Genomic DNA, 114,210 nt, shown 5'->3' with positions numbered 1-114,210 from the left:
GTTTGTGAATCGTGCAGCCGCGAAAGTTCGGATGCCATTGTTGAATAATTCGCTTTTGCCGAATTGCATCGATGCCGACACACAAAATCGGGCTTTCTGGATAAACCCGAATAAAGTCGAATGTGTAAGTGGTATTGCCTTGCAGGTAAAAAGCTAAATCCAATGCTGGTTTCGACCAGCTATGCACCCAAATATCTGCCCCGGCACTAGTGCTAAATCCGTGGGCTAACGCTCCCTTGGGCCAGTCAGCACCGCCAGCATTATAAACATATTTGTAAAGGTCTAAACCTAGATAACCCCTAGTAATCGAAATCCGATTAAATTCCTCACACAAGGGGTCAAGCATCTGATCGCACAACGTCTGCATCAGGGATAAAGCTTTTTGTCCTGGCTCGGATTCCCAATCTATAAAATTAGGAATTCCTCGTTTTAGTGCGGTGTCGGAAACCAAAAAATCAAGCAAGGTAAAGTATTTGCCAACCTTGATATCTTGGGGGCGGAGTCGCCGTTTTCTAGTCGCATTATTTGTATTTGTCGGAGTTATGATTTTTGGCGGCGGTACATCTAAGAGTGCAGACTTGTCACCTAATAAAAAAGCAGCACCAAAAATGTGCTTGCAAGGTAGGTGTCGGTTATGAATATCGGCACAATTGCAGCCACAAGCTTTCGCCCCCAATCTTACAAAAAGCTGCCGACTGCTTCCCGGAAAAAAGTTCACTCCATTTTCAACAATTTCAAATTCGTATTTTTCGACTACCTCCTTCGCCCGAAATCGGCGACCTTTAATATCATCGGTTTCATCTTGGGTTAAATAGATTTTTCCATCGCGCCATTGAGCTAGGGCAGTAAAAGCTAATTTTGGTTGCATATTTATTAGATGGGGAGGATATGCCTCCCAAATTCATCTCTACATTTCTGGGTACAATATCTCGCTGATTTGATCTCTCACCCAACTAATTAAAACTGTCAATTCATCCCGCCCCACGTTAATCGCACCTCTGGCCATAATCGCTACTTCTTTCGCTTGGGGTAATCTCAAGTCTTCTTCCTCGGTCAACTTATAAAACTTGTTGTCAGCGTCCAATCCTGCTACTACCCAATCCTCATCTATTTGTGCTACTATCACTTGTACTATTTTCACTTCATTATTCTGTAATTTAATCATCTTTCTAAGCGCCTTTCTGATTGTTTGCCACATCTTAATTTTAGCACATTTTTCGATTATTTGCAACATTTTAATTACACAAAAGCCTTGCATGGAAAGGGTTATAGTGAGTTTTATTGAATAACAAGAATTATTTTCAGACTTGTATTTTTTTATTTTTTCAGGCTAAAATTAGCTCAGATGTAGTTTCGTAGTTTTTGAGAAATACTGCATAAAGCTATGAAACAAAGGTGGGCAATGCCCACTTTTCGTTAGTCATTCGACCGTTATAAAGAGGAATGCCAAAATAATTGATGCAGCGACATATTAAGATGTAGCTGCTTTTTTATTTAAATGATTGATTTGGTTTGATTCGCGCTTTCAAACCTCCGGCACAGTTCTACCTCTAACTCGAACTTTACTGCGAGTTTCAATCCAAACTTTCGCACCACAATCTAAAGGCTGATTTGGACGGTAAACCACAGTAGCTATTATTCGTCCTTCAGAATCCAAAATATCTACACGGTTGCCGTAAATATTTTCGTCGGGCAGCTTTACAGAAATTACTGGTAGTTTTGCGCCTTGGTTATTCGTTCTGATATTGTGCTGGTTAACGTGAATTCTGACGAGCATAGATATTTTTCCTCAGTATTAACATGACCCCCAAGCTATAACCCCAGTGTTTGTCCGGTTGACGCTAAAAAGGTGTTTCTCTTTATTGTTGAAAAGTGTCTAGGAAAATACTGTGGAAAATCAACGCACAGAAAGAATTACAGAAAATTGGGATTATTATTGTGGCGATACTTTTCAATTTTGGACGGGGCCAAAACCTTCAGAAGGTGACACTCATTCAGAAGCAATTCTCAAACAAATTGAAGCCGGCTATATTTCTAACAATCTCATTAAAGAGTGCGTAGACCGCAACGTAGCTGCAATGGTTGGTATGATGCCTCATTGGTTTTTGTATGCTGGCAACGACGTAAATTCCTCAGAGCGATCGCCGCAGATAACGGACGCCGAGAAAGTATTGCAAACTTGGCTCGATCAAATGCTCCAGCACATTGCCGTCCAGGACACAGATGAAGAAGCAAATCCTTTGGCGATGGCAGTCACTCAAATGCTAGTGACTGGCACTGGCTACCTGCGCCTTTACCAGCCGAAGCGATATAAGGGTATGGGTAACGCCAAGCTTTACCAAAGGATTCGCTTGCATTGCCCGCCGCTGGGAAGTGTAAGAGTCGATCGCGACGATGACGGAGAAATCGAGCAGATTGCTTACACCTACAAAGGTGGGTCTGAAATCCAATCTTTAGACCCCCGAACTGGGAAATTGACTTTTACAGTTACTTCCGTTGGTGAAAAAAAAGACGAGGCGGTATCGGAAAGTTGGGAAGCTGACTTTAACGGACGCTGGACAATTTACGAATTGCGTAGCCCAACCATCATCAACAAAGATATCAAACGATTGCAAAATGCCATTAATAAAGCTTTGACTATGTTGGGTCGAAATCTGGATTTGGCGGGGTTTTTGGAGCGAGTGATTACCAACGCTCAAACCCCCGGTGAATGGGTGGAAGATCCAACTCGCCCTGGCAAGCAACGATTTGTTCCAGACGAAAAGGGCTTGCAATTGGGCCCTGGAAAAACAACTTTTTTATCGGGGATAAAAACTAAAGACGGCGGCTATCTTACCCCCGGCGTTACTTACCGCGACCCTATCGACATCACGACTTTTGAAAAGTCTGTAGCCCTATTCGCGGCACGATTATATTTAGCCTTCAATCAAGGGCATATTTTGGCGTCAGCTGACGGCACAATTTCAGGGATATCAAGAGTGCAACTCAGGCAAGATGCTAACCTCAGCCTTGACCGACCTGCACCAGTAATCCAGAATGCTTTTGCCAACATTTTAGAAGTAGTGTTGCGATTCGTTGAACCTGTTAAATATAAAAATACTTTTGCAACTGTAAAACTTCGCAAGGGAATCAACTACGTTACCCCCGAAGAAACAGCAGAAACCCGTACTAATTATCAGGCAAGATTAATTTCTAGAACTACAGCGATGAGTAAATTGGGTATAGAAAATCCTGACGCGGAGGCAGCTTTAATCGATGAAGAATTAGCTAAGGACGCCATGACCGCGGCTTTTGGAGTCCCTGATTTAGAGAAAATTAGTGGCAAAGTTGGGGGTGAGAATAATATTCAAAAGTCAAACCCCACATAAAATAATTCTGTATTTGCAAGCTATACACGTTGTTGCGGAATTCAGCGAGTTGGGCGAGAGCGGAAAGGATTTGAGGCATGGATTTAGGCTTTGCCATTGTTTACTGCTCCTGCCCAATTAGTTAAGGTAAATATTTCAATCAATTCATTAACACACAAGTGAATGAACTTTGTATACTGTTCGTTCTCTTGGTTTTTTGAAAAAACCTTGGAAAGATCGATTAAAGTAAATATATTCTTATTATGCAAAGTTAAACGATAAAAAGCTAGTTCAAATAATTGTAAAGCGATCGCTTTACAAGCACGAGTTTTTAAAAAAGAAATTGCTTCCTTGACAAACATTACCTGCATATCAACATCAAGTTGCTTTAGCCATGACAAAAAACTTTTTATATCTTCCTCTTTAGCAAAACTTGCATCAACACACTCTAGAGGATTTTCTTCTGCCTTTATTTCTTGCAATCTCATTCTCGATGCTTCTGAAAATATTTCAGGATTAAAGTTAACCGCTAATCCTAAAAAATCAACCACAGTAACATTCTCGACTGCTTTAGCTGCTTTGTTATTACAAGTATTAATCTTTTTAAAACTATTGAAAAAACATCCTTTCATACTATTTTTTTCATATCCCACAATCTCTAGGAATCGAGAGTTATAGATTTTTAATCTTTGCTCTCGATTGGTTACATTAAATTTATTAATATAGGTTTGACTTATTTGACTATTAAAGTTCTCACAAGCTTCATCCGCTAATCCTTTGAAATGAGCAAATGAAGGGCTGACTTCGGCTTTTTTTACCGAAATTATTTGTTTTGATTTTGGTGTTAACCTTTTGTGTTCTTTGCGTTTAGACGCACCGATCAAGTAAACTGGTTCACCACACTTCGGGCATTTTAACTGCCAGTTTGCGTAATCGTGATAGCCGCACCCTGAAGCATCTACAATTACACCATATAGTAAGCTTTTAGCGTAGCGCATACTGTTTACTCAACTATTTCTTGGAAATCAGGACAGAGCATTAAGCCTTGCAAGTATTTTTATCTAATGGTTTCAGAAATAATTAAAAACTACAATATATTAAAAGTTGTTATTAAGCATGATTTAATATTTTTGCTAATTTATTAATAATACTCATAGTATATAAAAACTAAGCTATTATTCTCAATAAATTATGAATGATGCTTTTAATGTTGTTCGCCGCTTTGATGGTATTCTGCAACGGGCAGAAGATACAACCATCAAGCAAATTATCCAAGCCTTAGCTACCAGCTATGCAAATTTAGAAAATGAATTAAGGCTCAAGCACGATAAGTTTTTGGCAGTAGCTCAACCAAATTTAACCGGACTACAACGCTCTGCACTCTTACTACAAGAAATTGAAGAATTGCTCAATTTAGTACCCCCACGAGTGGCAGCAACATTAGAAACGGGAGTTGTGGAATTAATTAACCAAGCAACTCAAAATGGTAGTTCAATGGCTTTGGAGTTGATTGGAACCATTGCCCCAGACGCAATTATTTTACCTTCTACTGTTCCGGTGGAAGCCCTTAAAAGTGCCGTCGCTGATGCCATGAGTTGGCTAACAGGAACCGGAACAGAATTTAAGACCGCCGCCAAACAAGTAATCGCCCAAGGATTAATTCAAAATAAGGGAGTTGCTTGGACAACAGGAGTACTGCGGCGTAACTTAGGCATTTCAAAACGCAACGCCGAAAGCATTGCCCGCACCGCGACACTCAGCGCAACCGACCAAGCTACAAGGGAGGCTTACGAAACTAACGCCATTGGATATGTGCAGCGAGTCTCAGCAGAGGACGAACGAGTATGCGGGTTTTGTGCTTTCCGCTGTGGAAATATTTATCCACTGGGCGAGGCTTTTGCTATCCTTCACGTCCGTTGCCGCTGCTATTTGATGCCTGTAAAAGCCGAGTGGCTAAGGGATGGATTAGTCGATCTTGAATGGATGCGATCGCACCACGCTACGACGGCGGCAATTGCTCAAACTCCCCTTAATCCGGGACTAGTGCAATTCGAGCGATCGCGCGGGCTGACTACTCCAGCAGTTCCTTTGTGGACTCCTGATGGTGGTTTTGTTGACGATGACTTTGCGCGGGCTGCGGGTGGATAGAATTGTGATGCTTCAGCCTTGCAACATCGGATGAATCAGAACCAGGAAAATTTTCCTGGTTCTAGTTTCTTCAATGTCCCTGCCACGTTCCATATTCCTCCCATGCAGATCCATCACCATACCTAGCAGCTTGCCGCCGCATTGCATTTTTGCGATCTTTCTCGTCTAAGTTTTTTATCCAAGCGATTAAGTCTTGCTTGAGAGCGGCATCCTCATCACTATCACTTAACTCTTGAATATAGGCGCGAATAGCTACTCGTGCCGCTTTGTCTGTATCTGGGCGAAGAACAAAATATTGAGCATTAGGATCTATGGGTGTCCCGTCCGCTTTTTGAATAATGTATTTACCGAACAAAGCCATTATTTTTTACTCCAACTAGGCAAGGGATAAAATTTAGACTCATAATAATTCTGATAATAAGCTTTTAGCTTGTTTGCAACGAGAGCCTAAGTTTCCCAGTAAGTTTTTAAGTACAAAGGTGTTGTTTTGGAAATAGTCAAACACGCCATCTTGCGTCAACTTATGGCATTTATGAATGTTATCTAAGTCGCGTTCTATAACTTTTAAAGCAGAAGTTAAATCTTGGTATTTTTTAGCTTCTTGTTTCTTTGCCCATTTGTCGAGCCAAGGACGGGGCAAGATATCCTCGTCACGCCCCAAAATATAAACTTGCTCCAAAAAATCAATCTTGTCTTCCCAGTTACCCTTGAGCGCCCAGCCTTGATGTTTGTTGGAGAATTTCTTATAAGTGATGAACTGGATTTTGTACTTATTCCACAACTTTTGTCTGTGGGTTCTGTCGTAGCCAACTAAATAGCTGCATCCTGGAACTCTAATACTGATTAATTCTGAAGAGACTAGATTTCGCCGCGTATTCAAATATTCACAAATATCGCGCCACAGCCTCATATCCTCATAACTCAAAGGCGCATCCCATTTATCAATAATTGCCCGACAAAATTCCAGTGCATCAACAACATCCAAGCAGCTTTCTGGCAGATATTCATAAGCAAGGCGATCGCCATTGGAATCGTAAATGATATATGCCCAGTACATATCGTGCTGGGTCTTGCTCCCTCCCCCTGCATAAATACAGATTTCGCGGTTTTGATAGAGGGAACAACAACAAAAATTTCGCGCTTCTTCAACCCTTAAAGGTGGCAAATTACTCATGGAAGGTTACGGTTAGCCAACTTCCCGCGGTCAATGCGGGAAGTTGATTAATTAACTTAAACGTCAGACTGGTTTTGGTGCATCAGGACATATAAAGGTTGTAAAGAACAGCTTACCAAATGTGGGCGAACCCAAGCGCGATCGCCTGGACAAATTATTTCTCCCCAATAAGAAATGTAATAAGCGCATTTACCATTGGATATGTCGAATAAATATCCGCCTGCCCATTCTTTAAAACCAAGATTGTGGTCTTTAATATATTTGTGTGACTTTTCAATGGCTGCATCCAAATCAACACACAAAACATTTAAAGTCGGTACGTTGTTTAATGATTGAATATTCTCAAATTCAGCGTACCCACGCGAATCAAGAACTAACATAAAGCCTGGAGTTGGCGAGTAGATTTTACTGACCAAGCACAACAAAGCTGAGATACCACAAGGGTCAGTTTGCCAGTTTTTGTACTTGGCTTGCCCCGGATAGGTCAACTCGGTTTCCGTGAAGTAAGCCACCTGATTCCCTTTGGAATCTAGAACAAACGACCGACACCAACCATGCCCTTCTATGTCCCGATAATTTTCAGTCAGGGTAACGGCTTCTTCGATGTTATTAATTACTAGAGAATGAAAAGTTTTGTTCGGTGCAATGATCGCTAGAACAAATTGGTTGTCGTGAATTACCAAGTCATTTACTAAGTTCATATCAAAATCCTCTTGATGAATAAAAGTTGGGGGGAGTAAGCCCCCCGTAAGCGAAAGTTAGACAGGAATTAAATGCAAAGCTTCCAACTGTTTGGTAGCTTGTTCGTCCCATTCACTAGGGCGATTCGCTTTCACGTTTTCGGCAAATTGGCTAGCTTCCTCAACACCGCCGTCGAAATTAATCACCACTTCGTAGTAGATGCAATGCGCGTTTTGGAAAGGGTCAACTTCAAAGCGAATCAGTTCCTTCAAGGAATCAGGAATAGGAAACAAGCGAAGCAATTGTTTTTTGTAAATCTGACACTCGCTCTGCGCTCTAGGGTGATAATCAGCAGTGCCAGCTTGCTGATATCCCTCGTCTGTTGGCACAGACCCCAATCTGAATTTGTCCATACGAACCTCGTACTAGGTGGGCAGGATGAAACTAAATTCCATCCAAATCGCCTTTCCCCATGCAGATATGAGGAAAGGCAATTTGGATATGGGAATTGAGGAGAAACTTTAAAGGGGGAAATATCCCTCTGACATCAATTAATTGAAGAACGGATTTGCGGGATCGAAGTCGGGATGATGAGGAAGAAAGATAGAACTTCCATCGTCTGAAATCGAGTACGAACACAACTCACAAGCTTTCACGTTATCCATTCCGGGCACCAAATATAATCTTTCCGGACAATCAGATCCAAGTTTGCAAGCGCAGCCAACCGTATTTTCGATCCACTCCAATTCCACTTTTTTCAAGTCTTCCATATCTCAAACCAACCTAAATGAAAATTTTCCAAAGCCCACATATATCGGGTGCCGGAAGCCCGGCACCGATCGCTCATCTACGCAAGGGATCTACTCGATTTATATCCAGCGATCGCCTCACGTTGGGAATCGTAGAATCCCAACAACATCCAGCCAGAACCATCAACCCATCCCAAATAAGCCCACTTGCCCAAATGTTCCGGTTTCAAATAGTCATAACTCTGGATCTCATCTTGGGAGAGTTTCACGATATTCAGTGTAGATTCAAAGGCATCTCTCGAAGTATCAAAGAAGCCCAGGAACTCGCCGTTCACCAAATAGCAATGCTTCCCCAAATCCTCCGGCTTGAGGATCTCATTTTCATCAATGTGTTTCTGTTCGATCTCAAATATATCCATTTCCATCCTTCCCGCGCACGCGGTTGAATCTTTGCCACATCTTGATCCTAGCACATTTTTTGATTGTTTGCAACATTTTAGTGGCAAGGAAAAACTCCAGAATACTTAACAGTAAAGGCATCAGAGGAAGCGGGAGGAAAATGAAAAATCTAAATCTAAATTGCCAAAAAAAATCTGCGGGTGCGACGCAGAATTTAACAATAAAATTTGTGAATAAAAAGAGTACTTCTTACGCTTTCAAACTCGGCTGAATAAAATCATTCCAAACGAAATAATTGTAACTAATTAATTTAGAAATGTAAAAAATTAAAAATCCGTACTGACACCGATTTGATGAAAAATACCCCACCGTAAGATTAAGTAGCGAAAATATATATTTATTACCTATGGATTACACGGAAGCTCTAGGGTGGTTGGACGAGCAAGAAGGTGGCAAAGATGTAGCCAACGCGATTCGCAACCATGTCACCGGTTTAAATAAAGAAGCCCAATCCTGGCGGCAAAAATATAAAGGTGCAACCAGCGAACAAGCGACCGCGGCGACAGAACTTGAGCAGCTGCGTACCGAAAATAGCCAGTACAAAACCCGCATCCAAACTTTAGAAACCAGTGAAACAGAACTCAAAAGTCAAACCAGCAACTTACACCAGCAATTGCAACAAGCAAAAACAGACCTCGAAACCGAAAAAGGAAACAAGCAAACCACGGAAGCCAGCCTAACCGAAGCCCAGACCAAAGTTAAAACCCTAGAAACTCAGATAGCTGAAAATGCAACAAAGCTAACTGCCCTAGAATCTGAGAAGCAAAGCTTAACGCGATCGCTTGGAGTGAATGAGGCGGCAACAATAGCCGGCGCACAGCCAAAAGTCCTGCAAACTCTACTCAAAGACGACCATCAAATAGCTGTAGAAAACGACAAAGTATTTGTGGTTCAAGGTGAAACTCGCACCGAATTGCGAGAATATGCTGATGCTAACTGGAAAGCCTTTGTGCCAGCTTTGTTTCAAGGTGCGCCTAGCCCCAGGCTGCCAGAAGGCGGGCCTAAGGGAACTGAAACTAAGGGTAACGCGGTTAAGAAAACCCTTGGAAATCTTTACAGCACACCGACAGTAAAAGGCGCTTAGCCTGTTTTTGTCCTTGGTGGACGCCCTTGACCTTGGTGGTCAGCCTGTAACATAGCTCAAGGTCAATATGGCTAGATTAGAATTTTCCGGGACGCGGAATACCGCACCCCGATGGATGGGCGATTATGGCGATCGCCATAGCTTGCTACCTGGAGGGGTGCGAGTCAATAAATATAAATTTGCTGAATCCAACAGTATTCGCCAAATCTCCAGCGGCGTACTTTTGGGAAGGCGAGCCAACGCTACCCACTGGGAACCAGTCAACAACAACTTAAATACGACTTTGGCAACTACCCTAACTGCTGCGGTAGCCAGTGGCGGAACGATTTTACCAGTCGCCAGCACATCGGGTTATCGGGCTGGGGACATTCTCACTATTGCAAGCAACGATTACACCATTGCATCCAATGGTGTTAATGACCTAAATTCCACCCTAACCCTGACGGCTGGATTGGGCGCATCGGCAGCGAGTGGGGTAGCTGTGGCACTAAAAACCGCAGTTGCTCACGACGATTTTTACTTGCTGGCTTACGACATTGAGGATGCCAACCGCAATGCTGATGCCACGCTCTACAGGCATCAAGCTTTGGTTTATTACAACTACCTTCCCGATTACCCGTTTACGAGCCTTGCCAACGTTTTGGCAAAAATCAAAGAACTTTATCAAGTCGTAACGGGAGGTTGAAATGCCAGAAAGTGTAAGTGCTCTGTTGGAGCGACTAAAAGCCGAAAACGTTTTAGTAGATACGGTCAACTTCCCCAGATTGCAATTTGGCCCCAGGACTCGTAAATATTACTTTAGCGAACTTCTACCCGAGCGGAATGTAACTCGCAACGAGTACCGCGAAGAAGAAATCAGCTATAAAACCATCATGCCTAACTCCGGCACAAGATATTCGCCGGTTGTGATTAAAGGCGGGGCGCGGGTTGGTTCCTTCTTGGTAGAACTTGGCGAATCTGATATTGGCTCGGAATTCACCGGGCAAGCTTTCGACACCCTAATTGAAAAATTGGGACTAGATACCGTCGAAAGTATGCAGCAGGCAGAAGAACAAATTATCAATTTCACCGATCGCACCATCGGCAGAGCCTTGGCTGAATACCGAGAAAAGCAACGTGCCGATGCAATTGTTAAAGCCAAGATAATTCGTAAGGGAGCTAACAACTATCAAGAGGTAGTCGATGTCCCCAATCCCGAAGGGCATCGGGTGACGATTCCCAGCGGCTCGGTAGGCAGTCCAACTGGTTGGTATAACGATAATTACGACCCCATCGAAGATATTATCGGCAAAATCAACTGGCTCAAAACCGAAAAAGGGCTGATTGCTACTCGCTGCGTCACCTCAACCAAATTGAAGATGCGAATGGCAATGCTTCCCAAGGTGCAAGCCTATGGCGGCGGTATCACAATCATCCAAGGAAGTTTGGCAGGGACGGGGCCTAACGGCACTGCCAGCGTCGTTGACTTGGCATTCGCTAAAAACGAAATCCCCCGGTGCGACACCTACGATTTGCGCTATTTCAACGGCGACGGCTCAAGCGAACGGTTCATGGATGAAAATGCCTTTGTCATCTTGTGCGAAACCGGACGCGACCAGACGATTGACTTAGGGGACGAAGAACCAATTCCCCTCTATAACACCTTGGGTTACACAGCAATCGGCAGACCAGTGGGTGAAGCCAAGCCTGGAGTCGCAAACCGGGCTACCTATAAGGATGACAAGCCGCCGCGCATTGAAATGCAAGGCTGGCAAACAGTTCTACCAGTCGTTCAAGACCCAGAAGCGATCGCTGTTTTCAATATCCCAGATCCAACCTAATTATGGCAATTCAATTTCAACTTCCTTGTCAAATTGGCTGGCGCGGCAAAACTTATCAACCAGGGCTGCAAACAATTCCTGAAGACTTGGCTATGGCTCTGGGCTGGACACCGGAGGACGAAACCGAGGGTGAAGAATCTGGGGGCGAGAAAACCCAAACAGGTAGAAAGCGCGCCCAGCCCAAATAGGGACTACTTTGAGAAAAATTATGGAAGGATTGACTCGACCGATTTTTATTAATTTTTCTCTTTGGGCATCTGACCCCGACAACGAAGGGCTGCTTGAGGTTTTTTATTGCGTCTGCTCGGTAATCAACCCGGCAATTGGAATAATTTGCAACAGGTTTGGGTACGTAGGTTATTTAAAAACGGTTGAGAGTCTGATTCTGTTTTTTGCCGATTTGCTTAATGAAAGTCTTGAAGCAGCAGAAGAGTTAATTAGGATATTCACTCTTCTCCACGATGCCGGGACAGCAGCCACAACCCTGACTAGTTCGGCATCCGAGCGATTCATCGAGCGTTTAGATGAAGTGAGCGACTTTCGAGACATCACCCCAGATTTTGTAGCAAGCTGTTTTTACTCCCAAGCCCATGAGTGATTTTTATGACTATCAAGCAAACTACGATCTAGTCAAAACTCTGACGAATTTTGATGATGCGATGGCGGTTAATGTCGAAATTTATCTTCGGGAATCGGCGGCGGTAGATGCCAATGAAGTTACCCAGTATCGCCCTTACTGGGTAGCTGCCAAGCTTTTGGAGCAAGCCCCACAACATCAGCAATTAGCTAGTGCTGATGGGGTAGGTTTTACCGGGATGGTTCGACCGATTGAATCTTACCTGGAGTTACAAAGGGGATTAGATCGCAAATACGGTTGGGCTGTCCCAGATGGATTTACCGCTTTGGGATTGGGTGAAGAACCGTTATTCCTGAATTCTGGTACAACTTCAATCCCGAACGTCTCGGTTTTCTGACATGCCACAGTCGCCGTTTGTTAGTTTTGGCAATGCAGTGCTGACGTTCCAGCTTCCAGGGGCGGCGGCTGGCACTGACCCAGTAACCGGCAACCGGATGTTTGCGGCAGGCGAGTCCCTGGTGGTGGCAGCAATGCTCAAAGCTGGCAGTTCTTATAACAAAGAGCGATTGCCTGGAGTTGACCCACAAGCGGTTTATTTGGAAGGACGCGTTATTTCTGTTTCTAGCGGAAGCGGGCAAACAGGTTTGTTGCTGCCAAATACCCTCCAGCACGAAGCTAGAGCATCTGCAACCTGGGACGAATTAAACGGGGAATTTGTGATTTTGCGGCGAGGACGTTCCCCTTTCAAAACCGAGCAAATTCTTGGCGATCGCCTACAAGGATGGTTTGAGATCAAATGACGGCTAACCTTGACTTTTCAAACGTAGATCGGGCGCTGGATGCAGCTTTTAGAGAAACGATGTTTTTGTTGGGGCGGGAATTTACCAAATCCATCACGGACAATGTTTGGCAATGGCCAAATCCCCCCAGTCCCCGCAACATCATCGACAGTGGACGGCTGCGCTCCTGTCAGCAGCTAACTTTTCAAGGCACTGGTAAAGCTACCTTTGCTTGGCCTGTTGATTACTCGTTTTACGTCCACCAAGGCTACACCATGCCTGATGGAACTACTATTCCGGGCAGACCTTGGACGACTCACGCCTTGGCAAGGTTTAATGTAACCCGCACTGTTGGCATCATCGTTCAAAGGAGACTCGGTAGCAATGGTTAGTGCAGATATACTACCCCAGATTCAATCGGCACTTGTGACATTGCGATCGCAAATTGTCACTGCTTTAGCTCTTGAAATTGGAACTTACACATTTCCAGATGGCACGACAGATCCGGCGATCGCAGTGCTGGGGTTAGGGTCAGCAGTCGAAATCTACCCGCCTAAAGATACAAGCGTCACTGGACTAGAGGTGGTTTTGGTAACGCTCAATTCTATCCGTATAGAACAAAGGTTAGACGGTATTATTCAAAACATTATCACTCAAGTCTTTTTGAAACAATTCGACACTTCTAAAAATACGATTACTCCGCTATTCAAGCTTTTGAGCGTCATTGATATTGACGGCGACCCGATTCGCACCGTTAGCGATCCCTATATCGGCAACATCGAAACTTGTCAGATGCAAATCCTCCACTCTTTTTATACAGATACGGGAGATTTGTAAGCTTACCTCGACCTAAAGGCACGAGGCTTTAGCCTCAGATTTAAATCATCGAAAACAAAGACATCTGTCCTTCTAGTTGACAACTCATCCCCGGACTTTCGGGGCTGCTTACAAACGAAGCCCCCAAAGCAGCAATATTAAAAGCCGCATTTACATCAGCGTCATGCTCAAAACCACAATGTCCACACTTAAAAACCTTTCCACTGCGATAAGATTTACCCGCAGTTGGGTGAATATGTCCGCATCGGGAACAGGTTTGGCTTGTGTAGGCGGGTGGAACGAAAACAACAGGCACACCAGCAACACTCGCCTTATATCCAACAAACAACCGCAACTGATAGAATGCCCAATTGTTAGTTCTACGACGTTCAGTTTTGCTTCTTGGTTTTTGATTCAAAGACTTCCTAATGCTAGTCAAGTCCTCAAATGTCAATGCCGCATCCAGTTGTTTAGCGTCTTGAACAAGCTGTTTAGAAATATTGTGATTCAACCACTTTTGAAAGCGTTGTTCTCTGCCAGAAAGCCTTCTCATCAGGCGACGCGCCGAACGAGTGCGTTTACTTTGAACGTTAGCTCTGACCTTACTGTATCGGTCGCGAGTGGATTGAATCTGTTTACCACTCCAGGATTTACCTGTGGAAGTGGTAGCAATGTCACGTCTGCCCAAGTCAACCCCAATTACTTTAGGGGTTTTACCCGTGGGGTCGGTAGGCAAATCAACACAGATATTGATGTAGTAGTCACCTCGTTTAGTTTTACTGAGTGTAGCAGCAGTTGGGGATTGCCCTTTGAGCAAAGCCAACTGGTAGTTACCAATACTCAACTTGAACTTAACCCGCCCACACATCAAGGTAACGCCGACAGTTTGCAATTCCTCAATATATTGGAAAGTCCGAATATCCAAACTCAAAGATGTCGGTCTGAATTTATGGACTTGTTTAACCGCCTTGGCGTTATTAATCACACGACGAATTGCTTGACAAACATGGTTTGCTTTCAATCCTGTAGCCTCACGCACTGGTTTATAAACCTTGTGGTGAAGCTTGGTCGTATTCCAGCAATTCTCACGTTTTGCAACTTCCAATATCTGGTTGCAAGCATTAGCAAATCTCTGCAAGGTGCGGTCTATCTCAGAACGCGACTCTACAGGGACTTGAAGTTTGCATTTTACAGATATTGTCTGCATTTCAATGGGTAAATTACTCATCCAATTATATCATGTAAAGCCGCCGTAGAACGGCGGGGTTTCAGACCCAGGAGATTTATGACCCAAGCTATTCAAAAATCCAAAGGTACTAAATTATACTTAGCTCTTTTGCCTGTAGGGGTACGTGTTAAACCTACAGAGCAAACTCTCACTACCTCTGGGGCGTCAAATGCCGCTATTGCTAAGGCAGCAACTAGTATTCCTTTGGAAACAGCCGTTGATGGGCTAATCCCTAAAGGGCAATGGCTTTTGTTCAAAGATACAGATGGTGTAGAGCGATTGGCTCAGCTATCGGCGGATGCCGTTGACAATGCAACCAGCCTTGCTGTCTATCCCCTGCCAGAAGCGATCGCTGATGGGGCAACGGCTGAATTCCCTGTCAGAATTCAAGCCCGTTCGGGTGCTTCGGTATCTCGCAGCGCGAATTTACAATCCTCCATCACCTTTGATTCTGGCTCCGAGCGCGACGGGACTACTACTAGCCGGGAGCGTGGTTTGTCGGCGGCGGGGAATTATCTTTACTACGACGCAGGGCTAAGAACTGCGGAGTACGCTTACGAAAACGACCAAGAAGTTTGGGTCAAACGCGTTCTTCCTGCTCCATCAAGTGCTTACAGTGTCGGCAAAGTAACCGAGGGGCCCGCAGCAGTCACCTCAATCCCCGATGAAGTCCCAGCTGATGGGTTCGTTAGCCAAAGCTTAGAAGTTGCGTTCTTAGGCTATTGCAACGAAATCCAACCAAAACCCACGACTTAGTATGCCTTTTCACCGTAGTTTGCAAACCCGAGGTTTATTCGCTTGTCACTGTCAGGTAGAAGGCGAACAAATTACGGTGGGGATTTTACTGGGAGACCCAGATGAAGTCTTAGACGATTTTCCGGTTCTCGTAGACCGGGAAATGGCTGGAGTAAAATACCAAGTTTCGTTGGTTGATGTTGCTTTTGAGACTGTTAATTATAATTTCACGCTGAGAAGAATTTTATGAGTACCAAAACCAAGCAATTACCTTGGGTTACCGAACCCCAAAAGGTACAAGAATATGCAGAGATTGGGCATCCTAACTACGGAGTATTAAAAATTCCTCGCTTCGGGTCTTTAACACCAAACGAAGAATTGGCGATCGCCGACTATTACATAGGTTTGAAAAACGAATCGCTATCAGAAGCCAAAATTGAAATTGCGACAATTCTGTTGAAATACAGATTTGATGGCAGTTGGACTCGCAGCGATACTTTAGAGAAAATTCAGAGTTTCGCTTTGGTTGAAGACCTGTATAACTTTGCCAATAACGAACGCAGTCGTTGGGTGGGGAATGCCTACTTGGTTAAGTTTGAGGGAAGCCACGGCTATCTTGCTGCTAGTAATTATGCAAATATCTGTGGTGGGGTGTTAGCAAACCGCCCAGATATCCCAGGCACTTACTTTGTGTTTGCAAACCCAGAATCAGTACCTCTGGGATTTATCGCTGCTGATTTTCCTCTCACCCAGGAACAACCAAAAAAGTAGAAGAGGTTGACTGGAGTGCTATTTACTGGCAGCTGCGTCACGCCTACCCCGGTGAAGAAAGGTTTAATGCTACAAATTTTGGCAATCAACCGATTTGGCTAATCGAACAAGCTGTGGCGCAGATGCGGCAAAGGGAGCTTGTTGAGGCTTATCACGCCGCTGCTCCTGTCGCTAGCGTGGGTATGGCAATTTGTTTCCTTAAGGGAGTTAAAGACCCTGACCCGAACTGGTTCAACCCTTACCAGCAAAAGCTACTAAGCCAAAATGCCACGCAAACCATTCCCCAGCCTGCGGCTCAAACATTTCTTGATTTGGCACGCGATCGCTTGTTGCCGACTTGGGTAGCTCCATTAGTTGACCTCGACTTAATAAAGGCAGCAGCTTCGGCTTAGTAGTATCCCTGCCTCCCCAGTCCCCTTTACCCTTTACCCTTTACCCTTTCCCCAATGCCCAATGCCCGATGCCCAATGCCCAATAACTAATAACCAATGACCAGTGCAGGTACCGTAGATATCCAAATCCGTTTGGCAAGAGAACAACTTGCCAGGGATATTGCCGAGCTGCGGCGCTTGCTCAGTGGACTGCCGGATGTAGACCTGAATACCGATCCAGCTAGAAGATCGGCGTCTGCTCTACAAGCTACTCTTGGCGGATTGAGTGCTACTGCTGGCATTGCCTTATCTATTGTTGCCGACAAAGCCAAAGAAGCCGCGATCGCTTTCGATTCTGCAAAAGCTAAAGCAGCCACCCTCACAGAGGATAGCAATGGGCTGGCGAAGTCGATGCGGGATCTCTCTGTGGAGTTGGGATATCAGTCCAACTCCACAGACCTACTTAATAGCTCATACGAGGTTTTATCGTCGGGCTATTCCAAAACTGCTGATGTTACCAACATCCTCAAAAACTCCACCTACGCTGCAATTGGTGGATTCAGCAATGTAAATACAGTTGCCGACGCGACTACGACAATTCTCAATTCTTATGGAGAATCAGCCGACAAAGCGGCACACATTACCGACGTTTTAATCGCTACACAAAACGCCGGGAAAATAACTGTGGCGCAGTATGCGGGGTTGATTGGGCAAGCTGCAACGACCGCCGCCGCCGCTGGGGTAAGCCTGGAAGAATTCTCTGCTTATATAGCTGGGGCAACCGCCAAAGGGGTACAGGCTTCTAGTGCGGTGGCGGGTATCCGGGCGGCTATTACTGCTGTTTTATCTCCGACTTTAGTAGCCAGTAGGCTTGCTAAAGATTTGGGCGTACAGTTCAACGCTGCGGCTTTGCAGTCTAAGGGACTATCAGGTATCCTCGCAGACCTCAATGCCAAGGGCGCCGCCACTCCCCAGGTCTTAACTGAGCTGTTTGGTTCGGTGGAAGCTGTGGCAGCAATCATGCCCAGTGCCGGACAAAACGTTGAGTTCTTCAATAAAAACCTAGCCTACATTCAAAACAGCGCTGGGATGGCAAAAGACGCTGCCGATAAGGTTTCAAGCTCTTTTGAGGGTCAACTCAAGCGTTCTGCAAACCAAGCCAATGAAGCCTTTGTTAGTTTAGGACAGGGAATACTTCAGGTCGCTAATCCAGTTGTGACGGCGACGGCTAACATTCTCCAAGCTTTCAACTCCCTGCCCGAACCAGTCAAGCAAACCCTGGGTGTGACCATCGGCTTGACTGGAGCAACGCTCACATTGGGGGGAGCGATCGCTGCTGTTAGTGCGTTAAGTCCTATAGTTACGGCTGGGTTTACCGCTTCTGCTGCGGCATTAGGGTTAAATTCCGCTGCGACCACAGCAAACACCGCCGTCACTACTGCTTCTGCTGCTGTTACAGGGGTTTTCACGGCTCAACTTTCTTTGAGTAATTTGGCCCTGGCTGCGAGTACCGTTCAATCTGGAGCCGCCGCCGCCGCCCGTAATGTCTACGCCGTTGCGACTGGAAGTGCTGCTACGGCTACTTTAGGATTTGCTGGCAAGTTGGCAGTCCTGGCAGGACAAGCGGCTTTGGTCGGCGGTGCTATTTATGCCGTCTCTGAGCTTTTCAAACGCTCCGAAGGCGCTAAATTTGGTCAAGAGGTTGAAGAGAATACCCGGAAAATGCTGGAGTTTAAAGCCAGCCTGGAAAAGGGTAATTCTACACTTGGGGAAACGGCAGCAAAAGCCGCCGCAGCAGCTAGTGGGTTTGACTTGTTGGGGCAAACCTTAGCAAAATCCGGGCCAATTGAAGCAGCGCGGGCGGGACTGGCCCAACTAGATCAAGCCCTTGGGGGAACCAGCGATGTTACTTCAACCTATGGAAATGAGTTAGCTGTTCTAACTGCCGAACAACGCGGTAATCAGCTAGCGATGTTTGCCTTGGACAAGCAGCTCGACGAAACTGCCAAGACGATGAGTGCTTCTAATGACATCTTGGCTAAATATGGTCTGTTGACAGTAGATACCGCCGATAAACAGCGTTTGGGTGCTGAGGGAATTAAGAAATTCAAACAAGAAGCTTCCGACCAAATCAAGGTATTAAATAACTACATTGATACTCTCAAATCTCAAAAAGCTCCCACCATAGAACAACAGAAGTTAATCGAAGCAAATATTAATAATTTAGAGGCTCAAAAGCAAGCTTTAAGAAAACGAGTCTTGCAAGTTGAATCTGATACTGAAGCTAATAAAAATAACTCCCAATCGTTAAAAAATTTAATCCTTGATGTCGAAGCTTTGGGAAAAGCTTATGATAAATCCACCAAGGAAATTGCTGTTGCCAGCGATGCGAAAAAGGCTGCTATCAATGAAGAGTTGGCTAATGGAGATATTAGCCAAGAGAAGGCTAATACCAAACTACTGGCAGCCGAAAAGAAGGGATTAGAAGAAAGAAAACAATTAATAGCTACTGAAATCCCTAAACTAGAGGCAGCTAAAGTAGGAGCTAAACCTGAAGAAATTGAAAAAGTTAATAACAAAATTAAAGAGCTTGAAGGTGAAAGCGCCAACTTGCGATCGCAGATTGCTCAGAACTTAGTTTCTCAGAAAAAAGCAGCCAATGAAGAAGCCCTAAAAAATGAAGAAATCATTGCTAAAACTGCTGCTCGCAACATTATAGATATTGAAACTGAAAAAATTACTGGCATTCGAGAGTTAGAACTTAAGGGGATTATCACAAACGAGGAAGCTAATAAGCAAATAACCGAGGCTAAGACCGCGAGCATTAGAAGTGAAATTACTGCTGAGGAAGATAAGCTTAAACGTATTAAAGACTTAAGGGCGCGTAACGCGATTACGGCTCAACAGTTTGCTGAGCAAGAAGCAGAAATTAATACCAATCTCAAAAATCTAAAACTCAAAAATATTGAGCAAGAAGTCCAAGCCGAAGAAAATGCACGGGAGCGCGAACTTAAGGTAATTGAAAGAGTTAATGCTCAAAAACTGGCATCAGTAGATAATAAGGCAAGTAGAGCAACTATCGGTATCAAACAGCAAGAAGCTAATGGTACTATTGATGCTGAAGCTGCTGCTAATAAAGTCCTGGCAGTTGAACAAGAAGCTATTAAGGAAAGGCTTGCTTTAGCTAATAAAGAATATCTTCAAGTTAATTATTTAGAAGCGAAAAAACTTAAAACCAAAGAACAAGCTGCTGACCTGAGAACTGAAATTGAAAAGCGTGTAATCGCTTTATCCCTTGAGCAGGTCAATAAAGAAGTTCAAGCACGAAAAGACGCGAACGATAAAATCTTAGCGGATTTAGAACGCAGCAACAAAGCCGCTGAGGCTAGCATTACTTTAAGTGCCAATCAACGTATTTTAGTAGCCAAGCAAACGCTCTTGGCTGCTGGGGCTACGGATAAAGCGGCTAGAGACGCTGCGGGACAATTAGCGGCTATTACAAGACAATCATCAATAGAACAACTTCAGTTACTAGAAAAGCAAGCCGCTGATGTCGATCGAAACGAAAAAAACAAAGTTATATCAGCTCAAAAAGCCGCTGAACTTCGGACTGCAATAGAAGTACAAATCTCCCAAAAAAATGTAGAGCTAATAGACCAGCAAATTGCCGAATTTAAGCGACTCCAAGATGAAGCGATTCGAGCAATTCAAGAACGGGCTGATGCTGAGAAAGTAGCTTTTGACCAGACACTAAATTTTTTAGAACAAGAAAAGAATGCTCGTAATAGCCTGCTGCAAACCTTACAGCAAGATAAGGATTTGTTGGAGAGCCAACTTAATTTGCAAAAGGCGATCGCTAATCTTGGCGATGTCAAAGCAAATAGCAAGCTGGCATCAGTAAATCGGGCAGTAGAAGCACGTCGCAAACTAGATAGCGACCCTAATTTAGATTCAGGAGTCAAAGATGTTCTCAATGCCCAGCTAAAAGCTTCTGGATTTGCAGATACTTCTGAAGCTGATATCTTATCCCAGCGGCGACAACTTCAAACTGAATTAGCAAAACAACAAGATGAAGCTGCCCAGCGCGAGGAAAAGGCAGCTCGCTTACTTTTAGACATCGACCTTAGCCGAGCCAAGTTAACGGCTGAAATAGCCTTACTCGAAGCCCAAATCTCCGACTCTAAGGCTAGCCAAGCCCAGATTCAAGCCAAGGCTAATCTAGAAAAGGCTCAACAACTCGGTGACCAAAACGCGATCGCCATTGCCCAAAATGAAGTCAAGGCCGCAGATTTATCCAAGGAAGTAGCTGCCAAGTCCATCGATGCAGCCAAGCGCAGCGTAGAAATGCAAGGCGAATTGACCGACAACGCCCGCAAGGCACAACTAGCTCAGCAGGAAGCAGCCCAAGCGCAGCGCGATGCTGCACATGCAGCACAAGACCAAGCGGCGGCTTTGGAAATTGCAGAAGCCAGAGCCAAAGAAATTGCCCGCATTGAAGCTGGAAGGAAAGCCAAACATGAGGCGGACGAGAAGGCAGAGCAAGAAAGGTTGGCTGCAAATAATCCAGACGGGAACTCGCCCAAGGAAATCGTTCCCAAACAAATTGCCCACAAAGAAGTTACACCTGTTAGTCAAAGTCCAGTTAGCCGAAGTTTCGCCCCCGATCCGTTAACCAAGCCCCTGTCTACACCATCAGATACTTTGGCTAAATTCACTCCAATCACCAACAATGGACTCGAAGATTTAGCCAAATGGAGCAACCAGATATCCCAAGGAATGAGTAGTTCTGGCACTTCAATGGATTCCGCTAAATTGTCGAACAAAGATGTTGTCGCTGAACTACAAAAAATGAATACCAATTTAACAGCGATCGCCTCTCGCCCATCCGAACTTAATGTAACCACTGCTAACCCCGTGAGCGATGCCGCAGATATCTACAGCAACATCTCCAAAAATGCGGTAAGGAATGCCAATATATGACTAGCAGTATCACTCTAATTCTTGATAGTCTTTCTGTTAGCTTCAGTAAATTTGTAGACCCGAAATTCCCCAGAGCTAGAGCTATCGATGGGGGTAAATTGGAATACTCAGCCAATGGCAATGGCATTGGCGATGGGCCAGTTTTCGAGCAACCGCATCTGTGGACTTTCAGTGTTTACTGTACAGACCAAGATATGCGGATTTTGGGGGCAATGTATTACGAATCCGATGTCAGGCGCAGACAATTGCCCCCAATAAATACCGAACTTACTTTAATTGATAAGGTACGAGAGTACCAAGAGCGATCGCCCAGAACTAGGGTAATTGCTCCCGGTGCTAGCGAGGTCATGGTAGGTGCAAGTCATGTTTCCTACTTTGCTCAATTTCATGTTTGGTTTGTCAAAGAACCGGAATTTGACAAGGCGGGAGATAAGCGAATTGCTCACCTTTCTTTTCAAGAAACAGAAAAGTTTGCAGTGTGAACAGGAGCAGGAAAATTTTCCTGGAAGTGTCAAAGAACAGATTATTTAGTTCCACTATGACTCGTTCAGCAGTTAGGGTGCGCTGTTAGGGGCTAGTTTTAACTGGCAGTAGCAATGTATCTTCAATGTGCTGTCGCACTTCTCGGCTGACGTAACACTCACTGTTGAGGCAATCAACTAGTAGGTGATTTGCCCATCGTCGAGCCAGGGTTGTCCTCGATCATCAAGGTTGATTTGGCAGATGGCTTTGTGTAGTCTTTCCGTTAATAGTACATCTCGAAAGCTTTGCCTTTCCATGAGGTAAGGAACATCAATGCCGCCTTCAAAATGCTGCCAACCCATAAGTTTGAGTTGGTTGATGAGAGGAAGTTCAACCTGAGTGTACTCGTTTAACATCAGGGTAAATCATGAGTGATTTTTTTATCTCATCATATTAGTTTAATTTTTGGTTAACCAGTTTTGTTCACCTAAACGTTGCCAAGCTTTGCGAATATGTTCCGGCTTAAATAGTTTACGCTTACGTACACCGAAGGGGTTGCCGCAGGCATCGCTCCATTCATGCACCAGGGCGATAATCATTTGTTTATTAATTCCACTTTTTCCTCTCCCAATTGTTAGATGTTCCAGAAAAAATAAGCATTATACTAAAAATAGATGTAGTTTTAAGACTAACAAAAAATTTATTTTGTAAATCTATAATGAGTATTAATAAATGGCTATTTTTATACATAAAAAATTTATACAAATTACACTTTTTACTTTTTTGATATTACTATCTGTAGCCACTACTGTAAAATCTCAAGAAAATTCTTATGTTCAATTTGAAAAGGTAGAAGTAGCTACAACGCCTCACAAACAAACTCTGTATAGGCTTGATTACATTTATAGAATTGAGGGGCGGGATACAGTTTATATAAAACAGATAGGTACTGTTCCAGCGAAGGGACATCTCATTTATTTTGCGGAAAAACCAGAAGTTGAATTTAGAGACCCAGTTAATAATTCTATTATAAAAATAGTTGAATATAAAGTTTTCAAGGCAAATGAGGATTCCCAAGTTGCTGATTCCTCTCATAATGGTGTTACTGCGACACCTACTCGAATACCTGGCGCAACATCAGAGTCTACAACACCAGACTCTACTATTACACCAGATGGTATAACACCAGAATCTCCTGGAACAGTAAACTCTATTGTTGAATGGGACACCAGGATGTTAACTTCAAATTCTATCGTTCAAGCTTCAGGAAGATTAAATTTTTTAGGAGGGGTTGATATACCAAAAGAAAGTGAATTCCAAGAAACGGCTAGAAGCGAAAGTTGGGTATCTCCTCCTACATTTCAAGAAATTGCGTTGGGTGTGTTCAACAAAAAATTTCCTTTAGGCATTAAACCTTTTCAACGTGATAATCTTTTCTTTTTTCTTACTCCGTACATTGAACTGAGCGGTTTACCAAATAATTTGAGAGGTCAGGTAGCACTACTTATTTCGCAACCTTATGATAGTAAAGGAAATAAGTTTATTTTTCGTGTTCAATCTCTGATTCGTGAAAAGCGCAGAAGAGAAGCAATATGGAGTCAAACAAATATTAGTGAAGAAACAAAAAGATCTGCTAGTAATTTAATAGATCAAATTCTTAATGAATTTAAAAAAATATAGTGTTTTTAATAAATAATAAACAGCTACCACAAATAAGTAAACATGACAATTGGAAAGGCGCGAGCGATATTGCTTTATATTTTCATATTCTTTTTTTTGTTTATAATCTTATTGATTATTATTCCTTACATTAAAGGAGATTATGGGGGCGATTCTCTTATCAACCTAATAATAAAAGTATTGGTTGTCTATTCTATTCACTTTGGAGTAATCGCTGGGGGAATATTTGGTCAAGAAATTTCAGATAGAAGACTAAGTTCATTAGTGCCTTTTAAGCTTGCTTTAGTAATGGTTTTAATCTGGAATATTCTACTGACTTGGCGTTGCATAGTATTCACTTTTATTGAGACGGATACGACTGATAAAGAACTTGCAAACTATATAGATACTATAGCTCCAGCTAGCTCTTTTTTAGTTTCAGGTGCATTGGCATACTTTTTTGCAAGTCAGAGATAATAGTTTTCCTTAAGATATGAAAACCAACATAGTCAGTAGCCATACAAAATTATTTGCACATCTCATTTAGTTCTATTCCTTAGCCAATCAAAAATTTGATACCTTATTTGGCCCAAGCACAGGTCTTACAGAGGATATGAAACGTAACCTAGAACGGCGAGGGGCAATTTTTGGCGATCGCCCCCCAGTTCTGAGTCCAAAATCACTATTCTTCAAGGACTGCAAAAATAAATAGTTCCTCTTGGCGAGAGCGATCGCCCAGAACTCGGGTAATTGCTCCCGGTGCTAGTGAGATAGCGGTGGGCGCAAGTCATGTTTCCTACTTTGCTCAATTTCATGTTTGGTTTGTCAAAGAACCGGAATTTGATAAGGCGGGAGATAAAAGAATCGCTCACCTTTCTTTTCAGGAAACAGAGAAGTTTGCAGTGTGAACAGAAGCAGGAAAATTTTCCTCGAAGTGTCAAAGAACAGATTATTTAGTTTTACTACGACTCGTTCAACAGCTATGCTAACTCTAAGGGTGAGTTATTAGGGGCTAGTTTTAACTAGTAACAGCAATGTATCTTCAATGTGCTGTCGCACATCTCGGCTGACGTAACACTCACTGTTGAGGCAATCGACTAGTACCTTATTGGCGTTGTAATACTGCTGCAATAGTTGTTTTTGTTCGATGCTGAACTGCCAGTCATGTCCAATACTACGATGCTCAATTATTATTAGTCTGAATTGTTTAATCCAAGCTTGATTATTTCCCTGCCACCACTGTTTGAACGTTTCTAAGTTTTGTGACTTCAAATTTGGTAGTTCTTGTTTAAGTTTTTGTAACTTATGCTGCAATTCGGTGTCTCGGGCGAGGGCGAGGGCGAGGTTGAGGGCGAGGTCTTGGGCGAGGTCGAGGTCTCGGGCGATGGCGAGTTCTCGGCCGAGGGTGAGACCTCGGGCGAGGGTGAGACCTCGGGCGAGTTCTCGGCCGAGGGGGAGGTCTTGGCCGAGGGGGAGGTCTTGAGCGAGGTCGAGGTCTTGGGCGAGGTCGAGGTCTCGGGCGAGGGCGAGGTCGAGACCTCGGGCGAAGGTGAGGTCGAGAGCGAGACCTCGGTCGAGGTATCGGGCGAGGTCGAGACCTCGGGCGAGGGCGTAGTAGAAAGCACGAATAGCAGCTCTATTGTAGGGTGCTTCTACGGAATTTGATTTTTGCTCAACCCATCTGAGAAACTGCTGCAATTTATCATCAGTTATTACGAGTTCATCAATCTGCTGTTTCATCAACAGCAAAAGGGAATCTGCACTTTCCAACATCCCAGCCGTAAGTAAAAAGACTTCTCGCCAGTTATTTTCGTTAATGTGGGTGGCTAAGGTTTGCAAAGTCTTGTCATCTATTGCATGTGGGTTAGCACTGGCAACAATCTTTCTGGCAGTGAAATACTCATGAAAAGTCAAATGAGAAAAAGAGTAAATACTTCTTGCTCGTTCTACAAATAATCCATGTTGAGCTTCAATTGACTTTAGTACTCCTTCGCTATCTAGTTGCAGTGCCTCTGGATCTGTACTAGCATCTGGCAAATTTTGGATGTAGTCGGTGATGTATCTTTCAATGTCTTTTTTCTTAAAAAAGTAATCACCTCGTTCAAAAGTTAAGCAAGCGATTTGACTGAGTAAATCTTCTTTGCGTTTTAGGGATAGCTTTTTATAAACTTGGTCACGTTCAATATTTCGGTTCCCATCCCACTTCTTGAGCAGTACATCTAAGCCATCTTTATAAAGTTCAGAACGATTTTGTGGAAAGCTAAAATTATCTCCAAATACCAAACACAAAAGCGTTAATAAAAGAGGATTGGTTGCTAATTCCAAAATCGGCTTCTCCTCTTTCAACTTCTCAATAAATCGCTCACCTTTAACTGGATCGTCTTTTGCTTTGAACCATTTTTTCGCAAAGCTGTCAATTTGTTGCTCGTCAAAGTCAGCAATTTCAACTTCAGTAAACTGCTCAAAAGTATATTCTCGTGCAGCGATTCGACAGGTCATCACAAACTGATTCTTATGGAACTGATTTGAAAAGTCTCGAATTTGTAGTAAGACCCTTTTGCTATCTGCATCTCTTACCTCATCCAGTCCATCTAGCAGTATTAAAAACTTGCCTTGATTGAGTAGTTCTTCTATAGCTGTCAGATCGACAGACTGATTTGCGCTCTTGAGACCCAATCTTGCAAGAGATGCTAGCCATCCAGTATTAAGTTGCGTGTTGGGCGCGATTCCATAATTTGTAAAAAGCTGTATTAAATAATTCAATAAAGTGGATTGAGCTTCTGCTTCAGCAAAATCTTTTAACGAAATAAATAAAGGAATACGCTTTGGCTCAAACTTACCTTCAATACATTGGAGTGCTAAATGTTTGAGAAATGTTGTTTTGCCTGCTCCTGGTTTCCCTAAAATCATCAACTTTGAGTACTTTTTTACTGCTTCCAAGCCAGGGACTCTTTTCTCGCGCACATCACCCAAACTGAAGCGCTCAAAATTATTCAAAGACAAATTTTGGAGAAGTTGGGCTATTTCTAGTCGTCTGCGTCCAATGATTTTCTCCAAAATATTGACGCTGGTATAAATGTCATCCAGTCCTATTGGCTGGTTCATATCCAACACTCGCATGGTGGTGCATTTTTGATGAATGCTGTCGCGAATGTTTTCTCGTGCTGTCTGCACTAGCTCGTCAATGGTAAAAGTCTTGGCTTGCTCTTCTTCAGCTTCCAGTTCTGCAATCTCACGCCACTCTAAATTCAATTCTGTGCAGATGGTTTGGAATATCTGTTTATCAACAGGTTGTCCGTTCAAGAATTTGTTGATGGTCTGTCGAGAACAGCCCGATCCCCCTGCCAAGTATTCCTGTGTCCAACCCTTGAGCTTGAATGCTTCTTTAGCTTTTTCTAACCCTGTTTTCGATGCTCTAACGGATCGCGTCATAGCTGTAAGTTCAACTTTGACATAACTATTACAACTATTACATAACTCTAACAGCCTAGTCTGACCAAGTTTGAGCTTGAAATTTTTATTCTTAAGAAAAGAAAGAAAAAACCTGGATGTTCTCCAGGTAAGCATCGAAAACACGAGGTTACAACAATGGATTTCAACAGTCGTAGACCCCGCACTTCTAATGATAAGTTAAATGCTCCTGAAGCACTTATCACGGAAGTAAACGCCACAACCCAACAGCAGTATCATGGACTGCTCAAAAATCTGATGACTGCTGTGAGTAAAGACAGCAGCAATAACGTTGCAATTGTGGCAATAGTAGCAATGTTTTTTGGGTTTGCTGTGATGGTGTTAAGACCAACAACATCTGTGGCTCAACCAGAGATTAACTTGCAAAGTAATCCCACTACCACAGTGACAACTAATCAAGAGCAAATCCAACGAATAGATCCGCCACTCAAGTGAAGGTGGAATTAACGCCCAACTTTCTGATTAGGTGAAGGTATGTGAAGTCCTATATACGTACCTACTGCAACTTTTGTCAAATCAGCAAAAGTTGCACGAGTTGAAGAATCCACAATCGCTAGGATTAGAGAACCGACAACTAAAACTAGGACAATTATTCCGAGAATTGTCTCTTTGGAAATAGACTTTGGTATCATGTTCAAAGTTTAAAAGTTATAGAACAACGGTTAAAGCAAAGCTTAAACTAAAATAAGCTTTGCTTTAACCGCTTTTTAATAGACTACAGTAATGTACTATTTGAGGGTGACAGAAAGGTTAATAAACGGTTAAGCAAATGCTAATACGTACTCAATTTTCAGTCAAAAAAAGCACAATTTTAGCTTATTCCGAACCTAAATACACAAATACTTCTTGCTGAGCTACAGAAACCTGAAGAACAAAAAGGGTTAAACAAATTAATTGTGTAGTGCAGGCGAACTGGAAGACCGCTTCGCTCGAATACTAAGGGATAACGTGAGGGCGAAGACCGAGCGTTATCCCTTAATATTCGAGCCAGGGTCTTAATCGAAGTGCGATCGCTATTTTTAACAAGTGGCGATCGCTTTAATTAAGTGTCATGGAGTTGTGCAAAACTAATGTAATAGTTGTGGCAGGTTGACAATGGGTAGGTCATGCCAAGCATCGAAACAAGGATTGCAAAAAGCTAAGGAAGCATTCAAAGTCAAAGGTTGGACACAAGACCACCTAGCAGGACGTTCTAACTGTAGTCGAGCAATTGTGATTAATTTTTTTGCCAGACGACCTGTTGAGATGCGTCTATTTCAAACCATCTGCACGCAACTGAGTTTAGAGTGGGGTGAGATTGCAGAATTTGAGTCAGAATCAGAAGAACTCAACGTCATTGATAAAGATAAAATTATTCAAGAGTCGATCGCTACTACACAGGTGTTAACTGATAAAAAAAGCTATGCATTTGCCATTGCTGGTACTGTCTCTCCAGAGGACATAGCAAAATTAAAGGCGATCGCTGCTCTTTTAAAAGAATTAGCTCAAGATACTTCTATCAAAATTATTGATATTGAGCCTGGTAGTATAAAACTGATTTTGGAAGGCTCTCAAGAAGGACTTGAGCGACTAGAAAATTTATTCAGATCGGGACAGCTAGAAGATGTATTAGGCGTTTCTATAGAAAATGTTGAGTTTGTAGCACTCCCAAATTCCACTTCTGATAAAGACCGATTAGCATTGACTATTGCTGGTGATGTTCCTGAAAGTGAAATTGCAATCTTGAAAGGTGCACTTGCTGAAACTTCAGATGATACAGTTGAGCGATCTAAAAGTCAAAGACTGCCTTCTGGTGTCAACCTGAGTGGTGTCGATCTGAGTGGTGTCAACCTAAGTGGTGACAACCTGAGTGATGCCGACCTCAGCCGCGCCGACCTGAGTGATGCCAACCTGAGTGGTGCTGACCTGAGTGGTGCTGACCTGAGTGGTGCTGACCTCCGCCGCGCCGACCTGAGTGGTGCCAACCTGAGTGATGCCGACCTCCGCCGCGCCGACCTGATTGGTGCCTACCTGAGTGGTGCTGACTTGAGTGGTGCTGACCTGAGTGGTGCTGACCTGAGTGGTGCCTACCTGAGGCGTGTCAACCTCAGCGATGCCAACCTCAGCGATGCCAACCTCAGTGATGCCAACCTCAGCGATGCCGACCTGAGCCGTGCTGACCTGAGAAATGCCAACCTGAGTGGTGCTAACTTGAATAATGCCAACCTGAGAAATGCCAACCTGATTGGTGCTAATGTTGTGAATACCTTTTTTGGAGACAGTATAGGACTCACAGATTACATGAAGCATGACTTAGAACGGCGAGGGGCAATTTTTGGCGATCGCCCTCCGGTTCTAAATCCAAAATAAGTATTCTTTGTATGATGCTCTAGTTTAGATTGCGTAAGCGATCGCTTTTTAAAAATATCCATTATCAGACAATGACAGACCCAAGCCTTGGCAGAAAAAATAGAAAAATAACTGACACTGCGTCTTTGCAAGGTATAGACAATGAAAGTACCGAGTCTGATAAAAAATGGCGTTTAGTACAGGAGATTGCTAGTCAGCCACTTAAGATGCGACATTTGAACGGTGCCGACCTGAGCGATACAAACCTGAGCGATACAAACCTGAGTAGTGCCGACCTGAGTAGTGCCGACCTGAGAGATGCTAACCTCAGCAGTGCCGACCTGAGCGATACAAACCTGAGTAGTGCCAATCTGAGACATACCAACCTGAGCTATGCCAACCTGATTGGTGCCAACCTAAGCCATACCGATCTAAACCATGCCAACCTCAGTGGTGCAAATATTAATGAGAAAACGCAGATTGATAGCAAATGGCGTTTAGTTTGGGAGATTGTTAATCAAGGAGCTAAAGGCCGAGATTTAAATAATGCCGGACTGAGCCATGCCAACCTGAGCAATGCAAATCTAATTGGTGCAAACCTAATTGGTGCAAACCTAATTGGTGCAAACCTGATTGGTGGCAACCTGATTGGTGTCAACCTAACTGATGCCCAACTAATGCTTGCCAACCTGATGCTTACCAACCTAACTGATGCCGATCTGAGCGGTGCAAATCTTATACTTGCCAACTTAACTGATGCCAATCTGGGCGGTGCAAACCTGAGCGGTACGAACCTGAGCGGTGCTAACCTGAGCGGTACAAACCTGAGTGGCGCGAACCTGAGCGGTACTATTGTTATGAATGCCTTTTTTGTAGAGAGCAAAGGTCTTACAGAGGATATGAAGCGTGACCTGGAGCAACGAGGAGCATTTTTGGCGATCGCCCCCCCAGTTGTGAGTCCAAAATAAGTATTCTTCAAGGACTGCAAAAATAGATAGATGCTCTTGGTAAGAGCGATAGCTCAGGACTAGGGTAATTGCTCCCGAGGAAAGCGAGGTGATGGTGGGTGCAAGTCATGTTTCCTACTTTGCTCAATTTCATGTTTGGTTTGTCAGTGAGCCAGAATTTGGCAAAGCAGGCGACAAGCGAATCGCTCACCTTTCTTTTCAGGAGACAGAGAAGTTTGCAGTGTGAAGAGAAGCAGGAAAATTTTCCTGGAACTGTCAAAGAACAGATTATTTAGTTCTAGTATGACTCGTTCAGTAGTTATCCTAACTCTAAGGGTGAGCTATTAGAGGCTAGTTTTAACTGGCAGTAGCAATGTATCTTCAATGCGCTGTCGCACTTCTCGGCTGACGTAACACTCGCTGTTGAGGCAATCAACAAGCAATTTATTAGCATCGTAATACTGCTGTAACAATTTCTTATGTAAATTGCTAAACTGTGATCCCGATTTTGTGAAATGGTTTATTATTAGGGATATTTTTTGTTTCTCATCTTTTAAATTAGAATCAAGGCTGCTAACAAGAGGAAGTTCTTCAATAAGTTTTATAGCGTCCCGAGGATTAGCAGAACTAAGGGTTTCTGCAAGAGCGCGAGTAATATAATAACCACGAATAGCAGTCATTTTGCATGAAGTGTCAACTGTCTCGGATTTCTGACTAATCCATTTCAAAAAACGCTGAAAATTTTCATCTTTTGCCACTAAACCATCGATTTTTTGCTTCATTAGTTCTACTAAATTATCTGCATTCCGCATCATGGCTGCTGTCAACAAAAAGACCTCTCGCCAGCGTTTATCGGTAATATGCTTTACCAGATTCTCCCAGTCAGAATTAGCAACGATTTCCCTAGCAGCAAAATACTCCTGAAATGTTAGGTGAGAAAAAGAATAAATGTTCGTTGCCCTTGCAACTAATAAACCATGCTGTGCTTCAATTGATTTTAAAACTGCTTCACTGTCAACTTCTAATTCCTCCGGTTCAGTACGAGCATTAGGTAAGTTGTAAATAAACTCACTAATGTACTTTTCAGCTGTCTGTTTCTTGAAAAAATAGTCCTTCTGTTTAAAAGTAGTTAGGGCTATTTGTGAAAGCAAGTCTTCTTTGCGCTTCAAAGAAAGTCCTTTATAGATTTCATCTCGTTCAATGTTACGTTTAACGTCCCATTTTTTTAGCAGCACATCTATTCCTTCTTTGTAAAGTTCGGAACGATTGTTGGGAAAATTTCCAACTTCACCAAATACCAAACAAAGCAAAGTCAACAATAGAGGGTTGGTTGCCAGTTCTTGAATTGGTTCGTTTTCATCGAGTTTTTGGATGAAATGCTCACTTTTAACTGGGTCACTTTGGCGAAACCAGTTTTGAGCAAAAGTAGCTATTTGGTCAGAGTTAAAATCTGCAACTTCTACTTCGGTGAAATCTTTAAAAGTGTATTCTTTAGCTGCAATCCGACAAGTAATAACAAACTGATTCTTATGAAACTGGTAGGAAAATTCTTCAACTTTATCCAATACTCTCTTAGCGTCCTCTTCTCGAACCTCATCCAATCCATCGAATAAAACCAATGTTTTCCCATGTTCTAAAAGTTGTTCTGCTTTGGTGCTGCCATCTGTTACTTTGCATTTAGATAACTGTAGGGCAATGTATTCCAGAACATCTGGTTTTTTGTCCGCTTCTGCAAAATCTTTGAGTGTGATAAAAACCGGGAAGCGATCGCCAAAAAACTGCCCTTTAATGCACTGTATCGCCAAATGCTTGAGAAATGTGGTTTTCCCGGCTCCTGGTTTACCCAACACCATTAACTTACTGTGCTGTTGAACTGCTTCTAGCCCTGGTATTCTCTCCCCAACTATAGGGCTAAGCCCAATGCGATCAAATTTTTCTGGATCGGAGTTTTTTAATAGGTCTGCAATCTCCAATCGTCTGCGTCCAGTTATTTTGCCAAAAATATTAACATCAGTGTAAATGTCACTTAAATCAACAGGCTCAGTCATATCCAGTACTCGCATTGTGCCATAGCGTTGTTGGATATAAGGTCTTAGCTTTTCCCGTACCTCTTGCACTAGTTCATCAACACTAAAGGTTTTGACTGCTTGCCTTTCCTCCGCTTCTAGCTCTGCAATCTCACCCCACTCTAAACCCAGTTCTGTGCAGATGCCTTGAAATTTACTTTTATCAACAGGTTGTCCCTTCAAGAATTTGTTGATGGTCTGTCGAGAACAGTCCGATCCCCCTGCCAAGTATTCCTGTGTCCAACCCTTGAGCTTAAATGCTTCTTTAGCTTTTTCTAACCCTGTTTTCGATGCTCTAACGGATCGCGTCATAGCTGTGAGTTCAACTTTGACATAACTCTTACATAACTCTAACAGCCTACTTTGACCAAGGTTGAGCTTGAAATTTTTATTCTTAAGAAAAGAAAGAAAAAACCTGGAGAACATCCAGGTAAGCATCGAAAACACGAGGTTACAACAATGGATTTCAATCGTCGTAGACCCCGCACTTCCAATGATAAGTTAAATGCTCCTTCATTATTTTTAAGGGCAGTAAACGCCACAACCCAACAGCAGTTTTATGGACTGCTGAAGAACCTGGTAAGTGCTGTGAGTAAAGACAGCAGCAATAACGTTGCTATTGTGGCAATAGCAGCAATGTTTTTTGGGTTTGCTGTGATGGTATTAAGACCTGCTACACCTTCTGTGGTTAATCCACCAGCGATTAACGTGCAAAGCAATCCCACTACCACAGTGACAACTCAGCAGGAGCAAAACCAACGAATAGATAGAGGCTCGGATACAGGGTCTTAGTCGAAGTGCGCTCGCCATTTTTAACAAGTGGCGAGCGCTTTCATTAAGTGTAATGGACTCGTGTAAAACTAATGTAATAGTTGTGGCAGGTTGACAATGGGTAGGTCATGCCGAGCATCGACAGATGGGCTGGAAAAAGCTAAGGCAGCATTCAAGCTTAAAGGTTGGACACAAGAATACTTGGCAGGAGGGGTAGGTTGCACTCGACAGACCGTAATCAAATTTTTTGCTAGGCGACCTGTTGCAAAGCACTTCTTTGAAGCTATGTGCAATGAACTAGACTTGGAGTGGGGAGAGATTGCACAACTGGAGCCAGAAGACCAGCAATCCAGCAGGAATCTTGGTATGGACACAGAACGAGAAAAAAACTGTGAGCTTCTCCAGGAGGAGCGCAGTGCTACACAAGTATTGATTTCTCCAGTATCCCTAGCAAAAAACCAAAATGCTAACTGTAAAGAACAACTCGTTATTACACTTACTGGTGATGTAGAAAGCGTCCTTAATAATCCCGATGTTCAGGCAGCTTTGCTAGTGTTGATGCAAAAAGCTTCAAAGGATGCAAGTTTAACAATTGATAGGATTGAAAAAGGCAGTATAAAAATAACCTTCAGCGGTTCACGAGAAGGTCTTAAAAGGCTTGAGAAGCAAATCAAAACAGGGATGCAAGTATTGGGTATGCCTGTTGAAAATGTACAGTTATTATCTAGCGACACTACAGGTGAAGAGCAAGATAAAATTCGTTTAGTCCAAGAAATTATTGCTCAGGGAGCTAGCGGTCGAGACCTAAGCGATGCTGACTTGAGTAGTGTAGACCTGAGAGGCACTAACCTCAGTAATGCTGACCTAAGCTGTGCCGACCTGACAGGTACTAACCTAAAAGGTGCCAACCTAGAAGGTGCTGACTTGAATTGTGCTGACTTGAGAGGTACTAACCTAGAAACTACCAACCTGAACCGTGTTTCTCTGCATGATGCCATCATTGACGAAACAACAATAATTAACAACAAATGGCGTTTGGTGTGGGAAATTGTTAATCAGGCATCTGAAGGTCGAGATCTGAGCGATGCTGACCTGAGCGATGCCAACCTGAGCGGTGCCAACCTGAGTGGTGCCAACCTGAGCGGTGCCAACCTGAGCAATGCTGACCTAAGCGATACCGACCTAAGCGATACCGACCTGAGAAAGGCCAACCTGAGCGGTGCCGACCTGAGAAATGCCAACCTAATTGGTGCCATCCTGAGCAGTGCCATCCTGAGAAATGCCAATCTAATTGGTGCTATCCTGAGCACTGCCATCGCGATCGGTATCATCCTGAACAGTACCATCTTGAGCAGTGCCGACCTGAGCAGTGCCTACCTACATGCTGTCCTTATGAACACCTTAATTGTCGAACGTCTTAGAGAAAACTTGAGGCGTGACCTAGAGAAACGAGGGGCCATTTTTGGCGATAACCCGTAGGGTTATCGCCAAAAAAAGCGAACATAAAATTTTTCATGAGCCTAAATAAGGCGATCGCTTTCAATAACCTGAAGTTACTCAAAAAGCGATTTGGGTAAGGGCTTACGCTCTTGCTGAAAAATTTTGGCACATCTCGAATAGGGCGATCGCGTCCCATACCCTTGGTAGAAAAAAGCGGAAGCGCCTCTAATAAGGGCACTTCCGCTTTTCAGTACAACAACTTATAGTTTTGCTAGCAATCAAAATTATTTACTGGCTAAAGCCAGAGGTGGAGGGCAATCTTCCTCTAGCTCCTCGTAGTCAAAGGCTTCTTTCAAAGTAATAACTTGGTCATCAGGAAACCTGACAACCAGTTGTAGCTCCCCTCCCAATGCTTCTATGTATTTTCGCAACGTAGAAAGCATTAAATCGGTGCGCTGTTCAATTCGAGAAACGTTCCCTTGATCGATCTCAAGGATCTGGGCTATTTGTGCTTGAGTCAATTTTAATGATTGCCTGAGTTCCCGTCTGGTCATTTCCTCAGCTATAAGCACTTCTGCTCTGTCTTCGATTTGCTTTTGGCGTTCGAGTGGTAATTTTTTTAGCTTTTCTTTTAAAGTTGTAGCCATAGTTAACTCAACCTTTCTTTTGTCGCAATTGGGCTAAGTGTGCTGTAAATCTAGCGTCAGCCTTGTTTATAAGTTGCTTGTAGAAATGACTTTCACTGCCGCCAGACTTGTCACCAGCCACTAATAAGATTGCATTTCGTTTTGGATCGAATGCAAATGCTACACGCCATACACCATCTGCTGCTTTAAAACGCAGCTCTTTCATGTTAGGGTGCTTTGAGCCTTTGAGCGTATCAACCTTTGGCCGCCCTAGTTGAGGGCCAAATTCTTCCAGTGAAACAGCTTGAGCAAACAACTCATCCTGCACTTCTTCTGGTAGATCGTCAAACTCCGGCTCAAAGTCATCATGAAATTTAACTGTCCACTCCATTAATATTATGCGCTCAAAGACATATTTTCAATAGTATATTCAAGGTAGCCTGTAAAACTACGATTTAAGTGTAATGAAGCAAGCTCAAAGGGCGTAAGCTTGATTGACTGGAATGCTAAAAAGTGAATTTTTGGCTCTATTCTTGAAAAATTTTCACAAACCCCCAACATAGGAGCAATCGCTTTCAGTAACATGATGTTACCCAACTTTGCAATAGAGCGATCGCTTGTGCCTAGCCTATTGGATATCTAGATATCCAAGTAAAAGGGATCTCTTGGCATAAGCGATGGCTGCGAAAAAAGCTTTGGTGTGTCATTAGTACACTACTGATATTTCAGTAGCACGTTATGAATATTCTTGGCTCAAGCGATCGCCACAATCAGCAAATTCCTTGCTTGGATGACATATAACAGGGCATAACTGGTTGAAAAATTCTTTAAAAGTGATGCGATCGTCTTGCTTGCAAGACTCTGCTTGATTGCATAGCTGGCTATGCAATTATAAAACAAGTCGATTGCACTTTGATTGCTTGTGTAACAGAAATAATCAAACATCAACTTTGAGTTGACTGCGGAAGACAGCAAGTATCTATTGTCATAGAATAGATTGAAGGCGTATATACACGGCAAGTGAAACTGTAAATGTAGTTAGTTAAGGTGGAAAACTTATTTAAATCTGTTGTTGTTAATGAATAGCAGCTAATTGGGAGAGTGTAGCGGTGTCCACTGCAATTGTGATCGATTCTTACGAAATTCGGCAGATATGGCATAGAAAAATCAGTCCATCATCAAAATTTGATGAATTGGCTGTCAAATTTCGTAGGCTAGCTAGCAAGGTTAAACAGGAGTGGAGCAATTTTCCAGAGGAAGATCGAAAAGTGCTAACAGACCTTGCATACGCCTTGATTGAGTCACCACCCAAGGGAATATCTAGCTGGCCGCGTAAAATTCGCTCAAAAATTTACTTGTGGTTTGTAAACGCAACTAATCAGGCAGAAGCTTTTTGGTCTTGTATAGAAGCTTTGGATATGTTGGTTGAAAATATTTTAGATGCGGTTGAGCGTCAAGATCCTCGCTATCAAGGGGTTTTATCTGATACCCTAGAACAATTGTATTTATGCCCAGACCAGGGTGAAGAGCTAAAACCGGAGGAAACCCGTGACTGGTTGCGAAGCTTATCAGATGAGGCGCTTAGAGAGGTTTGATATTAGCCTAAAGAAGCTAATTAAAAGTCACTACCGTAAAAACGAAAGAGCTAGGAATTCTTTTTTGGAGTTAGTAGAACACTACATAGACAAACTCCGTGAAAATCCTAGCTCTAATTCATTTTCAGAGGATGAGGGTTTTCCTAAAGGTTCGCATCAACCGGACTTCAAATTCAGGAAAATCAAGTTTAGAACACCAGAATTAGATGGTGCTGCGGGGCAATGTCGCTTCATGTATGTGGTCTATGATGCAAGGCGTATTGTTTATCTGTTGTGGATATACACCCACGAGGATTTTCCTAAAAGACCATCTGACGACGATTTAAGAAGAGAATTCATAGGCATTCAACAAGAGGTAGAACAAGAACAAGTCTAGCTTCGGTTCTGGAAAATTTTTAACATCCCGCTCCCACAACTTGCCCCCTTGACAAATCGCTCATCAATTTCGCTGCATCGTCCACAGGATTAGAAGAAAAAGCGGAGTTTCCTTAATCTTGTGCTTCGGCTTTCTGCCAGCCTTTGATAACGGCAACAATAAAAGCACCTTCTGGGTTAAGTAGTCAAGCAAAATTAATTTCATTCGGGGAGATAGGCAATAGAGAAAAAATGTGTGTAATTAATTTTGTGTAAGTACTTAGCTCAAAAAAATTAATGATGGTTGGGCGACTGCATTTAAGAAAGCTTGCTAAGTACTTGTCTGTTTTGGATGAGAAAAGATACTAAGCTAGCATTGCGATCCAACATAGAAGAACAGTCACGTAACATTGAGGGAACCCAAAATAGCTTCCCTTGTTCAAAATCTGGATTTGAACCTTTTTTGGGAGACGGCGGGCCGTCCCAACCAGCATCCACGTATTCGGCATTTCCACCAACGTTGGGAAAAATCCATTCTTTGGCGTGGAACCTGGGGCGCTGCTCGCACCAAGCACAGCAGATAATTGAACTGCCAGGATACATAATTAATCGGTCGTAGGTGCAGTTTTGGCGAATCCAGTTGAATACCGGACGGGGATTGGTGGGGTGCGAGTGAATGAGGATATCAGCAGCGCCGCCGATGCCCCCTTGGGGAGGGCGAAACAGGTGGAGCGCGAATGGATTTTCCAGGCTGGGATACCAATGCTTCCAAAGCTGTAACGAACAAAACCCAAAGGTCACGCTAACTGTCCCGAAGTTCTCGACAACGGGATCGAGTATGTGCTTGCACAGCCCCTTTAATCCCCGAACCTCTACACCAGTCCAACTGCTAGGACAGTTGGGGATGCCCTTGGTGATGGCAGTTTGAGAGTAGAGAAAATCGCTAAGCATAAAATGTTTTCCCACCCGCACATCTTGGGGGCGAGTACGGGGATGCCATTTACGTTCTGTCATTTTTATCCTTATCCTCGTAAGATACTGGGATTGCTCTGCCTTTTTTGGTGGCTCGAACTGGCACTACTTCGGCTTCTTCTGATCCAATACAATGAGCATAAATTCGCCGTAACTCTTTCATTAACGGCTCTTTGATATCTTCTGGAAAAACGTGGTGGCGCTCAGACGAAATCATTTCATAAAGCCACCAAGTCTGTGCCGCACAATTATCTAGAAAAGTTCGCTTCTTCAAAGCTTTAGCGGTGCGATCGCCAAAGCTTGCAAGGTCAAATAAAGTTCCTTGAGTTTTGGCATCGGCGTCTTTTTGGCGGCGGATATCCCGCAGCAGTTGGCGAATCTGGTTAGCCGTCAAATCGTATTGGGCAGTAATCTTGAATAGTGATTGAATCTCCGTTTGAGTGAGTGGATTATTTTCAGCGAAATTTGCCACTTCAAAAGCGCGTGAGAGTAAATCTAATTTGTCAGTTTGTACCTCCCAATCTGTTCCTAAAAGATAAATCAGGGAATGATACTTGTGCGCCATTCCCTCACTAATCGCTAAACTTTCCGCAGCTTGGCAGTAGTTCTTAGCGCATTTAGTTATTAAAAAATCCACACACCGCGCATATTCAAATGAGGTATATTGCAGCCGATTAGCATTCGACATCAACGCCATCATTTGCGCTTCTTCTAAACCAATTTGGTGAACCCGACAAGGTGCGGAAGTATCACCTCGGCGGGTCATTGCCTCTAATCGGTGATGTCCTGCAATCAAGAGCTTCCTATTATCAGGTGAAAGCCAAATGTCAATTGGGTCTAACGCTTCAGGTTTCCAGTTAGCAACTAGCCATTGCACTCTTTCTTCGTCAAAAGCAACGGAGCGAAACTGAAATAAACCAATATCTTTTTCGATTTCATTTATTCTGATTCTGGTTATTTTCATAATTACTGAAGGTAGAGAAATATTCTGGGCGTTTCAAGTTAACGCCCAGGATCTAAATCAACTAAGCAGCTCACAGAAATCCACGGAATTTCTTGCATCCGGGATGATTCCTGTGTCAAACTATTAGTAATGCGAGTAAAAGTGCAAGACAACGCACAATCATTAATCCAAATTAGTGAGCGCAGAACTTAGCCCCAAAGAACGCAACTCTTTGCGGGCTATTTCATCCCAATTGGCGGGAAACTCCACCAGTTCAATTTTGCAAGCAAAGTTAAAAGCTTCTAAGTTGTTGCCATCGTACAAAATTGACACCTTGTAATAAGTGCCAAAATCAGAGTCGTAGCCCCGAATGCGATAACAAAGTTGACCTTCTAATTGTTGCGGTATGGGAAATAACCGCTGTAAATATTCCTTGAAAACTCTGCATTCTTTTTTAGCGGAATTGGCATCATAGTCAGGAGTATTAATTAGCGGGCGTTTTTCCTTGTAAGGCACGCTTCCTAAATCTGATTCATCTGGAAACAAACTAAGCAATCGTTTCTTATAAACCCTGGATTCATTTTGCCCTCGGACGCGAGAATCAGCAGTGCCAGTTTGCTGATATCCGGATGCTGCCACAGAACCTAATTTCAGTTCATCAAACATGATAGTTTTGGTGTAAAGGACAATTTGAGTGAAAATTTATTCCACCCAAATCACCAAACCTATTGCAGAGATAGGCTTGGTGATTTAGAAAATCTGGAATTTCTAGCCGAGTTAATTACTGTAAGAGAAGATATTGTTTAGATTTTTATTTCTTCTCTTATTCTTGCGTCTTCTCACCTCCGAGTATTCATTGCTCCTGAAAATTTGATTATTTGCCATTAATTAATTTTAACATTTATTTGATTGTTTCCCACATTTAATTTTTTCAAGCTGTTGTATAGCAATAGTTGGGAGCATTATTTACTAATAGTTATTTATATTTCGTAATCTAAAAATAATATATTCCCGAAAAAATACCCATGCAATAGTTACCTTGCATGGGTGATTACCCAATTCCAACGCTATAACTTAGACTGAAGATTGCGAACGAAAAAGACGCATTTTTTGTTCGGCATCTTCAAGGTGTTTAACCACATCTTCAAGTTCCGGATTTAAAGCAACCCAACTAGTAATAGCGTCCAGTAAATCTTCAAACGTATAACCCTCAGCAATCAAAACCGTCATAAATTCGTTGAAAAACTGTGTTAGTCCATCGCGGCGGCAATCTTGTAATCCGTGGCGAATTCCAGTAATTGATTCTAAGTTCATATCCAACCATGCTCCCTAAGATGTTCATCAAGAGCACTAAAGGTTTCCTCTTGAGTGCTTGGCTCAATTTCACTTTCTTTATCTTCTGCTGGCATTGGCTCAAGACTGTGCTCTGTGAAGCTTTCTGCGTCAATGTCGTCGTTATTAACAAGCAACCAATAAGTCCAATTCTCACCGAACAGCCTTGCTGCTGTTGTTCCTAGTGGGTCGTATTCAATACCAATGATTTGTCCCTGCTTCATTTGTTGCCCTAAATGGTATTTAGGTTTTTTCCAGTGATTGGGAAAACGGATACATGATTGTTCGGCAATGATTTGTGGTGTATCTTCTGGCATGGCGTTTCCTCGTTTTTGGTTGCAACCGTAACAAGCTAGGCGTAAATTATCGGTTCTGTTACTCCCACCCAAAGAGAGTGGAATGTAATGGTCGATGGTCATAATCTCCGGCGTTAAATGGCACTTACACCAGAAACATCTCGCGCCGTACTTGGAGATTAGGCGTGGAAGTTTGTCGCGTCTAGATGAACTGTATAAACGTTTGCGCCGGCGTGGGTAGTTGTTACTATCCATCTGCACCACCAGATAAAGAGTGCTTTTCCCAATACATTTGTCTAAGGCGACCTTTGCGCTCCTTTCTCTGTTCTGTGCGCCACAAGTAATGTGCTTGGGCTAGCATCTGCTTATGGTGTTCGGTGGGTGAGCAATAATCGGTATCGTCTGGCGATAAAAACCATTGCTGGACAGTTGAAATATTGCATTCGCAGATTTGAGCAAGTTCTGTGTGGTTTACTTGCCAGCAACTTAAGAACTCCTCTAGTTCGACAATTGGGTGCTTTGGCACAAAGGAGCTACGGCGCACCAGCATCTTTGACCTCCAATACTTCCAGCACCGATAAATGCCACTGCAAGGACTGAATAGTTTTATCCCGCCCTTTGGCAGTGTCGAGGACTAACTGACTGTACGATGAGCCTTTTTCAGTAGGCAGATAGGCGGGGTTTTTACCATCTGGATTGAGGATCTGAAAACCTTGGTCTACCAAAGTTTTGTTGACTCGAATCGCGCTCCACTTCTGGCCTGTTTTGGCTTCTAGTTTTCGCGAAAGCTGTGTTGGACGTACTAGTTCCTCTTTGACTGAAATGGACAATGCTGATTTTGCTGTTTCAGTAGTAGCTATCAGATTGGGATGTGAAGCAGCGATGGCGTTGAGCTTTACCCCCGCTATCAAGTTCAGATGCAATTCGGTTTTGCCCAAGGTCAACTCGACAACCTGACAAATTTCTTCAACTGATGGAGGCAGTAACTTTGTATCTAACTGTTGAAGTGTCGGGGATTGTTCAGATGGTGGTAGTTTGTACTTACCAGTCTTGCGAATACTGGGGAGTACCTCTGATGTCATCCACTTCTTGAACCGTTTCGCTTGTGGTTTGCGGCTAGTGAGGATAAGGGAGTATAAGCCAGACTCGTTAATAATTGTCATTTCTTGGCTTCCTCCAGGGGTGTCGATATTGCCGACACCCTTTTCATCTTCATCAAGTCTTGCGATCGCGTCTCGACTATTGCGGATATCAAGCACTGCACAAACATCTGCTGCTACCCACCAAGGATCGAGTGCTGTGCCAACAAACCGAACTTCTTTAGATTCAAACTGAAATACCGTTAGGCTGCTCATTCTACACCCCCGCACTGAGGCGCAACAGAAGTGAAATATTTCCGCAAATATTCAGCTTCTTCACCCTTGAAAAACAAGTTTGCTAAATTGCCCTCAGTGTCAGATGCCTTCAGGTAAACTCTGACTCCAACAGTGCAAACTCTATCTGTAACGTAACTTTGTTTCGCCTGTAAGTTGACGTAGGCGATCGCATTCAAATTAATGACCAGACTTCCAACTTGCAACATAATTCACCTCAATTTTTTGTCAGCCTATAAAGCAAGAAAGAGCGCCAAGTTTAGGCGCTCGTTGATAATGGGTGTCAGTTGTTATGCTGCTGCTGGAACGACTAAACCTTGAATCGCCAAGATGACTAATTGTGCCTGATACTCGGTATCGCATTCTGCACGGCAATCACTATTGGCAGGTTGAGCAACCCACTTACCAGACAGGTTTTGATAAAAAGAACCCAGGAAAATGTAGCTTTTCCACAGTCTGTAGAGAGGGCCAAAATCGCCGTCTTCTGCACTATCAATTTCGTAGTCAGGAGCGAGATCTTGAGCTTGCTGATCAATGTATTGGTTAAGTTCAAGTTGGGCGATCGCTTGATTGTCTAGAATCGCTTGTGGCATGATGGAATTCTCCATAGTTTTTGGAAGAAAGGCGATCGTTAGTTTTCTCAGGACAGGCGATCGCCTTTTGGTGCAAATTCGTAATTCGTAATTCGTAATTACAAGGCTTTGCTTGCCTCATGAATTTAGTGTATCCCGTTTGTCTCCCTAAAGTCAACCAAACGGGATACAAAATATCAAAAACTGGGAAACGGGTGCTATGCTTGATTTACAAGCTCAAGAGTTCTCGTATGGTGAAAGCGAAAAGCACACAAGACAATGGAAAAGATGTTCGGCTAGGAGCGCGAACATCTGATGAGTTTCAAGCCCAATTCAAAGCCAAAGCTGAATCTATAGGATTAAACATGAGTGAAGCGTTGCTCAAGCTGGCTGAGAAGTTTGTAAAAGGCGAAATTTCTCTAGATGATGAAGAGACGGGCGATCGCATTAATAAATTGGAGCGAGAAATTGCTGAGATAAAGCAGCAGCTAGAAACCGTCAGGGAATTCCGCCAGGGGGAATTGACAGCCTCAATACAGAAATAAAAGTATTGAGGCAAAAATTACAAAGAATATTTTTGATCCTAAAAGAAGACCCGCCTCCATCGACTAGTTAAGGCGGGTTTGTCATTTCACACAGAAAAACGTATCCCTTTTGGAAGACAATTGGTAATATAAAAAAGCGATCGCGTAATGCATACCTTAATTGGGCAGGGGAATTTAAGCCGCTAGATCGCTCTAGTATAAGCGGAAAAAAGGCGGAAGCTGCGCGAGTAGCACCAGCGCTTGAACATGGCGCTCAGTACCAAAAGTACTGCAATGGAATGACTTTGCAAAATATTCAGCACTTAGAGCGTAAAGCTAAGTCCGTACCATTTATGACGCTAAATGTTCTGTGTAATTCCTTAAAATGTACCCCTGCTGATCTTATAGAATACGCACCTGATGAAGAAGCTAGCTAATAAAAAATGAGCAAGCCCTACGAAAACCTATGACTCAAGCTTTACGTAAACTAGTAACCTTTGATGAATTCGTTGCCAAATACCCAGACAATTCTGGTAAACGCTATGAACTGCACGATGGAGTAGTTGTTGAGATGTCACAGCCAACTGGCGATCATGAAGAAGTGGTAGGTTTTTTGGCGTTAAACATATCTATCGAAATCGGGCGACTAAAACTTCCTTATCTCATCCCTAAAACAGCGTTAGTTAAACCGCTGGAGAGCGAATCAGCTTATTTGCCAGATGTGCTGATATTAAATCAACCTAATTTAGTCAATGAACCACTCTGGAAAAAAGAATCCACTGTTAGCCTAGCTGAATCTATACCATTGGTAATCGAAGTTGTTAGCACTAACTGGCGTGATGATTATCTAACAAAAGTGGCTGGTTATGAAACTCTAGGCATTAAAGAATACTGGATTGTAGATTATGCAGCTTTAGGTGGTAGGCGGTTTATTGGCAATCCCAAGCAACCTACTATCTCGGTTTATTCATTGGTTGATGGTGAGTACCAAGTTAGCCAGTTTCGCGGGAGCGATCGCATCGAATCACAAACATTTCCAGACTTGAATTTAACCGCCGAACAAATTTTTCAATCTGCGTATCCGCAAACATAACCACCCCTGTTAACGTAATTCGTAATTAAAAAATCAATTACGAATTACAAATTATTTTGACCGCTCAACAATCCTTAATCCCCCAGCAACCTGCGTGGGGGTCAATTTTGCTTGCCTTGTTGACAAACACACATACCAAATTATGAGCAAACTGAATGTTATTCACCACCAAGGACAACTAGTAGTTGACTCTCGACTCATAGCCCAAGAGTTAGGAATAGACTTTGAGTTGCTAGATGAATTGTCCTATCTGCTGTGGAATAGGTCAGTAGAGTATTTATCTGCTTTTGACTTACTTTCTATCTGGCTCATAGCCTCTTATGACGACTTCGCTGTTAAAACCCGCGAGGCAGAACTGGCACCACAAACTCAGGAGTTAATTGAAGAACTATTGACCAAGTTTGAACAGCAAAATCGGGTGATTGAAGAACAGGGTAAAGCGATCGCACTCCTCCAATCCCAAATACAAAACCTGTTACCGATATCAGCTTACTTCATGCCGCCTGGGTGGGACGCTCATGTGTGGGAGAAATTACTACCACAAGACAAACGCCACTTCAAATATTTGTACCGTCGTCGTGGTTTTCGTCCCGGTAATGAAGCTGAAGTAAAGCTTTTACCCCTCTCAAACAGGGCATCACAACTAGCTGAAATCGAGCATCTGATTAACGATGTACCAGAGTCAGAAAAAGAGCTGATAGAAACAGGTAAACGAGTTGCGTTGCAGAGGTTTTGGGCACAATTCGGGGGTGAGTCATGACAAAGACTAGAACTAAGCCAGTTGTAGATAAATCTACAAAGCGCGATCAAAGCAGTAAGGCGCGTACTCGCTCCCACATGACAATCCCAACGGCTGATCTTGACTGGGCACTAAATCAATCTCCGACAGTACTACGCCTTTTTTCGGAGTGTTGGAAATCAGACCCGTATGGTTCTCGCTGGATGCCACTCACCACAAAATTGCGCGATCGCAATCTAAGAGGTGCAAAGAAAGTTCTCAGAGATGCTGGACTGTTTGATTTTAAGACAGAAACCAGAGTGCTGGAAGGTAAACAGCATTACGAGACTATGGTGATTAACCTTCATGGTTCAAGGACTGTTTACTGGAAGCAAGGTGATAATTTTCTAGCCGGGGTCGGCAATGACAGTGCAAACGAAGGCAATGGTAATACCGCAATCGGAATTGATAACACCCCTATCGGCACTCTTAGAGCCGAGGGCGGCAATGACAGTGCCGGGGTGGAACTTGAAATCATTACTGAGCAAGCGTTCCAAAACCTCTCAGGAACTTTTCAAGAACACCTCAAGAACTCTTCAAAAGAGTTCTTGAGGTGTGTCTCTTCCACGCCAAACAAAATCTCTCAAAGTGAGGAGACGGCTCACGCGCCCTTTGGGGGCGCGTCGCCTCAGAGTGTCGAGGGCGTGAAAGAAAAGGAAGTTGAATCGCCTGTGGCGATGGACTGCACGACGCTAACGCTTGTAGATGCTGTACAGAGTAATCCCGCTTCGTTGTTGGCTGAAAACCTCTCTTGTGGTGTTGAACCGAGAGATTGTCATGAAGGCGAAGCTTCCGCCGCGCCATCCGTGCCGCCTTTACAAACCCTAACAAACGCCGAGATATTTAATATTTTAGACAGTGCAAACCTTCGGATTTGCCCATCTATTGAGGCGATCGCAGTCCTGATGAAAACACCTCATGCGCGTTCACTCATGGGCATAATTACGAATAATCCGCAGTGGGGTATCAATTTATCAGATTACTCCACAGTCCCGCAAGATTTTAGTCAAAATTCTAAATTGCGACAAGAGCGACTCAATCGACTTAAATCCTATGCGTTGATTGGTGAATGTCCACCTGACGAATTCTTGCAAGAATGCCAAAATGACCCGGTGCTGGCGATTCAAATTAAACGAATGGCATCGCAAAAACTTTGGTAACTATATTTTCACACAACAAGGGCAATTAGTTTAGTTATTACCCCGTTCTTATTATCGGTAGTGTCAGGACTTCTCTGGGCTTTCAATGGTTATTTGGTGTCACTGATATTTGATACTTCCGACTTACAGAATCAGATTATCATCTGTCACACTAGGGATTGATTATGATGTTTATGACTTGCAATTTCCATGAAATTTTAAAGTTAAAAATATAAAATTAACTTAAACCCTTAAAAATCCGGAATTATTCATGATATATCTGCTGTATCCACAAAGAAATTTGTATACAGTGCATAGCCATGCCCCAGGACTTCTCCCGTCAAAATCTCAGAGGTCGTTCTTTCAAAAATCAAAATCTTGAGGGTGCAAATTTTAGTGGTACAGATATCCGAAGCGCAGATTTTACTGGTTCTAATTTGAGGAATGCAAACTTTAGTTATGCTCAAGCAGGACTACAACGTCGATGGGTGATTGTGTTAGTTTTATTTTCATTACTGCTATCTGTAGTCTCAGGATGGACAGGAGCAATCGGTGGTGTTTTAATTGGAAATCTTCTACGAAATAGTAACATCGCCAGTTTGTTCACTTGCATAATTAGCTTAATAGTATTGCCAGTCTTCTTTATCCTGACTTTCTATCAAGATTTAGTAGTAGCTTTAGGAATTTTGGCAGTGTCAGCGGCAATAGTAGCAGCAATGGTAGGGGTAGTGGCAATAGTAATGGGAGTGCCACAACCTGAGGCAGTATCATTGGCAGGATCAGCGGCAGGGATAATAGCAGGAGGAGGGATAGTAGCAGGGTCAGCAGCAATAGCCGTGGCAGTAGCAGGAGTAGCGGCAGGATCATTGCTACAGGTAGCAGTAGGGGGAGTAGCAATATCCATTGCGATGGCGGGAGTAGCGGTAGGAGGAAAGGCAGTAGCAGGAGCAATGCCGATAGCAGCGTTAGTTTCAGGAATAGGAACAGGAATAGCTGTTTATGTTGGTTGGTATGCATTAGCCGGAAATAATAAGCAAACCTTTATTCGCAATATTGCTCTTACTGTTGCTGCTTGGCGTGGAACTAGCTTTTACACTGCTAATTTATCAGGTGTCAATTTTAATAAGGCAACACTTAAAAACACTAATTTCGTCAAAGCTAATCTGACTCAGACTCGCTTTTATCATTCACAACAACTTAACCTAGCTAGAGTTGGAGAAAGCTATTTAAATAATCCCAAAGTCCAGGAGTGGGTAGTTACGAAACAGGGACAAGACAAAAACTTTGACGGTCAAAAACTGCGGGGTATAAACTTACAAGCAGCAAACCTAGCAGATGCCAGCTTTATTGGCGCTGACCTCAGTGAAGCGAATTTACAAGATGCCGATTTATCTAGAGTAAAGCTGGTGCAAACACAGCTAGATGCTACTGACTTTACAGGTGCTATTCTCACTGGAGCAACTATAGAGGACTGGGGTATTACTGGTGAAACTAAACTCAATGAGGTGAAGTGTGATTACATCTTCATGCGATTAGAAACAAAAAACAACCCAAATCGCTGCCGTAAACCAGATGATTGGAATAAAAACTTTGAAGAAGGTGAATTTACAGAGTATATTGCTCCCATTGTCAAAACTCTAGACCTGTACCACAACACAGAAGTTAATTTTCGTGCAATCCAAATCGCTTTAAACCAGTTAATCGAAGATAATCCAGAAGCAGAAATTCAACCTGTAGCAGCAGAAAAACGTGGAGTTAATAAAAATAAACTTTTAATCAAAGCTCAAACAGCAACAACCGCTAATCACTCGGAATTACATGCTGAATATTTTAAGAGTTACGACACTCTTATATCTTTACCACCAGAATCTTTATTAGAATTACTAAAAGAAAAAGATAACACAATTAGTTTATTAGACAAAAAAATTGAAATAGCTCTAAAAACAGCTATTGAAAAACATAGCGTTAATGCAGAAACCTATAACAATCAAGAAAATACAATGTCAGAAGCATCCAAGTATAACCTTAATAATCCAAAATTTGGTGGTGGTTTTTCAGGAGATGAAGGCACTACGATAGGCGGAACTTTAAATGACTACTCATCAAATATTGATTATTCGTCAAAACAAAACCTTACTGAAGCTGCCGCAGATATTCAACAGCTTTTGACTCAACTGCAAACTCAAGGATATAGCCAAGAGCAAGCCCAACAACAAGCTGCTCAGGACTTGGCAACGAAAGCTGATAATGACCCCACAGTTTTAGGCAAGTTGGTTAAATGGGGACAATCATTAAGTGATACCGCCGCTAAAACAACTGTAAGTGAAGCCGCAAAAGAAGTTTTCAAGATAGCGCTGAGACTATCGGGTATACCCATACCATAATTTTTAAATATGACCCTGCCAAAGCAAATTGTGAACAACTACGCTGCTCGTATTTCCGCAGTGGGTAATTGCTCCCGGTACTAGCGAGGTGATGGTAGTTGCAAGTCATGTTTCCTACTATGCTCAATTTCATGTTTGGTTTGTTAAAGAACCGGAATTTGATAAGGCGGGAGATAAGCGAATTGCTCATCTTTCTTTTCAGGAGACAGAGAAATTTGCGGTTTAAGGAGAACCAGGAAAATTTTCCTGAAGTGTCAAAGAACAGATTATTTAGTTCTACTATGACTCGTTCAGCAGTTAGGGTGCGCTGTTAGGGGCTAGTTTTAACTGGCAACAACAATGTATCTTCAATGTGCTGTCGCACTTCTCGGCTGACGTAACACTCACTGTTGAGGCAATCAACTAGTAGCTTATTAGCGTTGTAGTACTGCTTCAATAGCTCTTTTTGTTCGTTGCTAAACTGCCAGTCATGGCCAATATTCCGATGTTCAATTATTAATGCTCTAAGTTGTTTAGCCCAAGCTTGACCTTTTTCCTGCCACCAATACTTGAATGCTTCTTTATCAACGTTGGGCAGTTGGCTTGGTAGTTTATTATCAAGGTAGGGCAGTTGGTCTTTAAGTTGTTGAAGCTTATACTTTAATTCCAGGTCGAGGTCGAGGTCGAGTCCGAGGATTCTGGAGATATCCATGTTGGGGATTTCAGTTTGAGAGAAAGAGAGGGAGAGGTAGAGGGAGAAGGAGAGGGAGAGGTCAAAGTCAATGTCTAAGTTTCCAGTTCGAGAGAACTGAAAGTTGAAAATTCGGTAGAGGTCGAGGGTTTGGAAGGGAGAGAAATCAACAGAGTAGCTAACGCCGTTGTTAAGGTAGAGGTTGAGGAGGAGTAAGAAACACAGGTAGAAGGCTCGGACAGCAACAGGTTTGTATGGTGCTTTGACAGAACAAGATTTTTCTTCAACCCGAGCAAGAAACTGCTGTAATTTTTCATGAGTTGCTAAAAATTCATCAATCCGCTGTTTCATCAACTGCAATAGGTCGTCAGCATCGGGTAATATTCCTATCGTTAACAAAAAAACTTCTCGCCAGCGCTTTTCTATGGTGTAACTAACTAGCTGCGGAAATCTCTGTTGAGGATTACGGCTTAAGGCAAAATTTCTAGCAGTGAAAAACTCATGAAATGTCAGATGAGAAAATGAATAAATACCCTTTGCCCGTTCTACCAATAGCCCATGCTGTGCTTCTATCGACTTCAAAACTTTTTTGCTATCTAACAGCAGCGCTTTCGGCTCAGTTTGGGCATCAGGCAAATTGTAAATATAATCTGAAATTAACTCTTGAGCATTTCTAGACTTAAAGAAATAATCTCCAGACTCAAAAGTAGTCAGTGCAATTTTACTTAATAAATCTTCCTTGCGCCTGGTCGATAAGTTCTTGTAAATCTGTTCGCGTTCAATATCGCGGCTATTATCCCACTTTTCTAGCAGTAACTCAATTCCCTCTTCATATAGTTCAGAGCGATTAGACTTAAACTTTCCTTTTTCTTCAAAGACTAAGCAGAGCAATGTGAGAAGTAGTGGATTAGTTGCTAGTTCTTTAATTGACTTGTCTTCTTGGAGTTTTTGAATAAACTTTTCTGCTTTGCTTGGTTTCTTGCGCTTAAACCATTGATGGACGAAAGTTTTAATCTGTTGGTCGGCAAAATCTGCCACTTCAACTTCAACAAAGCTCTTAAAGATGTATTCTCTAGCCGCAATTCGGCAAGTCACAACAATTTGATTTTCGCGATACTGCTGAGTGAACTCTCTAATTTGTCTAATGACTCGGCTATCGTCTTCTTCTCGAACTTCATCCAACCCATCCAGTAAAACTAACGCTTTGCCCTGTTTTAATAGTTGAATTAGTTTTACACCAGCGTCTACTACATCGCACTCTGATAATTGCTGAGAAATATGCTGAAGAATGTCTGGCTTTTGAGTCGCTTCTGCAAAATCCTTGAGGCTAATAAAAATTGGGAAGCGATCGCTCTGAAATTTCCCCTCAATGCATTGTATTGCCAGATGCTTTAAAAATGTTGTCTTTCCTGCTCCAGGTTTACCCAACACCATCAACTTGCTGTGCTCTTGCACTGCTTGAATTCCTGGTACTCGCTCCTGGGTTATGTCGCTAAGTCCAAAGCGGTCGAATTTTTCTGGATCGCAGTTTTGTAGCAGTTCTGCAATCTCTAACCGTCTGCGTCCAGTGATTTGCTCCAAAATATTGACATCAGTGTAAATGTCATTCAACTCAATGGGCTGGGTCATATCCAGCACACGCATAGTACCGCAGCACTCTTGAATATAGGGTTTTATCTTTTCTCGTACCTGTTGCACCAGTTCATTAATACTACGGGTTTTGACTGCTTGTTCTTCCCCCGCTTCTAGTTCTGCAATCTCACCCCACTCTAAACCCAGTTCTGTGCAGATGGCTTCAAATTTACCATTATCAACAGGTTGTCCTTTCAAGAATTTGTTGATGGTTTGTCGAGTACAACCTGCCGCCCCTGCTAGACGTTCCTGTGTCCAACCTTTGAGTTTAAATGCTTTATTAGCTTTTTCTAACCCTGTTTTCGATGCTCTAAGGGATCGCGTCATAGCTGTGAGTCAACTTTGACATAACTATTACATAACTCTAACAGCCTACTTTGACCAAGGTTGAGCTGGAAATTTTTATTCTTAAGAAAAGAAAGAAAAAACCTGGAGAACATCCAGGTAAGCATCGAAAACACGAGGTTACAACAATGGAATTCAATCGTCGTAGACCCCGCACTTCTAATGATAAGTTAAATGCTCCTGAAGCATTTTTGAGGGTAGTAAATGCCACCACAGAACAGCAGTTTCATAGACTGCTGAAGAACCTGGTGAGCGCTGTGAGTAAAGACAGCAGTAATAATGTTGCGATTGTGGCAATAGCAGCAATGTTTTTTGGGTTTGCTGTGCCGGTGTTAAGACCTGCTACAACTGTCGTTCAACCACAGATTAACTTGCAAAGTAATCCCACTACCACAGTGACAACTCAGCAAGAGCAAATCCAACGAATAAATAGAGGCTCCGATACAGGGTCTTAGTCGAAGTGCGATCGCTATTTTTAACAAGTGGCGATCGCTTTCACTAAGTGTCATGGAGTCGTATAAAACTAATGTAATAGTTGTGGCAGGTTGACGATGGGTAGGTCATGCCAAGCATCGAAACAAGGGGTAGAAAAAGCTAAGGCAGCAATCAAGGTCAAAGGTTGGACACAAGAATACTTGGCAGGGGCGGCAGGCTGTTCTCGACCAATTGTAAACAAATTTTTTGCCAGACGACCTGTTGAAATGCGCCTATTTCAAACCATCTGCACAGAACTGAGTTTAGAGTGGGATGAGATTGCAGAACTTGAGTCAGAATCAGAACAACTCAATGGAGCTGATAAAGATAAAATCATTCAAGAGCCGAGCGGCACTACACAGGTGTTAACTGATAAAAAAAGTTATGCATTTGCCATTGCTGGTACTGTCTCCCCAGAGGACATAGCAAAACTCAAAGCGATCATTGCTCTTATACAAAAAGTATCTCAAGATAGTTCTATAACAATCGTTGACATTGAGCGTGGTAGCATCAAACTGATTTTGGAAGGCTCTCAAGAAGGACTTGAGCGACTAGAAAATTTATTCAGATCGGGACAACTAGAAGATGTGTTGGGCATTTCTGTAGAAAATGTTGAGTTTATAACGCTCCCAAATTCCACTTCCGATAAAAACCGATTGGCATTTACTATTGCTGGTGATGTTGCTGAAAGTGAAATCGCAATATTAAAAGCTGCGCTTATTGAAACTTCAGATGATACAGTTAAGCGATCTCAAAGTCAAAGACTGGCTTTTCGTGGTAATCCACTTCGCGTTAATTTAATTTTTAAAAATCTAATTCGTGGCAATTTGGGTGATGTCTTTCGGATTCTTAAAAACTTGATTCGTGCCGACCTAAGGGGTGCCGACCTGAGCGGTGTCAACCTGAGCGGTGTCAACCTGAGCGGTGCCGACCTGGGCGATGCCAATCTGTTCGCTGCCAACCTCAGGGATGCTGACCTCAGTGCTGCCAACCTGGGTGATGCCAACCTAAGCCTCGCCAAGCTAGGTGGCGCCAACCTAAGCCTCGCCAACCTGAGTTGTGCCAAGCTGGCCGGTGCCGATCTGAGTAATGCAGACCTGAGTGATGCCGATTTGAGTGATGCGGATCTGCTCGATGTCAAGTTTGGAAATGCCAAGTTGAGCATTGCCATGCTTGGTGCCAACCTCACCCGTACCAACCTCAGCCGTGCCAACCTCAGCCGTGCCAACCTTTGCGGTGCTATCCTCACCGATGCGATCCTAGAGAGTACTATTGTCATAAATGCCTTATTTGACGGCAGCATAGGACTGACAGAGGATATGAAACGCGATCTAGAACGGCGAGGGGCAATTTTTGGCGATCGCCCTCCGGTTTTAAGTTCAAAATAAGTATTCTTAAATGACTGTAAAAATAGATCCTCTTGGTGAGAGCGATCGCCCAGAACTAGGGTAATTGCTCCACATGCTAGCGAGGTAGTAGTGGGTACAAATCATGTTTCTTACTTTGCTCAATTTCATGTTTGGTTTGTTAAAGAACCAGAATTTGATAAAGCAGGAGATAAAAGAATTGCTCACCTTTCTTTTCAAGAAACAGAGAAATTTGCAATTTAGGTTTTAGAGAGAACCAGGAAAATTTTCGTGAATACTATCCAGCCAAATAGTTAATCTTTTAAGTGTCAATTGCAACTTTAAAGTTACAATTTAAAAGAAGCGTTTTGCGCCATTTTATGCCAAAAGTTAAGTTGAAACCCAACGACATAAAAGACGAAGATTTAGTGACTCTAAAAGAGGCGTATGCCGAACTGAAGAAAGGATATAGCCCAAGAACCATTAGAAGAAAAATTGCTAATGGTACTTACAAGCAAGGGGTTCACTACTTCCGCACTGGAGGCGATGACGGAATTATTAAACTTCATCTGCCTGCGATCAAGCAAAACCTGATCGATATCAACAGTTAAGTTGGCTATAGCGACAAGTTACGCAAATTAAAGGAACAAATATGGCAAAAGGATTTGGGCAAGCTCAGCCGAGCAAACTCGAAAAACTTGTTGAATATGCAGCAGGCTACTGTCAACAACGGAGTCCAGAAAACTTGGACGGCATTTTTGATAATGTACCTTCCAGTGTCAGCCAACAAGTAATGATAGGTGCTTTAGCTGCATTGGAAAAAGATATTGATAGCCAAGGCTGGTTTTGTGGCTACATAGCTTCAGAAATTAATCGTACTGAAGACAACCAAAAACCTTATCATCCGATCGCGGGACTTAGTAAAACTCTGATTGCATTGGGAATGAAACCATTTGCTGATTTCTTGCCTTATCCAGGTTGTCGCATTCTCGTACTCAATTCAAAGAAGTTTCAAGAATTGCCAGAGAAAATTAGGGATATGGTGCAGCAAGCTTTTGAAGTCGTTGAACGTTCCCCAGAAGAAGCCCATCAGATAAATAATGCTCTGATGCAAGAGTTGAATGTGCTTTAAAACAAGTTGATATAAATGGCGATTGCGCCCCGAAAACCTTTCTACAACCAGTTAGAAAGTGCTTAAGAGCAAACCGTAAGCTTAGACAGGGGGCAATGGCCTACCTTCCTTGTCGATCGCTTTTTGGTAGTCCGCCAAATAAATTGACATTAACACTTAAGTTGCATTTGTCTCGTTACTAATCCAGGAAAATTTTCCTGCTTTGGAATGCTTTAGTAGAATAGATTGTTGATATTAAAATCCTAAAAATATGAACGACGAAGATACAGCCAGGGAAGATAAACCCCCAATCGCATACGGAGGAGCAGGGAGTGGTGGAACTATGTTTCTTTATCCCTTTTCAAGTGTCGAAGACTCTTATAAAAATTATCTAATTAATAAGGAAGCAGGATTATTGGGCGGTGCCGCAACTAGCCATACAGAAGAAACAATATCGGGCGGTGCAGCGACTAGCAACATAAATCAAGATAATCTAGAAGGTTAGCTATCGCTGTTTAAATACAAATCGATGCGAGTGTTTCTTAATACCTGAAAAGCTTATCATATCAAGAAAAAAGTCCTTAAAAGCAAATCAAGGAGGCTTGGGCCTGTCTTGTTTTGCGATCGCCTTTTGATAATCAGCAAGATAGACTGACTCATCAAACCACGCTCTATAAACCTGCAAATGCACTAAGAGAGAATGCCCCATAAATTTCGCCGCCCTGTCTGGAGCAATATCGAATTCAAAGCAGCGGCGGGCGTAACTGTGCCTGAGATTGTAGGCACTAAAAGGTGCCTTGTGGTCGAAGAACCATCCAGAAACTTTGGTGCCAATTTTCGAGTTTGTGAAGCTAGTATCGATGTTTGGCAGACAAATATTTTGTAGATTCCAGGTATCTGCCCACTCCGGGAAAAGGGGAACCACGAACCTCTTACCTGTCTTACCTTTGACAACACGAACGACTGGAAAATCTTCCATTGATAAACGAAACGGTTCGTAGTTTCTAAGTCCATAGGTGGCAAGCATTTGTACCACCCAGCGCCAGTTAGGATCTTGAATGCTGTTGCAGAAATCAAAAATCGCTTCGTCGCTTGGGAGAGTGCGCGGGTCAACAGATTTAGCTGAGTAATTTCCAGTGAGCTTTTTGATTTGCTCTCTGCCTTCTAAAAGAGCAAATTCCGCCAATTTGTAGCAGTAATCGCAAGCCCGCTTCCTTGGGCGGCTATCCGGTTCTGTGGTTTTGATGTACTTCAGTAGAATCTCAATAGTCAGCGGTTCATTTTGAGGGAGCCTGGAGAAAACTAGCCCGTGGTCTTTTTTCCAGTTGCCTTCCCTATCCGGTGTGCGCTTGATCCTCTGCCAGTAGTCCTTTTCGTACTCAGCGCACCAGTCCTTTATGAGCCTTGCTTCGACTCTGTTGGGAGCGACTTTATCTAAATCTAGCCATTCGCCCCAACTAAAGGTTCCTGCCATGAGTTGGCCAGTTAGAACTTCAGCTTTAGCCATTGCGTATTTTATGCCTTTTTCTGAAGCGATCGCGTTTGGCCCTAAAGAAACGACCTGCGAATAGTCTTTATCCTTGTCGATGTGCGGCTTGGGCGGTAGAGTGCCGCGCAATGATAAGCGATCGCCCCTCCTGTATATCGTTACCCTTGTCCCCTTCTTCTTTAGCTGCTCGTTCGCCTGTTCTATTTTCTTGTCGATCGCGTCCATTTTGTAGCAAAATTTGTGGCAACTTTTGACATGATACGGCAAAGAATGGCAATGTTTGGCAAAGGAAATGATAGCCATTTTGATAGCCAAATTTACCCCAGTTTTACCCCAAAAAACGAAGGGACGAGCTTAAAACCCGTCCCTGTAATGCAATTGAAGCTTGATATTCTTAAAGGCGGCAAGCGGATTTGAACCGCTGGATGGAGGTTTTGCAGACCTCTGCCTTACCACTTGGCTATGCCGCCACACCCACGATTTACTATATTATCAATATTCTATCTAAATTGCCATCCTTTAAGAGAACAAATTTTTGAGCTTCTTAACTACACCAGAAAATGTGATATTAAGGGAGTTATGAGTTATGAGTTTTAATTCCTCACTCCTCACTTCTCACTTATTACACCTTCACTTCATCAGCAAAATTATTCCAACGGAGAAAGTGAAATGGGCCAGCTACAGAACCCCACACACGTTCATTGGTGTTTAAGTCCCTTCCCCGGTCAAGACTGAAAAATTCTTTGTCGTCAATTTCAAATTCGTTATCAAGATAAGTATTTTGACCATCACGAACTACAATACAGCCTTTACCAGGTTCAACTCTGCCTTTGAAGCTGTGACCTGTCCACTCTACAACCATATTGCAACCAGGCATTTTTTCTAGCTGGTCAAGGGATAAAACTTTTAAGCGTTCGGGGTCGCGAGATGCACCATAAAATTTTTGTTCTTCTTTAAGTGTGTAGTGTTCGATGACAATGTGATTTTCTGTTTCAATCAAGTTCATCACCCGCATTCGGTAGGGTTGATTGAGCATAAAATCATAAGCTTGTTCCAGAAACAAACTAACTCCTGAGAATAATTCCCAAGGTAAGGGGCGGATACAAACACGGATGTGTGCATAAAAAGGCGGATTTTCAAAAGCCTGTTCTTGATTACTAAAATCAGCCGCCATCCAGCGGGCTAAGGTGATGATATCAGTAGAATGGGTCATTACAAACTATCAACCTGTTGTTTAAAAATTATCTGGAAGTATTGTAGACCTTGCTAATGGTACTAGGGAATGGGGTATGGGGCATTGGGCATGGGGCATTGGGCATGGGGCATTGGGTATGGGGAAGGTGAAAAGGGGAAAAGATGAAAAAATTTTTCATTGGGACTGCTCCCGTGCCTTCTGCCTCCTACCTTCGATGGGGATAATTGTTAATGTTTTATGCGTCAAACAAGTTGGCAAGAATGAAATAAGGAATATCTAAAACTTATGGGAGATCTAACATAAATACCAATGCCCAATGCCCAATGCCCAATGCCCCATCCACAATAGAAAAAGGTAAAGTTACTATGCTACAGCGTTTAATTGTTATTCTTACTGCCACTATATTGTTTAATAGTTCTTTGGCATTAGCACAGAGTCAAAAGCCCAAACCACCGGATCAGTTTCCTCCTAATCCACTAGAATATACTAAGCCCGATCCCCTTTTACCACGATCGCCCAAGGATAAAAAGCCGTTAACTCTCGAAGAACGAACAAAGCTAGAACCAACATTAGATGAGTTAAACCAAGAAGCTGCGGCGAAATTGCAAGCAGGGGATGAGGTGACGGCGTTTGAAATTTGGAACCGAGAACTGCGTTTGCGGCGCTTTTTAGGTTCTTTACAGGAGGTACAAGCATTATCGCGAGTGGGTGCCATCGCTTGGAATCAAAACGATCGCCAAGAAATAATGTATATTACTCAACGTTTGCAAGCAATTCAAAAACAAGCGCAATCTAAGAAAAAATCTACTGAGATTGATTTAGAATTATGGCGATCGCTAGGTGAAGCTTATCAAAATGTGCGATCGCCAAAACAAGCTATAGAAGCTTATAACCAAGTTTTATTGGCAGTTAGGCAACAAAAAGATACCGCAGCAATAGTGGAAACTCTCAAGACACTTGGAGAACTACATCTGAGTTGGTTTGATTATCGCCAAGCTGCGCCAATTTACGAGGAATTGTTGAGTTTAGCTACTTCCCAAGGAGAATCTGTAAATGAGGTTACCTATCTACAAAAATTGGCTGAGATTTACGCACAGACAGAACAACCGCAGCAGTCAATAAATGTACTGAACAAATTAGCAGAAATTTATACTAGCCAAAATAATCTCATAAAAATACCAGAATTAAAGTTAGCGATGGCCTCAGACTATGAATCTTTAGGCAAAACAGATCCTAAGTTATTAGTAGAGGCTTTTAATAATTATCAAGAAGCTTATACCACTGCTTGGCAATTGCAGGAGTTCGTTCGTGCTGGTGAAGCTTTACAAAAAATAATTGGGTTGTATCGTTCTCAAGGACAAATAGATGAGGCTTTAGAGGCTAGCCAAATTTTAGTAGATACACAGACACAAGCTGCTAACTTGTACGGAGTGATGCAAGCTTATGACCAAATTGGGCAATTGTATTTAGAACGCAAAGAATATCCTCAAGCACTAACAGCTTTCCAAAAAGGACTAGAACTCGCGCAACAACTCAAACATCAAGAAGCATACTTTACTGAGCAAATTAAAAAACTGCCGAAAGCAAATTTTTAATCCAGAAACTTATTAGGTGCTAATCGCTTATTTTTCAACAACCAAACTCCGTAAACTGACGCACATAAGGTTCGTGAAACGCCAAAATAATATCTTGCTTTGGTACTCCCATTTCCACTAATCGATTAGCAATTCCTTCTTCTGTACCATCATGTTGAATCCAAATTTTACCATTTTTAATATCGAGATGTAAAATACAACCAAAATCGCGTTTATTTCCTCGCCAACCAACATAAAGTAATTGATAGTGGTCTTGCTGTTCGTCAAAAATAGTTTGCACTTCATATTCTTCGTAATTGCGTGACGTGGAAGCTCGTTTTTGTCGCTCAGAAAGAAGATATTTAATATATTGCCGATATTGTTCTACAGCCATTGACAAATAACCTCTTGTTCTACATCGTAAATCATCAATCGTAATTGATACTTTTCAACTGCTGATACAATAAATTTGCGTTGAAAAAAGGTTTCATAAATTGGTACGCGAACAGCCAAATAAAGTTGACGCTCTGGTTCAATCTTATCTAATGCATCCCGATAATTTAAAAACTGTCCTAATGCTGTATGAAATTCTGAAACATTCGATGGACTAATGAAACTTTTAATTTCTACTGCAATTTTTCGTCCTTCTCTCTCTGCTCCTAACAGTTCCTCGGCTGCTAAATCAATCTCAAAATCTACATCATCTACATTAATTTCATAAGGGTCAGCCGTAATCGTCCAGCCGTCTTTTTCTAAAGCATGTCTAACAATATTATGAAATTTATCTTTTGCCATAGCAGTTTACTATACTAACAATTAGGCTAGTTAAAGGTAGATAATACACAATATTCACCTTAATTACTATTTCAACTTAGGGCTTAGTTTGATGGTAATGTTTAAAAATATGCAGGCGATCGCTCCTGACGACATAGCCTCATAATACAGAACTAATTTGTACCAGATAAAGTCGAGCTAATAAGCTATTCCACATTTAATTTCCATATCGACTCCATTAGACTGTTAACTGTTAACAGCCAACAAGCACCACGAGTAGTAATACTTTTTTAGCGTCCATTAGATATGAAATTTGTATTCAAAAACGTAAAATTTCTCGCTCGTAGCCGTCTGGTGTTGGTTCAACTTCCCATACCAGCCCCTCTCCTGGCTCTAGTTCTACATCGACATAAAGGCGATCGCTTGCTTGTGTTGCTGTATCCTCATTATTCATAAAGGGTTGTAAATCTTCGGTTAATAGTCTGAGTTTAAATCCCACGGGAATAATTTCATCTGGATTGGCATTTTGTAATTCAAAGCGCCATACATTCTCTGTGAAATTTTCTCTGGGAAATACACGCAATTCGCAGGTATAATCGGCGATGGTCAATTGTCGCGATAAGCAGACATTTGATTGTGCGTTTTCTCGACTCCGCACGCCACGAGGAGCTAATTGCAACCTAGTCATTCCCCAACCAAGTTGTTGGGCTAAATTTGATACTCCTGTTTGCAACCATTGTTGAATTGACCATTGTGGCGATAATCCTTGGCGGCGTTCGTACAACTGCTGACGCCAACCGCCATGTGCTAATAATGCTCCCCAAAGTTCAAAGGAAATGGCTAAACGCGGGAAAACTACTTCAGAATTACCCAGGCGTTCTAATAAATTTTGTGCCTGTGCTAAAGGTAATTCTGGTAGAGGTGTCACCGCCGCACGTAAAATTTCCTCTGGACAAAGTTGACGAGTAATCCACAAGCCATTAATGTCTTTAATTAAGTAATCTTCATCTAAAGAGTAAGTGCGATCGCCTGCATCATAAACTCCTTTGGTTTTTAATTGCCGATGAGTTGTGTATCCCCAAACGCTCAGCCAGCCACCATTAGGATTAATCTGTATTCCGATATAATAATCAGCAACCCAACTGGGAATATCTACCCATTCTTGAGGTATGCGTAGTTCTGTTGTGTCAATTGCCGTTGTGGGTATTAATACCAATCGTAACCCGTCACAAACAATGGCACTTCCATTAACAAATTCCCAAAAGCTAGGTAGTGCGGCTATTTGAGTCCAAAGTCTCGCAGTGGGAAATTGCTCCTCTCTTAACCAAGGTAAAAATGCATCTAAGCACATTTGGTTAATAGCAGCTCGCCAACGCGCGCCAGATGTAGAAAAAGCTGGTGATTCCTCGGTTTGAGAAGATGGCGAAATTTCTAAGGTCAGCTGTTCTGGAATTGGGGATACATCAAAAGTCATTGTCAAGACTCCACTGGCGACGAGAGAATAAGAGGGCGATAGTGAGCAATCAACCATTCTTCTAGAGAATTGCTCATACTGTCGATTACGTCAGATGTCACAGAAATATGCAGTGTTTTTTGACTCCACTGCGCTAATTCCATTAGTAAAGTCTTTTTGATTTTTGTTAATTGCCGAGAAACTGTATATTGTTTGACTCCTAGATGTTCGGCAATATCTTGTTGAGTCAATCCTTGCTTGTAGTAAGTTTGTAAAAGTACTTGGGCTGTGGTATCTAATTTTGCTAATGCGTCGCTTAAAATTTTATTGATTTCCCTACTTTGTTGTTTGATATTTTCTACTTCTTCTTGGATAATGATTTCATTTAATACCGATTCTTGAAAATCATTACTTAAGCGATCGAGTAATTCACCTGTTTCTTGTCCGGGTGCGGGAACATCCAGGGAAACAGAAGCCGGATATTCATAGAAACGCACGGCTTTAGCAGTAGCAATTAACCAAGATTCCACATTTTCTGGAGTACAAGCTGGATGAGAACTCGATTGGCTCAAGCGTTCAGTGTTGTAAAGTTTGGCGATCGCCTGTAATGTTGCATTATCTGGTTTCATTAGTTTGTGAGCAGTTGCAGCATTATTGGGTGCGTATACTTGCAAGAAACAATTCCAGACCAAAACATAACGGGCGATAATTTGCGATGGATAACCCCCTTGTTTGAGAGATTCTACTAATCGCTTTTGGCTGACTTTGTGCAGCAACCCCCAATCGCTACAAATATCAACTTCTTGCTGCTGACGTAACAAATCTTTGATTAAATTACTAAAAGTAAATTCAGCATAAGTTTTCAAATTTGAACTTAATTGTGGATTAAAGCCTCTGAGAACTTTATCAATGCGAGCTATGGCAGTTTGGAAAAAGTCGGCGATGGAATGTTGACTTAGTACATTCATCTTCATTTTTCTCGCCACCCAATAGCAGACTTCCTGCAAATAAGCTGTTATATGAGCAACAGCAATCGGACTTGCTTGAGTTTGCCAAATGCGATGCCAGTAAATAGCCCAGAAGGTTTCAGACTCTTGAAAAGAAGATTGTTCTAAACAATTTTGCATACTTCGCCGCAGCTTACTATCAGTAACCCAACGGTCAAAAACATCACCTTTAAATAGCACGAATGTGGAAAAAATTTCAATTATATGTTGTCTTGAATACATAAAAATTTCGATTTGATAAAAATAACTAATAAATTTAAAATACTTTCTTGTACCGACACTTTTCTGAAATTATTTGCGTAGGAAGGGAACAGGGAATAGACAAGAAGGAATCAAAGCAGATTGCTATATGTGAGATTCTTGAGAAAAAATTATGTTTGTTGCATAAATATAATAATTGGAGATGATATCTAATGTGCGGCAAAGTTACATATTTTATGATTAAGACCCTCATTAGTCATTTCACCAATGACTAATGACTAATGACTAATGACTGATGACTAAATTAGTAGTTTTAAAATTTGGCAAAGGTAGCTTTGAGGCTGGGTTTCCAGTTACTCTCCAAATTGGAGAAGAAAACAGCCGTGCTGAAACTGAAGTTATCGGCGAATTGCCGCCAGATAAAGAATTAGTGCTAGATTTTAATAATTGGCAAGCTATTTATCGCAACCTAGATTTTTCTGCTCGTCCCAAAGGATTGCCAAAAGTGCAGAAAGTCATTTCCAGCGATGTAGAGTGTTTACAAGCAGCCGAAAAATTACGCCATCACCTGAATCAATGGCTACAATCAGAAACCTTTCGCAATATCCGCGAAAAGTGACTGGCAAAACTTCAGAAATATGACCAAATTCGAGTAATTGTACAAACTGAAGATTATCAACTTCAAAAGCTTCCTTGGCATCTTTGGGAAATAATAGAACGCTATCCAAATGCAGAAATCGCTTTAGCAACCATAGCCGAACTCCGTCTTACAAATGTAGATGATTCGCAACTGGCTAAAGACTGGGAAAATCCACTCCAAGTAGTTAAACTTGAAAAACTCGTCACCAAAGCTTTCATTAGAACAACAGAAAAAAGTATATCTAATGAATCTAAAATCTAAAATCCCAAATTATCCCCATTCAAAAAATCAGGAAAATTAAGGGCGGTAAAATATGATTAAAATGACAGCAAACCACTCTTAAAACAACCTCTAATTAGCTTAAAATTATAGTTCAAGTGGGGTGAGGAAGCTGACAGTTAAGTCATTTATAACTTAAGTTGACACCAATGGAGAGAACCCCCACCCGACACCTTTTTTCTTGACTACAAACTGTCAATAATTAACAGTAGAACATAAACTGAGTATCAAACCAAGACAACAAGACACTTTCAATACTATTGTTGATTACCTACTACGATCAACTGATTAACCAATAAAGATGATATTCTTCAATTAAAAATGTTCCACTTGGAGAAGACATTTTAAACAGGAAATAATAATCTCCTGATTCCCAAATACTAAATTCCTGCTCCTGTTCCTGAACCTTAATTGTAGAGCCACCGTTGGGAATCGTCATGCTAGCAATCTGTGTTTCAGTCTGGGCATTCATCAGAATAATTTCTAGCAAACAAAAATCTGTTAATTCAGCGGAATAACGAACTTTAAATCTAATTCTACCTCCATCCCTGAGGGTTTTATGAATAAAAAATTTATCCGTTTTTACATGTTTTTCACACAGTAGAATACTTTTACCTTGTGCTAACGTTTGAATTGGTCTATGGTTTAATGAAGTCATAATTTTTTCTCCTCAGAAAATCAATTCATTTGAGACATAGCGCTGAAGATACTCAATAAGTAAAATGTATTGTGACAACAGGTAAACATTAACGAAACTATAGCAATCCGATTTGAGTTTTGAAAAAACGCACTAAAAGCCTTAGAGTATGCATCACCGCTTACGCCTAACACACTCGATAGCAGTTCTAAATCATTTGTGAAATCTTGCTGTTGTTCACCGTTAACTGTTAACAGTTGACAGTTAACAGTCAACAGTCAAACACTACTACTGAAATTTTTCACAACTCAAATAGAATTGCTATATGTGTATTTCTCCGAATCCAATATGAGTCCTAATATTAGGCTTTTAAACAGCACATTCGCTTATGGTGTTCGTTACTGACATGTAACTGTCAACAGTTAACAACTTATACGAAAAGATGTGCAATGCCAAATAGTTTTGGTAGCTTACCTATTGCTTATTACATTACTTAATACCTATATAACTGGCTGCAAAATCAAATCGGATTCCTGCAATTGGGATACCGATAAATGTCTTTTGTCTTGTTAAGTTTGTATCTTCTCATCATTGCCAATAAAATGCAATGCCGATTAAGACCCTAAAAAAATAGTCAACAAGACAGTTAAGACACTTAAGACAGTTAAGGACGAAATTGGTGACTATAAAATTATCAATATTGTTAAATGTCAAGACAAAATAGATAGATATGCCAAATTACATAGCAATGAAAGATTTTTGCAAACTAGCTTTGTTTAGCAAATACTATGAAAATTTTATAATTATTTAATAATTTTTGATCCCAGCTAAATTATTAAATAAGTAAATGTAGCGGCGTCTGAATAACTGGTGAAATACCACACCAAATTGAAAGTTTGGTGGTGCAACAATTCAATGCGCTGCTTCGCCACATTGAAAGATTTCTGAATTCTGTTAGCGTAGCACATTCTGAATTCTGTATTTTCCTTCACTCTAGAATCTTCTTACATGAGATACCAAGTTGGCGGTAGCCTCTACATTAACGATCCCACGTACATTGTGCGTCAGGCTGACGAAAAACTTTATAGCAATTTAAAAAATGGTAATTTATGCTACATATTTACGTCTCGCCAAATGGGTAAATCATCCTTATTACAGCGAACTAGTCATCGTCTGCAAAAAGAAGGCTATGAATCTGTTTATTTAGATTTGACGCAGTTGGTGAGTGACGATATTACGCCAGCACAATGGTACAAAAGCATTATTATCAGTTTGTTATACAGCTTAAATTTGGCAGAGGAGTTTAACTTTCAGCAGTGGTGGAAGATGCAAGCAAATCTTTCTCCTGTAGAAAAATTATACCAATTTATTGAAGAATTGTTATTAGTAAATATCCAGAAAAATTGTCAAACAAAAGGCATTTTTATCTTCATTGATGAAATTGATAGTTTGTTGAATTTGAATTTCCCTGTTAACGATTTTTTTGCTTGGATTCATTATTGTTACGAACAACAAGCATACAACCCAAATTTTAAACGCTTGGGATTTGCATTATTTGGGGTAGCCAGTCCATCAGGTTTAATTACAGACAGCCAACAGACACCTTTTAATATTGCTACAGCCATTGAATTATTTGATTTTAAATTAGATGAGACTCAACCATTACTACCAGGATTAAAAACAGTAATCAGCCAACCAGAAATTGTCTTGCAAGAGATTCTTTACTGGAGTGGTGGGCAACCTTTTTTAACCCAGAAACTTTGTCATTTAGTGATGCAAACTACCTTCAACACATCAACTGGTAAGATTAATTTATCCCCAAAAAGTGCAGCGTCTTGGGTAGAGGAATTAGTACGATCGCACATTATCCAAGACTGGGAATCGCAAGATCAACCGCAACACCTCCGCACCATTCGCGATCGCTTACTTTTCTTCAACCAACAGCAATCAGGACGGCTACTAAGTCTTTATCACCAGATATTACAAGCACAGGAAGCACAGCAACTGAGACCAAATTCCAGTGAGTCTTTCCCCTCTAGTACCTCTTTGAGTACCCCATACTCGACACATATTGATAATAGCCCAGAACAAACAGAGCTTTTATTATCGGGATTAGTCCAGAAGCACAACGGTTACCTGAAAATTAAAAATCCTATTTACCGCACTATTTTCAATTCTCAATGGGTGTTAACTCAGTTAAATAATACCGCTCCACTGTAATCCCGTTCCCTTGCCTTCACAGAGAAGCTTTCTTCACTCCAAGCGTTTTGTCCCAGTTATTGACACAGATAAAAAGCTATGGGATATTTCTAAAAATACGGTTAGTAGATAGATTTTAAGTAGTATTTGTAAATTACTTAATCAAAAGCTTTCAAAATATCAGGTGAAATTCCAATGAAAACTATCTTGGCAAAAATGATGGCGATCGCCACAAGTACTACTTCCATCTCAATAACCTCCTTAATGGTCGCAGTCCCAGCGCAAGCAGCATCATTTACAGCCTTTTCCTTTAAAACTAATGTCACAGCTACTCCCATAAACGACCCCACAAGCAACTTACTCAACGATCCCACTAGAGATATCCGCCTAGACTCAGTGGAATTTAATAACACAACCATTAACAACTTTGAAGTCGTCAACCAAGCAAAAATTCTGCAAAACGACACTTACACACTTCCCGACACGAGTGTATTCGGCGTACTAAATTCAGGACGAGGCCCCAACACTGCTGATGACAACTTAGTTCCAGAAGGGCCTTCAAAACCAAACCCAACCGATCTAGACATTGTTGGTAGTTTGGGTAACTTAAATCTGAATAGCATCTTGGTAACACGAGAAAATGCCAATAAAGCCAGCATTGAAGTTTCTTTTGCAAATCCCGTGAATACCTTCTTTTTTTGGGAACGTGGCGGAACAGCAGGTGGAACAGTGGCAGGCGATAGTGATTTATTAGTTGAAGCTTTGGATGACAATAATGCAGTGATAGGAACTTACAAAATCTTGAGACAAAACTACACCAAAGCCGACTATAACATCAGCACAGTAGTTGCTCCCATTCTGAACAATGGGCCTTTCAACATTGGTTCTATCGGCATTACTTTGGATGGAATTACCACAAAAACACTGCGATTAACTAGCTCTAATAATAATGGGTTAATTCCCGATCTTCCTAACGATAACGGCCCAGATTTCAAGGTTGTGGCTGCAAAAGTTGAAGTTGTTCCCGAACCCACTGCTATTGTCGGCGTACTTTTAGCAAGTGGTTTAGGATTAGTATTAAAGCGTAAGAAAATAGTTACAGGTTAATATATAGCAATTCTATTTCAGTTGTGAAAAATATAGTGTTGACTGTTGACTGTCAACAAACACAACACTATATAGTAGCAAACTTGATTTTTCATTATCCAAAGTAATAATTAGCAGAAATAATTCTCAAACTGTTTTAGAAGAAAATTCATGGCCATCACAGAAAGACGTAAACTCGGACGTTCAGAACTAGAAGTCTCACCAATATCTTTTGGTGGCAACGTTTTTGGCTGGACAATTGATGAAAATACTTCATTTGAGATATTAGATAACTTTGTAGCGGCTGGAGGTAATTTTATTGACACAGCCGATGTTTATTCTAAATGGGCACCAGGAAATCAAGGTGGAGAATCAGAAACAATTTTAGGAAAATGGCTCAAACAACGTGGTAATCGTCACCAAGTAGCGATCGCAACCAAAGTTGGCAGTGATATGGGTGTTAAAGGCAAAGGACTTTCTCGCAAACACATCCAACAAGCTGTTGAAGACTCATTGCAGAGATTACAAACCGATTATATCGATTTGTATCAATCCCATATTGATGATGAAAATACTCCCCTGGAAGAGACTCTTGAAACCTACGGTGAATTGATTCGTCAAGGAAAAATACGTGCCATTGGTGCTTCCAACTATAGTGGTTCTCGTTTGCTACAGGCATTAGAAATTAGCCATCAAAATAATTATCCTCGCTACGAAAGCCTCCAACCCCGTTATAACTTGTATGACCGGGATGGTTACGAAGGAGATTTACAACAAATCGCCCAAGAATATGAAATTGGTGTAATTAGCTATTCTTCCATAGCTAGTGGCTTTTTATCTGGTAAATACCGCTCAGAAAAAGATTTGTCTATTAGTGCCCGTGGTAGTTCGATAAAAAAATATTTAAATCCTCGCGGTTTTACGATTTTAGAGGCACTTGATGGTGTGGCCAAGTCATATAATGCTACTCCCACCCAAATTTCTCTAGCATGGCTAATTGCTAATCCAAGCATTACCGCTCCTATTGTGAGTGCAACAAACCTCAAGCAACTCAACGATATTATCCAAGCTGCTAATCTGAAACTCGATGGAGATGCTATTAACCTTCTCAATGAAGCTAGTTCTTGATGAATGTTTAGATCTAGAATTCAGAATTCAGAATTCAGAATTCAGAATGGGCTACGACCCACTAAGCTAACAGAATCAAGAACTGCCGATCGCCAATTCGGCGCTTTTTTGTCCCCCAGTTCAATAAAAAAGCAAGTTTTGTGGTGGGGTTTAAATCCCCATGACAAAACTGTACTTGCAACTTGTTTAAGAAAGCTTACCTGTAAATACTCGTTGAGCTGGGCCTGTCATGTAAACTCGTTGGTCGATTTCTGACCATTCAATTTGTAACAAACCGCCTGGTAATTCTACGGTGGCAGTGCGATCGCACTTTCCTGTTAGCACCCCAGCCACCAAGGAAGCACAAGCACCAGTACCACAAGCCAAGGTAATCCCCGCGCCTCGTTCCCAGACGCGCATTTTCAGATAGTCGCGGCTTACTACTTGAATAAATTCAGTATTTGTGCGTTGGGGAAAAACTGGGTGATGTTCAAATTTTGGGCCTATGGTTTCTAGTTCAATGGCGGCAACATCTTCCACAAAAGTAATGCAATGAGGATTTCCCATACTGACGCAGGTAACTTGCCAAGTTTCCCCCACCACCTCTAAGGGCTGACTAATTACTTTTTCTTGGGCGGGTGTCAGGGTAGTGGGAATTTCCGCAGCGAGTAACCTGGGTAAACCCATGTCTACTTTCACTAGACCATTAGGTAGGATTTGGGGTGTAATTACACCAGCCAGGGTATGAATGCGATATGAGTCTCGATCGCGGGATTCACCCTCTAACTCTGCCAAAAAGCCAGCTAAACAGCGAATACCGTTACCACACATTTCCGGTTCTGAACCATCGGAGTTAAAAATCCGCATGGTGTAATCAGTGCCGTTTTCTCCAGGTAGGGCAAAAATAACACCATCAGCACCGATGCCAAAATGGCGATCGCACAACTGAATGGCTTGCTCTGGAGTCACCACAGGCAAAGAAGACGAGCGATTGTCAATCAAAATGAAGTCGTTACCTAGTCCATGATACTTAGTAAATTCGATTGCCATTTCCCAAATCAATAAATTATATTTGTGTTTTGTCATTGGTCATTAGTCATTAGTGAATAACCAATGCCCAATGCCCAATGCCCAATATCCAATGACTAATGACTATGATTACTGAATTTGACACCTCTTTGCCTAGTATTAGACAAGTTCAAATCCTGATTAAACAAACAACACCAGCAGAGTTCAAGTTGCTGACTGGGGATGTACTCACAGGGAGAGTTTTATGGCAAGACCCTCATTGTGTATGCATTGTAGATGAAAACAGCGAGCAAACCACTGTTTGGAAACAAGCGATCGCTTATATTAAACCAAAAACCTAAGACTCACGTCAGAATTCTCAATTCTAAGGAACTTCTAAGTAAAAAATCTTCCACAGAAGACCGTTGACCGTTGACAGTCAGCAGTCAACGACCCCAAGGGGAATAATTTATTTTTGCAGTTACCTAAATCAATGAGTTCAAAATAAGACATCTTGCAAAAAGCACTTTTGCAAGAGATGGAAAAAGGGGTGCATCTTTATTGGGGAAAAGGAAAACACAAAACCTTTCCCCCTTACCCCTTACCCTTTTCCCGACTAAGGCCAAGAAGTCTATAGCACTCGTCACTTTCTTATAGGGATACCGAACTTGGAATCCCAAATAACTGTTGTAGTTGACTCAAACCTGTCAAGCCACCGCACAACAATACTTGGTCGCCGACTCGCAAATCCATGTTGCCATCAGGATAGCGGATAAATTTGCCATCGCGGCGGATTGCCTGCACTTGTACGCCGTATTGTTTGGTGATATCCAAATCTGCAAGAGTTTTAGCGAGAATTGGCGAGTCAGCATTCACCGTCACCCACTGACAAGCACTATTTTCTCCGGGGACAGCTGCTTGTCCCTTGGCGAATTCTGCTAAAGCAGCTAGTTCTTCATCTGCTCCCACCACTAGCAAGCGATCGCCTTCTTGCAAACGCATTTCACTACTGGGATAATCGATTTCATCCCCGTTAGCGCGGCGAATTGCCATCAAACTTGCCCCTGTTAAGTAGCGCATATCTGCTTCTTCTAAGCTCATGCCAACTAAAGGCGAACCAGATGGTAGAGGATACCAGCGCTGATTTAAATCTTGAGTTGCTTGGCGCAAATCCTGGGCAACTTCAGTAGGAGAACGTTCTGGCCGCAAGTCTAAATAATGATCCTTGCGAATTTGCTGCATTTCCCGTTGAACGAGAGTTTGGGAGAAGCCCAAGCCAGTTAATAAATAAGTCACCATTTCTAAACTGGCTTCAAACTCTGGTTGCACCACTTCCCTGGCTCCCAGTTGATACAGCACTTCAATGTCTCGATTGTGGGTAGCGCGGACAACTAAATCTAATTCTGGCGACAATTCCAAAGCTCGTTTCAAGCAAAGACGAGTACTCATAGGGTCTGGAAGTGCGATGGCCATTCCTTTGGCATGATTGACTCCGGCAGTTTCCAGAACATGTAAACTCACACAATTGCCATAAACATAAGCTACCCCAGCTTCGCGCAACTGCTGAATTCTACTTTCTGATTGATCGATTACCACCACAGGTAGGTCATGTTGCTGCAATAATTTCACTAAATTTTTGCCTACTCGTCCATAGCCGCAAACTACCACATGGTCTTTTGAAGGTAAATCTTCTGACATATCCCGTGGTTGGTCATCTGCTAAATAGGGTTTCAACCAAGGCATGGATTCGGCGAAGTTAAATAACAATGGCACAAACCGCAGCACAAATGGTGTCACCACGAGGGTGACTGCTGTGGTTCCCAAAATCAGTAAATATATCCGCCGGGACACTAGACCCAAAGCTTGCCCTTCACTGGCGAGAACAAAGGAAAATTCCCCGATTTGCGCTAGTCCCAAACCAGCAATTAAGGCTGTTTTCAAAGGATAGCGAAATACTTTTACCAGGGGGGTGATAATCAGAAACTTGCCGATAAAAACTATGGCCACCAGCACTAAAATTAATTCCAGGTTCTTCCACAAAAACACCGGGTCAATTAACATGCCAATGGCAGCGAAAAACAAACTGGCAAAGATATCTCGCAATGGTTCCACGTAAGTCAGGGTTTGATCGGCGTATTCCACCTCAGAAATCATCAACCCGGCGACAAACGCTCCCATTTCAATGGATAGCCCCAAATGCTCTGTTAGCAGGGCGATGCCCAAACATAAAGCTACAACGCCCAACAAAAATAATTCTTTGCTTTCAGTACGGGCTAACAGTCGCAACAAAGGCGGTATCAGCCAAATCCCTGCTGCGATCGCACCTGCGGCAAATAAAGCAATGGACGCCAGGGCTGTGAGTACAGCGATACCAATGGTTTCTGCTGGTTGGTTGAGGGCTGGTAGCACTGCCAACATCAATCCCAGCGCCAAATCCTGGACAACCAAAATCCCCAACATCACTTGTCCGTGGGGCGTTTCGGTTTCATTGCGTTCCATCAACGACTTGAGGACAACCGCCGTGGAAGACAACGAAAGAATACAGCCCAAAAACATGCCCTTAGCAGGTAACGTTCCCCAAGCACCAATTAACCCGCATACCGTCACCGTCACCAAAATCGTCAAAGCAATCTGGAGTCCACCGCCACCCAGAGCGATCGCTTTGACTTTCTTGAGTTCCGCAAAAGAAAATTCTACACCCAAAGCGAATAATAAAAAGGCTACTCCGAACTGTGCCAGAGTCTCCACTTGAATAACTTCTTTAATCACTCCCAGTCCGGCCGGCCCGACAATCATCCCGCCAATGAGATACCCCAGCAGCACCGGCTGTCGCAAAAGTGCCGCTAACAGTCCGCCACAGGCTGCAACCGCCAAAACTGAAACTAAATCAACAATTAATCTAAAATCTTCTTGCACCAGTTTTTAAATAATTATGTACGACTTATTAAAACCAGGATACAAAGTTTTATATATCTCAGGATAGTTTATTTTGGGCATAGGGCATAGGGCATAGGGGATGGGGTATTGGGCATGGGGCATTGGGTAGAGGAACGAAACCCAACTGATGATTCTTAATTCACGAGTATAAAAGTTGGATTAATCCAGTTCAAATACTCATTAACGGAGTTCAGAGGCGGATCAACATACTATCAAAGTAGATGAACCGAGTTTTTTAATCCCTACCCCATTCCCCATTCCCTTTAAACTTTAGGCGAACTCAGGGCAGTGAGTAGCAACAGTGACCACGGCATTTTAATATCGGGTATGAAAGATGAATATTGTCTCAGTGCGGGCAATGCAGCAGGTAGCACAAAACGCAGAGAACGTAATGAAGCGGGTCGATCGCCATTTTCATCGACAATTCCATATTGGCTAGCGAGTTCGGCAACAATTTGCAAGCGTCCTGTACGATTCATGATGTTTGCATCGCCAGCAAGTTTAGCGATCGCTCGTCCGGTGAATAATGGAGTTTCCCAATTATAGCGATCGCTAAAAAATGAGTTTCTCTGGTTGGTAGCATTTGTTGGGTTAGCTTCAGAAGCAAAACGAGAAAAAAGCTCAGTACCAACAATACCAGGCCAAATTGAAACCGAAGCGACATTATAGGGTTTTAGTTCCACAGCCATATCAGCAGCGAGGCGATCGCAGGCTGTTTTACCAACACCGTATGCTACGTTAAAGATATAAGACATACTGCCCCACGAAGAAATGGTGCAAATTAGTCCAGATTTGCGCCTAGTCATCATCCGGGCAGCAAAAACACTCGCTACATAGTGGCTACGAAGTCCAACATTGTTACTAGCATCCCAAAGACTAGGTTCGCAATCCCAAAAAGGTCGCCCGTAAGCGTCTTTAATTGCCCTCACTCCTGAATAAGCATTATTAACCAGCAAATCGAGTTGTCCATTTTGCTCATTTTGGATGCGTTCAAAGAGCAAACGCACCTGCTCATCGTCGCTGTGATCTACTTGCACGGGAATGCATACACCACCGGCTTGTTCAACGGCTAATTGCGTTTCAGTTAAAGTCCCCGAAATATCATCATTGGCATAAGAATTGTTTAAACTGCGACCAGTAATGTAGACAGTTGCCCCTGCTTCACCCAGGCCAATGGCAATTCCCCGACCGATTCCCCGCGTTGCACCTGTGACTAATGTGACTTTACCTTCGAGGTGTTTCATAATTGGTGAATCTTACGACTTAGGAGACAGTTCAAAAGCCATCTGTGAACGATAAAAACAGACATCAAATTCCAAGAAAAAATTCATCTGTCCTAAAAGTAACGGCACATTATCCGTGAGACTCCAAGCAAATACCAATCGGACTGGTACAAAATTGGCTATTTGAGCAGTTAAAATTAACCCTTTTGCTTCAACTGGTGCTAGGTTTCCTGCTAGTTGCACTGAGGTTGTTAGTTCTTCCCAAGTTGCCCCTAACTGAATACCTACACTGTAAGGTAAAACATTAATACTAGCTCCAGTATCCAATAAACCTGAAACGTTAACGACAGAATTTTTGTAGCTTAATGTCAGGGGTAATATTGGTACTGCATCGATATCCCCAAAGACATCACGACTTTCAATAAAGGGAAATCTTTGGGAATTAAGCATCGTTTACCTGTCTGTCTTCTTCTAGCAGTGCAGCGAGTTTCTGAGCAGCTCCATGAGAATTATAGGGAGACCACACATGATAAGTGACTCCTGGCTGTAACGACAATGCTTCTTCTTCAGTCGCTAGTTCTTGAACTAAAAACTGCATGACCTTGAGTTTATCTGCACGAGATAGCTTGTGCAAGGTTGGGAATAAATCTGCTGCGCTCATATCAAGTTGAAGATAACGACTAAATACTTTTTATATTTTTACAACTACTATAAGTTGGTTCCAAAGTTTGTGGCGTTGGCGTAGCCCGCCGGTGGCATCGCATCCTCAACAACAGGCGATCGCACACCCTTGAGATGAATAAAAGCGATCGCTCTTTTTGCTCGACAGTTCGTGTAAAAAGGTGCAAGCTTCGAGTTCAAAGGTGGAATGATGGGGTTTTGAGGTGGAGTTTAGAGGCACAGGACGCGGCGATGTCTACGAGGAGCTAGGCTAACGCACATCGTCTCAATGCAATTCTTCATACAGGCTACATTATTAATTAGCTCAATTTCTCTGCTGCGCGTCCAAGCAGCAACTCGTCGTCAGGCATTAAAACCCCAAATGACTAACAAAGAACTGCTGCAAATTATTGAACAAGCTGCCAGAGACAAGGTGACAGAATTAGACCTTTCTGGCAAAGGCTTAACAACACTGCCAGCAGAAATTGGACAACTCACCAACCTACAAACACTCAACCTCAGCGACAATCAACTGAGCGGTCTGGCAGTGGAATTTGAACAACTGACCAACCTGCAAACCCTAGACCTTAGTTTCAATCAACTGAGTAGTCTGCCAGTGGAAATTGGACAACTGACCAACCTGCAAACCCTAGACCTCAACTTCAATCAACTGAGTAGTCTGCCAGTGGAAATTGGACAACTTACCAATCTGCAAACCCTAGACCTCAACTTCAATCAATTGAGCAGTCTGCCACTGGAAATTGGACAACTCACCAAGTTGCAATCCCTCAACCTCAACAATAATCAGCTGAGCAGTCTGCCAGGGAAAATTGGACAACTCATCAAGTTGCAATCCCTCAACCTCAAAAGTAATCAGTTGAGCAGTATGCCAGGGGAAATTGGACAACTCACCAAATTGCAATCCCTCAACCTCAACAATAATCAGCTGAGCAGTCTGCTAGGGAAAATTGGACAACTCACCAACCTGCGATTCCTCGACCTCAGCTTCAACCAACTGAGCAGTCTGCCAGCCGAATTTGGACAACTTTTCAAGCTGCAATCCCTCAACCTCTACCACAATCAACTGAGCAGTCTGCCAGCGGAATTTGGGCAACTCTGCAAGTTGCAATCCCTCCACCTCGGCGACAATCAACTGAGCAGTCTGCCAGCAGAATTTGGAAAACTTTCCAACCTGCAATCCCTCAACCTCTACAACAATCAACTGAGCAGTCTGCCAGCAGAATTTGGACAACTTTCCAACCTGCAATCCCTCAACATCTACAACAATCAACTGAGCAGTCTGCCAGCGGAATTTGGAAAACTCACCAACCTGCAATCCCTCAACATCTACAACAATCAACTGAGCAGTCTGCCAGCGGAATTTGGACAACTCACCAACCTGCAATCTCTCCACCTCAGTGGGAATAAAGTGAGCAGTCTGCCAACCGAATTTGGACAACTCACCAACCTGCAATTTCTCCACCTCTACAACAATCAACTGAGTAGTCTGCCAAGGGAAATTAGACAACTGCCAAACCTAAAAAAACTTGATATTCGTAGAAATCCAGTCCCCATTCCACCTGAGATTTTGGGATCGAAGAATTTTAATGAAGACCCCGGCGATGTAAATGAAATTCTCGATTTCTATTTTCGAGTACAAGACCCAACCGAAACCGAACCTTTCTACGAAGCAAAATTCTTGATTGTTGGTGAAGGGGCAGCTGGTAAAACCTCTTTAGCCAAGAAAATCAAAGACCAAACCTACAAACTCCAGCCAGAAGAGAAATCAACGCAAGGCATTGAAGTCATCCGGTGGCACTTCACACTGCCCAATGGCAAAGATTTTCGCGTCAACATCTGGGATTTTGGCGGTCAGGAAATCTACCATCAAACCCATCAGTTTTTCCTCAGCAAGCGTTCTCTCTATGCCTTAGTTGCCGACAGTCGCAAAGAAAACACTGATTTTTACTGGTGGCTGAAAATAGTCGAACTCTTGAGCGACAAAAGCCCAGTTATGATCATCAAAAACGAAAAACAAGACTGTCAGTGCCAAGTTGATGGGGGGCAGTTACGAGGAGAATTTGACAACCTCAAGGAAATTCTGGCAACCAATTTAGCTAATAATCGCGGTTTGCCAGAGATTAAACAAGCTATTCAACTTTACATCAGCAATCTCGACCACGTTAGTACACCTCTTCCCAAACTCTGGGTAAGAGTTAGAAACGCCCTAGAAAACTATTCCCGCAATTACATCAGCGTTGAAGAATACTTTATCCTTTGCCGAATCAATAATTTAACTGACCGTAAGGATATGCTGCGCTTAAGCAGCTATCTTCATGACCTCGGCGTTTGCCTACACTTTCAAGATGATTCTACACTCAAACACTATGTCATCCTCAAACCAGAATGGGGTACAACTGCCGTTTACAAAGTTTTGGATAATCAAACTGTCAAGCAAAATCTCGGTTGTTTTACCAAAGACGACCTCAAAGATATTTGGAAAAGCCCCGAATACGCTGATATGGGCGATGAACTACTGCAATTAATGATGCGGTTCAAGCTTTGCTACGAAATTCCTAACCGCCCTAACACTTATATTGCCCCACAATTGCTTTCCATTGAAAAAGCTGATTATACCTGGGACGATCGCCACAATCTCATCCTCCGCTACACCTATACATTCATGCCCAAAGGCATCCTCACCCGCTTTATTGTGGAAACGCACCCTTGGATTGAACAGCAAAAAATCGTTTGGAAAAACGGTGTTGTTCTCAATAAAGACGAAACTCGTGCAGAAGTCATTGAAAACTACAATCAACGGGAAATTAAAATCCGTGTAGCCGGAAATCGCAAAAAAGAATTGATGGCAGTCATTACCCATGAACTTGAAAAAATCCACAACTCTTACGAACGTTTGCAATATCAAACCTTAGTTCCTTGCAACTGCAAAAACTGTGAAGGAAGCGGGACTCCTCATCTTTATTATATGGATGTGTTGTATAGGTTTCGATACGCTCGTCAGTACGAGATCCAATGCCAGAAAAGCTTTCAAATGGTGGATGTTCGCAAGTTAATTGATGATGTCATGTTCCAATCAATTAAAGCAGATGGGGAATTTAATCCCCAAGTTGCACAGTTGCAAAGCGAACTGGAGCAGGAAAAAAATGAATCTTTAACGCATCGATTACGAGATAGCGAACAAAAAGAAAAAGACATCATGAATAGTCAATCGGCAATGGAATTCGAGAAGGAAATTTTCATTTCTTATGCTTGGAGTGGAGAAAGCGAACAATTTGTCAATCAATTGGATGAAACTTTACAAGCAAAAGGAATCAAAATCATCCGTGATAAACGCGATTTGGGCTACAAAGGACTAATCAAAGCCTTCATGGAACGAATCGGACGCGGTAAATGTGTAATTGCTGTGATTAGTGACAAGTATTTAAAGTCGCCCAATTGCATGTTTGAGTTAGTCCAAATTGCTAAAAATGGTAAATTTTATGATCGAATTTTCCCGATTGTGTTAGTAGATGCCCAAATTTATAAACCTATTGCCAGACTTAAATATATTAAGCATTGGGAAGACGAAATTAAACAATTAGATGAAGGTATGAAAGAAGTTGGTGCAGCGAATTTACAGGGATTTCGAGAAGAAATTGACCAATACACCGAGATTCGTAACGCGATCGCCGAACTCACCAACTTGCTCAAAGACATGAACGCGCTGACTCCCGATATTCACAGCAAATCAGAGTTTGAGGAATTGTTGGAGGCGATCGTACATCGTTTAAATGAGTAAAAAGTTCGTGCTATAATTATGAACTAAAAATTGGTCTTAGCCACCCAAAAACTTGGTCAACTGTCAAATTTAGTTCTAAAAACTTTGGTGTGGGAAGGCGATTATTATCTATCAACTCAACAGGTTCCTGTCCTGGAATAAATGCTAAAATTAACCGCTCATCTGGGTCGATTAACCATCCTATTTGACTACCATATTTAAGACAGTGCAAAATACTGCTTAAGTAGAACGACTTGAAAAAACCAAACTATGTTAAGTAATGTAAAAGAATAAAATTCAGTTCGTAGTGAGGACTTTAGTCCTTTTTTGAGAACGAAAGTTCTCACTACAAACCTTTAATTATTTATCCTGTTCTACTTATAACTTTAGTGGCTCTCTGCTCAGGTGAGAGTATTTCTACAGTCCAGTCAGGATAAATTTCAAAAGCATTGGGTACTTCGCCATCAGCTTCAAAAGGAATTCGTTCCCAAACAAAAACTTACTATGAGTTGAAGAATCGAGAATACAGAATACAGAATTCAGAAGTCAGAAGTCAGAATATCTGGACGTAAATTATTGCAACTCGCAGTGTCTTTTTGACCATTAAATATGCATATTAGCTCAGTGCTTAAACCTATTGATTGATTCATCCATCAGCTTCCAATTTATTCTGACTCCTGAATTCTGACTCCTCAATTCTGACTCCTCAATTCTGACTCCTAAATTCTGACTCCTAAATTCTGACTCCTAAATTCTGACTCCTGAATTCTGACTCCTGAATTCTGAATTCTGACTCCTGAATTCTGACTCCTCAATTCTCCAAAGATAAATCCATCAAATTCGCTAGCTTATAAACTATCCGCGCCCCAACATTCCCATCCCATTCACCATCACCAACTTCGCAGATATCAAAGCCAATAATTTTTCTACCGCTATTTACCAACTCCCGAAACAGGCAAAATGTTTGCTCTAATTCCAAGCCACCCGGAACGGGAGTACCTGTACTCGGACATAGTTTTGGATCTAAACCATCCACATCAAAGCTAACATAGACATCCTCAGGCAAATGATTGATAATTTCTCGACATAACTCTATCCAAGTTGTGCCACCATAAAGCCTTTGTTTAATAGCTGGATCGTAATAAGCAATAATCCGACCATCAGATTGATTAATCATCTGAACTTCATCATGGGAAATATCACGTAAACCAACTTGCACTAACTTGGAAATTTGTGGTATTTTCATACCATTAAACATGATTGACGCATGGGAAAATTCAAATCCCTCATAGGCGTTCCGTAAATCTGCGTGTGCGTCAATATGTAAAATCCCATAATTCGGATATTTCGCGGCTAATGCTTGGAAATATCCCAAAGGCGAACTGTGGTCTCCTCCGATGACTGCAACCCGTTTACCATTGTTAATTGCTTGCTGACAATTATCAAACAGCCATTGATTAACTTGTTGACAAGCTTGATTTATTTCTATAAGTACGGGTGTTAAATCTGGTGTATCTGAGATTTCTTTTCCTTGGGTTAACCTGTCGATGATTTTCGCTGATAAGCCACGATAATATTTGTTTTTCTCTAAGATATCCTGGGGAATTTCCACCATGAAAATTCCTTGTTTCCAGCCATCGGGGCGATCGAAATCGAACAAATCCAATTGAGTAGAAGCATCTAAAATCCGTTGTGGCCCGTTCGCTGTACCTGCACCATAGGAAACAGTGACTTCCCACGGAACACCAAAGACAATCAAGTTTGCAGACTCATAATCGAATGGTAAACCCAAAAGGTTGCCATTAATTTCGCCTACGCCACTGGGATTGTAGTCTTGTAATTTATTAATCATCGATTATTTACTGAATTTAGGTACACAGCACGCCGCCTAGTAAACATCTGCATTTTAATAAAAATTTTTCATCGCCGCCTAAACTATATATCTCACAAAGATATTGTTTACATATAGGAATCCGATTTGATTAATGAACATATTTGTGTGGTGCGCGTTCGCGCAGCGCAAGCGCGATAGGAAGGGAACTCTTAACAGGGAACTCTTAACAGGAAAAAAGGAATTTAGGGGTGTACTGAGTTTTTTCACCGAATCAAATATGAGTCCTATAGCAATCCGAAATAATTTCTGAAATATTAACAGGACTTATGCAAAAATAACGTAATTCCGTCATTACGAGCGATAGCGAAATAATCCCCCCTGACGCTGGGATTGCTTCCCTACACTCCGTTTCGGTCGCAATGACAATATCGGCGTTGCGTAAGTCCTAATTAAATGTGAGGTTTATGGACTGTTAAGCGTCAACAGTCAACCGTCAACCGTCAACCGTCAACACTGATATCTTTCACAAATTAAAAGTAGTATTTTTTACTAAAAATATAAACTTTCTGCGTAAATATATACCTATGTATATTTTTATTTCAACTCAAATAACAGTTGTATGTTTGGGCGATCGTTAATTTAATACAAGGGTCTTGCAGATGATTTGACTGCCTTGTCTATCCTGCCAGCATCCTCCAAACTAGTCCAATTACTCCCCTTATGATAGAAGAAAATCTGTGCGTAGCAAAGCGTTGTTGAGCGTTAAGAGTAGGAGAAACAACGAGTAAACAGACATCAAAACTTGGGTGGCGATCGCAAATGTATTACAGACAATTTCCGAAATAGACAATTTCCGAATTGTATATAAATGATGCCTAGATTAATTCCCAAAAACTACACAATCTGTTGAATTTAAGTATTTTTAAACTTTTTTGTCAAAAATAAAACTTAAATTTGATTCGTTAAGGTAATTGAACTGTAATGTTCAACCAATTTATTCACCTCAACCATCAAAAAAACTCATGGTGTATATCCCAACTCCACGAATTCCGTAGTCTTCTAACATTTTGTATATTCAAATACCTAATATGATGACTTTAACAAAGACATTAATTGAAACACAACTGCGAGAAAATATCAACCGTGACTCACAACGAGCTGATTTTTTGGAAGAAGTAATCGAAAGCTTAGAGGATGGAATTTTAATTTTAAATAAAGCTGGAAAAGTGCTTCATGCTAACGCATCGGCTCATCGAATTTTTTCTCAATTCCATCAAGAAAATTGTACTGAAAATTTTTTACCGCCTGCTATCTGGAATCTTTGTGAATCATTACTGAAAAACCAGTCTTTACTTCCCGATACAATGGTCACTTTTTCACATGAGATTGTACTGGATAAATCAAATATTTTTAGAATTCGAGTTAGACTACTGAATATGGATGGATTTGATATACCTTGTTTATTGGTAACCATCCAAAATAAATATGAATCTCTCAAAGACGTAGCCCTCAGCGAAGTTAAAAAATTCGATCTGACGCATCGAGAAGCAGAAATTTGGTTCCTCTACAGAAACAACCACAGCTACAAAGAAATTGCCAATCAGCTTTTCATCACTATCAATACAGTGAAAAAGCACATGAAAAATATTCATGCTAAGCGACAAGCAGCGCTCTTGCTTGAGGAACAGTATCAAACTGAAAATTAAAAAGAAGAATTCAGAATTCAGAATTCAGAATTCAGGAATCAAAATCAATAGACTTGTGACTTGAAAAATAGGGCATTGGGCATTGGGCATTGGGCATTGGGCATTGGTCATTGGGCATTGGGCATTGGGCATTGGGCATTGGGCATGGAGCAGAGGGGAAAAACTCGTCTCCCCATCTCCCCATCTCCCCATCTCCCCATACTTCGACTCCGCTCAGTACAAGTCTCCCCATCTCCCTCATCTTCCCCATGCCCCATCCCCTATGCCCCATGCCCCACTTTCCTTGAAAGTATAAAAAAATTAAGTATGTAGATTTGATTATAATTACTGAAAACATCCATCTTTTAGCCATTCGGGCGTGAATCATAATTTAAGTCAATTAGCAACACCCAAACGTTAAATTCCGCGAATAGTTATCGTAAGAATTCAGCACCCAGAAGTCAGAAGTCATAATATAGAAGGAATTCAGCATGAGCAGTACATTTTACGATCGAGTTTTTTCCTGATTCTTTAAGTATTCTGGCTCCTGAATGGTGACCAAAGGCTAAGCTTTCCTTGCTTTGCTGCTGAAATTCTTAACAGTTATCAGGCATACGGTGGGGGATTGAGATTGGTTACCAGTTTCCAGTGTTCAACGATCGCTAATAACTGGTAACTATATAGTAGTAGGGGCTTAAACCCAGCGACGAAACTAACAACGAATAACTCATAACTATTAAAGGGGTTGCTTTGATTGTCAGTCAAGTTGAGAATAAATAGGCGAAGCACACGGGGAAACTAACGTGAGTCAAGAATTTGATTACGATTTAGTCATTATCGGCGCTGGTGTGGGCGGACATGGCGCAGCCCTACACGCCGTAAGTTGTGGTTTAAAAACAGCGATTATTGAAGCTGGTGATATGGGAGGAACCTGTGTTAATCGCGGTTGTATTCCTTCTAAAGCACTGCTAGCAGCATCTGGACGTGTGCGGGAGTTACGGAATGCCCACCACCTCAAGTCGTTGGGAATTCAAGTCGGTAGCGTGGAATTCGATCGCCAAGCGATCGCCAATCATGCTAACAATCTCGTCTCGAAGATTCAAGGCGACTTAACAAACAGTCTCAAACGTCTGGGAGTCGATATTATCAAAGGCTGGGGAAAAATTGCCGGAACACAAAAAATCTCCATCACCGCAGACGGCGGTGAAAAAACCATCACAGCCAAAGATATTATCCTTTCCCCTGGTTCAATTCCTTTTGTTCCTCCAGGAATTGAAGTAGACGGCAAAACTGTGTTTACCAGCGACCAAGGTGTGAAGTTAGAGTCACTCCCAAATTGGGTAGCGATTATTGGCAGTGGTTACATCGGCTTGGAATTTTCTGATATTTACTCGGCCTTGGGTTGTGAAATCACCTTGATTGAAGCCCTAGACCAATTAATGCCAGGATTTGACCGCGACATTGCCAAACTTGCCGAACGGGTGTTGATTACTCCCCGCGACATTGAAACCAAAGTGGGGATATACGCCAAAAAAGTCATCCCTGGTTCGCCTGTGGTGATTGAGTTAGCAGATTTCAAAACCAAAGAAGATGTGGATGTCATCGAAGTAGATGCTTGCTTAGTAGCTACAGGACGCATCCCAGCAACGCAAAATCTCGGTTTAGAGTCTGTAGGTGTGGAACTCGATCGCCGAAACTTTATCCCAGTTGACGATCGCATGGCAGTATTGTCAGCCGGCGAAGTAGTGCCGCATCTGTGGGCAATTGGTGACGCCAATGGCAAAATGATGTTAGCACATGCGGCTTCTGCTCAAGGCATCGTCGCGGTGGAAAACATAGTTGGTAGGGAGAAGAAAGTAGACTATCGCAGCATCCCCGCAGCGGCGTTTACCCACCCAGAAGTTAGCTATGTGGGCTTAACAGAAACAGCAGCTAAGGAATTAGGACAAACCGAAGGTTTTGAAATCGCCACCAGTAGAAGTTACTACAAAGGAAATTCCAAAGCCTTGGCAGAAAATGAAGCCGACGGTATTGCCAAAGTGATTTATCGCAAAGACACAGGCGAAGTCCTGGGTGTCCATATTTTCGGACTCCACGCTTCAGACTTAATTCACGAAGCATCAGCCGCCATCGCTAACCGTCAAACTGTACAAAGCTTGGCGCATCTAGTCCACGCCCATCCAACACTTTCAGAAGTCCTCGACGAAGCTTATAAACGAGCGATCGCTATATAGGGATTGGGGCATGGGGCAAGGGGCATGGGGCATTGAGAAGTGTGGGAGGATGGGGAACAAATCTTTCCCCTCCCTCTCCCCACACTCCCCACACTCCCCATACTCCTCACCTTCCCCAGTCCCTAGTCCCGATTTCCAATGCCCAATGCCCAATGCCCAATGCCCATTCCCCTAATTTATGCAAATCCGTCGCCGTTCACCTAATCCAGCTATTGCAGTATCTACGTTACGTTATCAAGCTGCTGTGCCTAATTCAGAGCCAAACAATATTTTGGAAGAAATTGTTTGGCATAAAGAACAAGAAGTTGACCAAATGCGGGAAAGGTTACCTTTACGGGAATTGCAACATCAAGTACTTTCCGCAGCACCAACCCGTGATTTTGTAGCAGCTTTGCGTCAAGGAAAAACAAAGCCAGCTGTAATTGCGGAAGTGAAAAAAGCTTCTCCTAGTAAAGGGGTTTTACGAGCAGATTTCGATCCAGTAGCCATCGCCAAATCCTACGAACAAGGTGGTGCTAGCTGTCTTTCTGTATTAACAGATGCTAAATTTTTTCAGGGCGGCTTTGACAATTTAGCCAAGGTTCGTGCTGCGGTGGATTTGCCCCTACTGTGCAAAGATTTTATCATCTATCCGTACCAGATGTACTGGGCACGAATTCAAGGTGCAGATGCCATTTTGTTGATTGCGGCTATCCTTAGCGATCAATATTTACAATACTTCCTCAAAATTGCCAACAATCTGAAAATGGCAGCCTTGATTGAAGTTCATAGTTTGGATGAACTTGACCGTGTGTTAGCTTTAGATGGAGTCTCCTTAGTAGGAATTAATAATCGCAATTTAGAAGATTTTTCTGTTGACCTTGAAACTACTTGCCAACTTTTGGCTGCAAGAGGTAGTCAATTGCAACAAAAAAACATCCTAGTTGTCAGCGAGTCAGGACTGCACAAACCAGATGACTTGAGTTTAGTAGTTAAGGCAGGTGCATCCGCTGTACTCATTGGAGAATCTTTGGTGAAACAACCAGATCCCGGCGGTGCGATCGCTCCTTTATTACCCAGGAATTTGTAAGAACAAACACCCTGCTCCTTGCAGGGCAACTGTACATAATAGTTTGATAATTGGGCATACTATAGGTAGATATACAGCATTTTGCTGCCTAATAAGAGCAATATCTTTGCTAAATCTTTATCGCTAAGCAAATCAAAAACCTAAACAATTAGTTAATTATTGTGTAACAATTTCTTAATAAGAGAAAAGTTTGATGTTCAGTTTCTAGTTATCTGAGCTTCAAAGACAAACTCTGACTCATAAAAAATCCCAAATTTGAAATGAAACTCTAACTACATGGAGCAAATTCCCCTACCTTCGCCTATCCACTACGAACTTATACTTCAACTTTTAGAAAGACAAACAATGTTAGCTGTAAATGATAATCCAGATTTACGCTATCAAGTTAATCAGCTAATTATTACACTGCGGAAAGCTGCTGTGCAACAAAAACGACTAGAAGAAAATTGCCAGTTTTCCTCTCTCGGTGTCGATCACCGTTGGTCAATCAACCATCATAACGGTAACAAAGTTATTGCCCCTGATTGAAACTGATACCGTTTTGAATTGTGTATTTTTGATTGCCAATTCTTGGTGCATCTCGGTTTAGTGAATCCATCAGTTGCAATCATTTTTGCAATAAGTATTAAATGTTTTAAGTTCAAATTTTTGTTAGTTGTTAGGTTAGCTTACCACTAAACGGTCTCTGCCCTGCAAAATATCTAGACATCCTATAGCAATCATATTTTGTTTCTGAAAATTATCAAATTAAGATACCCGGCTGATATAAAAAGTCGGGTATCTTATTGACTGCATATAAGAATCTGATTTGATTAATGAACATATTTGTGTTGGGAGGGAACAGGGAACAGGGAACTCTTAACAGGAAAAAAGGAATTTAGGGGTGTACTGAGTTTTTTCACCAAATCAAATATGAGTCCTATAGTATTTGCAGCATAGTTGAGGAGAGAGTAAACCTCTTGCAAAAGTGCTTTTTGCAAGAGATGAAAAAAGGGGTACATCTTGATTGGGGAAAGGGAAAACACAAAACCTTTCCCCCTTTCCCCTTACCCTTTTCCCGACTTATGCAATAAGTCTAGTGATGGACAGCTAAAATTTTTCTAAAAAACCAAATAAAAAAATCAGCCATCAGTCAAAATGAAATTGTGTATTCTAGAGAATTAAGTCTAAACTCTGCGTCCTGAATTCTGAAGTGTTCTGCAAAATTTTCTCTCAGATTTCATGAAAGAATGAAATATAACAGCATTAATCAACTCTTCAAAAATAATCAGGCGTGGGTTGCTGAAAAACTGGCTCTCAACCCGAATTACTTTGAAGAATTATCTAGCGGACAAACACCACCATTTCTGTATATTGGTTGTTCTGATAGTCGTTTACCGTTAACAAATTTTACCCGTACAGAGCCAGGAGAATTATTTGTACATCGTAATATTGCGAATCAGGTTTCTCTCACAGACATGAATTTTTTAGCCGTTTTAGAATACGCAATTCTACATCTGGAAGTGAAACACATTATCGTTTGCGGCCATTATGATTGCGGAGGAATTAAAGCGGCTTTAGAATGGAAAACCATCGGAATTATTGATAACTGGGTAAATCCGATTCGCGAATTGTATTTACAAAAAAAAGCAGAAATTGACGCCTTACCAACCAGAGAAGAACGCCTGAACTATTTAGCGGAAATGAACGTTGCAGCGCAAGTAAAGAATCTCTACCAAACTTCAATCATGCGTCAGGTACTTTATACCTCAAAAGCGCCTATGGTTCATGGCTGGGTACTAAATATCAGTACTGGATTAATCAAAGATTTGAATGTTTCAACCTTGGAATGGCAATTGCGTAACTGTCCCTTGCTTTTGGAATGGAATATGTATAGGAATCGGATTTGATAACTGAACATACTTGTGTGCTGCGCGGAGGCGCAGTGCAAGCACCATAGGAAGAGAACAGGGAAAAGAGAGTAGAAATGTACCTAGTTTTTTTTCAAAAATCAAATATGAGTCCTATAAATTAGTCCTCTGTCCCATTAATTTTGTAGGAAAAAATGTTCGTAGTAAGGACTTTAGTCCTTGATTTTTCAGCACTAAAGTGCTTACTACGAACTTTTCATCTATTAGTGGTGTGTCAACTGAAAAATGATTAATCAAGGTAGCGAGTAGGGACTAAAAGTCTACACTTGATTTTGTGGGTAGGTTTGAGTAGTTTACTTTTTAGTCAGCTTAATCCAAAAACCCTTGTCAGGCATAATCGTACCAGAAAAATATGTTGTATCGAAGTTAGTACCAGGCTCAAGTTCCAGCGAGTATTGCGACACTATATTAATTAACATCACCTTGGTACAGAGTAAGGTAAATGCCATACCAATGCACTGTCGAGGGCCAGCACCAAAGGGGAAATAGTGGAAAGAAGGAGGTACATTAGTAAAACGTTCTGGGACAAAGTCATCAGGGTTTTGCCAATGTTTAGGATTACGGTGGAATGACCAACTACTTATAAAAACTTGGGTTCTTTCTGGAATTCTGTAGCTTCCTAAGTTTACTGTTCGTCCTGGAAGAACTTCCCGAATAAATAAAGGTACAGCAGGATATAACCTCAAGGCTTCCTTAACTACCAAATCAAGATATTTGAGTAAATTGACATCAGCTTGCTGAAATTCGTTGTTGTGTTCTTCCAGAAAAGCAGTGATTTCTGATTCTAGTTTTTGCATTGCTGCTGGGTTTTTAGCACATAAAAACAAGACTGCTGCTACTGCTTCCGCCACATTTCTTGTACCTGCGGTAAAGGTTGTAGACAACTCGTCTCGCAATTGTGTTGTTGATAGGGCTGTGTCCTGAATCACAAAAGACAACAAATCGATTCCTCTTGGAGAGGAATGCTGTTGACTTTGAGAAATTTGCTTTTCAATAAAGTTATTCCATTGCTGGCGCTGCAACCAAAATTTGGGATTTAGCGATAGGGGATAGGGTAAAAATTGCTGTCCTCCCCGATTGTTCATTTCTTGCATCAACGTATTAAAGGCCTCGAAATAGTCGCTATTCATTGCTGAACCCAGGATTGTCAGCCCGAAGATGCGAAAAGACAATTTCACCAGTTCGCCAAAGAACTCTACAGATTTAGGTGTGGAACTAGGCTGTAAGTTTTCTAGATAACTGTCGGTTGTTTCTCGAATAATCGGCAAAATTTGCTCAAAATAGTTATTGATGTGGGTTGCAGAAAAGGGGTGATTGTGGCGTTTAAATTCCCAATCTCGACCATTGCTTAAGAAAAGACTGTCCCCCATCACTGGTTCTGCTGCTTTTCGGGGAGAATTTTTATAATAGGAATCGCGATCGCTCACTAAGACTTGCTCAATTAAAGCTGGATCATTAATCAAAATACTGGCTTGATTAAATAACCAAAAGCGCATAATATCGCCATAAGCCAAGGCATATTCATACAATCTGATATGAGAGGGCGTACCCACAAAATCTAAAGCATTACCAATTAAGAATTGAGGAGCAGGCCCAGGAATGTGATTAATATCATTGGTCATTTTTTGTTTACCATTTTCCAATTCTTGTTTGCAAAAAAATACCTAATACCAATTCAAAATTCAAAATTCACACATTCAGAAAGCTGACAGAATAAAAGTTGCGGAGTGTGTATCTATCACATTCTTTTGGGAAATTGGTATCATTTTTTAGCCAGTAGTTTAAATTCACAATGCCCGCTTAATTTTAGCTGGTAGCCCATCTCGTGGCACAATAGTTGCGGCAAAAGCTTTCGTCTCGAAGTTACATGAAGGATCTACATCTACAAAGTATTCTGCAAGGATTGTAATTAATAGAATTTTCGTACACGTAAGAGTATAATACATCCCTACGCAAGCTCGCGGGCCACCTCCAAATGGAAAATAATGAAATGGCAAAGGCTCTGTGGTAAAACGTTCTGGATCGAACAGATCGGGATTTTCCCAGTGATTGGGATTGCGGTGAAAAGCCCAACTACAGCAAAAGATTTGTGTTTTTTCCGGTAGAGAATGTCCGCCTAAGACTACAGATTTGCCTGGAAGTACTTCACGAATAAAAAGTGGTACTGCTGGATAAAGTCTTAATGATTCTTTAATCACCTTATCCAGATAGCTTAATTTGTTAATATCTGCTAATTCAAAATTATTTCCATGCTTTGCTACAAACTCTTTAATTTCCGACTGAAGCTTTTGCTTTGTTTGTGGATAACGAGAACATAAATACAATACAGATGCCACAACAATGGCAACATTACGCGTTCCGGCTGTGAAACTAGTAGACAATTCATCTCGCAGTTGCTCCATTGATAATTCGCTGGTATTTCTGCTTGTGATATAAGCTAATAAATCTATAGCTTCTTCATCGCTGTGACTTTGGCGATCGCGAATTCGATTGTCTATAAAATCAAACCATTTCCGGCGATCAGACCAAAATTTTGGACTCAAAGATAAAGGAAAAGGTTGCTGTAAACGACTGTTGATTTCATTGAGCAAATTCATATAATAAGAGAATAAATCGGCATCCATTTCTGCTCCGAGAATTGTTAAACCGAATATCCGAAATAATAACTGGGTTAATTCATCGAATAAATCGACACTTTTATCTGCATAAGATTTTGCCAATGTTTCTAGATGTTCTCTGGTAGTCTTCCTAACCACAGGAATTATTTTCTGAAAGTAAGTTTCGATTCCTGCTGCTGAAAAAGGATGATTTTTACGTTTAAATTCCCAGTCTTTTCCATTGCTAAGGATGAGACTACCTCCCATTATTGGCTTTGCAACTTTTTGAGGTGAATTTTTATAAAAATCATCCCGATGAGTTACTAATACCTGCTCAATCAGGGCTGGATCGTTGATTAGTAAGTTAGGTCTTCCCCCTAACCAGAAACACATTAAATCACCGTATTCTAAGGCGTAATTATAAAGCAATTTATGAATATCATTGCCAAAAAAATCCAAAATATTCCCTACTGGAAAAATTGGTTTTGGCCCAGGTATATTATCCAGTTGGCGTACTTTGGAACTAAAGAAAATTGGAAAAATTTTTTCTAAAAATCTGCTTGATAGAGAAGATGAATTTGTAGACATATTGTCTATTCCTTTTTTTGTGACTTTGTCAATTCGACTTTCAAAAGAAGAATTCAGATTAACTATTCTGCATTTAAGTTGCACATTGACTCGATTAGATTGTTGACTGTTGACTGTTGACAGTTAAGGGTTAACAGTCAACAACCACGCTAGTGTAGTTATGCTTTTTTAGCGTCCATTAGTTTATTAGGGCACGGCTGTCCCGTGCCTCTACAAATGGTCTGTATTGTATTCAGTCGAGAACTGCTACCTGAAAATCTTCACTGGTACGAACAAGAAAGAGCGAACTACCCATACTGAACTGACAGTACAGTGTGGGACTTTTAGTGGTTAAAGCTAAATATTTAAGCTATTAGGTACATTCGAGGGTAAAAGAAAGGTATAAGGTTCAAGGCGGGTCTGATTTCGCTGATTAATCACTTGCTCAACTTCTTGTAATTTTGCCTGGAATTGCCGCAAAACATTCTGAGCGCGGACATCGACAAAGTTCTTGTCTGGATAGCCCAAGCGATTTGGTTGGAAAACAGTGAGAGTTCTCATCAACTCTAATTGCTTTGCTGCCAGCTTTTGTGGGGGGAGAATCTTCAGGATTGTGGCTTCATTAATTTCTCGATCGCGGCTGGGAGGTGGTGCATAAGTAGCTAACGGCATATTGGGTACGAAGGCAAGGTAGTCGTATTGGGGATAGTTCACCGCACCATGCTGAGGCCCACTGATAAAAATTAGTTGGGTGGCGATGGCCACTAACTGTTCCACAGTTTGCAATTGACCATTGGGCACTAATCCTTTGACACCACCCCCCTCTGGAGATATTAACTTTTGCACCCAATTCTGTAGTTCTGTATCCTTAATAATCTGGACTGGAGATGTGTAATAGAGATCTAAATAATTGCTAACGTAAGCCTCAATTGCTTTCCACAATAGCAAACCATCATCCCGATAGGGGTAGTCCGGCAAAAAGTTTTCTCCCTGTCCATCCACATCGGTTTCCCCCACTCCTCGCCTAGTTAATTCCTTGGGCAAGGCAAAGTCACTGAAGTTTTCCAGATATTCTTTAATAGCTGCTTTAATAACGCTGATGGAGGCTTCCAGGGTTCCAGCTAGCAAGGTATCTGCGTAGCCACCTGGGCTGATCAATTGTTCCCGTGCCAGTTCATTGATTGCTAGGGTGAATTGAAAATGGGGTTTTAGCAACACTGAAAGAGGATGATTAGGTGCTAGTTCATTGGCAGTTGCTAAGACAAATGGCTCTAATACCAAATGAGTTCGTCCCAGATGGCTGATAGCTTCATGATAGTTGCCATCAGCCATCTGAGCATAGATTTTTGCCATAAACCAATGCATTCCATCCATTGGTGTATAAATTGGATTGTTTTCTGGATGGGGTTGCTGATTGAGTTGAATGGCAATTGGAGTCAAACTTCCGCGATAATCTCCATAACCTACGGGTTTCCAGCAGTACAACACCAAGGGAGCAGCAATGGTTTTTGTTCCTTGTTCGTAGGTTCCTGGAGTGAGTCCATCAAGCCCCTGATAATTGGTGATGAAAATTCTGCCCTCTGCGATCGCCTGTGCTAACGTCTTTTGAGTTAGCATAATTTTTTGAAAGATGGCATCTGTAACTGCGAAGTTATCGGGTAATTTTCCCACTACCCGTTCAATTACCATCGGGTTAGCACCAGCAATGCGCTGACGAGCAAAAACACCATCGTTGCGGAATGTTTGCAATGTCGAAGGTTTGGGCAGCAGTGGAAACATCTGTTGATAGTCTTCTAAACTATCGAAGGGATCGAAAACATTATCAATATTAGTTGCCAAAGTATTGGCGATTAATGATATTAAACTTTTATCTCGCTCCAGTAAATATTTAAATGAAAACATTTCTGACTGTGGCAATTCTTTAATCAAAAGTATTCCCGCTGTTTCGCTATATTGATAATCTTCCCGTTGACGTGCAATCTCTTGCTTTCGCTGTAACTGTTGCTCAGGGCTATCATCTTGGGGCAAACTTGGCTGTGTCATAAAACTAATCCTCAAATTTTCATAGTTGGAAATGACCCCATATTAAAGTTAGGTTTTCATAGAGCTTTGCAGTTAGTCCAATACAGACCTAACCTCGAAATAATTCCCTACAAGGCTATCCTTAAACTTGACCTCTCTCAATATTTGTAAGAGAGATATAGAATTATAAATTTATGGGATAAAAACCCAGTGGTAGTATATTTTTCGCTGATATGGGAAAAAAGTTAGCTGTTGGTAATTACCGTTATCAAAAACAGACTTGTAAAATTTACTGTTTTCCATTTATCAGAGGTAGATGGGGGAATTATGCAAGAGTATTTCAGTTTTTAATTACATTTTCTTAAAAAAGAAGTCAAAATTTGTGAATTGTTGAATCAATTACTCCTCATTACCCCATACCCAAAAACTCCATCTCTAGTAGGTCAACTTTTTCATCGTCTAATTGACATGGGGTAACAAGACACGATACATCATGATCGAGCCATTAAATTTTTTGAAATGAAAAATTTCTCTAATTCCCAACATTACAAGCATCAGGAGGGGTGGAAATGGATGTCAGCTTGATAGTATCCAACATCCTCAATCCCCCAGTGCTGTTTTTCTTTCTAGGTATGACTGCGGTTTTTGTCAAGTCAGATCTAGAAATTCCTCCACCAGTGCCGAAACTGCTTTCGCTTTATCTGCTATTGGCGATTGGTTTTAAAGGAGGGGTAGAACTGATCAAAAGCGGAATCACTCAGGAAGTAATTCTGACACTGATAGCAGCCATGTTGATGGCTTGTGTAGTTCCGATTTATACGTTTTTTATCCTCAAGCTCAAGTTAGATATTTACGATGCTGCGGCGATCGCTGCAACTTATGGTTCTATCAGTGCTGTCACCTTCATCACCGCTAGTGCCTTTCTTAACGAGCTTGGTATTACTTTTGATGGCTACATGGTAGCAGCTCTGGCCTTGATGGAATCTCCAGCCATCATTGTTGGTCTAATTCTGGTGAATCTGTTCTCCGTGGATGAAAAGCGAGAATTTGCCTGGGGAGAAGTTCTGCAAGAAGCATTTCTTAACAGTTCAGTCTTTCTTTTAGTTGGTAGCCTGATAATAGGCTTCTTAACAGGAGAACGTGGCGGGAAAACTTTAGAACCTTTTACTCAGGGGATATTTTATGGTGTTCTCAGCTTCTTTCTCTTGGATATGGGACTAGTTGCTGCCAAGAGAATTAAAGACTTGCAAAAAACCGGAGTTTTTCTGATTTTATTTGCAATACTAATTCCGATAGTTAATGCGGTTATTGGGTTGGCGATCGCCAAATTTATCGGTATGCCTCAGGGTGATTCCCTTTTATTCGCAGTGTTGTGTGCTAGTGCCTCTTACATTGCTGTGCCGGCTGCCATGCGGATGACTGTTCCAGAAGCAAACCCTAGTCTTTACGTTTCTACAGCTCTAGCAGTGACATTCCCGTTCAATATTATTGTGGGAATTCCGTTATATCTCTACGGAATTAACCTGTTTTGGAGGTAACAACATGCACCTAGTGAAAAAGATAGAGATTATCGCCAACTCTTTTGAGCTTGGCAAAATATTAGATACCCTAGACAAGTCTGGTGTACACGGTCACGCTGTCATCCGAAATGTTGCTGGTAAAGGATTACGAGGAACAGCGGAAGATTTAGATATGACCATGCTTGATAATGTCTACATCATCGCGTTTTGTATGCCAGAACAACTCAAACCTGTTGTTGAAAACATCAGACCACTGCTCAACAAGTTTGGAGGCACTTGTTACGTTTCGGACGTAATGGAAATTCGCTCGATGAAATGTGTTGCATCTTTATAAAATAAATATAAATCCAATGAAGCATTTCATGGAACGTCGTGACTTTTTAAAGTTAGGGGTCACAGGAGCATTCGGAATGATGCTAACTGCCAGTGATTTCCTCTGGCGAGTTGAACAAGTAAAAGCCGCACAATTGCCTCCTCAAACTCCAAGTCCCGACGCCGCATTGCAAAAGTTAATAGACGGAAATCAGCGATTTGTTGAGCATAAACCCCAATATCCCGATCAAACTGCGGTTCGATTGCAGGAAGTTGCTCAAGCACAACATCCATTTGCAACTGTCCTGAGTTGCGCGGATTCGCGAGTACCCGCAGAAATTATTTTTGACCAGGGTATTGGAGACATCTTTGATGTCCGCCTCGCCGGAAATATTGTCACGCCAGAATCTCTGGGTAGTATCGAATATGCCGTTGCTTTATTAGGTACGCCACTGCTGATGGTGCTTGGTCATGAGCGATGTGGAGCCGTTACCGCAGCTGTGAAAAATGAAGCCTTACTCGGCGATATTGGTAGCTTTGTTGAAGCAATTAAGCCAGTGGTGAAAAATGCCAAACTTCAGCCAGGGGATGCGGTGGAAAATGCTGTGGTTGCCAACGTGCAATATCAAATTGCCAGACTGAAGCGATCGCAACTCTTAACTGAGCGTTTAGAATCCGGTAAATTAAAAATTGTCGGCGGTCGTTACGATTTGGATACCGGAGGAGTAACTATAATTACCTGATCCATCAACATTGGCAGCGTATTCTCTCAATCAGAGATCCGATAATTACGCTTGAAGATTGAGAGCATCCGCTAATATTTTTCTTAACAAGTACTTTTTTAATGAAAAGCGATCGCCACAATTATAAGTTAAATTCTCACAACTAAGTAGAGCGGTGTAAATAATTAAAGGTTTGTAGCTTACTACGAACTAAATACAAAACTTTTTGCATTACTTAACATAGTTTAGTTTTTTCCAGTCGTTCTACTGAATTCACTAAGACCAGTTTGTTAATTTATCAAGTTTCTATATCTAAATTTTATTAATTCTGAATTCTGAATTCTGAATTCTGAATTCTGTAGAGGCAATTCATCAATCACCTCTACACAAACTTTCTTCAGCATCTTTAACGCCGAAATTGGTACACTCAACTAACCCTTAAAATCATTATTTCTTCGCAATAATCCACACTGCGTGAATAATCCCAGGAATGTAACCAAACAGCGTTAAAACTATATTAATCCAAAAGTCTATACCAAAACCTACTTGCAAAAAAACTCCCAAAGGCGGTAGGAAAATTGCACACAGAATCCGAACTAAATCCATTTAAACCTCCTATTAATTTCATGACAAACAGCTTGCTAGGCAAGTTATTACATCACCCTTCAAGCATGTTTATATTTACAACACTCCTCAAAGATAACATCGGTCTTGTGAATTTAAATTGGGGTTGATATTCGGTAAACCGCACTGATTTAGACATTAGCCGCCGCTGATTTTGGCTTTGTAGCCTAGCTTGGTCAAAATCTCGACAATTTTCTGTTTGTGGTCGCCTTGAATTTCAATTTCGTTATCTTTAATTGTTCCGCCTGTGCCACACTGAGTTTTCAACTGTTTGAGTAAATCTGCCAAGGTTTCTGGTTTGGTGTGAAAACCGGTAATCACAGTGACGGTTTTACCTTTGCGTCCGGCGCGGGTCGCTTGTACTCTCAAATTTTGTTGTTGTGGAGGCAATTCTGGAATTGGTCTTTCTATGGCGGCGGAGTTATCGTTACCAAATTCGCGGTAGACAAAGTTTTTATCAGAAGATTTGGAATTGGAAGAAGACATAAAATTTTTCTTAATAAAAATTTCAAAGCAATGGAAAATTTATCTCAAAGTAAATAAAAATTAATTATAGCAGGCAATTCCTCACGGTTTAACTACCTCTACAGTCTAGGTGCTTTAATTTTTATAGATTCCTGGGGCGATCGCTAAATATTTCTTCTGAGAGATTAATCCTCACTAACGACATAAATTTACCTTTGATAATTGTGAGAATGTCTTTCTTGCCGCATTGATAAAACTCGCCGTAAGTCAGATCTGGAGATTTGGTTTGAAGTTCTAAAGTGATTTACAGGGCTTTGACCACAGTTAAATTTTGTCACACTCCTACAATCCACATATAGGCCTAGACTTTCTTATAATAATTAAGTTATTTCCCTCATCAAAATTAGCCTGTGACTACTACTCCCCTGTCTACAAATTCAACTACTCAAGTTCCCGATGCGCTAGGCCGCTTTGGACGCTTTGGCGGTAAGTATGTACCTGAGACGCTAATGCCTGCTCTTACTGAGTTAGAAACAGCTTATCAGCAGTACCGCAACGATCCTGGGTTTCAAGCAGAACTACAGCAGTTGTTAAGGGACTATGTAGGACGTGCCACACCATTGTATTTCGCCGAACGCCTGAGCGCTCATTATGCCCGTCCCGATGGCACCGGGCCACAAATTTACTTAAAACGTGAAGATTTAAATCATACTGGCGCTCACAAAATTAACAATGCCCTTGGTCAGGTATTGTTAGCAAAGCGTATGGGCAAAAAGCGAATTATTGCCGAAACTGGTGCTGGACAACACGGAGTAGCCACAGCTACGGTTTGCGCTCGTTTTGGACTCGAATGCGTAATTTATATGGGCGTTCATGATATGGAACGCCAAGCGCTGAATGTCTTTAGAATGCGCTTGATGGGCGCACAAGTGCGTCCGGTGGAAGCAGGAACCGGAACCCTCAAGGATGCCACTTCCGAAGCAATTCGGGATTGGGTGACGAATGTGGAAACTACTCATTACATCTTGGGTTCAGTGGCAGGGCCTCATCCTTACCCAATGATGGTGCGTGACTTCCATGCAGTCATCGGTGAAGAAACCCGCGCCCAAGCAGTCCAAAAATGGGGTGGATTGCCTGATATCCTCATGGCCTGTGTGGGTGGCGGTTCCAATGCTATGGGACTATTTTATGAGTTTCTCAATGAACCTAATATACGCTTAATTGGAGTTGAGGCAGCTGGAGAAGGCGTCAACACCGAAAAACACGCAGCTACCTTGACAAAAGGGCGAGTTGGTGTATTACACGGAGCCATGAGCTATTTGCTGCAAGACGAGGACGGACAAATTATTGAGGCACACTCAATTAGTGCGGGGTTAGATTATCCCGGTGTGGGGCCAGAACATAGCTATTTAAAAGATATTGGTCGGGCGGAATACTATAGCGTCACGGATGCAGAAGCTTTGGCAGCCTTCCAGAGATTATCGCAATTAGAAGGAATTATTCCCGCATTGGAAACAGCCCATGCGATCGCCTACTTGGAAACTCTGTGTCCCCAACTCACCGACAGTCCTCGAATTATCATCAACTGCTCTGGACGCGGTGATAAAGATGTGCAAACAGTAGCCAAATTTTTAAATCCAGCATAAGTAAATATACGTTAAATCTAGGGGAGAAATTAACAATGGATCGACAACTCCAACACCCTATGCTACCGAAAACCACTCAAGATGAGTTGGCACGCCAAGAGTTTGTCCAAAGTTTAAAATTACACATTTTTCGCAATCTCTCTCCTGGCAATAAAGTAATCTATGAAAAAGTAGCCAAGCCAAAGTTTGAGCGAGAACACCAGCGTCCTCCCCAAAACCGTTATGAAATTCGGCAAGCAATGGAGGACGAACCCTACTATCGTTGGACTGGTGTCCTGAAACGAATCAGCCAAGAAATGTTATGGGATGCTGTAAATACCAGCGTTGATAGGCAACTGCCAGAGTTGATTGAACGTGCTAAAGACAAAGGTGGCGAACTAGGTACTTTAACTATCGACCCAAATTTTTCAACACCAACTTATCAAAAGGCTGTGGATATTCATTGTATGCCTGGGGGATATCACAGCGAATTTATTGCTGATGATGTCACCGCCGGTGCAGTTTACGATCGCGGTGCCTATGTTTATGGTGTAGGTTGGTTGGGGCCACTCAACGATGATATGGGGCTATCTCTAGTCCAAAACTATCTCTTACCAGAGTTTCCCGACTTTCGACCGAGAAAAATTCTCGATATGGGATGTTCTGTAGGTCACAGCACATTGCCCTATGTAGATGCTTACCCAGATGCAGAAGTCCACGCCATAGACATCGGCGCTTCTATGCTGCGTTATGGTCATGCAAGAGCCGAATCTTTGGGCAAACGCGTACACTTTTCTCAACAAAATGCCGAACACACCAACTTTGCAGATGAATCCTTTGACTTAGTGGTTTCTCACATTTTGCTACATGAAATTCCCCCGCCAGCCGTGCGTAAGGTGATGCAAGAATGTTATCGTCTACTGGCTCCTGGTGGAATGATGCTCCATGTAGAAGCACCCTTGTATCGTCACATGGATGCCTACATGCAATTTGTTTTTGATTGGGAAACTGCTAACAACAACGAACCCTTCTGGAGTGCTGTACGCGATTTGGATTTGGTCACCATAGCCACTGAGGCGGGTTTTTCAGCAGATAAGACATTTGAGAAATTTGTTCCTAATGGTGCATGGAAAGCTCAAGGCGATAAATCCAAGAGTTTTGGTACTTGGTTTGTAGTTGCTGCAACTAAGTGAATTAGGAGGGAACAGGGAATAGGCAAACTTGTAAATTCCCTAATTTGAATTAAGGGAATTTACAAGTTTGTGTTTTGATTTCTTTATTGAAGAAGAATACAGAATTCAGAATTCAGAATTCAGAATCAAAAGGCATTTTATTTTTTAAAGAATTGGAGTTCAGATGGCAAAAACAGCCAAGGGTAAACGACCAGTTTACTTAGAGAATCCGCAAATTGATAAATTATTGGCGATGGTTATGGCTTTGACTGGTGAAGTATCTGTACTACGCGATCGCCTCGATACCATTGAACGATTGCTAGAAGCTAAAGGTATTTTATCCACTAGTGAAATTGAAGGTTATCAACCGGAGGCCAAAGTAATTAATCAGCGAGAAAAGTTGCGTGCAGAATACATTGCACGGGTGTTGCGCGTAGTGGAAGAAGAGTTACAAACTCTCAACCAAGACTCATAATCAAGACTCAATACGGTTCGCATAAGCAGTATGAACTTCTCTTGTGGTCTGGGAAAAGGTGAGCCAGCGCGGTCTTGGGGGTTTCCCCCATGAGCGACTGGCGAACCCCGAAGGGGTTAAGGGGTAAGGGGATTTGGATGTATTTGAAACCTTTCCCCTTTTCCCGACTTCTCTTAGAAGTCTAAGCTACAAGGGTACTGCCTCCTGTATCTTAAAAATAGTTAGATGTTAAGGTATATGGATAGTAAAGACTTAGCACAATATATTGAAGCAACAAATAGCATCAGTAAACCTTGGCTATTGGTTCAACTGCGTCTCAAAAAATTGCAAGAACGTCGAGCTACGTTAACAGACGATGTTTACAACAAAGAATTAGAAGATATTTTCCAAGATTTAATGAATTTAGGAGAATGGTGGCGCGGTATTGAAGATGAAGTATTTTAAATAGGATTTACGCAACGCTGATATTGTCATTAGACTTCTTGCAAAAGTCCTTTTCTTCACTCTCTTCTTTGCGTCTACTCTGTGGGTTCAGCCTTTGGCGGTATGCGTGAGACAAAAAATTATTTATGCAAGAGACTCCGCGAACACAATTCACAACGAAGGAAGTTTTAGGAGCAGTTTATGTCCTAAGCTATGCTTTGACTGCTATAATTTTTCACTTCTAACTGAAATAAATCGGGGTGTACTCAGCAATGGATTATCGCGATGCTGGAGTTGATGTTGAGGCTGGTCGGGGTTTTGTAAATCAAATTCGTAATTTGGTTCACAGTACTTTCAGACCGGAGGTCATTGGTGGATTGGGTGGCTTCGGTGGCTGCTTTCAACTACCAGGAGGTTTTCAGGAACCAGTTTTAGTTTCGGGAACGGATGGAGTGGGAACAAAGCTGAAAATTGCTCACATTCTCAATCGCCATGATACTGTTGGCATTGATTTGGTGGCGATGTGTGTGAATGATGTGCTGACATCTGGTGCTGAACCGTTGTTTTTTCTGGATTATGTAGCAACCGGGAAGTTGGATAAAGAGCAATTAACTGATGTGGTTGCGGGTATAACATCTGGATGTAAGCAAGCTGGTTGCGCTTTATTGGGGGGAGAAACGGCAGAAATGCCTGGTTTCTACCAAGTAGGTGAGTACGATTTGGCTGGGTTTTGTGTGGGAATTGTGGAAAAAAGCCAGATGTTGGATGGTTCTCAGGTAAAAGTAGGAGATGTAGCGATCGCCCTCGCTAGTACGGGCGTACACAGTAATGGTTTTAGTTTAGTACGAAAGATTGTCAGCGATGGTAACTTTTCTTGGAGCGATACTCCAGAATTGTTAGGCGGTGAAACTATCGGCGAAACTTTCCTCAAACCCACGCGCATTTATGTCAAGCCGGTTCTAGCAGCGCTAAAAGCAGGTTTATCAATTCATGGTATGGCTCACATCACAGGTGGCGGTTTGCCAGAAAATTTGCCTAGATGTTTGGGAGAAGGTCAAGCAATAAAAATTCACAGCAGCAGTTGGAAAATTCCTCCTGTATTTCAGTGGATAGCTGAAGCAGGAGAAGTTAGTCCCCAAGCTATGTACAACACATTCAACATGGGAATTGCATTTGTATTGCTGGTGTCACCCGATGAAGTCGAGCAGGCAATTAGCCATTTTCAATCCCATGAAATTCCCGCTTTTGCCATCGGTGAAGTCATTACTGGTGCAGGAGAATTAGTAGGATTGCCAGTGTGATAGATATTTTTTATACGAAAAATTAAATTTATTTTTAGCTTAGTGGAGTTATACCGATTCAAAAAATGTTTGCTACAGATACCCTAATATGGTTAGGGGAAGGGGAAAGGGGAAAGGGGAAGGCAACATGCAAGAGACAAGAGGGAAAGAAAGTCTCTTGGTGTCTGGGTTTTACTGTAAATTGATGTCCTCAACTATGCTTCGACTGCTATATTTTCTCTGCTAATAAATTAGTGTCTAAGGTTAATGAGACACACAATTTTTATATGCAATATTTGTCACCACTGAATTTATGAGGTAATTCAAACAAACCATGACTACTGACGTTGAGATTTGCTAACGTAGTCTTAACATATCGAAAAATTGGCTAATAAAGCTGAGAAATTAGCTGTCAGGACTAATTTATAGTTCTGAGTATTTCTCATCTGTATGTGTGGCGTTTTAGTGTGTTAGGAATATATATTTTTGTTTAGAGAGGGTTATGGTTGTAAATTTGGCCCGCACTACTGCTTCTACAGAAATGTTGAGGCAAGTATTTCAGAACATTGATGCACATAGTTGTCCTACGTTATTCAACTTTCACATGCACACTGTCCATTCAGATGGCAGGTTGCAGCCAAGTAAATTGATGGAACAGGCGATCGCTATTGGCTTAAGGGGGTTTGCGATTACCGATCATCACACTGTTGGTGGCTATCAAGCTGCACAAGCTTGGTTAGAGGATTGGAAGTGGAATAATCCTGGTGCAAGCACTCCTCTATTGTGGAGTGGTGTTGAAATCAATGCCAACCTTTTAGAAACAGAAGTTCACATTTTGGCTTATGCTTTTGAGCTAGACCATCCCAGTATCAAACCCTATCTACAAAGAAGACCGACTACAGGCAAAGAATATCAAGCAAATAATGTGATTGCGGCCATTCATGAAGCCGGCGGATTGGCAGTTTTAGCTCATCCTGCACGTTACAGGCGATCGCATTTTGACTTGATTCCAGCTGCGGCCGAAAAAGGTATCGATGGTGTAGAAGCTTTCTATGCCTACAATAACCCCAACCCCTGGAAACCCAGCGGTTTGGAATCAGAACAAGTGCAAAAGTTGGCTGATGAATACGTTCTTTTCAATACCTGTGGTACTGATACCCACGGTTTGAATTTGCTACAACGATTGTAAAGATGATTTATGATTGTGAACTGCCCACGTTGACCTGATGGTAAAGTGTGGGCTTCCAATTTTACTTCATCTGCTATTTTAAACCGCGTCTACTTTGAAACTTAATTTTCGCCCAAAACTACATGATTCTTGAAGCTGCGATCCTGAATGTCAAACCAGGTTTGGAATCCGATTTTGAAATGAATTTCAAACAAGCTTCTCAAATTATTGCATCAATGAATGGATATTTATCCCATGAATTGCATAGATGCATAGAAGTAGAACGAAAATATTTATTACTTGTAAAATGGGAAACCTTAGAATCTCATACTGTAGGATTTCGAGGTTCTATTGAATATCAACAATGGAAGAAACTTCTACATCATTTTTACGAGCCATTTCCCACAGTTGAACATTTTCAAAACATTGAAATTTAAATATTAATGACTTCAATCCTGTAACTATTTGGTCAACTCCATAATTTTCTCAAACTCGAAATTATGAGCTAAATTACCGATGGAGTCTCGCAGGGCAGCATTTTCTAGTGGAATTTCCTCAATCAACTGTAAAATTAAGTCATCACTACATTGAGCAGCAGCATTGTAGATTTGTTTCACCCATTGAGGTGACATTGCAGATATCATGGTAGCTAAATCTGTCAGGGTTAACATTGATTCTGCTTTCTCTTGGTCTGGTACAATTTGATAGCTTTGTTCTTGATAAATATATTGAACTTCTAAATATTCTTGCAATTTTTCTAGTAATTCTGCCTCACGGAAGGGCTTGTTAATAAAATCATCACAACCCGCTTTAATCATTGCCTCTCGTTGTTCTTCAAAGGCATGAGCAGTTAAGGCAATAATTATAGTGTGACTATGGACAGTGGGGAAATGAAAAATTTGTTGTTTCGATTCAATTTCTCTAGTTTTAATAATTTTTGTCGCTTCGTAGCCGTCCATAATCGGCATCCGCATATCCATTAAAATCAGGTGTGGTTGCCATTGCTCCCAAAGTGCGATCGCTTCTTGACCATTTGCAGCTTCTTCCACAACAAAACCGATGCTTCTAAGAATTTTTATTAATACTAAACGGCTATCTGTAGAGTCATCAACTACTAAAATGCGGTATTGATTTTGACCAGGTGCTAAACTGACAACTCGCCGTCTAGTCTGTTTGACGTGTACTTCACTAGCTGCGGCTAAACTAATTTGAATATCAAAGTTAAATTTACTTCCCTTCCCAACAGTGCTAGTGACACTAATATCTCCCCCCATAAGTTGCACATATTTACGGCTAATTGCTAAACCCAATCCTGTGCCCTGTTGGGATTTCCTGCCGGTTTCAGTTTGCCCAAAAACTTGAAATAACAAGTTAATTTCCTCTGGAGCAATACCGCAACCAGTATCTTCAATCTCGAAGTAAAGATGGGCATTGGGCATTGGGTATTGGGCATTGGGCATTGGGCATGGGGCATTGGGAGAGGCAGAAGGATGGTTCTTGATTTTGAATTGTGTTAGGGCAGCTAAGCCGTGTCCGTAAGCATCATTTTGAATTTTGAATTGTTTGTCTCCCTCATCTCCAATGCCCCATGCCCCATGCCCCGTGCCCCATGCCCCATGCCCCATGCCCACCTTCAACATCACCCTCCCAGTATCGGTAAATTTAATTGCATTTCCCAGGAGGTTGAGCAAGACTTGACGCAGTTTACTTTCGTCGGCTTGGACAATGTGGGGCAAGTCAGATGTATATTCAAATACCAACTCTAATCCTTTGGAAGTGGCGCGGAAACGCAACATTTCTTCAAGATTTTGCAAAAGGTGAATTAGATCAAAACTGCTGAGATTCAATGTCATTCTCCCAGCTTCGATTTTTGACATTTCCAAAATGTCGTTGATTAAGTTGAGAAGATGTTCGCCTGCACGGTTGATGATTGTTAGATTTTGTTGATGTTCGCTAGACAAAGCATCATCATGGCTCATGAGTTGAGTAAAACCAAGGATGGCATTGAGTGGGGTACGTAGTTCGTGGCTCATGTTGGCGAGGAATTCACTTTTGGCGCGGTTAGCAGCATCAGCAACGATGGCAGCTTCTTGCAGCGCTTGTGATTGCCTTTGCATTTGTGCCAATAATTGCGCTTGCTGCAAAGCAACCGCCAACTGATTACTAATTTGAACCACCATGTTGACTTCTTCTGGTTTCCATTGGCGGGGTTCGGAATTTTGATAACTTGCTAGCAAGCCCCAAAGTTGATTGCCAGATAAAATGGGAACAATAATATAAGCCTTTGCTTGAAAGCGTTCCAAGAGTTTGATGTACATAGGATGAAGCTCAGCGTTGTAAATATCTGGGATGCAGCTAAAACTCGCACCTTGGGCGTACAAATCTTGGAGGAAAGTATTTTTTGCTTGCTCATCTGACCGATGTAAAATTTTCATCAGGCAACGGCCATTTTCTATCATCCCTTGTGTCAGATCGGGGTCATTTTTCAGTTCTTCCATTAAAGAAATCCAACCGTCTGCTACTGACTCAGAAATAAATTTGCCGCTCCAGTTGGCATTGAAACGATACACAGCAACTCGATCGCAGTTTAGTACTTGCCGTAATTCTTGGGTTGTGGCTGCAAATATACTCTCTAAATCCAGTGTTTGACGCATCCTTTGAATCACTTGGGCGATGGCTCTTTCCCGTTCTGCACTCTCACGCAAGGCTTCTTCTGCTAATTTTCTTTCGGTAATATCAGTAATCATCCCGATATAACCTTTAATTTCTCCATCCTCTGTAAATTCAGGTAAAGCCTGACAAATTACCCAGACAATTGAATTGTTCTGATGACAAAAGCGATGTTCGTGTTTATACTTTTTACCGGATGTTGTTGCTTGATGCCATGCGGTTAACAGTTGCTCTAAATCATCTGGATGTACAGCATTTATCCAACCTTTGCCCAAAGATTCTTCAACGGTGCAACCAGTAATTTCACTCCAACGCTGATTAAAATATAAGATGTTGCTATCAAGATCGGTATAAAATATACAAGCCGGGGAAGCTTCGGCTAAAAGTTGATATCGTTGTCTACCTTCTTGGACAGCGAACTCTGCTAGTTTGCGATCGCTAATATCTGCCCAGTAACCAACGCATTCTATCGGCTCCCCAGCTTCGTCACGAATTAACCTCATCTTTTCGTAGAACCAGTGATAAGTTCCATCAGCGTGTAACCAGCGATACTCATAAGATTTGTATTCTTGCTCAACCAGTTGGCTAAATTTTCTAGACACCAGTTCTACATCTTCTGGGTGGATGCGATCGAGCCAAAAATAGGGATTTTCAAGAAATTCGGCTGCTTCGTAGCCAACCATTGCTCTCACATTCTTACTAATAAAAGTAGTGCTAAAGTCCCCCGATGTTTTGCTGCTATAAATCACCACAGGACTAGAAGTGAGCAAATATTGGAGGCGTTCGTTTGCTAAACCCAATTCTTGTTCAACGCGTTTGCGTTTAATTAATCCACCCAATTGAGCAGCAACAGCACTCACTAATAACAGCAAACGCCGATCTACTAATACTGAACTGCGTTTAAAAAACACTAAAACAGCTAATACTTGGTTTCCAGCCAGTATGGGAACGCCAAAACCAGCTTTTAATCCTACTTTTGCAGCTTGTAGCGATCGCAAAAAAATCGGCTCTGTTACTTGGGAAACATCTTCTATCCATTCTGGCTCCTGGTTCTGCCAAACTCGCCCTGGTAATCCTACTCCGAAAACAAATGTAATAGTTTTACTTTGATAACAGAATTCTTCTAAGCTGTCTTCCTCTCCATACCAGCCCAAACTGTGTTCTAAAACAGTGTTATCTTCATTGGGTATCCACGCCTCGCCAAAATCCCAGCCGATGGTTTGACAAATTAAACGCAAAACCACTCTTAAGGCGTTATTGACATCACTGGCGCGGGCGATGGCTTGGGTTGTCAACAGCAACAAACGACTTTCATTTTCTGCTTGTTTGCGTTCAGTGATATCTTTGGCAGTACCTAGTACATACCATTGTCCGTCGATGTCCATCATTTCCGCACTAAATAAAGTCGTTTTAATTTCTCCCGAACAAGTGCGAAAATCAACTTCGTGGTTGCGAATGGCTTTAGTGTGTTGCAGGGTGTAGGTAACCAGATTATATTCTTTTGGATTCACCCAAATATTCAATTCTTCATCAGTGCGATCGATCACTTGAGAACGAGAATAACCAAAAAACCGACAAAAGCTATCGTTAACTTCGATATAGCGTTTGTCAGGAACGGTAATTAAAGCAATAGGATCGGGAGATGCTCGAAAAGCCGATGCTAGTTTTTTTTCAGAAGCGCGTCGCGCCGCTTCTGCACGTTGGCGACAGCGTACTTCCAGTACTAAAGAAACTAAATTACCCAAAGAACGAGCAAAATTTTGGTCTTCTAATGTCCAAGAATGAACACCACCCACCGCTTCCAGACATAAAACTCCTACTGTTTTTCCCTCCAGCCTAATTGGTGTATCGAGTACAGAAGTAATGTTTAATCTTGAGTAAGAGGCTGAAAATTCTTTGGTTCTAGAATCGATGTGAGCATTATCAGTGGCGATTATTTGGTCTTGTTGCAAAGCTGCAAAATAAGCTGGATAGTCGGCTGCGAATAATGAAACTCCTTGGCTGTGTTGATTCAGACTCGCTTGGAATAAGTCAATACATTGGATTTTCGTCCTTTTGTCGTCATATAGCCAAACACTGGCTCGTTCTACTCCGATATTTTGGGTAGCTGTTTCTGTAATTGCACTCAAAGCTGCTTTTAAATCACCTTGATAAAGGGTTGGATTTTGCGCTAATCGTGTTAATACTAAGTTGTGAGTGCGGAGCTTAATCGCACTATCTTCCAGAATTTTAAAATTTGTTGTTAAATCTTTGTTAACGCTAATTTCTGGGAGAATATCCTGTGTTTGCCTGTTGCGAATATTTAATTCAATTGTCAGGCGTTGACGTTCTTGAATTTCTTGTTTTAACTGTGTTTTTAACTTTTTGATAGTCAGTTGATTTTGTACGCGAAACAAAACTTCTTGAATTTTAAATGGTTGAGTAATACAATCAATATCGTGAAAATCAAAAATCTTGGCTTTGGTAAATAATTCATCGCCACTACCAAAAAAAATGAGCGCTATGTCTTGAGTTTTTTGGTGATTTTTCAATTGATGGTAAACTTGACAAACATCTATATCTGGCAAAATAACATTGCATAAAATCAAATCTGGAGGATAAGAAAATGCCCGATCAATTGTTAATTTTCCAGAAAATAGACTCTGAACTTGATAGCCTTTATTTTGCAGGATATCTGATAAAAAATTTAAATTTTCTAAATTTTTATCAACTAATAAAATTCTGATTTTTTGAGCATCCATATCAGGAATTAAATTAATTTAAAATTCAAAATAATTTTGTGAATCAAACTGAATAAAAAATCAGAAATTAATGATTAGAGAAAAATATACTACAGAGAAAATAAACAAAATCAATGTTAATGTTGACTGTCAATATTAGCAATGGAATATTTTTTCGCCTAAAATTCCGTTAAATGTCAACTGTCAAAAGTATGAGTAACTATGCAATTTAAAAGCGTAATAGCTGATATCACTCTGGTTAAATAGTTATCATTGCGTTGGCGGTTCAGTAAAGCCGTTCCCCTAAAAAAGCCACCTTTGAGTGACATATCATAAGTAATTTGGCGGACATGATTATCATTCCCCTACATATACAATTAATCGTGTCTATAATAACTCCCTATTTTGAATATCAAAAAATTAACAATTCTTAACAAAATCACGATAATCACAGGAACATCTTTCAGTCTTACCCACAGTGATTAATGTATCATTTCAATTTAAGCATTAATGTCATAAAAAACACAACAATAGCTTAAATCTTACTTTTCCAGTCCCCAGTCCCCACTTTCTACTTTTAAACTAGATGCTGATGTGATAAATCGCACAATCATGACTGAAAAATATTTTCCCAGTTCTCAGTCAACAGTCAACAGTCAACAATCATCAGTAAACTTTTTCGTCAAAATTAATTTCAATTTTGATTTAATTTTAAAAATTCACCTATATTCATCAATTTGGGAGTATCTTTACTGACAATTAACGGTAGCTTTCCATCCCATTTTTGTATTGCTTGCCTTTGTAATATTTGTGGAGTTAGTCCATTATGTAATAATCGATGTACCTCAGCTTCTCCTTTTGCTAAATTAACTTGTGCCTCAGCTTCTTTTGTTGCTTTTAAAGCAATAAATTCTGCTCGTTTGGCTTCTTGCTCGGCAATTTGTTTGGCCTCCACCGCCTCACTAAATCTTTCGGAGAAATGGACGTGGACTAGAGAAATATCATCAACTGCAACGTGGTAACTATTCAGACGTGTAGTTAATGCAGCATCTACTTCAGCTTTGACTTCTCCTCTTTTAGTAATAATTTCTTCAGCAGTATACTTTGCCATAACGGCTTTTAATACTTCTTCTACTGCTGGATTAATGATTCTGTCAATAACACTTTGTTCGTCTCCAATTTCCTGAAAAATGGCATTTACTTCCTGAGGAATAATATGCCAATTTAAAGCTACATCTGTGAAAACGTTTTGTAAATCTTTAGAAGAAGCTTCCGCAGAGATTTCCTGTTTTTGGACTCTAACACTCAATTTTTTTACAGTATTGTATACAGGGATAATGAAGTGAATTCCCTCTGCTAATATTTGGTTTTGGACTTCGCCAAATTTCATTAAGACGCCGCGTTCTCCTGCATTGACAATTACACAAGGTGTGAGCAAGAGAGTTATCAAGAACAAAAGAGCAGTCAGTTTTCCAGCACGGTTAAAATTCGTATTTTTTCTCATTTGCCTGAAACAATTATGCATCTTGCATACAGACACATATTTCACAGTTGTATGCTTCTTGTGGTTATGCTGTTATATAACAATTCCCAAGCGTATGAAATACACCCCAATACGGTTAGGTCAAAGGGGAAAGGGGAAAGGGGAAAGGTTTCAAATATATCCAAATCCCCTTACCCCTTAACCTTTTCCCAAACCACAAGGGAAGTTCATACTGCCTATCCGAACCTTATTAAAATACACCCCACCTGCGCTGTCGCGGAGGGGAGGGGTGATTTTGTACCTCACCAGAGTTGGAAACGCTATAAATCTTATCTCCGTGTTGTCCGTGTGTGGTAAAACTAAGATAATTTTTAACTACACAGGCACAGAGAACGCAGAGATTTTATAGCCTGAAATCAGATTTTATCAGTTACTTTAACAGGACTAGGTAGCTTTAGTCTATCTGAAATACTGTAATGTTATCGAAAAGCCGTAGTATTTAAAAAGTTAAATTTACCTTTAGATGACTAAACTCATGAGCTGGCGGTCTAGCTCAATGAGGTAATCTCGACCGTAAGCTCCATTTTCTAACCCTGCCATGAGATGGTGGGGGATGTCTTGGGTAATTTCTTCGCTGCAAGAAGCGGCTCCCAGTGCGAGCGCTGCTACTGTATCCACATCACCGCTAAAAGCAATACAATCTTGTAAAATTTCACTTATACTGTCATTTCTGATGAGGGCAGTGATGGCTGCTCTAACACTCATCCAGCCTTTGGATTTTACTTTACCTTGCCAAGGTTTAGACCACTGCCCAGGTACATAACTTTCTAAAAACTTGGCTAATTTGCGTTTTGGCCCCAGTCGATAAATAAAGTAATGTGACATCAAAGCTGCGGCAACAGCGGCGTTGATTCCATCTGGTGTATTGTGAGTAATTGCGGCTTGAATTGTTGCCGCTTCGATGACTTTTTCTGGTGTGGGATAAATACCAATGGGTGCTGCACGCATCGCTGCACCACTTTTGTCGCTATCAGGGCGAATTTTGATTAAAAATTCTTCGCCATTTTGGATTTCTAGGAGAAAATTGTAGAAGTTTCTCGCATATCCTTGTCTGGGATCGCGTTTAAAGGCTGTAACAAAACTTTCGGCTAAAACTTCCGGCGTCCACAGTGCTTGAGCAACAATGACTTCAGCAATGGCAATGCTCATCTGGGTATCGTCGGTATAGCTGCCAGGAATGAGTCGAAAACGCGGGTGTTGCACGTATCGACTCAAATCGTTGTTAACGAGCATTTCGTCTGCATATTCAAAGCCTGCACCGTAGGCATCTGCAATCGCTAACTCTAGCAGCATATTGGTACTACACTAAAAATGGACGCGCCAGGAAAAAGCTAGAAATTGATTTAGCGTCTATCGGTTCGCCGTCGAGAATCGCTTTTTCTAATTCTTCTGGAGTAAAGAATACAGTTTCGATATCCTCGTCTCCATCTTGGGGTGGTGGGGTTTCCAGCTTTTGTAAATCTTGAGCCAGAAAAGCATAAATAATTTCGTCAGAATAGCCAGGCGCTAGGAAAAATTCTCCTAATTTGTGCCATTTTTCAGCACTATAGCCAGTTTCTTCTTGAATTTCACGTTTTACTGTTTCTAAGGGGTCTTCATTATATTCCAGAGTCCCCGCAGGGAATTCTAATATCCGTCCTTGAACTGCAAAACGATACTGGCGCACGAGTACAAGTTTACCTTCTGGCGTCACCGGCACAGCCAAAGCGCCGCCGGGATGACGAATACACTCCCATTCTCCTTCTGATTTATTGGGTAAGCGCAAGCGATTAACTTCAAAATCAAACTTGCGTCCTTTATGAAACAAGCGTTGTTTCAACAGTTGTGGTAATTCTCTACCTAATGGCATAGTAACAAATTTGAATTATGTGTAAATAGTTGAAAATTATATGGACGAATATCCAATTTCATTAGTTTAGAAGTTTTAGTTTCATGCTTGAAAAACACAACTTCTATCCCATTTCCAGAATGCATTCAGAACTACTTTTGTTAACAAATTCCTGGTTTGATTACCTCGCTATTTTTGACTAGAGGTCAATAAAGGAAGAAGCTACAGAATTCGTACTTTTGGCAAACTAGATTAAGACTTTCACCTTTTGAAAATTAAGTGATTACCCGTGGGAATATATCTATATTTTACAACTTCTGGCAATATAATCCGCAAAGTTTTGCAATAAACAGGTAAAATTAGCATTCCTGTAAGCTGTCAATAGCATTGAAAGCGATACATTTTTTTGTGTTGGTTGTTGACTGTTAACGGTTAACTGTCAACCGTCAGCCCATAAATGTACATCTGAACAGTCTACCTCTTTGAGCAGCTCTTTAATAACACGCCCGGAAACTGGTTCTACCCAATCTGAGGCGATTTCCGCAAGTGGTACTAGTACAAAAGCGCGATCCCGCATTCCAGGATGGGGTATTTGGAGATTTGGTGTATCGACAATAAAGTCATCATATAATAACAAATCCAAGTCCAGGGTTCGCGGCCCCCACCGTTCTTGACGCACGCGCCCAAATTGTCGCTCGATTTTGAGTAAATTTTCTAATAATTCGTGGGGTAGCATTTCTACTTGCAATGCGACGCAGCCGTTTAAGTAGTCTGGCTGTGGTGGCCCCACGGCTTTGGTTTTATACCAATTGGATCTTGCTTCTAAAAAAATCCCTGGGGTTTGGACTAAAGTTGCGATCGCTGCTTCTAAAATTGCCTGGGAATCTCCCATATTACTACCAAGGGCAAGGGCGGTTTTAACACGCTTTAGTGCCTTTTGACTGTTTTGAGATTGTTGTTGCGGATTGTTCCCCACATCTGTTTCGCTAACTTTCAATAGTCTTGATATTCTGAATAGTTTAAGTTGACACCAATGACAAGATGTCCACCCCACAACAACAAGATTTAGAAATCCCTCTAGTTGAATATGAATTCAGTCAGGTTTAATATACCAGCCCTTTGACTTAGTCAGTCAAAATTATTTGTTTGTATAAAAAAATACTTTTTATTGTGAGTTTTGAATTCTTCTTAATAGTGAATTAAGTTAATTATTTATAGGATAGTATACTAACACAATGTGGTGCTATGACCCCAAAGCTTATTGATGGTGGTTAAGTAGTTACTACTTCGATGGAGGAACTGACTGGGGAAGCTGACCTCCTGGTTCAAACTAAGACCAACTAATTTAAGTGGCTCTCACAAAGAACCACTATTGCCACCTGGTAATCATCATCAACACAAGGAACCCGCAACAAATGAAAGCTTACCACCAGCATATGTGCCATAGGCGAGGCAGTTATTGAGCAAAATGAAAATTTTACCATCAAGAATGACGGCCGATCGGGCAACTAGGAATAAACCAATCTATCGTCGAATCTGGTTTTGGGCAGGCCTTGGTGTAGGTGGTGGGATACTTGCCTCGATTTATGGCGTAAGTGTAATAGATAGCTCCTTGCCAGATAAAGCCGAACTCAATGCAGTTGTCAGAGAACAAACACTGACCATCAAAGCTGCCGATGGCACCATATTAAAACAACAAGGTGAAGCTTCCAGAGAACAGCTAAAGCTGGAGCAAATCCCAGATAATTTAAAAAAAGCTTTTATAGCCTCAGAAGATAGAAGATTTGAGCAACACAAAGGAATCGATGCTCAAGGAATTCTGAGGGCAGGTTTGAATAATTTGCGATCGCAAGGTGTGGTAGAAGGTGGTAGCACCATCACCCAACAACTAGCTAGGATTCTGTTTTTGAAGCAAGAGCAGACAATCTGGCGCAAACTCAAGGAAATTCGCTTAGCACAAAAAATTGAGTCAGAATTAACCAAGGATCAAATTCTAGAGCGTTACCTCAACTTGGTTTATTTGGGAGCTGGGGCTTACGGTGTCGCTGATGCCTCCTGGGTATACTTTAGTAAATCCCCAGATCAACTTTCTCTAGCCGAAATGGCTACCATTGCTGGACTAGCTCCTGCACCTAGCTTGTATGCCCCGGATAAGAATCCAGTAGCAGCCAAACAAAGGCGCAACTTGGTATTACAACGGATGCAAGAAGAAAAATTTATTACACCAGAACAAAGACGAGCAGCCACCCAAGAAGCACTAACCCTGAAAACCAGTTTACCCAAGCGACTGCAAGTAGAGTCACCATACTTTACTACCTACGTCCAGAAAGAATTGCCGAAGTACGTTTCTGCTGATGTGTTGTCCAATGGAGGTTTAGTGGTGGAAACTACCCTCAACCCCACTTGGCAAAAAGCAGCAGAAGAAGCAGTGGCTAAAACCTTGCGAAATCAGGGACGCTGGGAGAATTTTAAAGAAGCGGCAATGGTGGCCATCGATCCCCGCAATGGTGAAATCAAAGCAATGGTTGGGGGCAAAGACTTTGGCAAAAACCAGTTTAATCGGGTTACCCAAGCACAGCGCCAGCCGGGATCGACATTTAAAGGATTTGTTTACGCAACTGCGATCGCCAGCGGTAAAAGCCCCTACGCTACATACCAGGATGCACCCTTTGTTGTAGATGGCTACGAACCGAAAAACTATAGTGAAAGCTTCCGCGGCTCAATGACCATGAGGGATGCCCTCACCCGTTCCACTAATATCGTTGCGGTGAAGGTACTGATTGACATAGGCTTTACGCCAACCATTAAACTTGCCCATGATATGGGGATTAAATCTGAACTTAGACCCACTTATTCCCTAGCTCTAGGCTCCAATGAAGTGAATTTACTGGAATTAACCAGCGCCTACGGCAGTTTTGCCACCCAGGGATTACACACAGAGCCTCATGGTATCACCCGCATCCTTAACCGCCAAGGCAAAGTGATTTGGTCAGCTGATTTTAAATCAAAACGAGTTCTTGATGCTGACAGCGCCGCTATCATGACTTGGATGCTACGTAACGTTGTGGAAGCCGGCACTGGTGGTGCTGCCCAGTTAGGTAATAGACCAGTTGCTGGCAAGACCGGAACCTCAGACGAAGCCCGCGATTTGTGGTTTATTGGTTACATTCCCCAAGTAGTAACAGGAGTTTGGCTAGGTAACGATAACAACCGCCCCACCTATGGTAGCAGCAGTAGCGCCGCTTACACCTGGCATGAATTCATGGAAAAAGCTGTGGAAGGAATGCCCGTAGAAAAGTTTCCCAAACGGCCAAAGTTAGAAGGTCGCAAAGGCACCATCAAAGCACAGTCAATTAAACCCAAACAAGTATTGAATCGTTCTATTTCCTCTAATGACGATGAATCAGAACAGCAAAGCTATAGAAATTCTGAAGATAACAGTGGTTCATCAAGGAGACGTAGAAGCAGGAGATATTCTCAAGAAGAACAGCAATCAACTAGTGACTATACCCCAAGACGCAGAAGACGTTATCGCAGCACAGAAGAATCAACTACCAGTAACTCTTCTTCAGAGTCATCTCGTCCGCGGCGGCGCTATAGAAGAGTAGAATCATCAGATTCTCCCCCACCTCGAAGAACTCGACGTTCCTCATCTCCCTCCAATAGTTCTGGTTCTTCCGGTTCTTCATCATCACAACCATCCTGGCGCGATAGACTCAGACCGACTCAGGAATAAATTGGGTATGGGGGTGTTGACTGGTGACTGTTGACTGTTGACTGTTGACTGGGAAGTTATTATTCTCCCCTGCCCCTCTGCCTCATCTCCCTTGTCTCCCTCATCTCCCCATGCCCCATGCCCCATGCCCTATTCCCTCCTTAATATCAAGTTGCTCAAACTACAGGGGGATGTTAGGTGATAGGCTGATTTTATATTGTCTTAAGAATAGTGTTACCTAACCTTGGAGAAAATACCTATGCATTTATTGATGCAAGCAGCAGCACCAGCCGCAGCAAATAGCCCCCATTTTCCTTACGCTTTTACCTTGGTATATGTCGTTGGTTTTATCGCTGCTGTC

Annotated in this window: 123 protein-coding genes, 1 tRNA gene and 1 pseudogene (2 of these 125 only partly in view); 64 read left to right on the top strand and 61 right to left on the bottom strand. The window is 41.8% G+C overall.

The genetic code is table 11. The features are described 5' to 3' along the window. The 3 genes from VF06_RS06140 to VF06_RS06130 form a co-directional block, all read right to left on the bottom strand. Positions 1-868: the 5' portion of a hypothetical protein gene (locus VF06_RS06140; protein ID WP_099065877.1), read on the bottom strand. 56 nt of this gene lie to the left of the window's left edge; the window shows 868 of its 924 coding nt (coding positions 1-868); it begins with the start codon at positions 866-868; its stop codon lies beyond the left edge, outside the window. A gap of 39 nt (positions 869-907) precedes the next feature. Next, positions 908-1,165 (bottom strand): hypothetical protein, encoded by a 258-nt coding sequence (locus VF06_RS06135; protein WP_143861612.1) that lies wholly within the window; start codon positions 1,163-1,165, stop codon positions 908-910. A gap of 360 nt (positions 1,166-1,525) precedes the next feature. Next, a complete protein-coding gene (locus VF06_RS06130; protein ID WP_099065875.1) occupies positions 1,526-1,777 on the bottom strand; it encodes a hypothetical protein in 252 nt (83 codons plus the stop codon). A 112-nt stretch (positions 1,778-1,889) separates the two neighbouring features. On the opposite strand from VF06_RS06130, the gene VF06_RS06125 reads away from it, so the two are divergent. Beyond that, on the top strand, positions 1,890-3,368 hold the full coding sequence (locus tag VF06_RS06125; RefSeq protein WP_099065874.1) for a phage portal protein: 1,479 nt from the start codon (positions 1,890-1,892) through the stop codon (positions 3,366-3,368). A gap of 83 nt (positions 3,369-3,451) precedes the next feature. Here the strand turns inward: VF06_RS06125 and VF06_RS06120 are convergent, their stop codons facing one another. After that, positions 3,452-4,345: a hypothetical protein gene (locus VF06_RS06120; RefSeq protein WP_099065873.1), complete on the bottom strand. Its 894-nt coding sequence runs from the start codon at positions 4,343-4,345 to the stop codon at positions 3,452-3,454. A 193-nt stretch (positions 4,346-4,538) separates the two neighbouring features. Here VF06_RS06120 and VF06_RS06115 point away from each other — a divergent pair, with 193 nt between their 5' ends. Then, positions 4,539-5,495, top strand: a complete 957-nt coding sequence (locus VF06_RS06115; RefSeq protein ID WP_099065872.1) for a minor capsid protein — start codon at positions 4,539-4,541, stop codon at positions 5,493-5,495. Between the two features lie 70 nt (positions 5,496-5,565). Here VF06_RS06115 and VF06_RS06110 read toward each other — a convergent pair whose 3' ends face one another. The 5 genes from VF06_RS06110 to VF06_RS06090 form a co-directional block, all read right to left on the bottom strand. After that, on the bottom strand, positions 5,566-5,856 hold the full coding sequence (locus VF06_RS06110) for a hypothetical protein (protein WP_099065871.1): 291 nt from the start codon (positions 5,854-5,856) through the stop codon (positions 5,566-5,568). A 39-nt stretch (positions 5,857-5,895) separates the two neighbouring features. Next, positions 5,896-6,552, bottom strand: a complete 657-nt coding sequence (locus VF06_RS06105; RefSeq protein ID WP_143861611.1) for a hypothetical protein — start codon at positions 6,550-6,552, stop codon at positions 5,896-5,898. 173 nt (positions 6,553-6,725) lie between these two features. Beyond that, a complete protein-coding gene (locus VF06_RS06100; protein ID WP_099065869.1) occupies positions 6,726-7,370 on the bottom strand; it encodes a hypothetical protein in 645 nt (214 codons plus the stop codon). Between the two features lie 57 nt (positions 7,371-7,427). Next, complete coding sequence (locus tag VF06_RS06095) at positions 7,428-7,763, bottom strand: hypothetical protein (RefSeq protein ID WP_099065868.1); 336 nt, start codon at positions 7,761-7,763, stop codon at positions 7,428-7,430. Positions 7,764-8,197: 434 nt separating this feature from the next. Continuing rightward, positions 8,198-8,518 (bottom strand): hypothetical protein, encoded by a 321-nt coding sequence (locus VF06_RS06090; RefSeq protein ID WP_143861609.1) that lies wholly within the window; start codon positions 8,516-8,518, stop codon positions 8,198-8,200. Between the two features lie 386 nt (positions 8,519-8,904). Here VF06_RS06090 and VF06_RS06085 point away from each other — a divergent pair, with 386 nt between their 5' ends. From VF06_RS06085 to VF06_RS06045, 9 genes are all read left to right on the top strand, one after another. Further along, entirely contained in the window at positions 8,905-9,642 is a 738-nt protein-coding gene (locus VF06_RS06085; protein ID WP_099065866.1) for a hypothetical protein, read from the top strand. A 67-nt stretch (positions 9,643-9,709) separates the two neighbouring features. Continuing rightward, positions 9,710-10,327: a hypothetical protein gene (locus VF06_RS06080; RefSeq protein ID WP_099076743.1), complete on the top strand. Its 618-nt coding sequence runs from the start codon at positions 9,710-9,712 to the stop codon at positions 10,325-10,327. A 1-nt stretch (position 10,328) separates the two neighbouring features. After that, positions 10,329-11,462: a major capsid protein gene (locus VF06_RS06075; RefSeq protein WP_099065864.1), complete on the top strand. Its 1,134-nt coding sequence runs from the start codon at positions 10,329-10,331 to the stop codon at positions 11,460-11,462. A 2-nt stretch (positions 11,463-11,464) separates the two neighbouring features. Further along, positions 11,465-11,650: a hypothetical protein gene (locus tag VF06_RS06070; protein WP_099065863.1), complete on the top strand. Its 186-nt coding sequence runs from the start codon at positions 11,465-11,467 to the stop codon at positions 11,648-11,650. Between the two features lie 20 nt (positions 11,651-11,670). Then, positions 11,671-12,060, top strand: a complete 390-nt coding sequence (locus tag VF06_RS06065; RefSeq protein WP_099065862.1) for a hypothetical protein — start codon at positions 11,671-11,673, stop codon at positions 12,058-12,060. Next, positions 12,053-12,436 carry a hypothetical protein gene (locus VF06_RS06060; RefSeq protein WP_099065861.1) on the top strand — a complete coding sequence of 128 codons (384 nt, stop codon included), beginning with the start codon at positions 12,053-12,055 and terminating at the stop codon, positions 12,434-12,436. Before VF06_RS06065 ends, VF06_RS06060 begins: the two co-directional genes overlap by 8 nt. 1 nt (position 12,437) lies before the next feature. After that, positions 12,438-12,839, top strand: a complete 402-nt coding sequence (locus tag VF06_RS06055; protein ID WP_099065860.1) for a hypothetical protein — start codon at positions 12,438-12,440, stop codon at positions 12,837-12,839. After that, positions 12,836-13,210 (top strand): hypothetical protein, encoded by a 375-nt coding sequence (locus VF06_RS06050; protein ID WP_099065859.1) that lies wholly within the window; start codon positions 12,836-12,838, stop codon positions 13,208-13,210. Before VF06_RS06055 ends, VF06_RS06050 begins: the two co-directional genes overlap by 4 nt. Then, positions 13,203-13,655, top strand: a complete 453-nt coding sequence (locus tag VF06_RS06045) for a hypothetical protein (protein ID WP_099065858.1) — start codon at positions 13,203-13,205, stop codon at positions 13,653-13,655. The genes VF06_RS06050 and VF06_RS06045 overlap by 8 nt, the downstream gene beginning before the upstream one ends. Before the next feature lie 40 nt (positions 13,656-13,695). Here the strand turns inward: VF06_RS06045 and VF06_RS06040 are convergent, their stop codons facing one another. Beyond that, the gene (locus tag VF06_RS06040) at positions 13,696-14,862 is read right to left on the bottom strand and encodes an RNA-guided endonuclease InsQ/TnpB family protein (protein WP_244917932.1); all 1,167 of its coding nucleotides are present in this window, start codon (positions 14,860-14,862) and stop codon (positions 13,696-13,698) included. Positions 14,863-14,919: 57 nt separating this feature from the next. Between VF06_RS06040 and VF06_RS06035 the strand changes: the two genes are divergently transcribed. The 6 genes from VF06_RS06035 to VF06_RS06010 all read left to right on the top strand — a co-directional run bounded on the left by VF06_RS06035 (position 14,920) and on the right by VF06_RS06010 (position 22,201). Continuing rightward, positions 14,920-15,618, top strand: coding sequence for a phage tail tube protein (locus VF06_RS06035; RefSeq protein WP_099065857.1), 699 nt, complete (start codon positions 14,920-14,922; stop codon positions 15,616-15,618). 1 nt (position 15,619) lies between these two features. Next, complete coding sequence (locus tag VF06_RS06030; RefSeq protein ID WP_099065856.1) at positions 15,620-15,847, top strand: hypothetical protein; 228 nt, start codon at positions 15,620-15,622, stop codon at positions 15,845-15,847. Beyond that, the gene (locus VF06_RS06025) at positions 15,844-16,368 is read left to right on the top strand and encodes a hypothetical protein (RefSeq protein ID WP_099065855.1); all 525 of its coding nucleotides are present in this window, start codon (positions 15,844-15,846) and stop codon (positions 16,366-16,368) included. The genes VF06_RS06030 and VF06_RS06025 overlap by 4 nt, the downstream gene beginning before the upstream one ends. Positions 16,369-16,490: 122 nt before the next feature. Continuing rightward, the gene (locus VF06_RS06020; protein ID WP_099065854.1) at positions 16,491-16,760 is read left to right on the top strand and encodes a hypothetical protein; all 270 of its coding nucleotides are present in this window, start codon (positions 16,491-16,493) and stop codon (positions 16,758-16,760) included. A gap of 96 nt (positions 16,761-16,856) precedes the next feature. Then, entirely contained in the window at positions 16,857-21,719 is a 4,863-nt protein-coding gene (locus tag VF06_RS06015) for a phage tail tape measure protein (RefSeq protein ID WP_099065853.1), read from the top strand. Next, positions 21,716-22,201 (top strand): hypothetical protein, encoded by a 486-nt coding sequence (locus VF06_RS06010; protein WP_099065852.1) that lies wholly within the window; start codon positions 21,716-21,718, stop codon positions 22,199-22,201. Before VF06_RS06015 ends, VF06_RS06010 begins: the two co-directional genes overlap by 4 nt. Positions 22,202-22,286: 85 nt before the next feature. On the opposite strand, the gene VF06_RS43490 is transcribed toward VF06_RS06010, so the two are convergent. The 3 genes from VF06_RS43490 to VF06_RS40385 are packed head-to-tail and all read right to left on the bottom strand — an operon-like array spanning position 22,287 to position 22,780. Next, positions 22,287-22,409 (bottom strand): NACHT C-terminal helical domain 2-containing protein, encoded by a 123-nt coding sequence (locus VF06_RS43490; protein ID WP_371411449.1) that lies wholly within the window; start codon positions 22,407-22,409, stop codon positions 22,287-22,289. Further along, entirely contained in the window at positions 22,379-22,597 is a 219-nt protein-coding gene (locus VF06_RS06005; protein ID WP_180267262.1) for a hypothetical protein, read from the bottom strand. The genes VF06_RS43490 and VF06_RS06005 overlap by 31 nt, the downstream gene beginning before the upstream one ends. A 42-nt stretch (positions 22,598-22,639) precedes the next feature. After that, positions 22,640-22,780: a hypothetical protein gene (locus VF06_RS40385; RefSeq protein ID WP_180267253.1), complete on the bottom strand. Its 141-nt coding sequence runs from the start codon at positions 22,778-22,780 to the stop codon at positions 22,640-22,642. A gap of 133 nt (positions 22,781-22,913) precedes the next feature. Here VF06_RS40385 and VF06_RS06000 point away from each other — a divergent pair, with 133 nt between their 5' ends. Continuing rightward, complete coding sequence (locus VF06_RS06000) at positions 22,914-23,861, top strand: hypothetical protein (protein WP_099065851.1); 948 nt, start codon at positions 22,914-22,916, stop codon at positions 23,859-23,861. Positions 23,862-23,903: 42 nt separating this feature from the next. After that, positions 23,904-24,317 carry a hypothetical protein gene (locus VF06_RS05995; protein WP_099065850.1) on the top strand — a complete coding sequence of 138 codons (414 nt, stop codon included), beginning with the start codon at positions 23,904-23,906 and terminating at the stop codon, positions 24,315-24,317. A gap of 528 nt (positions 24,318-24,845) precedes the next feature. Here the strand turns inward: VF06_RS05995 and VF06_RS05990 are convergent. Further along, positions 24,846-27,272 (bottom strand): NACHT domain-containing protein, encoded by a 2,427-nt coding sequence (locus VF06_RS05990; RefSeq protein WP_099065849.1) that lies wholly within the window; start codon positions 27,270-27,272, stop codon positions 24,846-24,848. 156 nt (positions 27,273-27,428) lie between these two features. Here VF06_RS05990 and VF06_RS05985 point away from each other — a divergent pair, with 156 nt between their 5' ends. Continuing rightward, positions 27,429-27,746: a hypothetical protein gene (locus VF06_RS05985; protein ID WP_099065848.1), complete on the top strand. Its 318-nt coding sequence runs from the start codon at positions 27,429-27,431 to the stop codon at positions 27,744-27,746. Positions 27,747-27,754: 8 nt separating this feature from the next. Here VF06_RS05985 and VF06_RS38980 read toward each other — a convergent pair whose 3' ends face one another. Then, complete coding sequence (locus tag VF06_RS38980) at positions 27,755-27,943, bottom strand: hypothetical protein (protein ID WP_099076742.1); 189 nt, start codon at positions 27,941-27,943, stop codon at positions 27,755-27,757. A gap of 463 nt (positions 27,944-28,406) precedes the next feature. Between VF06_RS38980 and VF06_RS05980 the strand changes: the two genes are divergently transcribed. The 3 genes from VF06_RS05980 to VF06_RS42425 all read left to right on the top strand — a co-directional run bounded on the left by VF06_RS05980 (position 28,407) and on the right by VF06_RS42425 (position 30,833). Then, positions 28,407-29,660 carry a pentapeptide repeat-containing protein gene (locus VF06_RS05980; RefSeq protein ID WP_218963788.1) on the top strand — a complete coding sequence of 418 codons (1,254 nt, stop codon included), beginning with the start codon at positions 28,407-28,409 and terminating at the stop codon, positions 29,658-29,660. A gap of 71 nt (positions 29,661-29,731) precedes the next feature. Next, positions 29,732-30,607 carry a pentapeptide repeat-containing protein gene (locus tag VF06_RS05975; protein ID WP_099065847.1) on the top strand — a complete coding sequence of 292 codons (876 nt, stop codon included), beginning with the start codon at positions 29,732-29,734 and terminating at the stop codon, positions 30,605-30,607. Between the two features lie 91 nt (positions 30,608-30,698). After that, entirely contained in the window at positions 30,699-30,833 is a 135-nt protein-coding gene (locus VF06_RS42425; RefSeq protein WP_257207468.1) for a hypothetical protein, read from the top strand. 97 nt (positions 30,834-30,930) lie between these two features. Here VF06_RS42425 and VF06_RS05970 read toward each other — a convergent pair whose 3' ends face one another. Next, positions 30,931-32,964: an NACHT domain-containing protein gene (locus tag VF06_RS05970; protein ID WP_099065846.1), complete on the bottom strand. Its 2,034-nt coding sequence runs from the start codon at positions 32,962-32,964 to the stop codon at positions 30,931-30,933. A 147-nt stretch (positions 32,965-33,111) separates the two neighbouring features. Between VF06_RS05970 and VF06_RS05965 the strand changes: the two genes are divergently transcribed. Both VF06_RS05965 and VF06_RS05960 read left to right on the top strand, forming a co-directional pair. Next, a complete protein-coding gene (locus tag VF06_RS05965; protein WP_099065845.1) occupies positions 33,112-33,444 on the top strand; it encodes a hypothetical protein in 333 nt (110 codons plus the stop codon). Positions 33,445-33,540: 96 nt separating this feature from the next. Then, positions 33,541-34,902, top strand: coding sequence for a pentapeptide repeat-containing protein (locus tag VF06_RS05960; protein ID WP_099065844.1), 1,362 nt, complete (start codon positions 33,541-33,543; stop codon positions 34,900-34,902). Positions 34,903-35,147: 245 nt separating this feature from the next. Here the strand turns inward: VF06_RS05960 and VF06_RS05955 are convergent, their stop codons facing one another. The 3 genes from VF06_RS05955 to VF06_RS40375 form a co-directional block, all read right to left on the bottom strand. Further along, a complete protein-coding gene (locus tag VF06_RS05955; RefSeq protein ID WP_099065843.1) occupies positions 35,148-35,510 on the bottom strand; it encodes a helix-turn-helix domain-containing protein in 363 nt (120 codons plus the stop codon). Between the two features lie 7 nt (positions 35,511-35,517). Further along, a complete protein-coding gene (locus tag VF06_RS05950) occupies positions 35,518-35,880 on the bottom strand; it encodes a type II toxin-antitoxin system RelE/ParE family toxin (protein WP_099065842.1) in 363 nt (120 codons plus the stop codon). Between the two features lie 345 nt (positions 35,881-36,225). Beyond that, positions 36,226-36,378: a hypothetical protein gene (locus VF06_RS40375; RefSeq protein ID WP_180267261.1), complete on the bottom strand. Its 153-nt coding sequence runs from the start codon at positions 36,376-36,378 to the stop codon at positions 36,226-36,228. A gap of 220 nt (positions 36,379-36,598) precedes the next feature. Here VF06_RS40375 and VF06_RS05940 point away from each other — a divergent pair, with 220 nt between their 5' ends. Further along, on the top strand, positions 36,599-37,084 hold the full coding sequence (locus tag VF06_RS05940; RefSeq protein ID WP_099065840.1) for a hypothetical protein: 486 nt from the start codon (positions 36,599-36,601) through the stop codon (positions 37,082-37,084). Next, on the top strand, positions 37,062-37,460 hold the full coding sequence (locus tag VF06_RS05935) for a hypothetical protein (protein ID WP_257208114.1): 399 nt from the start codon (positions 37,062-37,064) through the stop codon (positions 37,458-37,460). Before VF06_RS05940 ends, VF06_RS05935 begins: the two co-directional genes overlap by 23 nt. 296 nt (positions 37,461-37,756) lie before the next feature. Here VF06_RS05935 and VF06_RS05930 read toward each other — a convergent pair whose 3' ends face one another. The 10 genes from VF06_RS05930 to VF06_RS40365 all read right to left on the bottom strand — a co-directional run bounded on the left by VF06_RS05930 (position 37,757) and on the right by VF06_RS40365 (position 43,068). Beyond that, positions 37,757-38,452 (bottom strand): hypothetical protein, encoded by a 696-nt coding sequence (locus VF06_RS05930; protein WP_099065838.1) that lies wholly within the window; start codon positions 38,450-38,452, stop codon positions 37,757-37,759. Continuing rightward, a complete protein-coding gene (locus VF06_RS05925; protein ID WP_099065837.1) occupies positions 38,439-39,374 on the bottom strand; it encodes a ParB N-terminal domain-containing protein in 936 nt (311 codons plus the stop codon). Before VF06_RS05925 ends, VF06_RS05930 begins: the two co-directional genes overlap by 14 nt. 162 nt (positions 39,375-39,536) lie before the next feature. Further along, positions 39,537-40,019 (bottom strand): hypothetical protein, encoded by a 483-nt coding sequence (locus VF06_RS05920; RefSeq protein ID WP_099065836.1) that lies wholly within the window; start codon positions 40,017-40,019, stop codon positions 39,537-39,539. A gap of 408 nt (positions 40,020-40,427) precedes the next feature. Continuing rightward, a complete protein-coding gene (locus VF06_RS05915; RefSeq protein WP_099065835.1) occupies positions 40,428-40,667 on the bottom strand; it encodes a hypothetical protein in 240 nt (79 codons plus the stop codon). Then, complete coding sequence (locus VF06_RS05910) at positions 40,664-41,236, bottom strand: HNH endonuclease (RefSeq protein ID WP_099065834.1); 573 nt, start codon at positions 41,234-41,236, stop codon at positions 40,664-40,666. The genes VF06_RS05915 and VF06_RS05910 overlap by 4 nt, the downstream gene beginning before the upstream one ends. After that, positions 41,229-41,531: a hypothetical protein gene (locus tag VF06_RS05905; RefSeq protein WP_099065833.1), complete on the bottom strand. Its 303-nt coding sequence runs from the start codon at positions 41,529-41,531 to the stop codon at positions 41,229-41,231. Before VF06_RS05905 ends, VF06_RS05910 begins: the two co-directional genes overlap by 8 nt. Next, positions 41,515-42,336, bottom strand: coding sequence for a BRO-N domain-containing protein (locus tag VF06_RS40370; RefSeq protein ID WP_180267260.1), 822 nt, complete (start codon positions 42,334-42,336; stop codon positions 41,515-41,517). The genes VF06_RS05905 and VF06_RS40370 overlap by 17 nt, the downstream gene beginning before the upstream one ends. Further along, positions 42,333-42,563 (bottom strand): hypothetical protein, encoded by a 231-nt coding sequence (locus VF06_RS05895; protein ID WP_099065832.1) that lies wholly within the window; start codon positions 42,561-42,563, stop codon positions 42,333-42,335. Before VF06_RS05895 ends, VF06_RS40370 begins: the two co-directional genes overlap by 4 nt. 81 nt (positions 42,564-42,644) lie before the next feature. Continuing rightward, entirely contained in the window at positions 42,645-42,947 is a 303-nt protein-coding gene (locus tag VF06_RS05890; protein ID WP_099065831.1) for a hypothetical protein, read from the bottom strand. Further along, positions 42,904-43,068 carry a hypothetical protein gene (locus VF06_RS40365; RefSeq protein ID WP_180267259.1) on the bottom strand — a complete coding sequence of 55 codons (165 nt, stop codon included), beginning with the start codon at positions 43,066-43,068 and terminating at the stop codon, positions 42,904-42,906. Before VF06_RS40365 ends, VF06_RS05890 begins: the two co-directional genes overlap by 44 nt. Before the next feature lie 109 nt (positions 43,069-43,177). Here VF06_RS40365 and VF06_RS05885 point away from each other — a divergent pair, with 109 nt between their 5' ends. The 7 genes from VF06_RS05885 (at position 43,178) to VF06_RS42420 (ending at position 49,070) form a co-directional block, all read left to right on the top strand. After that, a complete protein-coding gene (locus VF06_RS05885; protein ID WP_099065830.1) occupies positions 43,178-43,471 on the top strand; it encodes a hypothetical protein in 294 nt (97 codons plus the stop codon). 278 nt (positions 43,472-43,749) lie between these two features. Next, on the top strand, positions 43,750-43,887 hold the full coding sequence (locus VF06_RS43485; protein ID WP_099065829.1) for a helix-turn-helix domain-containing protein: 138 nt from the start codon (positions 43,750-43,752) through the stop codon (positions 43,885-43,887). A gap of 29 nt (positions 43,888-43,916) precedes the next feature. Continuing rightward, positions 43,917-44,543, top strand: coding sequence for a Uma2 family endonuclease (locus VF06_RS05875; RefSeq protein WP_099065828.1), 627 nt, complete (start codon positions 43,917-43,919; stop codon positions 44,541-44,543). A 142-nt stretch (positions 44,544-44,685) separates the two neighbouring features. After that, positions 44,686-45,303, top strand: a complete 618-nt coding sequence (locus tag VF06_RS05870) for a hypothetical protein (protein WP_099065827.1) — start codon at positions 44,686-44,688, stop codon at positions 45,301-45,303. Continuing rightward, positions 45,300-46,481, top strand: coding sequence for a hypothetical protein (locus VF06_RS05865; protein WP_099065826.1), 1,182 nt, complete (start codon positions 45,300-45,302; stop codon positions 46,479-46,481). The genes VF06_RS05870 and VF06_RS05865 overlap by 4 nt, the downstream gene beginning before the upstream one ends. A 299-nt stretch (positions 46,482-46,780) precedes the next feature. Then, positions 46,781-48,844 carry a pentapeptide repeat-containing protein gene (locus VF06_RS05860; RefSeq protein WP_099065825.1) on the top strand — a complete coding sequence of 688 codons (2,064 nt, stop codon included), beginning with the start codon at positions 46,781-46,783 and terminating at the stop codon, positions 48,842-48,844. 91 nt (positions 48,845-48,935) lie between these two features. Beyond that, complete coding sequence (locus VF06_RS42420; RefSeq protein ID WP_257208113.1) at positions 48,936-49,070, top strand: hypothetical protein; 135 nt, start codon at positions 48,936-48,938, stop codon at positions 49,068-49,070. Positions 49,071-49,154: 84 nt separating this feature from the next. On the opposite strand, the gene VF06_RS05855 is transcribed toward VF06_RS42420, so the two are convergent. Beyond that, on the bottom strand, positions 49,155-51,473 hold the full coding sequence (locus VF06_RS05855) for an NACHT domain-containing protein (RefSeq protein ID WP_099065824.1): 2,319 nt from the start codon (positions 51,471-51,473) through the stop codon (positions 49,155-49,157). A 146-nt stretch (positions 51,474-51,619) separates the two neighbouring features. Between VF06_RS05855 and VF06_RS05850 the strand changes: the two genes are divergently transcribed. From VF06_RS05850 to VF06_RS05830, 6 genes are all read left to right on the top strand, one after another. After that, positions 51,620-51,946 carry a hypothetical protein gene (locus VF06_RS05850; RefSeq protein WP_099065823.1) on the top strand — a complete coding sequence of 109 codons (327 nt, stop codon included), beginning with the start codon at positions 51,620-51,622 and terminating at the stop codon, positions 51,944-51,946. Positions 51,947-52,042: 96 nt separating this feature from the next. Continuing rightward, positions 52,043-53,353: a pentapeptide repeat-containing protein gene (locus tag VF06_RS05845; protein ID WP_099065822.1), complete on the top strand. Its 1,311-nt coding sequence runs from the start codon at positions 52,043-52,045 to the stop codon at positions 53,351-53,353. A 90-nt stretch (positions 53,354-53,443) separates the two neighbouring features. Next, entirely contained in the window at positions 53,444-53,575 is a 132-nt protein-coding gene (locus tag VF06_RS42415; RefSeq protein WP_257207467.1) for a hypothetical protein, read from the top strand. Between the two features lie 62 nt (positions 53,576-53,637). Beyond that, positions 53,638-53,922 (top strand): hypothetical protein, encoded by a 285-nt coding sequence (locus VF06_RS05840; protein WP_099065821.1) that lies wholly within the window; start codon positions 53,638-53,640, stop codon positions 53,920-53,922. A 41-nt stretch (positions 53,923-53,963) separates the two neighbouring features. Beyond that, positions 53,964-54,443 carry a hypothetical protein gene (locus VF06_RS05835; protein WP_099065820.1) on the top strand — a complete coding sequence of 160 codons (480 nt, stop codon included), beginning with the start codon at positions 53,964-53,966 and terminating at the stop codon, positions 54,441-54,443. A 250-nt stretch (positions 54,444-54,693) separates the two neighbouring features. Beyond that, positions 54,694-54,927, top strand: a complete 234-nt coding sequence (locus tag VF06_RS05830) for a hypothetical protein (protein ID WP_099065819.1) — start codon at positions 54,694-54,696, stop codon at positions 54,925-54,927. Positions 54,928-55,014: 87 nt separating this feature from the next. Here the strand turns inward: VF06_RS05830 and VF06_RS05825 are convergent, their stop codons facing one another. From VF06_RS05825 to VF06_RS42410, 4 genes are all read right to left on the bottom strand, one after another. After that, positions 55,015-56,226, bottom strand: coding sequence for a site-specific integrase (locus tag VF06_RS05825; RefSeq protein WP_257208112.1), 1,212 nt, complete (start codon positions 56,224-56,226; stop codon positions 55,015-55,017). A gap of 83 nt (positions 56,227-56,309) precedes the next feature. Beyond that, a tRNA-Cys gene (locus VF06_RS05820) sits at positions 56,310-56,381 on the bottom strand. Between the two features lie 152 nt (positions 56,382-56,533). After that, positions 56,534-57,124 carry a chromophore lyase CpcT/CpeT gene (locus tag VF06_RS05815; protein WP_099065817.1) on the bottom strand — a complete coding sequence of 197 codons (591 nt, stop codon included), beginning with the start codon at positions 57,122-57,124 and terminating at the stop codon, positions 56,534-56,536. A gap of 28 nt (positions 57,125-57,152) precedes the next feature. Then, entirely contained in the window at positions 57,153-57,284 is a 132-nt protein-coding gene (locus VF06_RS42410) for a hypothetical protein (RefSeq protein WP_257207466.1), read from the bottom strand. A 187-nt stretch (positions 57,285-57,471) separates the two neighbouring features. Between VF06_RS42410 and VF06_RS05805 the strand changes: the two genes are divergently transcribed. After that, on the top strand, positions 57,472-58,701 hold the full coding sequence (locus VF06_RS05805) for a tetratricopeptide repeat protein (RefSeq protein WP_099066008.1): 1,230 nt from the start codon (positions 57,472-57,474) through the stop codon (positions 58,699-58,701). A 34-nt stretch (positions 58,702-58,735) separates the two neighbouring features. Here the strand turns inward: VF06_RS05805 and VF06_RS05800 are convergent, their stop codons facing one another. The 4 genes from VF06_RS05800 to VF06_RS05785 all read right to left on the bottom strand — a co-directional run bounded on the left by VF06_RS05800 (position 58,736) and on the right by VF06_RS05785 (position 62,136). Continuing rightward, complete coding sequence (locus VF06_RS05800; RefSeq protein ID WP_099065815.1) at positions 58,736-59,074, bottom strand: XisI protein; 339 nt, start codon at positions 59,072-59,074, stop codon at positions 58,736-58,738. Continuing rightward, a complete protein-coding gene (locus VF06_RS05795) occupies positions 59,065-59,475 on the bottom strand; it encodes a XisH family protein (RefSeq protein ID WP_099065814.1) in 411 nt (136 codons plus the stop codon). The genes VF06_RS05800 and VF06_RS05795 overlap by 10 nt, the downstream gene beginning before the upstream one ends. 298 nt (positions 59,476-59,773) lie before the next feature. Further along, a complete protein-coding gene (locus VF06_RS05790) occupies positions 59,774-60,928 on the bottom strand; it encodes a DUF1822 family protein (protein WP_099065813.1) in 1,155 nt (384 codons plus the stop codon). A gap of 2 nt (positions 60,929-60,930) precedes the next feature. After that, positions 60,931-62,136 (bottom strand): sigma-70 family RNA polymerase sigma factor, encoded by a 1,206-nt coding sequence (locus tag VF06_RS05785; RefSeq protein ID WP_099065812.1) that lies wholly within the window; start codon positions 62,134-62,136, stop codon positions 60,931-60,933. Between the two features lie 274 nt (positions 62,137-62,410). Between VF06_RS05785 and VF06_RS05780 the strand changes: the two genes are divergently transcribed. After that, positions 62,411-62,734: a hypothetical protein gene (locus VF06_RS05780; protein WP_180267258.1), complete on the top strand. Its 324-nt coding sequence runs from the start codon at positions 62,411-62,413 to the stop codon at positions 62,732-62,734. A gap of 580 nt (positions 62,735-63,314) precedes the next feature. Here VF06_RS05780 and VF06_RS05775 read toward each other — a convergent pair. Further along, positions 63,315-63,692, bottom strand: a complete 378-nt coding sequence (locus VF06_RS05775) for a hypothetical protein (RefSeq protein ID WP_099065811.1) — start codon at positions 63,690-63,692, stop codon at positions 63,315-63,317. A 987-nt stretch (positions 63,693-64,679) separates the two neighbouring features. On the opposite strand from VF06_RS05775, the gene VF06_RS05770 reads away from it, so the two are divergent. The 3 genes from VF06_RS05770 (at position 64,680) to VF06_RS05760 (ending at position 68,084) form a co-directional block, all read left to right on the top strand. Beyond that, positions 64,680-65,891, top strand: coding sequence for an AAA-like domain-containing protein (locus VF06_RS05770; protein ID WP_099065810.1), 1,212 nt, complete (start codon positions 64,680-64,682; stop codon positions 65,889-65,891). 174 nt (positions 65,892-66,065) lie between these two features. Further along, positions 66,066-66,977 (top strand): exosortase-dependent surface protein XDP2, encoded by a 912-nt coding sequence (locus VF06_RS05765; RefSeq protein ID WP_099065809.1) that lies wholly within the window; start codon positions 66,066-66,068, stop codon positions 66,975-66,977. A 150-nt stretch (positions 66,978-67,127) separates the two neighbouring features. Next, on the top strand, positions 67,128-68,084 hold the full coding sequence (locus tag VF06_RS05760) for an aldo/keto reductase (protein WP_099065808.1): 957 nt from the start codon (positions 67,128-67,130) through the stop codon (positions 68,082-68,084). 186 nt (positions 68,085-68,270) lie between these two features. Here the strand turns inward: VF06_RS05760 and dapF are convergent, their stop codons facing one another. Next, entirely contained in the window at positions 68,271-69,113 is an 843-nt protein-coding gene (gene dapF / locus VF06_RS05755; RefSeq protein WP_099066007.1) for a diaminopimelate epimerase, read from the bottom strand. A 104-nt stretch (positions 69,114-69,217) separates the two neighbouring features. Between dapF and VF06_RS05750 the strand changes: the two genes are divergently transcribed. Beyond that, positions 69,218-69,433 (top strand): Hfq-related RNA-binding protein, encoded by a 216-nt coding sequence (locus VF06_RS05750; protein WP_099065807.1) that lies wholly within the window; start codon positions 69,218-69,220, stop codon positions 69,431-69,433. A 289-nt stretch (positions 69,434-69,722) separates the two neighbouring features. Here VF06_RS05750 and VF06_RS05745 read toward each other — a convergent pair whose 3' ends face one another. The 5 genes from VF06_RS05745 to VF06_RS40355 form a co-directional block, all read right to left on the bottom strand. Beyond that, positions 69,723-71,987 carry a monovalent cation:proton antiporter family protein gene (locus tag VF06_RS05745; RefSeq protein ID WP_099065806.1) on the bottom strand — a complete coding sequence of 755 codons (2,265 nt, stop codon included), beginning with the start codon at positions 71,985-71,987 and terminating at the stop codon, positions 69,723-69,725. Between the two features lie 284 nt (positions 71,988-72,271). After that, complete coding sequence (locus tag VF06_RS05740; RefSeq protein WP_099065805.1) at positions 72,272-73,252, bottom strand: SDR family NAD(P)-dependent oxidoreductase; 981 nt, start codon at positions 73,250-73,252, stop codon at positions 72,272-72,274. Between the two features lie 12 nt (positions 73,253-73,264). Continuing rightward, positions 73,265-73,681: a pepsin/retropepsin-like aspartic protease family protein gene (locus tag VF06_RS05735; RefSeq protein WP_099065804.1), complete on the bottom strand. Its 417-nt coding sequence runs from the start codon at positions 73,679-73,681 to the stop codon at positions 73,265-73,267. Continuing rightward, positions 73,674-73,892, bottom strand: a complete 219-nt coding sequence (locus VF06_RS05730) for a hypothetical protein (protein ID WP_099065803.1) — start codon at positions 73,890-73,892, stop codon at positions 73,674-73,676. The genes VF06_RS05735 and VF06_RS05730 overlap by 8 nt, the downstream gene beginning before the upstream one ends. 47 nt (positions 73,893-73,939) lie before the next feature. Then, positions 73,940-74,092: a hypothetical protein gene (locus tag VF06_RS40355; RefSeq protein WP_180267257.1), complete on the bottom strand. Its 153-nt coding sequence runs from the start codon at positions 74,090-74,092 to the stop codon at positions 73,940-73,942. A 181-nt stretch (positions 74,093-74,273) separates the two neighbouring features. Here VF06_RS40355 and VF06_RS05725 point away from each other — a divergent pair, with 181 nt between their 5' ends. Continuing rightward, positions 74,274-77,690 (top strand): leucine-rich repeat domain-containing protein, encoded by a 3,417-nt coding sequence (locus tag VF06_RS05725; RefSeq protein WP_099066006.1) that lies wholly within the window; start codon positions 74,274-74,276, stop codon positions 77,688-77,690. Between the two features lie 16 nt (positions 77,691-77,706). Here the strand turns inward: VF06_RS05725 and VF06_RS05720 are convergent, their stop codons facing one another. The 3 genes and pseudogenes from VF06_RS05720 to speB form a co-directional block, all read right to left on the bottom strand. Continuing rightward, positions 77,707-77,901, bottom strand: coding sequence for a hypothetical protein (locus VF06_RS05720; protein ID WP_244917929.1), 195 nt, complete (start codon positions 77,899-77,901; stop codon positions 77,707-77,709). A gap of 147 nt (positions 77,902-78,048) precedes the next feature. Beyond that, positions 78,049-78,168: pseudogene (locus VF06_RS42405) on the bottom strand (Uma2 family endonuclease); the annotation flags it as partial. Between the two features lie 312 nt (positions 78,169-78,480). Further along, positions 78,481-79,521 carry an agmatinase SpeB gene (speB, locus tag VF06_RS05715; RefSeq protein WP_180267256.1) on the bottom strand — a complete coding sequence of 347 codons (1,041 nt, stop codon included), beginning with the start codon at positions 79,519-79,521 and terminating at the stop codon, positions 78,481-78,483. A 1,070-nt stretch (positions 79,522-80,591) separates the two neighbouring features. Between speB and VF06_RS05710 the strand changes: the two genes are divergently transcribed. Continuing rightward, a complete protein-coding gene (locus VF06_RS05710) occupies positions 80,592-81,209 on the top strand; it encodes a LuxR C-terminal-related transcriptional regulator (protein ID WP_099065802.1) in 618 nt (205 codons plus the stop codon). Between the two features lie 31 nt (positions 81,210-81,240). On the opposite strand, the gene VF06_RS40350 is transcribed toward VF06_RS05710, so the two are convergent. Beyond that, a complete protein-coding gene (locus VF06_RS40350) occupies positions 81,241-81,393 on the bottom strand; it encodes a histidine kinase (RefSeq protein ID WP_143864447.1) in 153 nt (50 codons plus the stop codon). A 598-nt stretch (positions 81,394-81,991) separates the two neighbouring features. Here VF06_RS40350 and lpdA point away from each other — a divergent pair. Further along, positions 81,992-83,422 (top strand): dihydrolipoyl dehydrogenase, encoded by a 1,431-nt coding sequence (lpdA, locus tag VF06_RS05700; RefSeq protein ID WP_099065800.1) that lies wholly within the window; start codon positions 81,992-81,994, stop codon positions 83,420-83,422. Here lpdA and VF06_RS42400 read toward each other — a convergent pair. Continuing rightward, a complete protein-coding gene (locus VF06_RS42400) occupies positions 83,398-83,523 on the bottom strand; it encodes a hypothetical protein (RefSeq protein ID WP_257207465.1) in 126 nt (41 codons plus the stop codon). The genes lpdA and VF06_RS42400 overlap by 25 nt on opposite strands. A gap of 77 nt (positions 83,524-83,600) precedes the next feature. On the opposite strand from VF06_RS42400, the gene trpC reads away from it, so the two are divergent. The 3 genes from trpC to VF06_RS05685 all read left to right on the top strand — a co-directional run bounded on the left by trpC (position 83,601) and on the right by VF06_RS05685 (position 86,380). Continuing rightward, entirely contained in the window at positions 83,601-84,491 is an 891-nt protein-coding gene (gene trpC, locus VF06_RS05695; protein ID WP_099065799.1) for an indole-3-glycerol phosphate synthase TrpC, read from the top strand. 276 nt (positions 84,492-84,767) lie between these two features. Continuing rightward, the gene (locus tag VF06_RS05690; RefSeq protein ID WP_099065798.1) at positions 84,768-85,019 is read left to right on the top strand and encodes a DUF5340 domain-containing protein; all 252 of its coding nucleotides are present in this window, start codon (positions 84,768-84,770) and stop codon (positions 85,017-85,019) included. 701 nt (positions 85,020-85,720) lie between these two features. Then, positions 85,721-86,380: a carbonic anhydrase gene (locus VF06_RS05685; RefSeq protein ID WP_099065797.1), complete on the top strand. Its 660-nt coding sequence runs from the start codon at positions 85,721-85,723 to the stop codon at positions 86,378-86,380. A 314-nt stretch (positions 86,381-86,694) separates the two neighbouring features. Here the strand turns inward: VF06_RS05685 and VF06_RS05680 are convergent, their stop codons facing one another. The 3 genes from VF06_RS05680 to VF06_RS05670 all read right to left on the bottom strand — a co-directional run bounded on the left by VF06_RS05680 (position 86,695) and on the right by VF06_RS05670 (position 91,608). Beyond that, positions 86,695-88,023, bottom strand: a complete 1,329-nt coding sequence (locus VF06_RS05680; protein ID WP_099065796.1) for a cytochrome P450 — start codon at positions 88,021-88,023, stop codon at positions 86,695-86,697. A gap of 165 nt (positions 88,024-88,188) precedes the next feature. Further along, entirely contained in the window at positions 88,189-89,586 is a 1,398-nt protein-coding gene (locus VF06_RS05675) for a cytochrome P450 (RefSeq protein WP_099065795.1), read from the bottom strand. Positions 89,587-89,922: 336 nt separating this feature from the next. Beyond that, on the bottom strand, positions 89,923-91,608 hold the full coding sequence (locus VF06_RS05670) for a lipoxygenase family protein (protein ID WP_099065794.1): 1,686 nt from the start codon (positions 91,606-91,608) through the stop codon (positions 89,923-89,925). 548 nt (positions 91,609-92,156) lie between these two features. Between VF06_RS05670 and VF06_RS05665 the strand changes: the two genes are divergently transcribed. Genes VF06_RS05665 through VF06_RS05655 form a run of 3 tightly spaced genes read left to right on the top strand, consistent with a single transcriptional unit; the run spans position 92,157 to position 94,162 of the window. After that, positions 92,157-93,125 (top strand): sodium-dependent bicarbonate transport family permease, encoded by a 969-nt coding sequence (locus VF06_RS05665; RefSeq protein ID WP_099065793.1) that lies wholly within the window; start codon positions 92,157-92,159, stop codon positions 93,123-93,125. Between the two features lie 4 nt (positions 93,126-93,129). After that, a complete protein-coding gene (locus VF06_RS05660) occupies positions 93,130-93,441 on the top strand; it encodes a P-II family nitrogen regulator (protein ID WP_099065792.1) in 312 nt (103 codons plus the stop codon). A gap of 28 nt (positions 93,442-93,469) precedes the next feature. Further along, positions 93,470-94,162, top strand: a complete 693-nt coding sequence (locus VF06_RS05655; RefSeq protein ID WP_099065791.1) for a carbonic anhydrase — start codon at positions 93,470-93,472, stop codon at positions 94,160-94,162. A 426-nt stretch (positions 94,163-94,588) separates the two neighbouring features. Here VF06_RS05655 and VF06_RS05650 read toward each other — a convergent pair whose 3' ends face one another. Beyond that, positions 94,589-94,747 carry a YqaE/Pmp3 family membrane protein gene (locus VF06_RS05650; RefSeq protein WP_099065790.1) on the bottom strand — a complete coding sequence of 53 codons (159 nt, stop codon included), beginning with the start codon at positions 94,745-94,747 and terminating at the stop codon, positions 94,589-94,591. A gap of 156 nt (positions 94,748-94,903) precedes the next feature. Further along, on the bottom strand, positions 94,904-95,251 hold the full coding sequence (locus VF06_RS05645) for a translation initiation factor (protein WP_099065789.1): 348 nt from the start codon (positions 95,249-95,251) through the stop codon (positions 94,904-94,906). A 389-nt stretch (positions 95,252-95,640) separates the two neighbouring features. Between VF06_RS05645 and trpB the strand changes: the two genes are divergently transcribed. The 7 genes from trpB (at position 95,641) to VF06_RS05610 (ending at position 101,810) form a co-directional block, all read left to right on the top strand. Further along, a complete protein-coding gene (gene trpB / locus VF06_RS05640) occupies positions 95,641-96,876 on the top strand; it encodes a tryptophan synthase subunit beta (protein ID WP_099065788.1) in 1,236 nt (411 codons plus the stop codon). A gap of 35 nt (positions 96,877-96,911) precedes the next feature. Then, complete coding sequence (locus VF06_RS05635) at positions 96,912-98,048, top strand: class I SAM-dependent methyltransferase (RefSeq protein WP_099065787.1); 1,137 nt, start codon at positions 96,912-96,914, stop codon at positions 98,046-98,048. A 163-nt stretch (positions 98,049-98,211) separates the two neighbouring features. Further along, positions 98,212-98,502: a hypothetical protein gene (locus VF06_RS05630; RefSeq protein ID WP_099065786.1), complete on the top strand. Its 291-nt coding sequence runs from the start codon at positions 98,212-98,214 to the stop codon at positions 98,500-98,502. A 237-nt stretch (positions 98,503-98,739) separates the two neighbouring features. Next, positions 98,740-98,946: a hypothetical protein gene (locus tag VF06_RS05625; RefSeq protein WP_099065785.1), complete on the top strand. Its 207-nt coding sequence runs from the start codon at positions 98,740-98,742 to the stop codon at positions 98,944-98,946. 251 nt (positions 98,947-99,197) lie between these two features. Continuing rightward, positions 99,198-100,226, top strand: coding sequence for a phosphoribosylformylglycinamidine cyclo-ligase (gene purM / locus VF06_RS05620; protein WP_099065784.1), 1,029 nt, complete (start codon positions 99,198-99,200; stop codon positions 100,224-100,226). Positions 100,227-100,707: 481 nt separating this feature from the next. Continuing rightward, entirely contained in the window at positions 100,708-101,394 is a 687-nt protein-coding gene (locus VF06_RS05615) for a PHP domain-containing protein (protein WP_099065783.1), read from the top strand. A 122-nt stretch (positions 101,395-101,516) separates the two neighbouring features. Next, positions 101,517-101,810: an antibiotic biosynthesis monooxygenase family protein gene (locus VF06_RS05610; RefSeq protein ID WP_099065782.1), complete on the top strand. Its 294-nt coding sequence runs from the start codon at positions 101,517-101,519 to the stop codon at positions 101,808-101,810. A gap of 24 nt (positions 101,811-101,834) precedes the next feature. Here the strand turns inward: VF06_RS05610 and VF06_RS05605 are convergent, their stop codons facing one another. The 5 genes from VF06_RS05605 to folK all read right to left on the bottom strand — a co-directional run bounded on the left by VF06_RS05605 (position 101,835) and on the right by folK (position 111,110). Next, on the bottom strand, positions 101,835-106,784 hold the full coding sequence (locus VF06_RS05605) for a PAS domain S-box protein (RefSeq protein ID WP_099065781.1): 4,950 nt from the start codon (positions 106,782-106,784) through the stop codon (positions 101,835-101,837). A gap of 673 nt (positions 106,785-107,457) precedes the next feature. Next, positions 107,458-108,267: a prohibitin family protein gene (locus tag VF06_RS05600; RefSeq protein WP_099065780.1), complete on the bottom strand. Its 810-nt coding sequence runs from the start codon at positions 108,265-108,267 to the stop codon at positions 107,458-107,460. Positions 108,268-108,765: 498 nt separating this feature from the next. Continuing rightward, positions 108,766-109,599, bottom strand: a complete 834-nt coding sequence (locus VF06_RS05595) for an ADP-ribosylglycohydrolase family protein (RefSeq protein ID WP_099065779.1) — start codon at positions 109,597-109,599, stop codon at positions 108,766-108,768. 7 nt (positions 109,600-109,606) lie between these two features. Further along, positions 109,607-110,155: an NUDIX hydrolase gene (locus VF06_RS05590; protein WP_099065778.1), complete on the bottom strand. Its 549-nt coding sequence runs from the start codon at positions 110,153-110,155 to the stop codon at positions 109,607-109,609. Between the two features lie 418 nt (positions 110,156-110,573). Beyond that, the gene (gene folK, locus VF06_RS05585) at positions 110,574-111,110 is read right to left on the bottom strand and encodes a 2-amino-4-hydroxy-6-hydroxymethyldihydropteridine diphosphokinase (protein WP_244917928.1); all 537 of its coding nucleotides are present in this window, start codon (positions 111,108-111,110) and stop codon (positions 110,574-110,576) included. 492 nt (positions 111,111-111,602) lie between these two features. Between folK and VF06_RS05580 the strand changes: the two genes are divergently transcribed. Next, a complete protein-coding gene (locus VF06_RS05580; protein WP_180267255.1) occupies positions 111,603-113,870 on the top strand; it encodes a transglycosylase domain-containing protein in 2,268 nt (755 codons plus the stop codon). Here the strand turns inward: VF06_RS05580 and VF06_RS40345 are convergent. Beyond that, positions 113,826-113,996, bottom strand: coding sequence for a hypothetical protein (locus VF06_RS40345; protein WP_180267254.1), 171 nt, complete (start codon positions 113,994-113,996; stop codon positions 113,826-113,828). The genes VF06_RS05580 and VF06_RS40345 overlap by 45 nt on opposite strands. Positions 113,997-114,108: 112 nt before the next feature. Between VF06_RS40345 and psb35 the strand changes: the two genes are divergently transcribed. Continuing rightward, positions 114,109-114,210: the beginning of a photosystem II assembly protein Psb35 gene (gene psb35, locus VF06_RS05575; RefSeq protein WP_099065776.1), read on the top strand. 126 nt of this gene lie beyond the right edge of the window; 102 of the gene's 228 nt are visible here — the first part of the coding sequence; the start codon lies at positions 114,109-114,111; the stop codon falls past the right edge of the window.

The organism is Nostoc linckia z4, assembly GCF_002608075.1.
In the GTDB taxonomy this organism is placed as follows: domain Bacteria; phylum Cyanobacteriota; class Cyanobacteriia; order Cyanobacteriales; family Nostocaceae; genus Nostoc; species Nostoc linckia.
Note: the sequence above shows the minus strand (reverse complement) of the source record. Positions and strands in the feature narration are given on the sequence as shown.

Bases quoted from the DNA above. Each gene is read 5' to 3' on its own strand.
- VF06_RS06135 (WP_143861612.1), bottom strand. From the start codon at position 1,165: ATGATTAAATTACAGAATAATGAAGTGAAAATAGTACAAGTGATAGTA.
- VF06_RS06130 (WP_099065875.1), bottom strand. From the start codon at position 1,777: ATGCTCGTCAGAATTCACGTTAACCAGCACAATATCAGAACGAATAAC.
- VF06_RS06120 (WP_099065873.1), bottom strand. From the start codon at position 4,345: ATGCGCTACGCTAAAAGCTTACTATATGGTGTAATTGTAGATGCTTCA.
- VF06_RS06115 (WP_099065872.1), top strand. From the start codon at position 4,539: ATGAATGATGCTTTTAATGTTGTTCGCCGCTTTGATGGTATTCTGCAA.
- VF06_RS06110 (WP_099065871.1), bottom strand. From the start codon at position 5,856: ATGGCTTTGTTCGGTAAATACATTATTCAAAAAGCGGACGGGACACCC.
- VF06_RS06105 (WP_143861611.1), bottom strand. From the start codon at position 6,552: ATGTACTGGGCATATATCATTTACGATTCCAATGGCGATCGCCTTGCT.
- VF06_RS06100 (WP_099065869.1), bottom strand. From the start codon at position 7,370: ATGAACTTAGTAAATGACTTGGTAATTCACGACAACCAATTTGTTCTA.
- VF06_RS06095 (WP_099065868.1), bottom strand. From the start codon at position 7,763: ATGGACAAATTCAGATTGGGGTCTGTGCCAACAGACGAGGGATATCAG.
- VF06_RS06090 (WP_143861609.1), bottom strand. From the start codon at position 8,518: ATGGATATATTTGAGATCGAACAGAAACACATTGATGAAAATGAGATC.
- VF06_RS06085 (WP_099065866.1), top strand. From the start codon at position 8,905: ATGGATTACACGGAAGCTCTAGGGTGGTTGGACGAGCAAGAAGGTGGC.
- VF06_RS06080 (WP_099076743.1), top strand. From the start codon at position 9,710: ATGGCTAGATTAGAATTTTCCGGGACGCGGAATACCGCACCCCGATGG.
- VF06_RS06075 (WP_099065864.1), top strand. From the start codon at position 10,329: ATGCCAGAAAGTGTAAGTGCTCTGTTGGAGCGACTAAAAGCCGAAAAC.
- VF06_RS06070 (WP_099065863.1), top strand. From the start codon at position 11,465: ATGGCAATTCAATTTCAACTTCCTTGTCAAATTGGCTGGCGCGGCAAA.
- VF06_RS06065 (WP_099065862.1), top strand. From the start codon at position 11,671: ATGGAAGGATTGACTCGACCGATTTTTATTAATTTTTCTCTTTGGGCA.
- VF06_RS06060 (WP_099065861.1), top strand. From the start codon at position 12,053: ATGAGTGATTTTTATGACTATCAAGCAAACTACGATCTAGTCAAAACT.
- VF06_RS06055 (WP_099065860.1), top strand. From the start codon at position 12,438: ATGCCACAGTCGCCGTTTGTTAGTTTTGGCAATGCAGTGCTGACGTTC.
- VF06_RS06050 (WP_099065859.1), top strand. From the start codon at position 12,836: ATGACGGCTAACCTTGACTTTTCAAACGTAGATCGGGCGCTGGATGCA.
- VF06_RS06045 (WP_099065858.1), top strand. From the start codon at position 13,203: ATGGTTAGTGCAGATATACTACCCCAGATTCAATCGGCACTTGTGACA.
- VF06_RS06040 (WP_244917932.1), bottom strand. From the start codon at position 14,862: ATGAGTAATTTACCCATTGAAATGCAGACAATATCTGTAAAATGCAAA.
- VF06_RS06035 (WP_099065857.1), top strand. From the start codon at position 14,920: ATGACCCAAGCTATTCAAAAATCCAAAGGTACTAAATTATACTTAGCT.
- VF06_RS06030 (WP_099065856.1), top strand. From the start codon at position 15,620: ATGCCTTTTCACCGTAGTTTGCAAACCCGAGGTTTATTCGCTTGTCAC.
- VF06_RS06025 (WP_099065855.1), top strand. From the start codon at position 15,844: ATGAGTACCAAAACCAAGCAATTACCTTGGGTTACCGAACCCCAAAAG.
- VF06_RS06020 (WP_099065854.1), top strand. From the start codon at position 16,491: ATGCGGCAAAGGGAGCTTGTTGAGGCTTATCACGCCGCTGCTCCTGTC.
- VF06_RS06015 (WP_099065853.1), top strand. From the start codon at position 16,857: ATGACCAGTGCAGGTACCGTAGATATCCAAATCCGTTTGGCAAGAGAA.
- VF06_RS06010 (WP_099065852.1), top strand. From the start codon at position 21,716: ATGACTAGCAGTATCACTCTAATTCTTGATAGTCTTTCTGTTAGCTTC.
- VF06_RS06005 (WP_180267262.1), bottom strand. From the start codon at position 22,597: ATGTTAAACGAGTACACTCAGGTTGAACTTCCTCTCATCAACCAACTC.
- VF06_RS40385 (WP_180267253.1), bottom strand. From the start codon at position 22,780: ATGATTATCGCCCTGGTGCATGAATGGAGCGATGCCTGCGGCAACCCC.
- VF06_RS06000 (WP_099065851.1), top strand. From the start codon at position 22,914: ATGGCTATTTTTATACATAAAAAATTTATACAAATTACACTTTTTACT.
- VF06_RS05995 (WP_099065850.1), top strand. From the start codon at position 23,904: ATGACAATTGGAAAGGCGCGAGCGATATTGCTTTATATTTTCATATTC.
- VF06_RS05990 (WP_099065849.1), bottom strand. From the start codon at position 27,272: ATGACGCGATCCGTTAGAGCATCGAAAACAGGGTTAGAAAAAGCTAAA.
- VF06_RS05985 (WP_099065848.1), top strand. From the start codon at position 27,429: ATGGATTTCAACAGTCGTAGACCCCGCACTTCTAATGATAAGTTAAAT.
- VF06_RS38980 (WP_099076742.1), bottom strand. From the start codon at position 27,943: ATGATACCAAAGTCTATTTCCAAAGAGACAATTCTCGGAATAATTGTC.
- VF06_RS05980 (WP_218963788.1), top strand. From the start codon at position 28,407: ATGGGTAGGTCATGCCAAGCATCGAAACAAGGATTGCAAAAAGCTAAG.
- VF06_RS05975 (WP_099065847.1), top strand. From the start codon at position 29,732: ATGACAGACCCAAGCCTTGGCAGAAAAAATAGAAAAATAACTGACACT.
- VF06_RS42425 (WP_257207468.1), top strand. From the start codon at position 30,699: ATGGTGGGTGCAAGTCATGTTTCCTACTTTGCTCAATTTCATGTTTGG.
- VF06_RS05970 (WP_099065846.1), bottom strand. From the start codon at position 32,964: ATGACGCGATCCGTTAGAGCATCGAAAACAGGGTTAGAAAAAGCTAAA.
- VF06_RS05965 (WP_099065845.1), top strand. From the start codon at position 33,112: ATGGATTTCAATCGTCGTAGACCCCGCACTTCCAATGATAAGTTAAAT.
- VF06_RS05960 (WP_099065844.1), top strand. From the start codon at position 33,541: ATGGGTAGGTCATGCCGAGCATCGACAGATGGGCTGGAAAAAGCTAAG.
- VF06_RS05955 (WP_099065843.1), bottom strand. From the start codon at position 35,510: ATGGCTACAACTTTAAAAGAAAAGCTAAAAAAATTACCACTCGAACGC.
- VF06_RS05950 (WP_099065842.1), bottom strand. From the start codon at position 35,880: ATGGAGTGGACAGTTAAATTTCATGATGACTTTGAGCCGGAGTTTGAC.
- VF06_RS05935 (WP_257208114.1), top strand. From the start codon at position 37,062: ATGAGGCGCTTAGAGAGGTTTGATATTAGCCTAAAGAAGCTAATTAAA.
- VF06_RS05930 (WP_099065838.1), bottom strand. From the start codon at position 38,452: ATGACAGAACGTAAATGGCATCCCCGTACTCGCCCCCAAGATGTGCGG.
- VF06_RS05925 (WP_099065837.1), bottom strand. From the start codon at position 39,374: ATGAAAATAACCAGAATCAGAATAAATGAAATCGAAAAAGATATTGGT.
- VF06_RS05920 (WP_099065836.1), bottom strand. From the start codon at position 40,019: ATGTTTGATGAACTGAAATTAGGTTCTGTGGCAGCATCCGGATATCAG.
- VF06_RS05915 (WP_099065835.1), bottom strand. From the start codon at position 40,667: ATGAACTTAGAATCAATTACTGGAATTCGCCACGGATTACAAGATTGC.
- VF06_RS05910 (WP_099065834.1), bottom strand. From the start codon at position 41,236: ATGGATAGTAACAACTACCCACGCCGGCGCAAACGTTTATACAGTTCA.
- VF06_RS05905 (WP_099065833.1), bottom strand. From the start codon at position 41,531: ATGCTGGTGCGCCGTAGCTCCTTTGTGCCAAAGCACCCAATTGTCGAA.
- VF06_RS40370 (WP_180267260.1), bottom strand. From the start codon at position 42,336: ATGAGCAGCCTAACGGTATTTCAGTTTGAATCTAAAGAAGTTCGGTTT.
- VF06_RS05895 (WP_099065832.1), bottom strand. From the start codon at position 42,563: ATGTTGCAAGTTGGAAGTCTGGTCATTAATTTGAATGCGATCGCCTAC.
- VF06_RS05890 (WP_099065831.1), bottom strand. From the start codon at position 42,947: ATGCCACAAGCGATTCTAGACAATCAAGCGATCGCCCAACTTGAACTT.
- VF06_RS40365 (WP_180267259.1), bottom strand. From the start codon at position 43,068: ATGAGGCAAGCAAAGCCTTGTAATTACGAATTACGAATTACGAATTTG.
- VF06_RS05885 (WP_099065830.1), top strand. From the start codon at position 43,178: ATGGTGAAAGCGAAAAGCACACAAGACAATGGAAAAGATGTTCGGCTA.
- VF06_RS43485 (WP_099065829.1), top strand. From the start codon at position 43,750: ATGACTTTGCAAAATATTCAGCACTTAGAGCGTAAAGCTAAGTCCGTA.
- VF06_RS05875 (WP_099065828.1), top strand. From the start codon at position 43,917: ATGACTCAAGCTTTACGTAAACTAGTAACCTTTGATGAATTCGTTGCC.
- VF06_RS05870 (WP_099065827.1), top strand. From the start codon at position 44,686: ATGAGCAAACTGAATGTTATTCACCACCAAGGACAACTAGTAGTTGAC.
- VF06_RS05865 (WP_099065826.1), top strand. From the start codon at position 45,300: ATGACAAAGACTAGAACTAAGCCAGTTGTAGATAAATCTACAAAGCGC.
- VF06_RS05860 (WP_099065825.1), top strand. From the start codon at position 46,781: ATGCCCCAGGACTTCTCCCGTCAAAATCTCAGAGGTCGTTCTTTCAAA.
- VF06_RS42420 (WP_257208113.1), top strand. From the start codon at position 48,936: ATGGTAGTTGCAAGTCATGTTTCCTACTATGCTCAATTTCATGTTTGG.
- VF06_RS05855 (WP_099065824.1), bottom strand. From the start codon at position 51,473: ATGACGCGATCCCTTAGAGCATCGAAAACAGGGTTAGAAAAAGCTAAT.
- VF06_RS05850 (WP_099065823.1), top strand. From the start codon at position 51,620: ATGGAATTCAATCGTCGTAGACCCCGCACTTCTAATGATAAGTTAAAT.
- VF06_RS05845 (WP_099065822.1), top strand. From the start codon at position 52,043: ATGGGTAGGTCATGCCAAGCATCGAAACAAGGGGTAGAAAAAGCTAAG.
- VF06_RS05835 (WP_099065820.1), top strand. From the start codon at position 53,964: ATGGCAAAAGGATTTGGGCAAGCTCAGCCGAGCAAACTCGAAAAACTT.
- VF06_RS05830 (WP_099065819.1), top strand. From the start codon at position 54,694: ATGAACGACGAAGATACAGCCAGGGAAGATAAACCCCCAATCGCATAC.
- VF06_RS05815 (WP_099065817.1), bottom strand. From the start codon at position 57,124: ATGACCCATTCTACTGATATCATCACCTTAGCCCGCTGGATGGCGGCT.
- VF06_RS42410 (WP_257207466.1), bottom strand. From the start codon at position 57,284: ATGAAAAATTTTTTCATCTTTTCCCCTTTTCACCTTCCCCATACCCAA.
- VF06_RS05805 (WP_099066008.1), top strand. From the start codon at position 57,472: ATGCTACAGCGTTTAATTGTTATTCTTACTGCCACTATATTGTTTAAT.
- VF06_RS05800 (WP_099065815.1), bottom strand. From the start codon at position 59,074: ATGGCTGTAGAACAATATCGGCAATATATTAAATATCTTCTTTCTGAG.
- VF06_RS05795 (WP_099065814.1), bottom strand. From the start codon at position 59,475: ATGGCAAAAGATAAATTTCATAATATTGTTAGACATGCTTTAGAAAAA.
- VF06_RS05790 (WP_099065813.1), bottom strand. From the start codon at position 60,928: ATGACTTTTGATGTATCCCCAATTCCAGAACAGCTGACCTTAGAAATT.
- VF06_RS05785 (WP_099065812.1), bottom strand. From the start codon at position 62,136: ATGTATTCAAGACAACATATAATTGAAATTTTTTCCACATTCGTGCTA.
- VF06_RS05780 (WP_180267258.1), top strand. From the start codon at position 62,411: ATGACTAAATTAGTAGTTTTAAAATTTGGCAAAGGTAGCTTTGAGGCT.
- VF06_RS05775 (WP_099065811.1), bottom strand. From the start codon at position 63,692: ATGACTTCATTAAACCATAGACCAATTCAAACGTTAGCACAAGGTAAA.
- VF06_RS05770 (WP_099065810.1), top strand. From the start codon at position 64,680: ATGAGATACCAAGTTGGCGGTAGCCTCTACATTAACGATCCCACGTAC.
- VF06_RS05765 (WP_099065809.1), top strand. From the start codon at position 66,066: ATGAAAACTATCTTGGCAAAAATGATGGCGATCGCCACAAGTACTACT.
- VF06_RS05760 (WP_099065808.1), top strand. From the start codon at position 67,128: ATGGCCATCACAGAAAGACGTAAACTCGGACGTTCAGAACTAGAAGTC.
- dapF (WP_099066007.1), bottom strand. From the start codon at position 69,113: ATGGCAATCGAATTTACTAAGTATCATGGACTAGGTAACGACTTCATT.
- VF06_RS05750 (WP_099065807.1), top strand. From the start codon at position 69,218: ATGATTACTGAATTTGACACCTCTTTGCCTAGTATTAGACAAGTTCAA.
- VF06_RS05740 (WP_099065805.1), bottom strand. From the start codon at position 73,252: ATGAAACACCTCGAAGGTAAAGTCACATTAGTCACAGGTGCAACGCGG.
- VF06_RS05735 (WP_099065804.1), bottom strand. From the start codon at position 73,681: ATGCTTAATTCCCAAAGATTTCCCTTTATTGAAAGTCGTGATGTCTTT.
- VF06_RS05730 (WP_099065803.1), bottom strand. From the start codon at position 73,892: ATGAGCGCAGCAGATTTATTCCCAACCTTGCACAAGCTATCTCGTGCA.
- VF06_RS05725 (WP_099066006.1), top strand. From the start codon at position 74,274: ATGACTAACAAAGAACTGCTGCAAATTATTGAACAAGCTGCCAGAGAC.
- speB (WP_180267256.1), bottom strand. From the start codon at position 79,521: ATGATTAATAAATTACAAGACTACAATCCCAGTGGCGTAGGCGAAATT.
- VF06_RS05710 (WP_099065802.1), top strand. From the start codon at position 80,592: ATGATGACTTTAACAAAGACATTAATTGAAACACAACTGCGAGAAAAT.
- VF06_RS40350 (WP_143864447.1), bottom strand. From the start codon at position 81,393: ATGGGGAGATGGGGAGACGAGTTTTTCCCCTCTGCTCCATGCCCAATG.
- VF06_RS42400 (WP_257207465.1), bottom strand. From the start codon at position 83,523: ATGGGGAGTGTGGGGAGTGTGGGGAGAGGGAGGGGAAAGATTTGTTCC.
- trpC (WP_099065799.1), top strand. From the start codon at position 83,601: ATGCAAATCCGTCGCCGTTCACCTAATCCAGCTATTGCAGTATCTACG.
- VF06_RS05690 (WP_099065798.1), top strand. From the start codon at position 84,768: ATGGAGCAAATTCCCCTACCTTCGCCTATCCACTACGAACTTATACTT.
- VF06_RS05685 (WP_099065797.1), top strand. From the start codon at position 85,721: ATGAAATATAACAGCATTAATCAACTCTTCAAAAATAATCAGGCGTGG.
- VF06_RS05680 (WP_099065796.1), bottom strand. From the start codon at position 88,023: ATGACCAATGATATTAATCACATTCCTGGGCCTGCTCCTCAATTCTTA.
- VF06_RS05675 (WP_099065795.1), bottom strand. From the start codon at position 89,586: ATGTCTACAAATTCATCTTCTCTATCAAGCAGATTTTTAGAAAAAATT.
- VF06_RS05670 (WP_099065794.1), bottom strand. From the start codon at position 91,608: ATGACACAGCCAAGTTTGCCCCAAGATGATAGCCCTGAGCAACAGTTA.
- VF06_RS05665 (WP_099065793.1), top strand. From the start codon at position 92,157: ATGGATGTCAGCTTGATAGTATCCAACATCCTCAATCCCCCAGTGCTG.
- VF06_RS05660 (WP_099065792.1), top strand. From the start codon at position 93,130: ATGCACCTAGTGAAAAAGATAGAGATTATCGCCAACTCTTTTGAGCTT.
- VF06_RS05655 (WP_099065791.1), top strand. From the start codon at position 93,470: ATGGAACGTCGTGACTTTTTAAAGTTAGGGGTCACAGGAGCATTCGGA.
- VF06_RS05650 (WP_099065790.1), bottom strand. From the start codon at position 94,747: ATGGATTTAGTTCGGATTCTGTGTGCAATTTTCCTACCGCCTTTGGGA.
- VF06_RS05645 (WP_099065789.1), bottom strand. From the start codon at position 95,251: ATGTCTTCTTCCAATTCCAAATCTTCTGATAAAAACTTTGTCTACCGC.
- VF06_RS05635 (WP_099065787.1), top strand. From the start codon at position 96,912: ATGGATCGACAACTCCAACACCCTATGCTACCGAAAACCACTCAAGAT.
- VF06_RS05630 (WP_099065786.1), top strand. From the start codon at position 98,212: ATGGCAAAAACAGCCAAGGGTAAACGACCAGTTTACTTAGAGAATCCG.
- VF06_RS05625 (WP_099065785.1), top strand. From the start codon at position 98,740: ATGGATAGTAAAGACTTAGCACAATATATTGAAGCAACAAATAGCATC.
- purM (WP_099065784.1), top strand. From the start codon at position 99,198: ATGGATTATCGCGATGCTGGAGTTGATGTTGAGGCTGGTCGGGGTTTT.
- VF06_RS05615 (WP_099065783.1), top strand. From the start codon at position 100,708: ATGGTTGTAAATTTGGCCCGCACTACTGCTTCTACAGAAATGTTGAGG.
- VF06_RS05610 (WP_099065782.1), top strand. From the start codon at position 101,517: ATGATTCTTGAAGCTGCGATCCTGAATGTCAAACCAGGTTTGGAATCC.
- VF06_RS05605 (WP_099065781.1), bottom strand. From the start codon at position 106,784: ATGGATGCTCAAAAAATCAGAATTTTATTAGTTGATAAAAATTTAGAA.
- VF06_RS05600 (WP_099065780.1), bottom strand. From the start codon at position 108,267: ATGAGAAAAAATACGAATTTTAACCGTGCTGGAAAACTGACTGCTCTT.
- VF06_RS05595 (WP_099065779.1), bottom strand. From the start codon at position 109,599: ATGCTGCTAGAGTTAGCGATTGCAGATGCCTACGGTGCAGGCTTTGAA.
- VF06_RS05590 (WP_099065778.1), bottom strand. From the start codon at position 110,155: ATGCCATTAGGTAGAGAATTACCACAACTGTTGAAACAACGCTTGTTT.
- VF06_RS05580 (WP_180267255.1), top strand. From the start codon at position 111,603: ATGAAAATTTTACCATCAAGAATGACGGCCGATCGGGCAACTAGGAAT.
- VF06_RS40345 (WP_180267254.1), bottom strand. From the start codon at position 113,996: ATGGGGCATGGGGCATGGGGAGATGAGGGAGACAAGGGAGATGAGGCA.